This is a genomic window from Microcoleus sp. ARI1-B5 (genome assembly GCF_036705795.1).
In the GTDB taxonomy this organism is placed as follows: Bacteria; Cyanobacteriota; Cyanobacteriia; order Cyanobacteriales; family Microcoleaceae; genus Microcoleus.
This window is the reverse complement of sequence record NZ_JAUBVK010000001.1, coordinates 48,644-163,986: the sequence shown is the minus strand read 5'-3', so window position 1 is coordinate 163,986 and position 115,343 is coordinate 48,644. Positions and strand designations below refer to the sequence as shown.

The following is a 115,343-nucleotide window of genomic DNA, read 5'->3' as shown; positions in this document are numbered from 1 at the left end:
AAAAATATTAATCTCCGGTTTTGAAGTCGGGGAATAGTAGTTTTATAACACGCTCGCACATCCGTTTGCTAATTTTAGGGTTTTTGCGATCGGTCGATCGAGAAAACTACCAAATTAATTAGAACGGCCTCCGCTTTGACAGAGGAATGCGAGGGGGCGAAACTCGGATGCAAACCATAGAGAAATTCCGCTCAAAAACCGGATTTTGACGGCCCGCGCGGGCCGTCAAAACAAAACAACACAATTCTTTGCCACCAAAGTTGGCGTTTGGTACTACAATGCAGCAAAAGTTCAAGCATTTTTGACTTCAAAGGCTGAGGGGATAAAGGAAAATGGGAGATGTTGGACGTGTGCCTGTAGGAATTATCGGCGCTTCAGGTTACGGCGGCGTGCAACTTGTGCGACTGCTGGCGGATCACCCAGCGGCGGAAGTAGTGTATGTGGGCGGGGATAGCAGTGCGGGAAAACCTTTTTCCAGCCTTTATCCGCATCTGACTAACTGCATTGACTTGACTGTCGAGGCGATCGACCTAGATAAAATAGCGGCAAAATGTGAAGTTGTGTTTCTGTCGCTGCCTAACGGTTTAGCTTGCCAAATGGCACCGACGCTGATCGAAAAAGGCTGCAAAGTCTTGGATTTGTCCGCTGACTACAGATTTGAAAATCTGGACACTTACAAAGCTTGGTACGGCGGCGAGCGATCGGACTCTGAAGTCGCTGCAACCGCTGTTTACGGTTTGCCAGAATTGTACCGCGATCGAATTAAAGACGCTCAGTTAGTAGGCTGTGCCGGCTGCTACGTCACTGCTAGTTTATTAGCGCTGGCACCTTTGCTCAAACAAGGTCTCATCGTGCCAGAAACAGCAATTATCGACGCCAAATCCGGTACTTCAGGAGGGGGCCGCAAAGCCGAAGTTAATCTGTTGTTGGCTGAAGCAGAGGGCTCTCTGGGCGCTTACGGCGTTGGCCGCCACCGCCACACGCCAGAAATCGAGCAAATTTGCAGCGCTTTAGCCGGACAAGATATCAAAGTCCAATTTACTCCCCACCTAATTCCGATGGTGCGGGGAATTCTGGCAACTGTTTACTCAACTCTGCGCGATCCGGGGTTGGTGCGAGAAGACTTAATCACCATTTTCACCGCTTTTTACCGCAATTGTCCTTGGGTAAAAGTGTTGCCGGCTGGGGTTTATCCGCAAACCAAATGGGCTTGCGGCACCAATCTTTGTTATATCGGCGTGGAAGTCGATCCGCGCACAGACAGGGTGATTGTGCTGTCGGCGATCGACAATTTAATTAAAGGTCAAGCCGGCCAAGGCATCCAGTGCATGAACTTAATGATGGGTTGGGAAGAAACTTTGGGTTTGCCGCAATTGGCTTTCTATCCTTAATTATTGGCAATGGGTAATTGGGATTAGTGTCAACAATCGCCTAAAACCATTGATAAATCTCGTTTGTAGCCTCTTGCCAGATCCCCCTAAATCCCCCTTAACAAGGGGAGTAGGGGTTGACGCAAGAATGCTTCTTGTCCCCCCCTTAAGAAGGGGGGCGCCAGGGCGATCGAGCCTTGGTGGTAAACAGCAGTCTGTGACTAAGTTTGACCTGGTTGTTGACACCAATGGATAATGGGGAATTACCAATTACCGATCGCTATTTCGGCCCGTAGCCGATCGAGCCTGCGTAAATCGCCCGATCGCCCAATTCGTCCTCAATCCGCAATAAACGGTTGTATTTGGCAACTCGTTCGCTGCGGCACAGAGAACCAGTCTTGATTTGACCGGCGCGAGTCGCCACCGCTAAATCAGCAATTGTGGTATCTTCAGTTTCACCGGAACGGTGGCTGATGACCGATCGATAGCTGTTCCGTTTGCCCAGGTCGATCGTATCCAAAGTCTCAGTCAAAGAACCAATTTGATTCAGCTTAATCAAAATCGAATTGCTAGCTTTCAAATCAATCCCTTTTTGCAAGCGCGTGCGATTAGTAACAAACAAATCGTCACCCACCAATTGAACTTTGCTGCCCATTTTCTGAGTCAGCGCTACCCAACTGTCCCAATCGTCTTCGTGCAAACCATCTTCAATGGAAACGATCGGATATTGTCCGACCAAACCGTCCAAATAATCGATTAATTCTGCCGGGGAATGAGCCACACCGTCGTAAGTGTACTGCCCGTCTTTGTAAAACTCGCTAGCAGCAACATCCAAAGCCAAAGCAACTTGTTCCCCAGGCTTGTAACCAGCTTTTTCAATTGCCATCATCAACAAATCCAAAGCTTCCTGATTGGAACCCAAATTCGGAGCAAAACCGCCTTCATCGCCCACGCCAGTCAGCAAATTTTTGCCTTTTAAAACTTTGGCGAGACTAGCAAATACTTCTGCTCCCCAGCGCAAAGCTTCCTTAAAAGATGGCGCTCCCACCGGTACAATCATAAACTCTTGAATGTCTACGTTGTTGTCCGCGTGGGAACCGCCGTTGATGACGTTCATCAAAGGCACGGGTAAAACGTTAGCTAGAGCGCCGCCCAAGTACCGGTAAAGGGGGAGTCCTAAAGTATCGGCGGCCGCCTTTGCTGTGGCTAAGGAGACTCCGAGAATGGCATTTGCGCCGAGGTTGGATTTGTTGGGGGAACCGTCCAAGTCAATCATGGTTTGGTCTACCAGTGCTTGGTCGATCGCATCCAGATTAGCCAAAGCGGGGGCAATTTTGTGTTCGACGTTAGCGACGGCTTTCAGGACTCCTTTGCCGCCGTAACGGCTTTTGTCGTCGTCTCGCAATTCGTGGGCTTCAAAAGAGCCTGTAGACGCGCCGCTGGGGACTTGGGCGAGTCCGACAACACCGTTGGCCAGGTAAACTTCAGCTTCGATGGTGGGGCGGCCGCGGGAGTCGAGGATTTCTCTGGCTTGAATAGATTCGATCGCAGTGTCTTGCATATTAACGATTCCTGACTTAACTCAAGGTTTGATGACAATTAGCATTCAGTAGGTTTTCGGTAACTGACTGCTGACGGGTAATAGAGTACGCGATCCCCAGAATTATTGGTGCACAGTTCAAAATATTTGCGGATTTGGGCGGCTTGCTGTCAATAAGCTATGCTTGTTGCAGTACCATCTCTGGCAATTTTGACAGTAATTTGACTTTTTTAACCGCAGATTCACCCAGAGTTGGTAATTGGAACCTTTGTTAAAATCACAATATCAACAAAGTCAATCAACAAGGAGAAACCTAGGATGTTAGAAACAAATATTGGAGAAGTTAGAGCATTAGCTGAAAACAGCGCTCCCATTATTCCCGACCCCCCAAATATCAGATTGCTTACAGGGCCTTTGCCAAATCCAGGGAGCGATCCCAACTTTTTTGATCTTACTGCCAATGACGATATAGTTCAATTAGCAAATGGAATTTTGCGGAACACTCCCGGAGGTTTGCGGGCCTTAGCGGGCAACGATTTTGTCAGAGGTTCAGGTGGTGCAGAACTGATGAACGGGAACAGCGGCAGAGATACTTTAATCGGAGGTTGCGGCAGCGATACTATTCGCGGAGGTCAAGATTCTGACATACTTTACGGAGAATGCAGCAGCGATGTTCTCAGCGGCAATCAAGGCGATGACTACGCCTACGGAGGCACCGGAAATGATTTTGTCAGAGGCGGCCAAGGCAATGATGCTTTAGTAGGAGACAGTGGCAACGATACTCTAATTGGTGATGCTGGAATTGACAGACTTTGGGGAGGAGAAGGTGCAGATTTATTTGTTCTCCGCAGAGAATCGGGAGCAACTGCGGGGGAATTTGGTTCCGACGGGCCGCGTCCTGCTGGGACTTTTCCTACTAATGTAGAGCAAGTGCCTGCGGATTTTATTCTTGACTACAATCCAGCGCAAGGTGATGTAATCGGATTGGCGGGAGGACTGACGCGAAATGATATTGTTTTGACCGAAAAGTTTTTAACAATTGGCGATGCTAGAGATTACGACAGCAGCGGCCCTTATCCTCCGGGAGGAATCCGAACTCTTGATTTTAGAATTCTGGATACTAGGGCGACAATAATTCGCGAAGCCAGTACCGGAAATATTTTGGGTTTGGTGAAAGATGTGTCGCCTTCTCAACTTCAGCTTACTTCTGTATCCGATGGGGCGATCGCTCTAGGTTAATTTAAATCGGTACACATTGCTGCGAATTTGGATAACAGGGACGGGCTCTCCCGCCCATCCCACAACAGCAAGGCTCTCAATCCTCGTTCCCAGGCTCTGCCTGGGAAGGCCTATCAGCGAGGCTCTGCCTCCCGATTCGTGACATGAATTCCACAAACATTAAGATGGCCAGAAATCCGTCACATCATATCCCATTTCACCGAGCATTTGCCGCAGCAGAGGTAAGCTCAAACCGATCACATTCGTGTGACATCCTTCGATTTTTTCAACAAAAAAGCCACCTTTACCTTCAAGTGCAAAACAACCGGCACAGGCGAGGGGTTCTCCCGTAGCGACGTAGGCCGTAATTTGCCGCGAGCTAACTTGGGCAAAATGAACTTTTGTAACTTGACAGCGAACGAGCGATCGCTCCATTGCCTCATCAAAATCCTCGAATCTAGTATCAATTAAAGCATGACCCGTATAAAGTTCGCCCACTTTACCGCGCATTTTCTGCCAGCGCTCCATTGCTTCTTGGGCATCCTTCGGTTTGCCGTGAATTTCGCCATCAATGACCAAAATAGAATCGCATCCCAACACCAAACACGATTTGGGATTGGGGATTTGCGGGTGAGAATTAGCCCGCAAAAAACTAGCTACAGCGTCAGCTTTTCCCTCTGCTAAAACTTGGACTAATTTAGTAGCCTCCCTCATTTTTATTTTCCCTTCATCAAAGTCGCTGGGGCAAATCACAGCTTTAATGCCAGCACTTTCTAGCAGGCTGCGGCGCGCCGGGGAAGCTGAGGCTAATACAAAAGTTGGTGTTTTCATAGCATTTTTTATTAAGGGTAATGGGTAATGGGTAATGGGGAAAAAGGTAATTGGTAATTGGTAATTGGTAATATCAAATCTGTTGCTTTCTCATATCTTCTATTCCACATCTGCGGATGAGAGTTTTTGTAAGCTGAAAATTTTATTCAGCGGGGTTAATCTTGTCAATTTTCCATGACCGATCCCCGAGTCCACATTCCCCATTCCCGATTACCGATTACCGATTCCCCATTATTGATTCCCCATTACCCAATTAGTCCTTAATAAACAGAGAAAGATTTAACGACTTTCTCAAAAGCTTCTTTTACCTTCGGCCAGCGTTCTTCGGTAGTGGAAACGTTAAGCGTAAACAGTTTGCCGCGGCTGACGGCTACGCTGGCTAAGTTGTGCCGCTGTTGGTTTGGGAGTTTGACGGCGTATTCTAAGATGTAATAGTTTTTCGATCGCGATTCCCGAGCTTCTGCATTGACTAATTCAGCTTCCCGGTCGGAATCTGTCGGGGCGATCCTCTCCGAGGGCTTCGCTAACGCGCTTTTGCTGAGCTTGTATCCCACATCCGTCGGCGTTCCCAAATCAGCCAGAGTTTTGTCCCCCGCGACTGGACTGATGACCACGCTGACGTTCTCGGTTTGTTGAATCAAATCGCGGAACACCACATCGGGCCCGTTAGAAACCGCGATCGGCAGCCAGCCGTTAGGATAGAGAAATTGATAGCCATCGCCAGTATCAACGTAGCTTTTGAGTCCGGTCACTTTAGAGACACAACCGGTCAAGCCCAGGGCCATAACCACCAGAAGTATTGCTGCAATTCGTTTGAGCATTATTTTTACGGGTAGGGTAAAACTAAAATATTTAATTTAGAACTGGCGCACGCGGGTCAGAAACCGGGTTTTTTCACAGCTATACTTCGTTACAGCCAGCAGCAAAGGTAAAAAACCGGGTTTCTAGGCTTCTGCGTGCGTAAATCCTGTAACTTTAATTGTCTCACCAAACATTACCCCTAAAAATAGTTAAGCTATGGATCGCCGTTTGTGAATAGCTGGCGAGCCATAGCCGTACAGTTTAATTTTTATCAAAATCATTACAGGTGAGTCAGCCAGGTAATCAGTCCGTGCTTGGTCGAAACTTCTAAAGCCAAGAGAGAAACAAAACCAATCATGGCAAGGCGGCCGTTTAAGCGTTCTGCGTAGGGGGTAAAGCCGGTGCGGGCTTCGTCGTCGATGTATACTTTCGGCTCGATCGCAAAATTGTTCATTTTGCCGTCGTTATCCAGGAGTAAGCCTCTATTAGTCATTTTGGTTTCCTAAGTTGTTTTTGGTGTACTGTAAATAAATGTAACAGACTTATGAAGAGATGTAAAGGATTGTGAGTTATTTTTTTCAAAGCCGCGACTCGGACACCTGTTTCCCCAAAAAATGCAACGGGCGGGCAAGCTCGAAACCCCTATAGAATAAGTAATTCCCAATTCTTCAAGTCTTTAATCGAAAATCTAAAATAGTATGACTGCGGACAGTAGACTCTGGGCCCCGGAGGGGGGAGGATAGAGTTGAGAGGCGCAAAAGTCGATGGTGTGTGGCAAATCCAGTCGGGGTTTGACGAAAATTGTGGAAGAACGGAGGAAAAATTTATGCGGGCCAGTCTGGAAATGCGGTGGTTTTATAGCGGTGCGCTGCCAAAATCGATCGGTCAATGGTTTGGAAGCGAGAGTCTCGGCGGGTATCTGTCGCCGCCTGAAGAGCGAGAAGATTTATATTTGCTGATACCTAGTTGCGACTACTTGGGAGTGAAACTGCGCGGGAAAAATTTACAGGTAAAGTGGCTGCAGGCAGAATTGGGGGTGATGCAGTTCGGCAACCGCTGGGAAGGCAAAGCCGAGAAATGGCTGAAGTGGATTTGTGCCGACACGATGGCGCCAGTACCGGCGGATTTGATGGCAACTGGAAAGTGGGTGAAGGTGAAGAAAAAGCGAGCCCAGCGTCTTTACCAAGTTTCTGCCCCTGGTGCGCTAATGTCTGTGCCTGTCGAAGCCCCAATTCCCCAAGGCTGCATAGTAGAAATTACTCAGTTAAATGTTAACGGCAGTGCGTCGTGGACTGTGGGATTTGAAGCGTTTGGGAGCGAAAGTTTTTTGGCAGAAAGCCTGCAAACAGTAGCTAATTGGACTAGCAAGAGTTATCAGGCGCAAAAGTTGAAAGCTGAAGATTCTTCTGGTTATCCGATGTGGCTGGCTGGTAAGTAAGGAGAGAGGGAGAGGCGGAGCATCTCATTTTTGTAATTAGTCATTAGTCATTAGTCATTAGTCATTAGTCATTAGTCATTAGTCATAGTGCGAGCGTCCCCGAAGAGCGAACAGCAGTCATTAGTCATTAGTCATTAGTCATTAGTGCTGTCCCTGCTCGCGAACGTTATTAGTCATGTTTTGCGATCGCGCCAGAGCTCGCGAACCTTGTCATTAGTCCTGCTGTCAGGGAGCATCAAGGCGAGCATCAGGGTTCCCAAAAGGTATGTTTTAAGACTTGTGAGCGTCCTCTAAGATCGCTACAAATGCAAAACCGAGATGTTCCCGGGGGAGAGGGCCCTCTCTCCCTCTCCCATTCTCCTAATCTTCTATTCTTCCCACTCGATCGGCACTTCTGAGAATTTGACAAGCCAAAATCGCCGCCCCAAAGCCGTTATCAATATTCACAACACCCACACCAGCCGCACAAGAATTGAGCATAGTTAAAAGAGGAGCAATCCCGCCAAAACTCGCGCCGTAACCCACACTCGTCGGCACAGCAATCACCGGACAATCTGCCAAACCCGCAACCACACTCGCCAAAGCACCTTCCATACCAGCAACCGCAATCAACACATCAGCACCGGCGATCGCGTGCCGGTTGCTCAGCAAGCGGTGAATGCCGGCAACTCCCACATCCCACAAACGCCGCACCCCAAAACCGCAAAGTTCCGCAGTCACAGCCGCTTCTTCCGCCACAGGCAAATCCGCCGTTCCCGCACTGATAATAGTCACAGTACCCGGACGCTGGGGAGTTGGGGATTTAGCAGAGATTGCACAAATTCGAGCCTTTTGGTAGTAGCACAAATCGGGTATTTTTTGGTGCAATTGCTCGAAAACTTCGGGTTCAATTCGCGTCGCCATCACCGCAGAATTTCGCGGGCGCATCGCCTCGATAATCTCAACAATTTGCTGGGGCGTTTTCCCCGGGCCCCAGATGACTTCCGGAAAACCGGTTCTTAAGGTGCGGTGGTGGTCAATTTTGGCAAAATCGCCGACTTGTTCAAAGTCAAAATGCTTTAATTTGTCCAAAGCTGCGATCGGGCTAACATCCCCGGCCGCCACTGATTCGAGTAACTTCTGTAAAATTTCAGGTTCCATAAATATTGGGAATTGGGAATTGGGAATTGGGCATAGGGCATTGGCCAAACAGGTCATAGGGCATTGGTAATAGCTAACAGCTAACAGCTCATCCTTCGACGGAGTTTATCCTGAGCGAAGTGTCAAAGGGCTCAGGGCACCGCAAATAACTAATAACTAATAACCAATAACCAATAACCAATAACCAATAACAACAGACTATTCAGTAATTTTCAGCTCGTACAAATTCCAGAAAGCACCACCGAGCGCACTGTAGCGAATTCCCGAAATGCGATCGCGCACCGCCTCAAAAGTCAGCGGATTCACCATATAAATAAAAGGCACTTGTTCCGCGATAATCCGCTGCGTCTCCCCATAAAGCTCCTTGCGCTTCGCCTCGTCAAGCTCCTGAGAAGCCTTCACGTAAAGGTCATCAATTTTCTGCTCCCAGTCGTAAACTTTCCAACCCTTAATCGGCGGTTCTCCGGCTTGCGGGCCCTGATTGAAACTGTGCAAAGTCCCGTTAACCGACCAAATATTGTAGCCGCTGTGCGGTTCAGTACCTCCCGTAAAACCGCCGAGGTAAGTATCCCAATTTTTACTCAGGCGCAGCTTTTCCACATAAGTGTTAAAACTCAGGAACTGCGTATCAATTTGCATCCCCAGTTTGCCCAAATCTTGCTTAATTTGCGTTCCCATTTGCTCCCGAACTTTTTTACCCGCAGCCATCAACAATGTAAACCGCACTTTGTTGCCCTCAGCATCCAACAATTCGCCGTTAGTATTATACTTGAAACCTGCACTTAACAGTAACTCTTTCGCTTTTTGCGGGTCGTAACTGTAAGTTTTCAATCCCTGTTCGGGAGACAAGTAAAACGGACTTTGGGGCGGAATTGGGGAATGCAGGGGCGCGCCAAGTCCGCGATAGATATTGTTGGTCATAGCCGATCGGTTGATGCCGTAGGCGATCGCCTGCCGAAACTCCTTAGTCGCGAACCAGCGAGACTTAACCGGGTCTACAAACGGCTGATTTTGAGCGTTGCGCCCCTGATTCAGATTGAAACACATAAACACGCTGCCAGTATCCGGGCCGCCGTTAAACACCGTATATTTGCCGCGTTTTTCCTCCCGTTTCAGCAGCGGAAACACCTCCGGCTGCACGTCCAGAGTATCCAAATCGCCCGATCGAAAGTTCAGCAGTTGAGTATCAGTATTTTCGATAATTTGCCAAACAATTTGCTGGATGAAAGGCTGACTGTTTCCCCCAGCATCTTTGCGCCAAAAATACGGATTTCTTTCCAAAACAACCCGCTGATTGGGAGTATAGCTCAGCATTCGATATTGACCGTTACCGACAATTTTTTGGGGGTCAGTATCTGTCCCCCAAGTAGTCAAGAATTTAGGCTTGCCGTCTGCCTCTGTCTGGGTGGCAGCTTCCTGCAAAATATGAGCTGGTAAAATCGGTATTCCCCCAGCAAATCTAATAAAAGGAGCAAAAGGTTCTGCCACTGAAAATTCAACGCGGCGGCTGTCAATTTTTTTGAGTTTTGGCAATTGACGGCTCATGCCAACTCTCAGGGTATCTTTCAAACCGCTAGGAATTTTCTCATTGAAATAAATCTTTTCATAGCTGAAGATAATGTCATCAGTTGTCATCGGTTCGCCATCCGACCATTTCAAACCCTCTCGCAGGGTGAAGACAATCTTTTTGCCATCTTTAGAAACTTCCCAGGACTCGGCTAAACCGGGTTCTAGCTTCGATGTCAAGCCGTTTTCGTTGATCAATCCCTCGTACATATAGCCAAAAACGTGGTATGCAGATTGATTTAGCGGGTAGTTGAAGGTAGCCGGGCCGCTGGGGGTGGGGACGATGAGTCTGTTTGCTAAAGTCGATCGCGCCATACTGCAAGCTGAGAGACTGACGGCTGCGATCGCAGCGAGCAAAACAGCCAGCCAGCGGCGCTTTGAATTTAAAATAGCGGAAATTTTCATAATAATTTACCAAAAAATATGATTTCGCATCCGGGCCTATAGCGACAGCGCCCAAATCCCTCATAAAAACAGCGCTGTCAACTGTCACAGGTCAACTGTCAACTGTCAACTGTACCACCTGCGTGCAATTATGACTGAGATTGTAGCCAACCTAGAAAGTTTTTAGTGACAGAGAAATACTTTGTAATCCCGGCTTCTCGCAAAACATCTTGAACTGTCGGTATGCCAAATTCTTTGACGTTACCGCTGAGAAATACTTTGGTTTCTGTAGAATGCGATCGCGCATGACTGAGAATACATTGTAGAATCAAATTGTCTGTTGGATCTTTTTCGATCAAAGTTTCGTTTAAGCTTGCTTGGACAATCTCTGGATTTAATGCAATCATTTCTGCATTTATTGACATCAGAGAAATTGCTTCTCGCAGCCGTAATTCAACTTCATTTACTCGTTCGAGATAGTAGAGTAATGACTCTTCTAGGTGAAAAAATAGAGATGCGGCGTATTCAGATGTCACATCTCGCTTTGTTTCGCTAACTTGACGACTTAGCTGTTGCCCAAAAGAATTTTGTCGCTTCAACTCGTCCTCGAAAGCTGACCAAGCCTCCATATAACAAACGCTGGGTATGACTAACTGAACAGATGAGGACAAATCTCTGAGCAACATAATTGCTTCAGCCTCACGCCCTGTAGCAATACTCATCAGAAAGTTGGTCTCGATATATATAATTGCCACCTAATTCCACTCCTGATTTTGTTGTTCCACCTGCGAGTAATGGCAGCAAACCGATGGCTGCTATCTGTTCCGATGCTGGAGGAATTTCTGATTTCCAGTTATAATCTAAGTCATGCAGCCATGATTGAATCACCGTTTCAATGGTACGTTCAAATATCCATTTACTGCCAAAACTCGGCAGATAATAGCGACATATTTCACCAGTATTGAGAGTGCAAACAGGCTCCGATAAATTCACACCATCCCATTTGAAAATCAAGATTTGTTCCGCGTCAATAAACATAGCATAGGGAACGATCGCGTTTTTTTCAGACAGCTTAGCTAACACAGCTTTCAGCCAATCGATTGCGCGATCGACAATTTTCTGTTTCGCGGCTGCTTCTTGAGCTTGAATGATTTTAACCTCGATTAGCACGACTATGCGATCGTCCTTATCCAACGCGATGACATCCGCGTCTACAGGAAATTGTAATTCCCAGTTGTCAGTGTCCATGATTTCAGCCTTCCTAGCGATTTTGGATTAAAGAATTGACTCCACCGTCAATTTTAGATTCTAGAGTTCTATTTTTTGCCCAGCAAAACTACAGCATAGGCTGCAATCCCTTCTTCTCTCCCCACCGGCCCTAATTTTTCGTTGGTAGTAGCTTTGATGCCAATTTGGTCGGGTTTTAATTGTAAAACACCAGAAAGCCGATCGCGCATTTTCTCGATATGCGGTTTCAGCTTCGGACGTTCGGCCACCACCACCGAATCTATATTGCCAATTTCCCAGCCTTTATCTAATATTAACTGATTGACTTGTGCCAGCAACACTAGACTGTCTGCACCTTTCCATTTCGGGTCCGTTGGCGGGAAATACAGGCCGATATCTCCCAAGCTGAGAGCTCCCAGCATCGCGTCCATGATAGCGTGGGCGAGCACGTCTGCGTCGCTGTGTCCTAATAAGCCTAATTCGTGGGGAATGTGCACGCCGCCGAGGATGAGGGGGCGTTCTGGAACTAAGCAGTGAATGTCGTAGCCGTTACCGATGCGGATGTTCATTTTATTCAGTTGACAGTTGACAGTTGACAGTTGACAGTTGACCGCAAGAGGGCGACCTCTACCTAGAAGTCCGAGGATTGGAGTAATGAATAATCTGATTTTAATTTCTCCCGAAAAAGGTTCCAGCTTTAAACCAATTCTTTGTGGTGAATTTTAGGTGGCTAAAAAGCAGACAGTAGAGTATTATGTCACAGTCTGGGTGGAGATGAGTAAGTTTTTTGGGCGATCGACCTTTTTTACTTTTGGGTCATTGGAGGAATGCGATCGGCTGTTAAAATTACTACTTTCCCATCTTCCCAAACAGCAATAGATTCACCTAATTTGCGGTGTCTTTCAATAGCTGCTGCAAAGGCCGCTTTCACTCCCGCATCAATTTTTTTAGATAAAAGTTGTTTGGGTTCTGATTCGTTCATTTTATCTTTGATTTATTTGATTCCCGATTGCAATATTATAAATAATCTGTTCTCCCTCGATACTTCCTTCTGCTACCAACTCGGGAGTTTCGTGAGAGTTGTCATAGATAATCCAATTGTCGCACAGTGGCAAATACAGAGCAATCAAATTTAGCAGTCCTCTGTCATAGCGGCGGCGGATGACATCTTCTGGGATAGAATGACCGCCGCTAGCTACCCGTCGGGCTACTCTTGCTACGGCCAGTTCTGGCGATCGCAGCCAAAAGTAAATTAAGTTAATTGTATAATTTTTTGTTTTACAACTTCTGAGAAAAGCCACAAAGCTGCGGGCTGCTAGAGTAGTCTCAAAAGCAAAATCTGTTCCAGAATTAGACATAGTTTGCAGTCTTTATAGCATGATTCGTCCGGCGGTAATGGCTACAGACTCGGGATTGAATGGCGAAAGTGCAGCCGCAATCGCGTCAGCATTGACATATTCAAAACAGTCCAGAAAGTTGGGCAATAAACTCATTGATGCAGTGGTTTTCCCGGAACCGTTAGCGCCGCCAATTATGTAAAGATTCGGCATGAATTTAATTTTCTATATTTTCTTACTATCGCAACTCGGCTGAAAAATTGATCGTCAGGTTTGTAGTGAGGACTTCAGTCCTCAAAATCCTTAGTTTTATGAATTAAATATTTGCATAATAGCACAATCAATATCGACAAAAAGAGCGATCGCCCAAAATACCAAAAAATTGGCAAATTCAAACGATCGCCCTCAGCCATCAGCCATCAACCAACCCGAATCAAATCCGCATAGGAAGCCAACAACTCATCGCCAGTCAAACTATCGGTTTCCTGCTGCGGACTCCAAATCACCTCTAAAACCAGCAAATTCTCAGCAGGAGTCGCCGCCGATTTTTCTAACACTGCTTTCAACTTCGCAACATCGCGAATGTCTCCAAACAGCGGTCTGCTATTCTCTGTCCCTATCAAAAACGTGACTGCAATATACTCTCCAGGCCCTTCGCCGCCAGCACTAACAGACTGTCTGTGACGGATCTCGCCATTCACCATACTCAAAGTTTCCACACTTAACTTGCTGCGTTCTTGCATTGAGACTTGATTGAATATTTGCGTCGCTTCTTCTCGACTTGCGACTATCTGGGAATTCGCGCAAACGTGAGTCCACTTTTCCCGATTTCGCAAAACAATTAAAACTGCTTCTTGCAAGAACTCCGCACGTTTAGTCGCATCTTTTATATCAGAATTTAACGTCAATTCAGTTAACTGACTTGGGACTTCGCGAGCTTCTGCTAACATGGCAACTTGCAACTTGCTGACTGCAAAAATGTGTTTTTTAGATTTTTTGGCAGCGTCGTGTCGATAATAGTAAATACAGTAAGCAATTAAGGCGACACAACCTCCAGCAACAAACAGCCAAAACACCACAAATTTCCAATCATCATCAGATTCCGAACTCGGAGGGCTATCCGAGTTATTATCAGTGGTAATTGGTGCTGGTGCATTGACGGCTGGTTGTTGCTCTGAACCGATCTTTTGCTGACTGTTATCGGGAGTGTCTGAAGATGGCGAACTAATATCGCCGTTTCCCGAATTATTATCAGTAGTGATTGGTACTGAATTAGCTGCGGGCGATTGATTGGAACCTGTATTTGGCTGACTGTTACCGGAATTGTAAGGAACTACATAACTCGGCCCTGAATTATAGGTGCGCCGCTGGATAATTACTGTTCTGTTATTGTTAGATTGTTGCGGAATCGGAGCGTTAGGTGCGGCGACAGGTGCAGGTGCAGCGGGCTTGTCAAAAGAGCCGCTGCGAACTCTTCCCCCAGTGTTGCCGCTGTTGCTGGAACTAGCAGCACTATTCGATCTGCTGTTGCTGGAACTAGAAGAACTAGAAGAACTAGAAGAACTAGAACGGCTGGGCGAGGTATTGCTAGAACGGCGGTCACTGGAAGCAGAACTAGAAGAACTCGATCGCCCGCCGCTACTTCCTCCGCTGCTTTTAGCCAAAGCTTCCCGGTTAATATTTAACCATTTGCCACCGCTCCCAGCATTTAAATTTACCGTAACTTCACCGGCGAGCAAAAAGAGGATCGCCGAACAGCACAAAAGTGGATTTTTTAGCATAAATTTGTCTGCGAAAATACATTGCTAAACCCAGACAGTCAACACCTAACACTTAATTAATCCGCTAGCAAATCCGGGCGGCGCGATCGAGTTCTTTCAATTTGCTGTTCCTTGCGCCAGCGAGCAATTTCTGCGTGATTACCAGACAGCAACACGTCGGGCACCTTCAATCCCCGAAAATCGGCCGGTCGAGTGTACTGCGGATAGTCCAAAAGTCCGTCTTCAAAACTCTCAAACTTTAGGGAATCTTCCTTCGCCACGGTTCCCCGCAGCAATCGCAAAACCCCATTAATTAAAGCCAAAGCCGGAATTTCGCCCCCCGTGAGTACAAAATCGCCCAGAGACACCTCGCGAGTAACTAAATGCAGCACTCGATCGTCCACACCCTCATAATGGCCGCAAATCAACACCAACTGATCGCGATCGGAGGCCAACTCCCGAAACATCCGCTGCTGCATCGGTTCCCCTTGGGGTGTCAGCAAAATCACCTCCCGCCTCGGCAAAACCGGCAGCGACTCCACCGCAGCAAAAATCGGTTCCGGCTTCATCAGCATTCCCACTCCACCTCCGTAAGGCTCGTCATCGACTCGCTGGTGCTTGTCTGTGGTAAAATGGCGGGGATTGACAAAATTCACCTCAGCAATATTTTTAGCTAAGGCTTTGCCCATTAGTCCCGATTCCAGGGGAGCCCGGAAAAATTCTGGAAATAGGGTAACAACGTCAAATCGCACAATTATTGGAATTTCATTGATACATCACCTCTAGTTTGACCCTTGGAGGCAGATCGGTTTTCAGTAATTGATTTATTCTTTATAATTCCTTATAATTTCTGAGCATTTTTGCAAGTTACATTCTCTTCCTTTGTCTGCGGGACGGTTTTGTACAAAAATAATCTGTTCTCACAGGCGGCGGCTGCGAGTAAACTCGCCCCCAAACAAGTGCGCGATCGCGCGATCGCCGAACAGCACCTCACTCGCAAAATAAAAATATTCACTCTTAAAAAGCCCAATTTTACCCCCAGCCACGGCAAAATTGAATTTCACATCCAACAGAGGAAGACACACCATGCAGCAGTTGACATCTCAAGCCCTCGAACACAATGTTTCCCAGCGCACGAAAACCTCGATTATGGTCATCGGGGGAGCCGAAGACAAGGTTCACGGGCGAGAGATTCTGAATACCTTTTTTTGCCGTGCTGGGGGTACAAACGCTCGGCTGGCGATCGTTCCCTGCGCTTCCCGAGATCCCGAAGGAATTAGCAACCGCTACCGCACCATATTTGATGAAATGGGCGTTAGCGCCGTCAAAGTCATTGACATCCGCGAACGCGAACAAGGCGAAAACCCCGTCTGGAAAGATTACTTAGAAGACTGTACGGGCGTATTCATCACAGGTGGCGACCAACTGCGGCTCTGCGGGCTGCTGGCGGACACCCCGCTGATGGAGAAAATTCGCAAAGAAGCTCTCGAAGGCAAGATTACCCTCGCCGGCACCAGCGCGGGTGCTGCGGTGATGGGATATCACATGATTGCAGGCGGCGGGAGCGGCGCCTCACCGAACCGCTCTTTAGTAGACATGGCAAACGGACTTAACATTATTCCCGATATCATCGTAGACCAGCATTTTCACAACCGCAACCGCATGGCTCGCTTGCTGTCGGCTGTTGCTTCTCATCCCGATCGCCTCGCTATTGGTATTGACGAAGACACCTGTGCCTTGTTTGAGGGAGACGATACTATGAAAGTTCTCGGTAAAGGCACTGTGACTATTGTTGATTCTAGGGAAAATTTTTATACCAATGAGGCTCTGGTAGGAGCGACAGAACCCTTAAGTCTGTTCAATATGCGCTTGCACGTTCTGTGTCACGGAGATTGCTACAATATGCCCCTAGGCAAACCAATGCCCTCGGCAGCCTGTTCCGAGTCCGGCTGGCCCTCGGAATGCCGCACAGCCAACTAACGCAGAACATTTCTAGTCATTGATAAGGCAGAAATTATGCGGCATTGGGGCCGAATAATGGATACAACAAAAGGATATATTCCGAACCAGCCACGGGCTGACGCCAGAAGGCAGAATCACAGAAAATTCTACCTTCTGCCTTTTAGTTTCTGCCTGCAGGGCACTTGTTTCTAGCCGATCGCTTTGCATTAATTTTCGGTCGCTGGCGGCCCCTAACTGGAAATTCACTGCAAAACTGTTCGCAGCGAACAGTCTATCGAGCAATCTAGCTTCAAATTGAATAAATGCTGCAATTACCTATAAGATTTAGCGACCCATACCCCTCTTACTGCCATGAAAATACTTAAAATCCAGACCTTACGCGGCCCCAACTACTGGAGCATCCGACGCCACAAACTCGTGCTCATGCGTCTGGATTTAGAGGAGTTGGCAGATAAAACCACGTCTGAGATTCCTGGATTCTACCAAGGGTTGACCGCTGCGCTGCCGAGTTTGGACGACCATCACTGTTCTCCCGGCCATCAGGGAGGCTTCCTGCAACGTGTCAGAGAAGGCACAATGATGGGACACGTAATCGAACACGTAGCCCTAGAACTTCAGGAAATGGCAGGAATGCCGGTCGGGTTCGGTCGCACCCGCGAGACTGCAACCCCTGGCATTTACCAAGTAGTAATCGAGTATCAAAACGAACAAGCAGGTCGCTACGCTGCCCGGGCGGGCGTGCGGATATGCCAGAGCATTGCCGATACAGGCTCTTATCCAGCAGCAGAATTAGTCCAAGATTTGAGAGACCTCAAGGAGTTTGCTGGGTCGGCAGCCCTCGGGCCGAGCACGGAAACACTGATCAAGGAAGCAGAAGCTCGCGGTATTCCCTGGATACCTTTGAGCGCCCGGTTTATGATTCAACTCGGTTACGGGGTTCACCAAAAGCGGATTCAGGCAACTCTGAGCAACCGCACGGGAGTTTTGGGGGTAGAACTGGCCTGCGACAAGGAAGGTACCAAAAATATCCTCGGCGCAGCAGGCGTGCCGGTTCCGAGAGGGACGGTGATTAATTATTTGGACGAACTGCGCGGGGCGATCGAAGATGTGGGCGGTTATCCGATCGTCCTCAAACCGCTAGACGGCAACCACGGCCGCGGAATTACGATCGACATCAACTCCTGGGAAGTAGCAGAAGAAGCCTACGACTTAGCCAGCGCGGCATCGAAAACAAAGAGTGTTATTGTCGAGCGCTATTATACCGGCCGCGACCACAGAGTATTAGTAGTCAACGGACAAGTCGTAGCAGTCGCAGAACGAGTCCCCGCTAACGTTGTGGGCAACGGCAGGTCTACAGTAGAACAGCTCGTTGAAGAAGTAAACCGCGACCCGCAGCGGGGAGACGGACACGACAACGTGCTCACCCGGATCACGATCGACAAATTGACCCTCGATTTGCTGCAAAAACAAGGATACGGGATGGACTCGGTATTGCCCGCGGGCCAAAGAGTATTCTTGCGCGCGACAGCAAACTTGAGCACAGGTGGCATTGCAGTCGATCGCACCGACGAAATCCACCCGGAAAACGTCTGGCTGTTTTCCAGAGTCGCCAAAATCATCGGTTTGGACATCGCCGGCATTGACGTAGTAACTCCCGACATCTCCCAACCCCTGCGCGATGTCAGCGGCGTCATCGTGGAAGTCAACGCAGCACCGGGTTTCAGAATGCACGTCGCCCCGAGTCAAGGTTTGCCCCGCAACGTCGCCGGCGCCGTCTTCGATATGCTTTTCCCCTCGCCTCAACCCAGCCGGGTGCCGATTTTAGCGGTAACGGGAACCAACGGCAAAACTACAACCACTCGCCTGCTTGCCCACATTGTCAAGCAGACCGGTCAGATTACCGGCTACACGACTACCGACGGCACTTACATCGGCGATTATTTGGTAGAAACCGGAGACAATACCGGGCCGCAGAGTGCTCAATTGATTTTGTCTGACCCAACGGTGGAAGTAGCGGTGCTGGAAACTGCCCGGGGCGGAATTTTGCGATCGGGCTTGGGCTTCGATCAGTGCGATGTCGGCGTCGTCTTGAACGTCGCGGCGGATCACTTGGGCATTGGCGACATCGACACCGTGGAACAACTCGCCAAACTCAAGAGCGTCCTCGTCGAGTCGGTAATGCCCAAAGGCTATGCAGTTTTGAATGCAGACGACCCGCTAGTAGCACAAATGGCGCAGCGTGTCAAGGCTCAAATTGCATATTTTTCGATGAACCCCGACAACGAACTGGTTGCCAGACATACCGCTGCGGGCGGGCTGGCAGCAATTTACGAAAATGGGTATTTGTCGATCTTAAAAGGCGATTGGACGCTGAGAATCGAGCAGGCTGTGAACGTGCCCCTGACGATGGGCGGGCGCGCGCCGTTTATGATTGCCAATGCTTTAGCAGCTTGTTTGGCAGCCTTTGCCCAAGGATTGAAAATAGAAGACATTCGGGCTGCTTTGTCAAGCTTCCAAGCATCTGTCGGCCAAACTCCCGGAAGGATGAATTTGTTTAATTTGGGCAGCTATCACGCTTTGCTCGACTACGCCCACAACCCCCACAGCTACAAAGCTTTGGGCAGTTTCGTGCTGAATTGGCCGGGACTGCGGATCGGGGTAGTTGGTGCCCCTGGCGATCGGCGAGATGAAGATTTTGTCACTTTGGGCAAACTTTCGGCCGAGATGTTCGATCGTATTATTGTCAAAGAAGATATTGACAGGCGGGGCCGAGAGCCCGGTGTGGTGGCTCAGTTAATTTGCCAAGGGATTCAACAGGCGATTTCTGCTGGAACCGCAGACAGAGCTAAAGTTCAATACGAGTTGATTCTCGACGAAACAACGGCTGTTAACAAGGCTTTAGACGAGGCGCCGGCTGGCAGTTTGGTGGTGATTTTACCCGAAGGCGTCAACAAAGCTCTGAGTTTAATTGAAGCCCGGAAACCGATTAAGGAATCTGTGGTAAATGCTGCTATTGTCGATCGCATTTCTGAGTCGCGCGACAGTTTAAAACCTTCGGTGGTTAACCAAGGCTAAACTCTGAAGTCTGATTAAATAAATAGGTTGGGTTGACTTGTGTTAAACCCAACCTATTTTTTTGCAGGCATTTATAAATATGACTTTTATGAAGTCAAAGTTATGAATTTTATGAATTGACTTTGATAGCTGCTTATTTCATGATGCTAATTAACAGATTTTACACGGAATTTTTTTATGGCTTTACAAACAGACCCATCAGAAATATCTTTCTTAATTGGCGGTAACAAATCCAAATTTCATGTCCTAGAATTGCAATTGCAAGAACTTACCAAGATTGCATGGACGACAGAGGAGTCCTGTAGGCAATCACAGTTTTTGTTGAACTTAAGCGATTTTGCTCATACGCCTTCACCCGCCCAAGTTGTTGAGGCTTTGATACGCCATGCAGAACGAATTACACCAGGTTTTCAAGTGCCTTATATGGTGCCGCGCGTACTTGTGGAAAAAGTAATAGCATATCCATTGGCAATAGGACTCTTTGAGGTGGATGAGGAAGGATGGGTGACAATCAGAGTAAGGTCAGATTTCTTTGAGGATAAATTAACAGGACAAGCCATTCTAGCCCATGAAGCTTGTCACTATATTTTGGAAAACTTTGGAATCAGGAAAAGTGATTTTAAAGAGAACGAGCGTTACACAGATTTATGTATGTTTGTTTGTGGCTTTGGTCAAATCTTTATGGATGGATATAAACGGCTACCATCACAATACGAGTATCGCCCAGGACATCATTTAGGTTATCTAACTGATGCAGAGTACGAATTCGTTAATCAGTATGTCTTACAACTCCGGCAGTCCAATACACTAAAATATCCTAGTGAACTAGATAGGTTGAGAAATAGCTTATTAAAACTTCTCTATGGCGATCCAGATGCTTGCAAACGACTTGTTCAGGCAGAGCAGAGACGTAATCCTCATAAATTGGAGATAGATTTGTATCGTGATGCAATTGAACGTCTTGAAAGAGACCGCGGAAGATAGATAAATAATTAAACCTCATCTGACGAGGGAAAAAACCAATGATTAACCATGTTTTGCATGATAAATATTTGACTCAATCATTGCTCGGTCATAAAAAAAGTCGTAGAACGTTTCTAGCAAATAATTTAGATAATCAATCACTGGTTGTCATCAAACTATTACTGCTTGGAAGTGACTTTGCTTGGGAAGATTTTAAGCTGTTTGAGCGTGAAGCAGAAGTCCTGAAATCTCTTAACTCTCCAGCCATTCCTCGATACTTAGATTTCTTTGAGGCGGAAACTGAATGGGGTAAAGGTTTGGCCCTGGTTCAAAGCTACATCGAAGCCAAGTCACTCCAAGAGTGGGTGCAAGCTGGACCTGTATTTAGTCAGGAAGACATCAAGGGTTTTGCGAAACAGTTACTAGACATCCTAGATTATCTGCATCTCCATCAGCCACCCGTAATCCACCGAGATATTAAGCCGAGTAATATTTTGTTGGGCGATCGATCGGGCAATCATCCCGGTAAAATTTACTTGGTAGACTTTGGTTCTGTGCAAACGGCAAGTCATGAAGGTGGAACGATTACCATTGTTGGAACCTACGGCTATATGCCTCCAGAACAATTTGGTGGGAGAGCTTTACCGGCTTCGGATATTTATAGTTTGGGTGCTACACTAATCTATCTGATAGCTGGGCAACATCCTGCTGAGCTACTTCAAGATGATTTACGGATTAACTTGAAACCAGCCACTCAGAATAATTTTGAACTTACTGCTTGGCTGGAATGTTTGACAGCACCAAGCTTAAAAGAACGCTTTGGGAGTGCTGCGGAAGCATTGAAATCTTTAGAACAACCCCCAACTCCTGTTAGTCGCCAGATACCGCCGCCCAAATGCAGCAAGTATCTCGTCACCAAAACAACGGAGATGTTTCATTGGGTAGTGCCTGCTACTACCAAATTACTGGATGTAATAGATGCAGGCTATCGATGGTTCGGGGGAGGAACTCTCTCTCCATAACCACAGTTCTGTTATTTTATATGTAATTTTTACAATAACGATGTGGAGTTTGCTAGTATGGTTATTCTTAAGTTTAGTCATAGCTGGCGGCCCCTGGGCCATAGGATGGAGCATCCTGTTTATTATCCTGATTGTTTGGGGCGGATTCGCAGAATTAGCCCAGGACTTTAGGCAGCTTCTGGAACCCCTTGCAGAGACACATTTCAAAATTGACCGTAATCGTATTCTGATCGCTCATTATTTTCTAGGAAAGTCTTGGCATAGCCTAAATGCTCGACGTGAGGATGTTCAAAAAATATGTTTTACACCTAAATATCTCTACGAATATGCATCTTCTGACACGGAAGGAGTTGAAGGAAGTAAAAAAGTCTACTCTACTGAGAGAAAAGCAACCCTTGAGCTTTGGTCAAATCACAAAAAATTTAGTATTCCGGGAACCTACCGATTTAACGATCGCGAGTTAGAGTGGCTAGCTCAAGAGTTAAGCACTTTTCTTGGTGTAGAATTGGAAGTCACACCTATAATCAGTTTGTTAGAAGGCTAATAAGTCGCTTTGACACTTGTGTAAAACCAGAAACAGGCTAAGACAGCTTTATTCCATCTGCAAATATTCCAATACCAGCAACCGCAAATAGTCTAGCATTCGGATATACGATCGCATTTGAATATAGCCCGATCGCGTTTCAGCATAAAACTGAGCAATCGCAGAACGATCGAATACCCTAAGCTGATGTAAAGAAGCGATCGCTTCCTCCCGGTTCTCAACTCCAGCGCGACGCTCAATCTGACTAGCATAACCGCGAATGCTAACTGTCACTAACTCAAGCTCCTCCAAAAACGATAAATCTTCTTCGGAACCAAGATAGCTATGGGCTATCTCTTTGCGATCTGATTTAGTCTTTTCATACTCAACATTCAACTGTGCCAAAAGCTGCACAATAATATCCTGCTGAATCACTAACTTGTTTTTAATTTGTGCCATATTTCTATTCCTCATTAATGCCATACGTCACTATTTTCTCAACACCCTACTGGTCAGATCGCACAATTAAAAACTCATTTCCCTTTCGGTAAACAGCGGCTCCATCCTGCCGATATCCCGTGCGAGGAACTCTCACAGCACCTCTGGTGTTGAAGTTGTGTGCTTTACGCAGATATTTGAGTGGCTCGAATCCTTTTCGTTGTGCATGGTCTAAGACACTTTGCGCCACACTCCCATAGGTTCCTTTATCCCACTCAGCAAGATATTGCTGTAATTCGATAACTTCAGTATTGGAATAGTCTTCAAATAGTCGATATAGATAAGGATCTACGGATGATTCGTCTGGCATTCTCACTATAATTTTATAGAAGATTATTTATCATAGCTTCCAGCAAAGAGATCGATCGCCTTTTATATCAAATCCGCTTCAGACTCAGGAAACTCGATATCTGCATTTCGATCGCGGCGATATGCTTCAACATATTTCGTGACTTCATTCAGCAACGGATTACATCTCAAAAGAGGTGAAACATTCAACATCGGACGCGCCTCATACCAAGCAATCCGATCGTCAATTTCTGGCTGATTATCCAGATAAAAGCTAATCGCATCAAACACTTGAGCAGCCGTCACGAATTGAAGTAACTTCTGTGGGATTTCTTCAGGCTTTATTCCCGATTTCCAAAACACCACAATATCCCGTACAGTAACTTGAGTGTCTGCAATAATCGGTTCCCCCTGCAAAACTTCAGGATTGCGGGTGACATAGCGAGAAAGGCTTGTAGATGATAGTGAACTGGTCATAACGACCTCATCATAAAATGTAAACCAGCCTCGATCTTAGCATAGTGGACAGAAGAAGCCGATAACTTACTAATCAGATCGCAACTAATGCTCGCCCTGCTTCATCAGATTAAATATCACGGTTGGACGATCGAAGACTATGGGCATAAACTAAACTATTATCGCCAATGGCATTGACCCGATCTATTGTAAAAGAGTAAAATAAATTATAGAGTTACTCCCAAAAATTTTCCATGCGTCCCGAAGACATCCTCCTACAATACTGGCGCGAACTGGCCCCCGCCGATCGCGCAAAAGTCCTTCAGTTTACCAAAGCTCTAGCGCTCAAATCTTCACCTGAATTTACCCCCAAAACACAACTCGGTCAAACCCTGTGGAAACTTCGCCAACGGGCGATCGCCAACGGTATGAAACTCCTCAATGAAGTGGAGTTAGAGCAAGAAATTGCCGATCGTCGAGGTGGCTGCGGTGTCTGTTCAGTTGACAGTTGACGTTCATGACAGTTGACCTGTGATAGCGACCTCTACCTGAAAAGAAGAGGATTGGAGTAATGAATAGTCGGATTTTAATTTATCAAGGGCGAAAAAGCTTGGGGCTTTAAACCAATTCTTTCTGGTAAACTAACTTATCTGGATTCAGGTGTTCTAATTAGTGCATTTCGGGGCGAACCTTCCATCAGCATTCGTGCCGCTCAAATCTTAAGGGAACGGGGAAATAGTCTCGCTAAATGTCCTGACTGTGATTTCCCTACCCACATCCCGAGCTAATAAATCGATACCGTCAATAACTCGATCGGGTTTTGCAATACTTAAAATATCATAGCATTTTTCCCGATAATCGGGACGGTCTTGGAAATACTCAATCGCTCGATTCAGCGGTTCCATAACTTGATAAGCTGCTTCAGCTTTGTCGATCGCCTTTTGGGGAAGATCAGTTGCCAACCTTTGGATTGCCAAATCGATTAAATCTCTAGAGTTTACGCGATCGCTCGGCCATCGATCTGCATTTGCTAACAGCTTTTCTGCTATACTATCAACTTGATTCAAGCAAGGAACAGGCGACCAACTAGGATAACTTGGTTCATCAAACAGAATTCGCCCTTCACAAACCATCTCGAATTTAATTGTCGTACCGTCAACAATAACTGGAAATCTAATACCGTACTGGTTTGAGTGAATATCGTTCGGTATAACAATACCATCGCGATTAGCAAAAATCGCATCATAGCCTGCTGCCGCCACTTTTCGGCGCAGGAGATTGTAGCCACCATCCATCGGACACATAAAGTCAATATCCTGACTTAACCGATATTCTCCATGTTCCATACTTACCAGAGTTCCGCCGCCAAAATAAGCGCGACATTCCTGTAAAAACTCGACATTCAAGTGGCTGAGTACAGTTAATATTTTCTGGTGAATTTCGCGTTTAAACATTGGTTTACAATTTACCGATTTTTCGGTTTTTGGGGACTGACTAATGCTTCCCAGTTCTGCTACCAGCCAAGATTGATAGTGTTGGCTAATTTGTTGAATAAAAATTAGTTCCTCAGAATTGGGTTCTCCCAATACTCCCCAATAATGCCAGCCTGATTCGTAGCGACATAGCATTTCCGGGAAACTCAGATGCTGGACATTAGCAATTTGCCAGCAGATGGCCTGAAGAAATGGCATTTTTGCGGGAATTTTAAATACGGTTGCTAGTTCTTTATCGTTCATATTAGATTCATCTCTCTCATCTCTTCCTCTGTGTTCTCTGCGTTCTCTGTGGTTAAATCATTCCGATCCAATCAGAATTGATTACCCCTTAACCACCGCCCACTGAGTAATCGGTGCTAGCGGTTTCCAACCGAGAAAAGAACCGATCGCACCAACACGCTGAATCCCAATTCTAATTAATTCTCCACCGTGCAAAGAATGCCATTGCAAAACCGTAAGTTCGCTCTCAATTGTCACCGCATTCACCACTAATCGCCCGCCATCACCTAAAGCATTCCAACAAGTTTCCAGCAAAGCCTCTGCGGTGACACCGCCGCCGATGAAAATAGCATCCGGTTGCGGCAAATTTGCCAAAGCTTCCGGTGCGTCTCCCGCCACGATTTTGAGTTCGGGAACACCCAAATTAGAGGCATTTTCAGCAATATATTCCAGTCTAGTTGGATGGCGCTCGATCGCGATCGCCCGACAACTGCGGTGACTCCGCATCCACTCGATCGCGATCGAGCCACAGCCCGCGCCCACATCCCAAAGCAACTCTCCCGGAATCGGCGCTAATGCCGACAGAGTAACGGCTCGAACCTCCCGTTTAGTCAACTGTCCGTCGTGGCGATATGCAGCATCCGGCAAGCCCGCAGTGCGGGAAAGCAGAAGAGTTTCGCGATCGGCTGCAACTGCAATGGCGATCGCATTCAAATCCGCCAAATCCGCAGCATTCCAAGCTGCTGCAACCCCCTCGATCCGCCGTTCCGCGTCCCCTCCCATCCGCTCGAACACGGTCATCAAACTGCTGCCAAACCCCCGCTGTGTCAACAATTCGGCGACCTTTTCCGGCGTGTGTCGATCGGCACTCAAGACTAGCAAGCGCGCCCCCGGCGACAAAGCAAGGGCGATCGATGCGATCGGGCGATTTGTCAAGCTAAAAGTCTCAACATCCGCCAGCGCCCAGCCCAAACGCGCGCAAGCCAGACTAAAAGCCGATGCTGCGGGAATCACAGTCATTTCCGAAATCGGAATCCGGCGCGACAGCGTGACACCAATCCCGTGACACATCGGATCGCCGCTTGCGAGCACGCAAACAGACTCTCCCCGGCGGCTGATGATGCTGTCAACTGTTGTTTGCAGCGGTGAAGCCCAAACCAATTTTTCGCGGGTGTCGTCGGTTGGTAGCATGGCGAGGTGGCGCGCGCCGCCGACAATGATTTTAGATCGATCGAGTAGCGATCGGGCGATCGGGCTCAATCCCAAAAGTCCGTCTTCGCCAATCCCCACCACCGAAAGCCATTTCTGCATTGCGCCCTGACTGCTAATTACTACTTATCGATTCTAAAGAATAATATGGGATTTTCATTGACAATCCTTTCTTCTACTTGCCTCATCCCGAGTCTGGCTGCTACTTTCTGCGACTCGATGTTTGGGCGATCGCAACTTGCGACAACATACTCAAAGCCAAGTTCATCAAAACAATATTCTATGATTTTAGTTGCAGCTTCAGTAGCGTAACCTTTTTTCGTTGCAGTTGGCAGCAATGCGTAAACTAACTGGGGTTGTTCTTCCTCAAAAAAATACCACAAACCCACAAATCCAATGACTTCTTGCTCGGTGTTTGTCTCGATCGACCAAAGACCGAATTTCTTTTCGGCAAAAAGCTTTTGATTCTCGGCAAGCATTTCTTCTACTTGTTGCAGCGACCAGATTTCGCCGTCACACAGATATCTCCTGACATAGGAATCAGTGAAAATTCTGTGGAGCGTGTTGAGGTCGATCTCCAAAATCTGTTTTAAAACCAATCTCTGAGTTTTAAGTATCATGTCGGTTATTTTTTTAGGATAACTTACCTACATTATTCGCTGTTTTTGTGCATCTATTATATTACCCTTGGCTGACCGTAATGTTATACTTAGCGATTCAACTTTACAATACCTTTTGCATAAAGTTTTGATATGTCAACCGCAGATTTAAGGCAGATGCAACCGACGATTAACGCAGATATTTTTAAGGAAACTGAGTGAATGAATGCTATTTGATCTGCTGTGAAATCACAAATTTATTCCGAGATACTTTAGCGCAGTATTCCCGCTGTGAAAAAATAATAGCATTTTATTTATCTCTGTGCCACTTTTCTCGCTGGCATACAAAGCTAGAGCGCGAGGCGCACTGGTTCATAAAGTTAGAGATAAAAAAAACCAATATTAAATATGAATAACAAACAGAAGGAATTTATCGGGATCGGGTGCGTAACTGCGATCGTCCTGTTATTCGGCTTCATAGGTATTACGGTATGGAATATTCTCGGCTTTGTAAGTACATTTGACAGTTCCCCTTGCCTTAAATACAATTCTTCCGAAGTAGAGCCTTTAATTGTGGGTCAAACGACTAAGCTAAAAATAGGGATGACCGATTTTTCAGAGTGTATTGCAGGAGATTCTACGCAGTCCGAGAAACAGTGGGTGTGGTCGTCTGACAATGCAGGAGTCGTCAAAGTTTCATCAGAGGGAATTGTGACGGGTATGGCGCCGGGAAAGTTTGCCGTGTTCGCAAAAAAAGGTGGAGAAACACTCTCTATGTCCGGTATTGTTTACCCGCCTGATTGGACACTTCGGATTCTACCAGAAGTTGCAACCGTCCGCGCGGGCGATCGCATTACTTTTAAAATGATTCTCTCCGATTCAAAGGGGAGATTGCTTCCGCCAGTGACTTATTTCCAATTTTCGACTCCCTACTATCAGCAATCGATATCTGGTGCACCCAGCAAATCTCCCAATCCGGAGCCGTTGCTCGCTCAAACGCAATCGGCGGGCACATTTCAAGCGCTGCGACCTGGAACTGTTACTATTACTGGGGGAATGGGCGATCGCACAAGGGAAGCCCAATTAACCATCAAATAAAATAACAAGTATCGTTGCATTGCTATGAATCTGGGCCAGCGAGTCATTTTAACTCAGTCCAGGATGCACTTTAACCTTCATAACCCGGTTTTTTAGCGAATCTGGGGTCTGCAACCTGTGTATATTTGTAAAAAACCCGGTTTCTGGCAATTCCTATGAATTTGGGTCGAGTTCGTTTAGAAACTATACAAAATCAGCGGGCATTTGTTAAGAAAGTTGAGAGTTTTCGCTGCGGGCGATCGACTTGTGATACATTTCTTAAACCTGAAAGCGGGAAAGTCCGGTGCAATTCCGGCGCTGTGCCGCAACTGTGAGAGTCAGAATGCCGATTTCGGGATTTGTTTGACACGTTTACTTGTAGGTTCCCTGCGTCGCACGGGGAAGGAGATTATTTGTTGCTTTTGACTGATTTACCGACTTGTCCGGGCTTATTTTACGGTTCCCGAGCCCGAGACGGAGTTTTGTCCAGGATGCGGATTCCGGGGGGAATTTTAAATGTACAGCAGTGTTGGTCGATCGCCAATTTAGTCGATCGCTACAGTACCGGCTGTTTGCAAGTCACAAATCGGGCAAATTTACAAATCCGAGAATTGCACTCAGAAATTGCCCCGTCAATTTGGCAGGATTTGCAAGAATTGGGATTAGCATCTCGCTGCGTTGAAATTGACCCAATTCGGAATATGATGGCAAGTCCGACAGCAGGAATCGATCGCCAACAGTTACTCAATACTCGCCCGATAGTTGCAGCTTGGGATAATTACCTGCAAACACATCCTGAGTTGTCGGAACTTTCGGCTAAGTTCAGCATTGGCTTTGACGGCGGCGAAGCGGTTTCGATCCAGGCTTTGCGCAACGATATTTTATTAGCAGCCCAAAGGCGATATGCAGATTCCGAAATAGTTTTTCGGCTGCATTTAAACGGCGAAACCGGGATTTTAATCCCACAAGCGCAATGTATTTCAGTATTAGCCGCCCTCGCTAATACCTATCTTGAATACACCAAAAATCGGCCGCGAATAGATGGCAAAAAACCGCGCTTGCGCCACCTGTTAGCAGATTGGGGTGCTGAAAGTTATCTAGAAAAAGTAGAGAAAAATTTGCCATTTGCTTTACAGCGCGAGTCGATCGAGCTTTCTGAAAGAGACATCTCCCAAAACTCTTGTGGGGTAGGCATGGGGCCTGCCCCTGAGAGGCTTTTCACCGCCAACCCAAGGGCGATCGAACCCAACGGCAATCTCGGCATCCACCGTCAGCGACAGTCCGATTTCTCATACATCGGCATTGCGCTGCCCCTAGGCAGGCTAGAATCGAAGCAACTGCGAAATTTGGCAAATTTAGCCCAAAATCTAGCCAGCGGCACCCTGAGACTTACGCCGTGGCAAAATCTGGTGATTTCCGACATCCCCAACTCCCAGGTTTCTGAGGTCAAACAGCAAATCGCCGATTTCGGATTGCACTCATCCGCAACTCGCATAGATTCCTGCTTAGTTGCGTGTGCCGGCAACAGCGGCTGTGCGTCGGCGGCGACAGATACTCAAAGTCACGCCCTAGAAATGGTGAGGGATTTAGCGCAAAAACTGACGCTCGACCGATCGATTAACATCCATTTCAGCGGTTGTGAAAAGTCCTGCGCCCAACACCAACCAATTGATATCACCCTAGTAGGAACTCAGATTCAGCAGGGATGCGAAACGATCGCAGCTTACAACATTTATGCAGGTAGAAAAGACTTGCCCTTTGGACGGCAAATCTTCCCAGCCGTCAGTGTAGCCGAGATGCCCCGCGCGATCGAGCGAATCCTGCGGGTGTATCAGCAGTTTCGAGAACCTCGGGAGTCATTAGGCGAATTTTGCGATCGGTGGGCGATCGACAAATTGCAGAAGTTACTTAGCCCAGACCATCATAATTAAAAGCAAAAAAATCCCATTAAAACAGACAAATTGTCATCATTTCCCCTTCTCTTTCTTCCTTCGCGCCCTTCGCGCCTTCGCGGTTCATAAAAAAAAGCTATTTCACCAATCAAAATTATCATAATAACAATTTCAAATAAAGTTAAGTACAGTCTCCCAATGACCAATGACCAATGACCAATGACCAATGACCAATGACCAATTACCAATGACCAATTACCAATTACCAATTATCTTAATGATTGACTACATCCGAGACGGAACAGAAATATACACAAAATCCTTCGCCACAATCCGCGCCGAAGCAGACTTATCAAACCTGCCACCAGACTTAGAAACAGTCGCAGTGCGACTAATTCACAGTTGCGGAATGATCGATATTGTTAAAGACTTAGCAGCTTCCCCCGGCGCCGCCACCCACGGGCGAAAAGCCCTCGCAGCAGGCGCGCCGATTCTGTGCGATGCCCGGATGGTAGCCGAAGGCATCACCCGCAAACGCCTCCCCGCAGACAATCCAGTGATTTGCACCCTCTGGCATCCCGATGTCCCGGAGTTGGCCGGCCAAATCGGCAATACTCGATCGGCAGCAGCACTCGATTTGTGGCTAGATAAGTTAGATGGTGCAGTTGTGGCGATCGGCAATGCCCCGACTGCTTTGTTCCGACTGCTGGAAATGCTGGATGCCGGAGCCCCCAAACCGGCGTTAATTCTGGGTTTCCCGGTAGGATTTGTGGGGGCGGCCGAATCCAAAGCCGAACTCGCTGCCAACAGTCGGGGAGTGCCATTTATCGTGCTGCAGGGGCGGCGGGGTGGCAGTGCAATGGCAACGGCGGCCGTGAATGCGTTAGCTAAAGAGGACGAACTATGACTAAGACTACTGGTAAATTGTACGGATTGGGCATCGGCCCTGGCGATCCGGAATTGATTACATTGAAAGCTTATCGGATTTTGCAATCGGTGCCTGCGATCGCGTATCCGGCGATGGAAAATGGTAAGGTACTGGCGCGGGCGATCGTGGCCGATTACCTGCGGCCGGAGCAAATTGAGATTCCGATGCCGCTGCCTTTTAGTCCGACGCGATCGTCTCAACCTTATTACGATATTGCTGCGGAGAAAATAGCAGCCCACCTCAGCGAGGGCAGGGATGTGGCGGTTTTGTGCGAGGGCGAACCTTTTCTCTACGGCACGTTTATGTATTTATTTAACCGTTTGTCGGGAAAGTTTACTACGGAAGTTGTGCCGGGAATTTCTTCGACGATGGCGAGTGCGAGTGCGCTGGGAGTGCCGCTGACTTACCGTAACGATGTGTTAAGTATTATGCCTGCGACGTTGGATGCTGAGGTTTTGCGCGATCGGCTGGCGGTTGTTGATGCTGCTGTGATTATTAAGCTGGGGAGGCACTTTGCGAAAGTCCGGGATGTGCTCATTGAGCTGGGACAGTTCGATCGCGCACTATATATAGAACGCGCAACTATGCCGAATCAGTGCATTCGGGCGATCGCAGAAGTCGATCCGACGGAGGTTCCTTATTGGGCGCTCGTCATGATACCGAGCCAGCAGAAGTCTGTATCTTGACCTTACTCAAAGACGGATACTTGCTTCAAAACATGAGTCGCGGAGCTCAAACAAAGTTTACAAATGAGAGAGATCCGCCACATTCATCTCTGGAGTCAATCTCAAATCTTCAATGCGAAAATCGACTGAATCTCGTGCCTGAAGGCGGCGCGCTTCCATGCTTCCCCTTTTATTGTCAATTCTTTGCCCTTTATCCGCAATTACAGATATCGATAACTCAAACTTATATCTCTCATCAGTTAATCTGTTGTTACAGGTCTTTACAAAGCTTAGAATATGCTTTATATTTATTTACATGGCGGAACACAAAGCCGTCACGAACATTGAAAACCAAATAAAGCAATCATAAAACCATGACAGCAACTTTACAGCAGCGCGAAAGCGCTAACCTGTGGGAGCAGTTTTGCAACTGGGTAACATCAACCGACAACCGCCTCTATGTAGGCTGGTTCGGCGTCTTGATGATTCCTACCTTGCTGACTGCAACAATCTGTTACGTAATCGCCTTCATCGCGGCCCCTCCAGTGGACATCGACGGCATCCGCGAACCAGTAGCTGGTTCCTTGATGCTGGGTAACAACATCATCTCCGGTGCTGTTGTTCCTTCCTCAAACGCGATAGGTCTTCACTTCTACCCAATCTGGGAAGCTGCTTCCCTCGATGAGTGGTTGTACAACGGCGGCCCTTACCAATTGGTAATTTTCCACTTCCTCATCGGCATTTTCTGCTACATGGGTCGTGAATGGGAACTGTCCTACCGCTTAGGTATGCGTCCTTGGATCTGCGTCGCTTACTCTGCACCAGTTGCAGCAGCTACCGCAGTATTCTTGATCTACCCGATCGGACAAGGCAGCTTTTCTGACGGTATGCCCTTGGGTATCTCCGGCACATTCAACTTCATGATCGTGTTCCAAGCCGAGCACAACATCCTGATGCACCCCTTCCACATGTTGGGAGTTGCTGGTGTCTTCGGTGGTTCTTTGTTCTCCGCCATGCACGGTTCTTTAGTTACCTCTTCTTTGGTTCGCGAAACAACTGAAACCGAGTCTTTGAACTACGGTTACAAATTCGGTCAAGAAGAAGAAACCTACAACATCGTTGCAGCCCACGGCTACTTCGGTCGTTTGATTTTCCAATACGCTTCTTTCAACAACAGCCGTTCCTTGCACTTCTTGTTAGGTGCATGGCCAGTAGTAGGCATCTGGTTTACCGCTTTGGGTATCTCCACGATGGCATTCAACTTGAACGGTTTCAACTTCAACCAATCGATTATCGACTCTCAAGGTCGCGTCATCAACACCTGGGCTGATGTTATCAACCGCGCTAACTTGGGTATGGAAGTAATGCACGAGCGCAACGCTCACAACTTCCCGCTTGACTTGGCTGCTGCCCAAACCACTCCTGTGGCATTGGTTGCTCCTTCTATCAATGGCTAAGTTTTAGCTTTTGATTAACAAATAGCGCTCCTAGAAATAGGGGCGCTTTTTGTTTTGTGGCTTTTCGTTTTTTGTCAATCCGTAACTGTCCGGAAATTACTTTCTACATCTGTACAGATAAGTAGTGAGTTATTGTCTAACTCGCCGCATATTTCTCCCAGAGTAGTAATATGACTCAAACCAAGACTGCCTCTAGACTAGACCGTGCTGTCGAGCGGTATGAGAAAGCGATCGCTGCCATAGAAATGGCAGCCAAAAACTTGTCGAAAGACTTGTCGGTGGAACTCGTTCTCGATGTCCTGACGGCGCGCAACGCCGTCCAAGCTGCTTTGGAATACAAGTCTCAGCCAAACCCAGGACGACTGATTAGAGCCGTTAAAGAATTAGATGCGCGTTTAAAGCAACAGACGAATTATATTAACCAATTCACTAAATTGGCCGAATGGCAAGCAATTTTGAACCCGCCCGAGAAAGAATGGTGGTGGTTGCTTGACCCAATTACGCCGAAACCGTGGCGCGATCGCTTTGACTGGTTATGGCGGTTTTTCTCTCTGATCCTGCTCACCGCTTCCCTCGCTTTTTTCGCCGATATTTCCACGCGAGTTTTAAGTGGTGGTCCCGATATAGCGGGAGTATTTGGAGTTATCATCTCCACTGTGTTAACACTACTCGCAGGTCAAGGTGCGTTGACACAAAATGGACGCGAAGGCATTGAATATGTCCTCACCAGCCTCAAATGGGACAAGAGTTTGTGGGATGAATTGATTTGCCTTGCCGCTGGGTTACTCTTAGGCATTTTAATCTTATGTTGGTTTTCTATGCCCAGGATTGCAGATAACTATATCAACCTGGGAAAGCAGGCTTATGACGCAGGTCAATTGACCTTAGCCGAGAATAACTACAACCGCGCCATTAAACTCAATCCTGAAAATACGGAAGTTTATGAGAAATTAGGCGACCTTTATCAAGAATTGCCAGATTACAATAAAGCGATTGAAAATTATAAAATTGCTTGGAATGGCAATCATTTAAAAGCCGCAGATGAACTTGCTAGCTTGTACTTAAAGCAGCAAAATTACAATCAAGCGGATGAGTGGCTAGAATTAGCTTTGGAACCTCAAAGAATTTTATTGACTAAGGATAAGCCCTACGAAATCAGCCCGAAAGAGTTTAAGATTCTCACCAGATCCGGCGTCCTAAATCAACAAGAATCTGGCCGAGTTAAAAATCTAAGATCTTTGGATGCTCGGAAATTTGCAGTCATTAAAGATCGGGCGACCTTAAACGATAAACAATTCGAGGTGTTGATAGGCTTAGCTGATTTTTATTTGAAAAAAAAGCAATACTCTGATAGCGACCGCAGGCTGTTTTTGGGCTTTGCATTGGCAAAAAATGACAAAAACAAACAAGGCACAATACGAGCTTACCAAGGTTGGATACAGTTAGAACAAAAACGCTATTCAGATGCAGAGACTCAACTGCGAGATGCGATTTTCCTCAATAACAAACTAGCATCGGCTCATTGTCTCTTGGCTCAGGTATCCGAGAAACAAAACAAGCAAGACGATGCCAAAAAGTCGTGGGAACAGTGCCTGCAATATGCCAGTCAATATAACCAGAATGAGAATAAGTGGATTAGCTTAGCAATTCAAGGCTTGAATAGCAAAGGAAAGGCACAATGAAACTCGCAGTATCGATGCCAATTACAGTCACTTTGATGATAGCCGCTATTCAGAGTGGCGTGGTTTCCGCACCGACAAGAGTTCAGGCTCAACAGCAGGTTCAACCCGCACCCCTAGCGCAACTGATCGAAACGATCGGAAGAGTGGAAATGAAGCGCGAGAAGGGGTCAGATTACCAGGCCGCGAAAGTTGGGGAAAATCTTTACCTGGGGGATCTGGTGCGAGTAGCGAGGGGAGGGAGGGGTGTGGTGCGCTGTACGACTAACTCTAGGACTTGGACGATTCCCGATGATAATTTACCAAGGGGTGTAGCGAATGTTTGTTCGCCACCTTTGTGAATCTACGAAGATGATAAAGGATCTTCCCTCATTACCATTGTTACAACAAGAGCGAATTTATTTATCGGGGTTCTACTTTTTAATTTTTAATTTTTAATTGTTTTGACTATTCTCAAGACAGTAAAAGGTTAAGGCAGTGTTGCTGTAAACTTTCGCCCCCTACTAACGGGACTTAGACATTTTATAGCCCCTAAAGGGGCTGAAAACCTCTCGCTCACAAAGAAAACAGGTTGATGACCTAAAAACGCCTGAAACCTTTGTGAATACTAGATTTATGCCTGTTCGAGCTAAAAGTCTTTCTAGCTCTGGGTTTGAAGCCATTTTTGCTTCGGTTTTTGTCTAAGTCCCGTTAACTTAAAAGCACGCCCGATGCCTTGCCGATCGCAATATAGATCGCCCTTTCATGAAAAATCAAGCTTTTGAAATAACTCGGCAACCGCCAGAGTAAAGCCAGGGACGATATCTTCGCCATCTAGGGAGTCCGCAGACTTCAGCAGGCGATCGGGCTCCTGGGCCGATCGATACACCAAAACATACTTTTCTTTAGGATGAATCACCCAAACCAAACGCGAGCCATTATCGAAATATTCTACAAGTTTGTTGTGAATTTCTTCCACTGTATTGCTAGGAGATAAAATTTCCACAGCCAGATCCGGCGCACCTTCTAGGAAGCCATCGGGGAGGTCATCTAGCCCTTGCAGGCGTTCTTTTGCCATGAAGGAAACATCGGGCGATCGCTTGTTTCCTGATTTCATCTTAAAAGCAGTGCTGGAATCGAACATCGCGCCTAGCTTTTGCGTTGATACGCAGTTAAATAAGGCAGCACTCAAAATAACGGCAACATAACCGTGTTTTGCACCCGAGTTTCCCATATCAATTAGTTCTCCATTTACAATTTCGTAGCGGTGTCCATCTCGGTTGAGTGCCATAAATTCGGCATCCGTCCAGATTTTTTGATCCGGTGGGCTTTCAACTTGATTTTCAGTTGGGTTTTCCGTGGGGTTTTGAACTAGAGTAACCATAGTTTTCTCCTAAACTTATATTTCTAGTTAAACAAAGTGTCGAAAAACGGCGAAATTTCACCAATGATTTTTATTCCCTCCGCTGCACCGCAGTATTTGACTGCTGACGCTCTGCAATCTCGATTAACATCCTCAATGCCTCATTCACGGCTGCATCATTGGGAAAAGCTTGGGCAATATCGGGGTCTAAAAGCACTAAGTTTGTCCCTGCACGATATCGCTCAACATACTTACCTTTAACACCTCCTTTCATCTGAGTAAAGTCATACTCAGCAAGTAATTCGTCTTCCATTTCGTTCTCTTTATCCTTCTTCATAAAACTTCTGCGGCTAACCTCTGACAGATGAGAAAGATCGATCGCCCTTAAAGACTAATCCGGCGGTAGACTTCAGCCATCGGAAGCTCTATATTCAAGCTGTGCAGGACGATCGCCCGATCGATCCCATCGTACACTTGCCACTGCCAGCGATCGCTACTTTGGCGATCGATGTTGTGATATTGCTCAATATATGGTTCAGTTTGACTGACCAGCAAATATTCACAGAAACTAGCAATAGAGCGATATTTTCGGAACTTTTCACCGCGATCGTAGGCTTCTGTAGACGGGGAAAGAACCTCGACAATCAGTAAAGGATTCAGAATTTCATCCGTGCGAGATCCATTGAATTCCGGTTCGCCATCAATTACCATAACATCGGGATAAGTGCCGTGATTGAAGCTAGGAATCCAAATTCGTAAGTCGCCGTTATAGGTTTGAAAATTGGTGTCTCTCAGAGCCACGTTGAGAAAAGTCGTAGTGTCTACGCTAATACGGCTGTGAGCGGGGGAACCTCCGGGCATAGTAATTATCTCTCCGTTACAATATTCGTGACGTTCTTCGGCGGTTTCCTCGATCGCCCGGTATTCATCTGGAGTGTAGCGAGTCTTTGTCGCATCTGGAGAAAGGTTTGGCGGGTTGGTTGAAGCAATGACCACGATCGCACCTCCTAAATAATTAGACCTTAAATAATTATGACTTACAGCAGCTAGATAATTGTCCTAACCCAGAGGCGTTTTTCTGGATTCCCTTCAAATTATATCAAGAACTCTCCATGCCTTTGTCCGCTGCTGCTTCACAACCGCTAAATTCTAGCTTTCCTTTTACCTTTAACACTCAACAGCTTGGTAGTCGATGTGTAATAATGCAAAGCAAACAACATATTAATTCCAAAAAATACCAGAGTTAAAACAAAGGTAAAAAAAGACGTAAACGACAGCCCGGAAATCATCGTAAACATCGCCAAAATGATTGAGCAAAACCCAAAACCGGAAGCAAAAGAACTTAAAAGCAGCAACCGCACCTTAGACATAGTTTAATTTAAAAATTTTCAGTAAAATGCACTCTTGGCAGCTACCGACGAGTGCCAAATGATACTTATTACTATATAGCTAAATTGCTCAGTTGGGCCAATGCCAAAACGGCTGCTTTCCTAAAAAGGTTTGAATTCTACTGAAAAATACAGCCCGCGCTCTTGCCAAGTTCGATCGCCCGACTTAATGCCAATCAAAGGAATACCCCAGCCTCCGCTCGCATTCCACCTGTCGCCGTACTGCCACCGCAAGCCCAATCCCGCTGACAGCAAAGTATTCGCTTCTATGGCCACCCTGCCCCCGCTATTCCAAACATTACCAACATCCACAAACGGCGTCACCTGCAAAACACCTTTTTTGTCCCCGGTGCGCAAAATCGGATACCGCAACTCGGCAGAAGCAAAAATCCCGCTATCGGCAAGCATTGCATCCTGACGGTAGCCCCGCACTGTATCCGGGCCGCCCAAGCCGAATTGCTCGATCGCCAAAAGCTCACCCCCAGCCAACTGCGCCTGGGATCGCACAACCAGCAGCGTCTGGGGAGCCAACAACCGCACGTACTGCAATTGACCCCGCCACGTCCAAAATTGACCGTCAGGCTCGCTGCTGCTCACCGTAGCGCCCAATGCTCCCACTCCCAAACTGAACTGCGATCGCGCCGCCAAGACATCTCTCTCTCCCCTCTGGGTAAAATCTTGAAACAGCCTCAGCGCCGAAACCCGAGTTCTCCCCCGAGCATCCGCCCCGGGCGACAGCGGAAAATCCTCACCCAGCAAAGATGTATCGCTTTCTCGCCGGCCCGCACCGATACCGATCGCGATTTCTGTTCTTGGAGTTTGCACGATCGGCTGGCGGTAAGTCAACTCGTAAGTGCGGCTCGACGCCTCAATCTCCAGCGCGTCAAAGGGCTGCTCAACAATATTGCTTTTGCTCCTGCTTACCTGAAAACTCACAGTACCGTTGCGCGAATTCACCGGCCGCGCGTAACTAAAATCTACAGCGTTGCTGCCCTGAGTATTTGTATAAATCAAAGTCGCACTATCTCCCAAACCCGACAAATTAGCCTCGCGCACTTCCGCCCCGCGCCCCCAACTCCCCACACTCGGAGAGCGAGAATTGTCAGTAAAAATTCCAGCTTGGAAAGTTTTTGCCTCGATGACTCGGACTAACAGCAAATTTAAACCCGGACGAGAACCCGCTTGCAATTCTGCTGAGATATTTGCGACTTGGCCGCTCAGTTGCAGCAGTTGCAGAGCTTCCAGCAAGCGCTGTTCGTTCAGCGGGCCTCGCGTGGAAGCGGCTAATCGGCTTGTGACGTAGTTAGGACGCAGCCGCCTAGTCCCGACTACCTTTATACTTTCGAGCTTGCCTTCTAGCACTAATATTTGCACAACTCCACCCGCCAGCGTTTGCGGTGGAATCAGCGCTCCCGAAGTGATATAACCTTTGCTGATGTAGAGTTGGCTCACGGCCCAACGAGCTTGCAGCAGTTCGGCGAAAGTCAGCGGGCGGGCGACAAAGTTTTTCAGTACAGTGTCTAATTCTTCCTTGCTAAAGACGGTGCTGCCAACTACTTCAAATCGATCGACCCTTATCGTACCCGGAATGTTGGGCAATTCTTCAGCCTGTGGCGGCGCAGCAGGCTGCAAAAGCTGTTCTACCGGAGGCAGGGGAGCTCTGGGCGCGGGTTCTGGCAGGGGAGGCAAAGTTCGCGGCTGCGGGTTGGGAATGGGAATTTCTTGTCTGTTGTCTCCTCGGTTCGGCAATTGGGCGAGAGTTTCTGGGGTCTCACTTTGGGCAAGGGGCGCAAATTCCGGGATGTCGTTTTCTGGCTCTTTACTGTCTCTATCTAATTCTGAATCCGAGTATAAATCGCGAGGCAGCCGATCGCGATCGGGAGCGGTTTCTGGATTAAGTTTTAATTGAGACTGTAAATCATTATTAAAAATTTGCGCTCGCCCCCCTTCCTTAGCAGCAACCATCGACTCGCCAACACTTTGAGCTGCTAGCGGTGCGGGGCAAATAGCTGCAATTGAATAACAAAGCGCTAGTACCCTGAAAAACTTGATTTTACAAAACCCTCTGGAATGTGACAGGGGCATGACAGGTTATTAATATTTGATAGTTATTTACACTTACGAGCCGACGCAGCCGGCGCAATTGCAAAGAATAAAATTACTTTATCACTTTTTTTAAATAAATTATTTTTTAGGTAAACCTAAAGATACTTGACAAAACTTTAATTTGGTGTATTAGTAAAATGATCCTGAAAAAAGCTCCGACCTTCCCAAGCTAATGCTGTAGGTGGGCGGAGCATTTTATCAAAGCTGCCATCTGAGAAATAGGTAAATTTTGATAGAGCTTATTACATTTTATTGAGCTGCGATCGCAATTCTTCCAACTCAGCGTCAATCACCGGACTCGACTCGGAGCTACTAGGAGCAGCAGCAGTTTTACCCGCGGCCGGCAATTGACCTTGAGACACAGAACCTCCGCTCAGTTGAGCTTTCATCTGAGCCAACTCGTCGTCAACATCGCCGCCGCTTTCGAGCAAGCGGAACTGTTCCTCTAAATTGCTGCCACCTGCCGCGAGTTCTGCGGAAGCTCCCGCCCGAGCTTCTATCTGCAAAACTTTTTCTTCCATGCGATCGAAAGCTGCCATTGAACTGCCAGTATTCAGGGAGCCAATGGTATTGTTGAGCTGTTCCTGAGCCTTAGCAGCGGATATCCTCGCCTTGAGCATATCCTTCTTCGTCTTAGCTTCCGAAATCTTGCTCTCTAAACCGATCAAGTTGCGCTTGAGACTTTCTACCTGAGCCGATTGCTGTTCTAGACTGGATTTCAGGGTAGCCGCCGTTTCAGCATGAGACTTTTTGCGCACCAGCGCTTCGCGGGCCAAAGTCTCGTCTCCTTTTTGCAGGGCGAGTCCAGCGCGCTGCTGCCACTGGTTAGATTGAGATTCTGCTTGATTGTACTGAGTCTGGGTGCGCTTTTGAGTGGCGATCGCGCTGGCAACGGCTTGACGCAACTGCACCAAGTCTTCCTGCATATCCGTGACGGACTGTTCTAAAATCTTTTCCGGGTCTTCAGCTTTGTTGACCATATCGTTAAGATTGGCTCTGACGACTCGGCTAATGCGGTCAAATAATCCCATAATGCTATTTTTCCTGGGTGAGGTGTACGAGGTAAGCGGCAAGCAGGCTTGATAGCGCTAGCCCGCTTTGAGTGAAACTCAGTTGGTCAGATTTTTAGCGCGATCGAGCATGAGGCAATTTTGCAAACATATAAATACAGTTTAAAGCGATCGAGTCCGTGGTGCAGCCAAGCTCATTGATGCACCTATCTATTGAGTTTAACTTCGATCCGGGAATTCCCCAACACGGTTGTGTGCCATCGGGAGCGGCGCCCTTGAGAAGTTCTCAGCAGAGTGCAAACTATTGTGCCGATGGCGGGGGTTCAGGATGCAGGAGGCTCGCCCGACGCCAATTTGGGTGTATTCTTGCCCCCAAGCATTTGTGTTTTCATCGCCGCCAACTCGGCATCGACATCGCCTGCTGCTTCGAGAGAGAGAAACTTCTTTTCTAAATCGTTAGTTCCGAGTTCTGCAATTGCTTCGGAGCGAGCTTCTAGCTGCATGACTTTCTCTTCCATTTTTTCAAACGCGCTCAAAGCACTGCCGGTATTGAGATTGCCCATCATTTCTTGCAGCCTTTCCGAGGCTTTTGCCGATCGAGCTCGGGCAATGTACATATCTTTTTTTGATTTTGCCTCAGAAATTTTACTTTCGAGCGATCGCATATTTTCTTTAAGTTGAGTCACCACAGCGTTCTGCTGTCCGAGACTGGCTTTCATCGCCGTTGCCGTTTCTTGATAGGATTTCTTGCGCGTCAGAGCTTCCCGCGCCAAATTTTCCTCGCCTTTTTGCAAAGCTAGCTGCGCCCGCTGGTACCATTCTGCGGCTGTGGACTCAGCTTGGGAATACTGGCGTTCGGTGCGTTTTTGAGCGGCAATCGCCCCCGCTACAGCTTGTCTGAGCTGTATTAAATCTTCTTGCATATCCATTACGGCTTGTTCCAGAATTTTTTCTGGATCTTCGGCCGCCCCGACCAAACTGTTAATATTGGCTCGAATCACTCGCCACAGGCGATCGAATAATCCCATGAGACCTATCTCCCGATTTTATTAAATTTTAGATTTAGGACTGGAAATTGATACCATTTTCGATTTTCGATTTACCCGCCCAAAAACGGGTACAAGTTTCCCACGCTCGCTTGGCTGGTCGATTCCCCAATTTTAGACTTCTGTTCTGGCTCCGGTGATTCACGGCGCTGCAAGTAAATCTCAAATCGAAAAATCGAAAAATGGAAAATCGATTGACTGGTCGGTTCAAGGTTTGGATCGCCCGCAAGCGAGTTGCATTCTTTGGGGAAACTTGTATGAGTTAAAAAACCAATTTTGTGTTAGACAAAACATCGATCGCACTCTAGCTTTGTCTAACAATTTAGTTAAAGTTTTTCACCCTTTACCTAGTTTATGGCTGATAGTATTGCGGCTTCACCCCTTTTGCTTGCAGTTCCTTTGCCAAACGTTCTGCTGAGGCAGCATCGTTCAAAGCCCCCACTTGGATCTTGACACCCTTTGAGAAATTCCGCACGTAGGCATCGGGAACTGCGGTTCTGGCTTGTTGCAGAGATTTTTCGTCGGTGTAATCGGTTACCACGTAATAGAAACCGTCGGCCGCCCGTACCGGCCTTCCTAGCGGGGCGGAGGCTGCCGGGGATGCTGTCGCCGGGGATGCGGCGGCTGGCCCGGCTGGGGATGGTGTTGGAGGCAGTGTCGGCAGTGTCGGGACAGTCTGGGCGGCGCTGGGGCTCGGGCTCGGAAGCAAAGCCGTGCTGAGATTGTTGAGTCCTTGTTCCCTACCTCTGGCCGGGTTGCCGTCTTCTGTAGGAATCGGGACAGCGCCGATGGGGGCAGGAGGTGCTCCCGGATTGGGCGGGATTGATGCTTTTGGCGATGGGGAAGCAATCGGGCTGGCTGTCGGCTTGACATTGCTGAGAGTGCTCAAATCTAGCTCGACAAATTCTTTGGATGCCAGATTTGGAGCTTTCGGCAGTTCCTTGGTGTCGGTATCTGAGATGGCGGTGGCTGCGGGACTGTCGCTGCCCTCTGGCGTGGTGCGATCGAGCAAACGATTCAGGCCTGCCATTTTAACCAGAGTTGACGGGTGCATAACTGCGTAACCCAAAGCTGTACACGACATCAGAAACAGCAGCATCGAACTCAGTCCCAATGGAGTTAACAGACTGGCGGCCAAACTGCGTTCTTCAGGAGCGGATGCAGCTTCGTCCAAACTTTCGATCAGTTTTTCGCTTGATTCGAGATAGTTGTTGGGTGCGAAGGTACTGCTAGATAATTTTGTGCCGCCTGCGGTAGTTGCTAGCGGGGCATCGCCCTGCACGCCGGCAAGGGATAGGGGCAGCGACAGCGGCTGCTGGGTTTCTTCCGCAGCCTGCGGCGGCAGGTTTTGGGCCTTCTGTTGCTCGGTTGTGGCTGTTTGCTTGCCGGTACGAACTGATGGCGACACCCACTGTTCTGCCCGCCGCCTGTGCCTTCTGTATGTTGTCAGTTCTGCTTCTAGGTTTACATCCATACACCCCAGGACTGCTTGCAAAGCAGGCTTGATTGGGGTTGAAGAAGATGAATGATTTGGGGATTCCACCGCATAACGCTTACTCATTAGCAAAACTCCTACCGCCTTTGAATTGATTTTAATGTTTAGATTCTAGATAGGACTTACGCACTGTACAAATTTTCTTTTCTGTGCATAACGAGAGTTCCTCATGTGCGCCATGTACGATCGCACCATCAACGAAAGTTTTTACCCAAAATTATTTAATTTTTTTGGGCAAACGTATCTTAATATACCATTTGCTGCTTTTGCATATTTGAACATCTGGGTAAGTGCGTAAGTCCGAAGTATTGATAAACAAGAAGTTTGAAAACTTGCCTATTTTAGGATTAGCTGCTTTTGCCGTCAAGGCAACTGCTGCCTTTGGGCCGACTGTCGATCGCATGATTGCTCTCTTTTCCTTTTTATATTAAAACTTAATTGTTCCTGTGTCCCGGAGGCTGCTTACCCAGACTCTCAGCAGCTTTTGGCATCTGAAGCAGCCGTTTATTTATAATATCTCATAGTCGTTCCGTATTTGGTCTTTTTCTTGATCCCTGACTCTTTATAAACTTTTAACCTGTCTTTTTCACTACAAAATGAGGAAGGACTGAGGTGATTGTTTCTATATATAACAAGATTATAAATAAATTATAAAGTTTAATTATGCTCCGGGGATCGCTACAACCCAGACAGCATAAAGGCTGGGATGCTCTAAAACCTCCTAGCTCTACACTGGAGAATTAGAGATGAAACTGATTTCCCTCAACACTTTTATGAAAACCCCATTAACTTCAGCTTGCCGTCACTGCCGCCACTATACCCCTGAGGGGAGACGCGGGGGAATTTGCGCTCTGCTGAACGTGCCGGTGCAAAGTCAGTGGAAAGCTTGTTCTTTGGCGGTTTCGCCTTTTGGGCCATCTTGGGAAAACATAGCAGAAATTGGACTGTGGCAAGAACAGGCTGTGACTCTGCGGGAGGCCGCTGTCACTGTGGACGATCGCAATGCCTGCCAGTTGACAGGCACAGCGTTAACCGAAAAATCCGCAGCAGTCTCGGTTTAGTCCGTCCGCAGCAGGACAGATCGTACCATTTTCGATTGGGACTTTGAAGATTTTCGATTGGGGGCATCACTGATGACTGTCATGCTTTGGATCGGGCTGGCGCAGTTTCATGCTTTTTGGGAACTCGGATCGATACTGACACTTTTGACCCATCGAGTAAATTCGGCTCCTTCAACTCACAGAAATCAGCATCTGCAACATAAAAAGATCGCATAAAAACAACTAATTTCTCGCTCGAGCTACGGCAGCCAAGGATATTGACTAAAATCCGGTTCCCGTTTTTCCAAAAAGGCTTGTTTGCCTTCGGCGCCTTCCTGGGTCATATAGTACAGCAATGTCGCGTTTCCCGCCAGTTCTTGCAAACCGGCTTGACCGTCGCAGTCGGCATTAAAAGCGGATTTTAAACAGCGTATCGCGATCGGACTTTTTGAAAGAATTTCTTCAGCCCACTGCATCCCTTCGAGTTCGAGTTGTTCGACGGGCACGACGCAGTTGACTAAACCCATTTCTAGAGCTTGCTGCGCGCTGTACTGGCGGCACAAAAACCAAATTTCTCTGGCTTTTTTCTGGCCGACTGCTCTGGCGAGATAGCTAGCTCCGAATCCGCCGTCGAAACTGCCGACTTTCGGGCCGGTTTGTCCGAAAATAGCATTGTCAGCCGCGATCGTCAAGTCGCAAATTAAGTGTAAAACGTGACCGCCGCCGATCGCATATCCTGCAACTAAAGCAATCACAACTTTGGGCATCGATCGAATCAACTTCTGCAAGTCGAGCACGTTCAACCGGGGTATCCCACCTTCGTCTACATATCCTGCAGCACCTCGCACGCTTTGGTCGCCGCCAGCACAAAAGGCGTATTTGCCGTCTGTATGAGGCCCCGCACCGGTGAAGAGGACAACGCCGATTTTGGTGTCTTCGCGGGCATCAGTAAAGGCATCGCACAGTTCTTGCACGGTTTGGGGGCGGAAAGCGTTCCGTTTGTGAGGTCGATTGATGGTAATTTTGGCGGTGCCGCCGCTTTTGTGATAGAGAATGTCTTCGTAGGTTTTGGCGGTTTGCCATTCAATTTGCATAATCAATCAGTCGATTTTAGATTTTAGATTTTAGATTTTAGATTTTAGATTGACTTGCAGCGCCGTGAATCACCGGAGGTTGAACAAGCGTCTAAAATTTGGGGAGCATCCACTCACTCAACAGCGTCGGGGGCACGGTACCCGTTTATTGGGGGTCAAGTTTTGATTTGAGAGCGAGCTGGGGCGATCGCGTCCGCGACAACTCGTTTTTAGATTTTAGATGGATTCGGTTCAATGGGATACTATCGGCCGATCGACTGTTGCGAAAAAATCAAGCGGGACTGGTGGCCCAAACCGGCTTGTTGGTCAAAATACAGCGTGCAGCGCTCTTGCTGCGGGTTAAACAACCCGGTTTTTGAGGCAAGAGCGCGCAAGTCCCGTCTCCTATGGCAACAGCGTCAAATTCTCAGATTCCTCTGTCAATTTTTGACTCTGCAAATAATTTATATGCGCTGCATTATTTGCGCATTAACAGAGACAGCAAATGCTTTGCTGCTTTGGCAAATACCGGATCGCGCTCGGAGAATGCGCTGGGAGCTAGTAAAGCTTGAACTTCGGCAAAGTCTTCTGGGTCGAGGGTTCCTTCTTTGGTAAATAAAGTGTCTATGACTGCAATGTGGCCCGAGTCGAGGCCGAGCCGGTTTCCGATCGACTGTAAGTACATTTGCTCCCTCAGGTCGATGTGTCCGTCTACCGCTGACATTTCGTAGCCGGAACCGATGAGCAACAGCTTTTCTGATTCTGAGAAGAAAGCTGTCAGGGTTAGCAGTTCCGTGGGGTTGAAGTAAACCTGCTGTTTGGAGACTCCTTTGACAAGGCGCTGAATTAGTTCTATGCGATGTGGGTCGCCGCTGGCAAAGGCTTTGAGAGTCTTTTGCAGCCGTTCTTCTTCTTCAAGTGCGATCGTCCTGTCGATAATCATCACTCCGCGCAGGATGGAAATCAGAGCCGTCAGAAACACTACCAAAGGAGTGATATCTTGTTCGCGGAGCTTTTGCCTGCTAATGCGGGACAACAGCTCAACAACTTCAGTGCTAATCGTGGTGGTGTCCATAATTCAAAATTACTCTGGATGGGGCTGTGGTGTAACTTTATTTCTCGCTCTTAAGTGTTTTCAGCTAGGTAAGTATGCTCTAAATTTCCCAAAAAACTTGTTTTATTAGCGATAACACTTATTCTATCCACAGCAAGTGGATAAGTAAGACAATGTTAAGTGTTTTGAGTTGCGTAGGTATACCGTGAATTTGCAAACAGAGCCGTTGTCTATTGGTGATTCTAATTATGCTATTCACAAACGCTGGATGACTAGGGCTGTGGAACTGGCACGAGCAGCCGGTGATGCCGGTGAAGTGCCCGTGGGTGCTGCAATTATTGATGGTACTGGCAAATTGATTGCAATCGCCCAAAATCGGCGAGAGCGAGACTGCGATCCGACTGCTCACGCTGAAATCTTGGCGCTGCGGGCGGCGGGCAAAGTTTTGCAAGACTGGCATCTCAATCAATGCACGCTCTACGTGACGCTGGAGCCTTGCCCGATGTGCGCTGGCGCGATCGTACAAGCTCGGATCGGTCTGCTGGTATACGGTGCAGATGACCCCAAAACTGGCACAATTCGGACTGTGGCTAATCTTCCAGATAGCGCGCCTTCGTGTCACCGCTTGGAGGTGCTCGGCGGTATGATGGAGTCTGTTTGCCGGGAGCAGTTGCTTTCTTGGTTTGAAGCACGCCGCCCAAGTTAACAGGTAAAATTTTTTACTCTCGATCGACAATGTTTAATCGAACTTGGCTATTTAACTGAAATAATAGATTAGATCGGTAATTGGCCGATCGAGCGAAAGACGGCGGTTGACCCCGCCCAAAAACGGATACAAGTTTCCGACACTCGCCTTGTGGTGAACCCCAAATTTTAGACAAAAGTTCAAGCTCCGGTGATTCATCTGCCCTTGTAAATCTAAAATCTAAAATCTCCAATTCTTTAATCGGTTGACGGCGATCGTGGTAGTGCTGTCCGCTTGTCTGAGGTTTTACCTGTTACAGATTATCTATTGTGGGGGCGATCGAGCGATCGGCATAATGCCAATAGCAAAAGTGTCCCCATCGAAACACTAAAGATTTGCTAAACACATATCTTTAGACTCTATATATCGATAAAGCAGGTTAATTGCCATGCGCCATACTGCCGCGATCGCCGTTGAGTCCAGTAAATCCTCTCTAGTGAAGCCAATGCCTGCCAAGGTAGCATCTAATACCTCTCGCGTTTCTCCTTGGTTAACCTCCTTGTTCTATCCGCTAGGTCACTATATTGTCCTACCGTTTTATTTTGGCAAGATTGAGATAACCGGACAGGAGCACTTGCCGAAGGACGGGCCTGTAATTTTAGCGCCGACGCACCGTTCCCGGTGGGATGCCCTGATGATGCCCTATTCAACGGGACAGATGGTGACTGGACGCGATTTGCGGTTCATGGTAACTGCTGATGAAGTCAAAGGAGTGCAAGGTTGGTTCATCAGACATTTAGGAGGTTTTGCTGTCGATATCAAGCATCCAGCAATTAGCAGTCTCCGTTACGGCGTGGAATTGCTGCTCGACAAGGAAATGTTGGTGATTTTTCCCGAAGGCGGCATTTTTCAGGATGGCGAAGTTCACCCTCCCAAGTCTGGATTAGCTCGTTTGGCAATGCAAGCGGAGTTGAGCAAGCCTGGTTTGGGGGTGAAAATTGTACCGATGAGCATTCGTTACCGCCCGCGCATTCCTCGATGGCGTTCTCATGTAAAAATTGCGATCGGTGTTCCGATTTTGGTTGCAGATTATGCTAATGGTGGCGGCGGCAAAAAAGAAGCGCGATTGTTGACTGCCGAGCTCGAAATGGCTCTTAAAACTCTTGAGGACAGTTGATAGTTGACCGCTTGACAGTTGATAGTTGAGAGTTGACCGCTTGAGAGTTGACCGCTTGAGAGTTGGCAGTTGGCAGTTGATGGTTGATAGTTGATGGTTGATAGTTGATGGTTGACCGCTTGAGAGTTAACCGCAGGAACAAGGAAGAGTTGACCGCTTGACAGTTGACCGAAGGAAGAAGGAAGAAGGAAGAAGGAATTGTGATATAATATTCTCTGGTGCTGTTGAAAGTTGCGGTACTTATTTTGGTTGGTTATGTCTGTATTAAGAGTCAGCATTAATGGATGGCGCTTTGAACTTTAAGCCGGGTCAAATTGTCAGTTTAGAATGTGGAGATGCGTGCCTGCATTCAGAGGTAATTCAAGTGGTTGAGGCACGTCAAATTTGTTGGGTGCGCCCTTTGATGTTGGTGGGATTGGTTTCGGGGAAGGATTTCCCCCAAAAGTGGCCGGAAGAATACACTTTATCCGATTTGCGGGATGGTGCTGATTTGTTGTGGCCGCTGAGTTTGTTTCGGGCGGCGCTGGATACTGAGGTGATTTCGCTGTTGAGTCAGTTGCAGTCTCTGGACTCCGATCGCAAGGATAGCACGATCGCATCTCGGCAACTTAGAGATTTTGTCGATCGAGTTTGGGCAGCTTTTCCGAGGGCTTTTCATTAGTCATCAGTCATTAGTCATTAGTCATTAGTCATTTAACTGGTTAAGAGGCTCTTCGCCTGGGAACCTATATCCAGAGGCTCTGCCTCGCCTGGAAAAATGGAGGCTCTTTCTTGCCTATCTGCGTTACCAGGCGAAGAGCCTGGTAACGAGTAGTTGTACGCAAGCATCTTTCGGGAAACGGCGCTGCCGTTTCCGGCGCGGGGAATTGGGACTTTTAATAATTGCTATCAGATTGACACTTATAGCAAAAATTTTGAAATTAGCATTAAAATACCGCGTGAGAAAGTTCTGCCGGATTGAGATTATTGTGAATAACTTGACCGTCGCGGAACCAGACAACCCGGCGAGTTTGTCGCGCCACTTCCGGTTCGTGAGTTACCATAACAACCGTCATTCCGGCTTCATTAAATTCTGTAAAAATATCCATTACTTCTTGAGTAGTTTTCGTATCCAATGCACCAGTCGGTTCATCTGCAAGCAACAACACGGGACGGTTGACAATAGCCCTGGCGATGGCTACGCGCTGCTGCTGTCCTCCTGATAGTTGATTCGGTTTATTTTGCAGCCGACTTTCCAGCCCGACTTTGGTTAAAGCCTCTACCGCCCGTTCGCGTCTTTCTGCTGCGGGAATTCCGGCATAAACCATCGGTAAGGTGACATTTTCTAATGCTGTTAACTGAGGTAGCAGGTGAAATTGTTGGAAGACAAAACCTAATTTTAAATTGCGAATTCCGGCTAATTCTGCTTCGGGCATTTGGGCGACATCTACGCCGTCTAGGTAGTAACTGCCGGTCGTAGGTCGATCGAGACAACCGATAATATTCATAGCTGTAGATTTGCCCGAACCGGATGCGCCCATAATCGAGCAATATTCTCCTTGCGTTACCGTCAAGCTGACGCCGTTGAGGGCGCGAACTTCGAGGTCGCCGATGCCGTAAACTTTTGTTACGTCTTTGAGACCGACGATGACGGGTTTTGAGGTGGCTTGCGGGTCGAGGTCTTTGTAGGTATCGGTTTGTAGTTCAGGCATTGTTTTTATGTGCGATCGACACAACGTACTACTAAGTTAACACTTTTGGGGGGTTTTGGTGGGTGAAAGGGCGATGTTTGGACGCTTGTGGGACTTACGCACGGGTGGTCAGAAACCGGGTTTTTTCACTAAAATAATTCGTTATAACCCGAAGAAACGGTAAAAAACCCGGTTTCGAGGAGTCAGAAATGCGTAAGTCCTAAATTAAACAATTTATAGCTTAAATGCTATCAGAATCGATGTTCAATTCGCGCAATTTTGCCGCTAAACGTTCGGCTCTTTGAACTGCTTGTTCGGCTCTTTGAGATTCCTGTTCAGCTCTCTGAAATTCCTGTTCAGCTTTTTGAGCTTCCTGTTCGGCTCTTTGAGCTTCTTGTTCAGCTCTCTGAAATTCCTGTTGGGCTCTTTGAACTGCTTGTTCTGCACGCTGGCGGTTTAATTCCCCCTGTTCCTCCAATTCCGCATAAGAAAGAAACCTTTGTCCATCGGGTCGATAAATTTCTAACCCATCTTCGCCCAACTCAAATCGTACTCCCAATCTCGGACTTATCCAGCCCTCCATCGGCTCAATTACTTCTAAGTTTCCTTCAATTCTTTGCCAACCACTCAACTCGTTGTTTTCGGGATCGTAAAGGTAATATTCATCGACTCCATAGCGATTGTAAAATGCAAGTTTTTTGTACATTTTTGCTTGTCTGTCGTTGTGAGAGCGAATCTCAAATGCGACTTGGGGAGCAATATTATCTTCTTGAAATTGCAGGTAGGAACGCCGCTCGCCCTTTGGTCTACCAAAGATTACCATCGTATCCGGTGCTTGAGAAATGTCTGGTCTACCTTGAACTGGATACCACAGTAAATCTGCTGCTATAAATACGTTCGGGTCATTTTTGAACAGCGATTCGCAACCTTCTTTGATTGTGACAATTAATTTGTATTGAATTGTGCTATCTGCCATTGGTTGACCGTCGCTGGATGGATAAATAATTGGTTCGGTTGTGACTTGCATTGTGGTTGTCTCCGAGAACTATCTAATATTAATTATACTATTTTTTGAACTATCAAGACTTCGGACAATTTCAGGACTTACGCATGGGGGCTAGAAACCGGGTTTCTACGAGTCTTGTGTTGGGTAACGAGAAATTACGCAAGAAACCCGGTTTCTGAAATCTGCGACCTGGGCTAGAAACCGGGTTTCTACGAGTCTTACATTTGGTAACGAGAAATATACGAAGAAACCCGGTTTCTGAGAAATCTGCGACCTGGGCTAGAAACCGGGTTTCTACGAGTCTTGCATTTGGTAACGAGAAATTACGCAAGAAACCCGGTTTCTGAAATCTTCGACGCGGGCTAGAAACCGGGTTTCTACGAGTCTTGCATTTGGTAACGAGAAATCACGCAAGAAACCCGGTTTCTGAAATCTGCGACCTGGGCGAGAAACCGGGTTTCTACGAGTTTTGGGTTGGGTGACGAGAAATCTACAAAGAAACCCGGTTTCTGAAATCTTCAACAAGACAGAAAAAACTCAACTATTTCTGCATAAGCTTGGGGGATATTAGTGGCTGCGTTCATAATTTTTTTATCCTTTTTTAGGCTCGCAGCTTGTCTAATTTTGCCAATTGTTTCTCGGCAAATTTGCGGACTTTTTCCTCGGGATCGTTGGCAAATCGATCGCGAATTATTTCTAATGTTTTTGGGCGCTCGGGATATTGCTTGACCATGATTTTAAGTGCTGTATGCCGGCGGGGGTGATTATCTCACCAGTCCTACTCCCATTCAAATTTTGTGTTTGGTTTCGCACCTCGACCCAACTTACTTTTCGCAATTTATTTACCGATTTCCTCATCGGCGGCCGCCCAAAAATAGTTACGTTTTTATATGTTTTTTTCGACTGGTTTGTGCTATACTCTAATAATGGGAGTGTGAGCAATTTTAAAATTTACGCACAGATTTCTATTATCTAATAATACCATGTCAACCGCAAAAAGTAAAGTAATTGACCCAAAAAAAAACCCAAATTTTTGAGATATCATTAAGAAAAGTAAAGCGTAAAATTGACACAGGAAACTAGCGACAATTATGACATACGATTACGACTTGTTTGTGATAGGTGCAGGCTCCGGCGGATTGGCGAGTTCCAAGCGCGCGGCATCCTACGGGGCGAAAGTGGCGATCGCGGAAAATGACTTAGTAGGCGGCACCTGCGTAATTCGCGGCTGCGTGCCAAAAAAACTCATGGTGTACGCCTCAACATTTTCGCACCTTTACGAAGATGCGGTGGGCTACGGTTGGAGTCCAGTAGAAAGCAGCTTTGATTGGGAAAAACTCATCACCAGCGTAGACGCAGAAGTGCGGCGGCTGAGCAAACTGCACATCAGCTTCCTCGAAAAAGCCGGAGTCGAATTAATCTCAGGATACGCCAAATTTATTGACCCCCACACCGTCGAAGTTGGTGACAGAAAAATCACCGCAGCCAAAATCTTAATTGCAGTCGGCGGAGAAGCGCAAAGAGTCCCAATTGTAGGCATCGAACACGCGATTACCTCTCGCGAAATATTCCTCCTAAAAGAGCAGCCAAAACGGTTGGCAATTTGGGGAGGAGGCTACATCGGCGTCGAATTTGCTTGCATTATGAACGGGTTGGGAAGCCAAGTAACTCAAATCATCCGCCGTGAATTAATTTTGAACGAATTTGACACAGAAATTCGCACCAACGTGCAAGAAGGAATGATTAAGCACGGAATAAACATTTTGACAGAAAGCTCGATCAACCACATTGAGAAAACCCCAGAAGGCTTAAAATTAACTCTGTCGGGAACATCCGAAGGAACGCTAATAGTAGACGCGCTGTTGTGCGCTACCGGGCGTCAGCCTAATTTAGAAAAATTGGGTTTAGAAAATGCGGGAGTAGAAACAGATAAAGGTGCGATCGCAGTTACCAAAGACAGCCGCACCAGTCAGCCGCACATTTTTGCAGTCGGAGATTGCACCAACCGCATCAATTTAACGCCAATTGCGATCGCCGAAGGACGCGCTTTTGCAGATACTGAATTTGGCAACAATCCGAGAGCAATCAGTTACGAAAATGTCCCGTCGGCGGTATTTTCCCAGCCGGAAGCAGGTACAGTCGGCTTAAACGAAGTGCAGGCTAGAGCAAAGTTTCCCGACTCAATTAAGTGCTACACAGCCAAGTTTCGACCCATGTTTCACGCTTTGACAGGTGCAGACGAGAAAACTTTTGTCAAGTTAATCGTTGAGACTAATACTGACAGAGTTTTGGGCGTGCACATGGTTGGGAAAGACGCGGGCGAGATTATTCAAGGAATGGCGATCGCGGTTAATATGGGAGCTACCAAGAAAGACTTCGACGCGACTATTGGCATTCACCCATCCACTGCTGAAGAGTTTGTGACTCTGCGGTAAAGCTAAAATCGGGATGCGGCAATCCGGAGGCGGCATTGCTCGAGCCGTGTCAATTTACTCGTTACTTTCCCTGGAGCGAACGTAACGCAGATAGGCGAGGAAGAGCCTCTATTTTTACTCGTTACTCGTTACTTTCGCTGCTGCGAAAGGAACCAGTTAAATCAAGACACGGCTATGCCCCTTGCTGTCAAGTTAAGACTGAAAGCCCTGATAAATAATGTGCGATCGACCGGCTTTACCTCATCCTACCGATTGGCGATCGACAATAAACCTAGCTTATTGGTAATCACCTGTTAAAACAAGAAGATTTAACGATCGCCAGCCACCAATTTTCAATGGTTTGAGGGTCTTCTTCACCACCTTGACAGATCTGCCGTGGAAGAGCAACCCCAATAGGCTAAACTTGTCTCTGATCACCCAATTGACTAGAAAGCAATGACTACTTCTGTGGATCGAGACCAGAGCGAGATTTCCAATACCGTCTCCTCAAGCCCACAAATTTTCTCTTTCGTGAAAATTATTGAGTATTTATCTCTAGCGGGTTTTATTGGTGCATGGAGCCTTACTAGAGTTTTTCCAGACAATCAACTTATCGTTATCTGGGCAGCGCTTTTTCTCTCTAGTTTTATTTTTCTCTTCCTCGCCAATAGACAATTGGCTAACAACTTTAGGAATCGTGCTAATGAGTTAGAGATCCGCAGAAAAGCGGAACTCTACAGTTATCTATTAAACCCGAATACTGCTGCGAATAACAATCAGATAACTCCCGTGAGAGAAAAGGCTTTACGATATTGCCAGGAGTTGATTGACGACTATAAAAACACCAGAGAGACTTCGAGAAATATTTACTACACTTTCCAATTGGCAACCGTTATTTTATCGGGAGTCACACCAATTTTAGTATTGGTAGACAAATTGGAACCAAGTCAAGCGTTTTTCAAGTGGCTGCCGGTAATTTGTCCCGCTGTCGCCTCGATAGTCGCCAGTATAGTTACCTCATTTCCTTTTCAGGAGAATTGGATTTCTGCTAACACAACTGTGGAATTGTTAGAAGCGGAACAGGAGAAATTTGTATTGGGAGTGAGTCCCGCTTATCGTTACGATGATGGAGCCGACGAAGCCCAACATCAACAAATGGCAAAAATGGCAATAGAAAACTTTATCACTCAGGTCAATGAGATTCATCTCAAGCAAATCCAAAAACCCGAGGAGACGCGGTCACAGGAGCAGAATACAGAGCCAGCTCAATCTACCGAGTCAAATTCGCCGCAGAGTTAATGAAGCTGACAATACCAGTAAGCAGGTAGGGTTAAGTGAGAGCTAACTGCTAGGCAAATCCTCCTCAGAAGCAGAAGAAGTCAATTCTATTTCTGAGGAAGGCATATCCATAAGCGAGTCGCCATCGAAATGCCAAGACTTGGTGCAGTGCAAGCAGATATCAATTTTGAATCTTACTGTGGAGCCAGCGATCTCCGATCCAAATAGCAGCACCATTAGTCAGTAATAGCAGCATTATCAATACCATAACTTTTGAAAACCTACACTATTCTTAGGTAAGAATTCCAACAATCAAGCTTGCTCCTGTTTGTGGGGTGACTGCCCCATATAGCAATCCTAAATCATTTGTGAATTTCTTACTCCTGAACCGCGGGTTCGGGGAGGGCTGGGGTGCGGTAAAAAATTTACGACTCCTGCAAGGATTGCTCTATAAATAATAGATTTTAAAATTCCCTTGTACTTTACCTATGGGTTTGACTCCCAAAGCTGTAATTTTTTTATTTCAATCGTTTTTAAGCCAAGTCTAGTTTCATCTTGACACCAATATTTGAGTTTTTTTTTCTGGATTTGGGGTAGTAGACTCTAACCACAAAGCTATTTTGAGCGAATTTTTTAGTTATTTTTTAACTCGATAGCTGCCGAAGCATCTTGTTTGTTACTATAGCGATCCTAAATCATTTGTGAATTTCTTACTCCCTCCCCGCGAGTTCGGGGAGGGTTGGGGTGGGGTAAAAAATTTACGACTCCTGCAAGAATTGCTATACAACGTCTTGGGACTTTTAATTTTGCTTTCATTCGATAGTGTACTTGCTTGTGTAATGTTTGATATTTGACTGATACTTGAGAGTTTTCTTCTACCTATGTCGCAATTTATTTGTAAGTCTTGAATTCACAGAATTCCTCACTTATTTTTTTTGATATTCCGGCGATTACGGCGGTGGCAATTAAGGAGGGGTCTACCAGTTGATTGTCGTATTTTTAATAGTGATGGCAGACAGCCATCATTATTAAGTGCTACAGTGTCCTGTTTCGGCCGATGTTTCACGCTTTGACAGGTGCAGATGACAAGACTTTTGTCAAGTTAGTGGTTGAAACTAATACTGACAGAGTTTTGGGCGTGCACATGGTTGGGAAAGACGCGGGCGAGATTACTCAAGGAATGGCGATCGCGGTTAATATGGGAGCTACCCAGAAAGACTTCGACGCGACTATTGGCATTCACCATCGACTGCTGAAGAGTTTGTGACTCTGCGGTAAAGCGGGCGAAGCAGCCAGGGGTTTAAACCCCTGCCTAACAGCCTAAAGTCGGTTAAAATTCAAATATTGGGCCATTTTCCAGAACAGGCAGGATGCCTGTTCCACAGAAAAATTAAATTTTATTGTGGGGTGGGCGTCCTGCCCGCCCGTAAAGGGATTAATGAGTAATTCAACCAAACAAAACAAAATTTTAGCCTTCTATCTCGGCCAGCAGCCTGACTCACAAGGTCGGGCGATCGAGGATATTTGGTCGTGGGATTACCAGAAGCTGGAATCCGTACACAATTACATTCAATGGCTGTTTCCGCTGAGAGAAAAGAGCCGCTTTAATTCCAGTGCTCCTACTTTAAATGATGAAGTGATTCAAGCTTTTAGAACAAGTGAAGAGTTGAGAAATCGCTTAGTCAAATCTCTAAAAGTCATGCTGGCCTTTTACGGGTTGGAATGCCGCCAAGGGGAAAACGCAGAAATTGTAATTGCAAAATCCGAGGAATATTTGTCAAGAAAAAGAGAGTGGATTGAACAATTTAATCACAACTACCTGCGGCTGACTAGGATTCTTACAAGTTTGACAAATTTGGGATTGAATAATTATGCCTTGGCTCTTTTCAGATGTTTGGATGATATCTATAATGAAAATCAAGAACGTATTGGTTTAAAAACTTATACATATTGGAAAAATGCTGTAAATAGTTAAATCGGTCGAAGCCAATCAGCGGGACAGTAACCGAACGCTACGAACACAATAAATAATGGATAAAGCAATTACAGAAAATCACGCTCAGTCGGGCAGAGAAATTTATCAAAGGATTTCCAACAACATTCAAAAAGTGGTGAAAGGGCAATCAGCAGCAATCAGGAAATTGCTGTCAGCCTTTGTGAGTGGCGGGCACGTCCTCCTAGAAGATTATCCCGGTACAGGTAAAACCACCCTAGCTAAAGCCCTAGCCTTATCTGTCGATGTCACCTTTAAACGCATTCAATTTACACCTGACCTTTTGCCATCCGATATCTTGGGCATATCCATGCTCGACCCCAATCAACGCACGTTCCATTTCCACGAAGGCCCAATTTTTGCTAATATTATCTTGGCTGACGAAATCAATCGGTCATCACCGCGAACCCAATCCGCCCTCCTAGAAGCAATGGCAGAATTTCAAGTCAGCATTGACGGAAATTTGCACAAACTTAAAGACCCTTTTTTTGTCATTGCTACTCAAAATCCAGTAGAATCTCGGGGCACTTATCCACTTCCTGAAGCCCAAATGGATCGCTTTGCAGTTCAATTTAGTCTAGGATACATTTCACCCGAAGAAGAAGTTAACCTGCTCGGAGACCAAATCCATCAACATCCTATTGATACACTTCAAACCTGCGTTAATTTAGAGGATTTAATTAGCTTAAAACAGCAGGTAAAGCAAGTTAGAATTAGTGAAGAATTGAAACGTTACCTCGTAGATATCGTAAATGCAACTCGCTGGGCCGAAGGCGTACAACTAGGGGCGAGTCCCAGAGCTTCCATAGCTTTAATGAAAGTTGCTCAAGCATTAGCTTTGTTCGATGGCTATGAGTTTGTTACGCCAGAACATATTCAAGAACAGGCGGTATCAGTCATCGCTCACCGCCTAGTAATGGAACCTCAAGCGCGTTTTTCTGGTAGAATGGCCCCAGGTGTTGTTGAAGAAATTATCAAATCTATTCCTGTACCAGCCTAAAAAATGAAACGTTTTTTCTACGCTGTTTTTCGCTTCTGTGCGCGTGTAAATCGCTCGCGAGAGAAGCGATTGACAAACAATGGGTTAGCAGTGCTTAGCTGCACGCTTTTAGCAGGAATTTTAGGATTAGATACTAATCAGACTGTGACTTATCAAATTTTTACTTTCCTGTTGTCAATTATAGGAATAGCTATAATTTTTAGTAAATTTTTTCGCTTCCGCTTCAATGCAGTACGGTTCATGCCAAAGTTTGCAACTGTTGGAGTCACTTTAAAATACCGTATTCTCATTGATAACAAAACTAGCGAGAGTCAAAATAACCTTAAATTGTGGGAAAATTTTGCCACCCCATACCCAAGCTTTCAAGAATTTGTAGGAACACCTGAACCAGGGGAAGAAAAGCGCACTTCATGGGATAAATACTTCGGCTATTATCGTTGGTTGTGGCTGATTTATAGAAAACAATGCGCCACGGCTAAGGTCGTAGAATTGCCTCCTCTTCCACCCAATAGCAAAACAGAAGTGGTAGGTGAAATTACGCCGTCCTGCAGAGGTGTTATTCGCCTGAGTGGTCTAACAGTTACTAGGTCAGATCCTTTTGGGATTTGGAATGCTTGTAAAACAATTTCCTTGCCCCAATCTATGTTAATTTTACCCAAACTATATCATTTACCACCCATTCAGCTTCCTGGCTCAAGAAGATATCAATCAGGTGGGGTAACATTAGCTTCATCCGTAGGAGATTCCGAGGAATTTAGGTCTCTGCGGGATTATCGACCGGGAGATTCGCTACGCAAAATTCACTGGAAAAGTTGGGCAAAAGCAGGTAAGCCAATTGTCAAAGAAGAACAGGATGAATTTTTTGTGAGGCACGCCCTAATTTTGGATACATTTCAAAATGTAAAATATAGTGAAATTTTAGAAGAGGCAATCTCAATTGCTGCTTCATTATCCTATGAAGCTCAGACTCAAGAATCCTTATTGGATTTGATGTTCGTCGTTCAAGAAGCTTATTGTTTTACCTTTGGCAGAGGGCTGAATTCTACTGAAAAAATGTTAGAAATTCTCGCCTCCGTCGGTGCCTGTCAGGATAAAGATTTTGACTCCCTCACCTCAGTTTTGATGGATAAAATCTCTCTGCTAAGCGGTTGTATTTGTATATTTTTGTGTTGGGACGAACCTAGAAAAAGATTAGTAAATTATCTGAGAAGTCGCGGTATCCATACCTTAGTCTTAATTTTAACAGAGCCAGACGCTCAATTAGATAGCTTAAATTTAGAACTCATTAAAGATGACTTAACAAGCAGCCATATTTTAAAGCTAGGTCACATACAAGAGGAGTTAATGAAACTATGAAAATGCCAGTTTTTCTTTTGGGTGTTAGTGTAATTTTTTGGGGCTGGCAGACGGGACTATGGTTTTTTGCGTTGCCAATTGCTCTGATTTTAGAGGCAGCTAACTGGTTGCCTTATCGGTGGGATTTTTCAGCTAGTGATTTTAGGCGCATTGCTAATTTCTGCCTGATTTTTTTGTGCTGTTTGCTGGTTTATCTCCTGGTCGCCAACCGTTCTATTTACTTGATATATAATTTGTTGCAGTGGCTTCCTGGTGTATTTTTTCCACTGGTAGCTGCTCAGGTATATTCTGTCCAGGAAAGTCTGGATATACGCCTAATGTTTTTGTGGCTAAACAAAGCCACCAAAAAAGCACCACTTAACCCCTTGATGGTGAATCTAAATTATCCATATTTTATCTGTTGTCTGCTATCCGCTAGTACGGCGAACAGTAGAGAGATATCTTTTTATGCTGGGATATTTGCCTTAACCGCTATTGCTTTGTGGTCTGTGAGACCGAAAAATTTTTCATCTATTCTCTGGCTTAGTCTGATGTTACTTGCTGGCAGTATAGGATTTATAGGACAGATGGGTCTGCACCAACTTCACCTAGCAGTAGAGGAGCAAGCAATCTCATGGCTTAGTAATGGGAATTCTCAAGAAACAGATTTTTTGAAAAAACAAACGAACATCGGGTCAGTGGGATTATTAAAACAGTCAAATGAAATTATTTTTAGAGTTGCTCCTGAAGCTAAACAGACTCCTCCCCGACTGCTAAGAGAAGCCACTTATAATCGCTACAACTCTTCACTTTGGCTTGCCTTAAATCCTAACTTTGTTCCCGTACAACCAAAGATTAATGGCACAACTTGGGATTTAGGCGACCAACTACCGAATCCATCAACGATTACTATTTCGGCTACACTCCAAGGCAACCAAGGTTTATTAAAGCTGCCAGATGGAACTTTTAAAATTGACGCATTGCCTGTCAGTCAGATGGAAAAAAATAAATATGGCACAATTAAAGTGGTGGGAAAAGTTGATATGCTGGCTTATCGAAGCTACTTTAATAATAATTTTTCTGTAGATAGCCCGCCTACAGCAGACGACCTGCAAATACCCAAATCAGAAATGGCGGCACTGAATAAAATCCTCAGTCAAATGGATACTCAAGGAAAGTCGCCACCAGAAATTTTAGATAAAATAGAGTCGTTTTTCCAAAAAAAATTCGTTTATTCACTGAAGCTTAGGGGCAAAGATAATGATGCTACGCCTCTATCAACATTTTTACTGCACACTCGCTCTGGACATTGTGAATATTTTGCTACCGCTGCGACACTTCTCCTAAGAAAACTCGGTATTCCAGCCCGTTATGCTGTTGGATATTCTGTGCACGAATTTAGTTCTTTGGAGAACCAATATATTGTAAGAAGTCGCCATGCTCATGCCTGGACTTTGGCTTATATCGCGGGAAAATGGCAAGCTTTTGATCCTACGCCTTCTGATTGGGAAAGCATGGAGGATGCTGCGGCTCCCCCAGGGGCATTTATCTCTGATTTATGGTCGCTATTGAGCTACAAAATTGTGCTAGGGTTGCGATATTTATCAGGTAGCAATGGATTGAAGTATGGGGGACTCATCCTGCTGGCAGCCTTAATATTTTTTCGGAGTCGTAATTCTAATTTTAAGAAAGCTGTACGCATTTTATCTAACAAACAAAGATGGCTAAAGGCTATTTATAACAAAGATTCGTTGAGTAAGAAATCGGAATTTTATTTGATCGAGCAGGCGTTAAATGAGTCGGGATTGATTCGCCCTCCTTCCGAGTCTTTTAAAAATTGGATCGAGAGGTTAAAAAAAGAAAAACCGGAATTATATTGTCTTGAAGAGTTAGCATTGTTGATTGAGATTCATTATTGCGATCGCTTCGATCCAAAAGGAATTCAAGACGCACAAAAAGCTGAATTTAAATTGGCAATTCAATCCTCGATCGAGCAATATCGCAGGCAGGCGATCGCCTCAAACTCTCAGGTTAATAAAAGCGGTAAGTCTACTATAGCTTTTCTCAGGTAGATGATGTACAGATTTAGATTTTAAATTGGGGGATTAAGTCACAATTGCTTTATGCCTACTTAAGAGAACAGCCTTATCACGGTACTTATACAATTAATCTACCCTGCGACCAAGGCATTGGTGGAACAGCAAGAGTGGAAACTAGCTCATAATCCACTTGTGTGTACGCGGTAGCCTTAAAAAGGGGGACGAAAGAGAAGATTCTTGTCCCCCCGCAACGATTCGGGGAGCGCCGGGGCGATCGGGTCTTAATCGCTAGACAGAAGACTCGCACTACATTTGAGGTTAAGTTGACACCAATGGGCATTGTCATGTCCCTACCCGCTGAGCAAATTTTTACTGGTTTTACTTGTTACTAGGCGCTTAGCGAAAGTAACGCTTCTGGGGCGAGTCAGAGCGTCCATTTTCTCAACCAAGGCTCGGACTCTGGATTTGGGTTCCGAGGCTTTACACCTGGGAACCCGTTAATTACAGGAAAAATCAGGACACGGCAGTGCCGTTTCCCTACCTGCCGCCCCGTCGAAAAAAAATTTTAAATCCTTTGAACCTTTTTTGCGATCGTCCTGTCTAAACACTTCAGATAACGAACTGGTGAGGGAGACTTCACAGGTGTTAGCTGTGTCAGCCAATGTTTTAACCGATAACTGTTCCGACTCGGACTTAGTTGCTGAGTGTCTAAAGGGCGATCGCACTTGCTTTCGCTACCTTTACAAACGCTACCAACACAAAGTCAGGTCAACCCTTTACCAACTCTGCGGCCCGTCGCTTCTTGACGATTTAGCGCAAGAAGTATTCCTGCGAGTCTGGAAAGGATTGCCCAAACTCAAGCACCAGGAAAACTTTTCTACTTGGCTTTATCGAATCACTTGGAATGTGGCTTCCGATCAAAGACAAGCATTTGCTAAACAGCATTCTTTTGACTCCCAACTCAAAAATCAAGAAGTAATGGGACGGGTTATTCTCAAAGATAACACATCGGACTTGATGCAGTTGCACTATCAAGATTTAGTGCAGCGGGGACTGGAGCAATTGAGCTTTGAACACCGCAGCGTTTTGGTGCTGCACGACTTAGAAGACATCCCGCAAAAAGAAGTAGCCCAAATTTTGGGACTGCCGGCAGGGACTGTCAAATCTCGCGTGTTTTATGCCCGAAACTCTCTGCGGCAATTTTTGCAAAAACAAGGGGTGGACGAGCTGTGAAGGACAGAATTAGCGACAAAAAGTTAGTCAATTTCTTGAAGCAATATCGCCCAAACGTTCCGGAATCTGCGCCCGATTTTGAGCAAGAACTTTTAGCAGCAATAGACAGGAATGATGCGGCTGCAAGAGAGTTCAATTATCTAGGAGATCCGCCATTTACCAGGTCTAGTAAAAGGTCAGGAATCGTCGGTTTTCCCAAGTGGGCTTTTCCTTCTGCGATCGCTGCTGGGCTGCTAGTTTTTTGGTCGGGGTATCCTGTGCTAGTTCCCGGACAATTTCACGCGGATGACGCGGCGCACCTAGAAGAATTTCTCGTAAATAATTGGGAGGGTGTATTGAACGATTCTCCTGGGGAAAATTCGCTCGGTCGCCCGCAAACAGACTGGTTGACTTTCAGCTATGCTGGTGACACCGAACCGGCAACAAATAACTAATCTTTAAGAGGTAATTTTCATGTCTATTCGCCGCCTTTGGGCCGTAGCTTTTTTAATGTTGACCCTCGGCAGTGCAACCGCAGCAACAGCCGTTTCCAACCCCGTAGAACCGCAGACAATTGCCCAAAACCAGCGTCCCAATCGACCAGGTGGCAAGGAAGGTAGGATGTTCGACCGACTCAATTTAAGCGCCGACCAAAAGCAGAAAATGCAGGCAGTTCGCGATCGCTACAAAGACCAAGTTTCCCAGCGGATGCAAGCAATCCGCCAAGCCCGAGAAGAATTGGAAACGATGATGTCGGGTACGACGGCAACTGCCAGCCAAATTCGCGACAAACACCGCCAAATGATGGGATTGAGGCAGCAGTTGGAAGAGGTGCAATTTGAAACTACATTAGCAATGCGAGACGTGCTGACGCCCGAACAGCGCAGCCAATTATCTCAACAGATGCAGCAGCGCAGGGAAGCTGCTAAAACCCGGAGGCAAAACGCTCCAAAACCGCAGTAATATACGATTGCTTTTGAGTTAATCCTCGGGTGCCCAAAAAGCACCTGACGATTAACTTTCATATAACTTACCAGAAAGAATTGGTTTAAAGCCCCAAGCCTTGTAGGGAGAAATTAAAAGAAGACTATTCATTACCAGAAATAATTGGTTTAAAGCCTCTCCGTTTTAGGGAGAAATTAAAAGCAGACGATTCATTACTCCAATCCTCTTCCTTCCAGGTAGAGGTTGCTGTCAACTGTCCCAGGTCAACTGTCCCAGGTCAACTGAATGAATCCAATCCTCTTCCCTCCAGGTAGAGGTCGCCCTCAACTGTCAACTGTCCCAGGTCAACTGAATGAAGCACAGTCTCAGAAACCGGGTTTCTTGTCGCAGTCAGATTCTAAAAGCGTAGATTTTTGGTCGAGAAACCCGGTTTCTTTGGTGCGAGTGCATCAGTGCAGTGTCAGCAGGTTGATATCAATAAACCTTTTTAAGTTAAAATAATTATTCGGTAAATCTCATCAAAATTTTTGGATGAATCTACAGAACGATTCTAGTTACATTTATTTACACGGATTTGCTTCAAGTCCCGATTCGCTAAAAGCTAAATATTTCCGCGATCGCTTTTCTTCCCTAGGAATTGAACTCAAAACTCCCGATCTCAATCACAAGGATTTTTCGCGCCTCACCCTCACCCGCCAGTTACACCAAATAGAAACAGAATTTCTGCTTCCCCAATCCTCCCAATCAGCAGAAAATGTAAAAAATCTAGGGGAAGTTACAATCATTGGGTCGAGTTTTGGCGGGCTGACTGCGGCTTGGTTGGCCCAGCGACAATTGTCAGTAAAGCAAATAGTTTTGTTAGCACCGGCTTTTCAATTTCTCTCCCACTGGCTGCCACAATTGGGACAGCAACAGTTGGAAAAGTGGCAGTCTGAGAAATATTTGCCCGTTTACCACTACGGCGAACAGCGCTATCTGCCGCTGAATTATCAGTTTGTGGCAGATATGGCTCAATACCCTGAAGAAAAATTAATACGCTCAGTCCCTACATTAATTGTTCACGGCAAGCATGATACAATAATACCGATTCAAGCTAGCAGAAATTTTGCCGCTGACCGTCCCTGGGCGCAATTAATCGAATTAGAAGACGATCATTCTTTGGGAAATGTCCTAGCGGAAATTTGGGAAGCGATTCAAAAGTTTTGCCAATTCAACAAATAAAATTTGACCGCGCCCAAAAATGGATACCGTGTCCGGTACTCCTGTCGTGGAAAGCAAAAATTTTAGACGAAGGTTCAACCTCCCAGATTCAAAGCTGCGAGTAAATCTAAAATCTAAAATCTAAAATCGACTGACCAACTTGCAAGTCTCAACAATCAAATGACTGAACAAGATAAATCGACTCGCACCTTAGCCGTTGATATTGGCGGAAGTGGCATCAAAGTTATGGTTTTGGACGCTGAAGGTCAACCCCAAACGGAACGCAGCCGTTTAGAAACGCCTCAACCGCCGAAGCCGGAACCCGTATTAGAGACGATCGCCTCTTTAGCAAGCGGACAAGGCGAATTTGACCGAGTATCCGTCGGTTTTCCCGGTGTCGTCTGTCGCGGGATCACCAAAACCGCAGTCAATTTAGATCCGTCTTGGATAGATTTTGACCTAGCAACTACCCTCAAAGATCGCTTGGGAAAACCTGTGCGAGTGGCTAACGATGCCGATATTCAAGGATTGGGAGCAATTGCTGGGACGGGGGTAGAATTAGTCATTACCCTCGGCACCGGTTTCGGTTCTGCCTTGTTTGTCGATGGTATCTTGGTGCCAAATCTAGAATTAGGACATCACCCGTTTCGCAAAGGGGAAACTTACGAACAGCAATTAGGGCGTTTGGCATTAGATACCGTAGGTGCCAAAAGGTGGAACCGCCGTCTGGAAAAAGCGATCGCCTCTCTGCAAAATCTCTTTAACTGCGATCGCCTTTACATCGGCGGCGGCAATACTAAAAAGATTGTTTTTGAGTTACCGCCCCAGGTTAAAATAGTACCGAATGTCAGCGGTTTGTTGGGCGGGATTGCTTTGTGGCGCGATTAAATAAACTTTGTCGCTAAATTGCCCGTAAATATCAAAGAAACCGGGTTTGTGGCCAGAATTAAAGGCACTAATCCACTATTTTCTCCAAAAACCCGGTTTCTGCGTCCCCGACAGTTGATTTGGTTTTTGGCCGGTGCGGTAGAGGAGCCCTCGAAGAGGATCGCCATTTAAAACAATTATTCGCCGGTCATCGGATCGCGGTAGCGTTTGGGTTCATCCTTGCGAAACAGATTCGCCAAACCGAGGATGCCCAACAAACCCAAAGCACCCCAATGATTGTTATCACTCTTGCTTTCCTGAAACGGAGTTCTGTCTAAAATAACTCGATTAGAATCAGTATTGTTCTGTGCCGGAGCGGAATTAGTTTGAGCCGAGGCAGGCATAGCTGAAGGGAGAACACCCAAACTCAAAGCGATGAGGGTAGCGGCGGCATTTTTAGATAGATTGGAAGGCTTGACTTTCATACTTGGTTTCCAAATATCAGCAGTTACTCTATCAAAAATAATCAATTTGCCGCTGCCCCCGCATCAATCGTTCGACAGAAACTCAATTCCCTCTCTCCTCTTGCTTTCGAGATAGAAAAGGCTCTATCCTAAGTTGAGACGCCTTTGATACAGTAAAAGTAAGTCGGATGCGGCAGACATTTCAGCAGCGAGGTAAAAAAAGAAAATTTTTGCATTCGTAATTGTTCTAGACTTCTGCCTTCTGCCTTGCTTTGTAAGCTCACAACAATCTAAAATCAAAAGTTTAAGATCGTACCATGCTTCCCTTTATCCGAAAAGACTTAGCCGAACTTACCGCATACACTCCCCATCCGGGCGGCGCCTCAGGAGAATCAGCGCAGTCGGAAAGTGTACTCGATCGCCTAGACACCAACGAATGCCCTTATGATTTGCCAGAGGAATTAAAACAAAAGCTAGCTTGGACTTACCAGCAGCTAATTGAGACAAATCGCTATCCCGACGGAGGCCACGCAGCACTCAAAGAAGCGATCGCCCAATACGTCAACGAAGGGTTAAACGTCCCCCCCCTTAACAAGGGGGAGCTCCTAAACGTCCCCCCCCTTAACAAGGGGGAGCTCCTAAACGTCCCCCCCCTTAACAAGGGGGGGCTAGGGGGGGGTACACAGCCAAAAACCGCCATTACAGCCGACAATATCTCTGTCGGGAACGGTTCCGACGAACTAATTCGATCGCTCTTAATAGCTACTTGCTTGGGCGGCGCGGGCTCGATACTCGTCGCCAATCCCACATTTTCAATGTACGGAATTACCGCCCAAACCCTCGGGATTCCCGTTGTCAGCGTTCCGCGCCAAGAGGAGAATTTTGAAATTGACATCAATGCAGCAAAAAGAGCGATCTCCCAAACACAAAATCCCCCCGTGCGCATCGTCTTTGTCGTCCATCCCAATTCCCCCACAGCCAATGCTTTAACAACAGATGAAAGAGAATGGTTGCAAAGTTTGCCCGAAGATATTTTAGTGGTAATTGACGAAGCTTATTTTGAATTCAGCCAAAATACCTTAGCAGACAGATTGCACCAGCACCCGAATTGGATAATTTTGCGGACATTTTCCAAAGCATTTCGACTAGCGTCAATGAGAGTCGGATATGCGATCGCCCATCCCGAACTAACAGCCACCTTAGAAAAAATTCGCCTCCCCTACAACCTCCCCAGTTTCTCGCAAACAGCAGCCGAGTTTGCCCTGGCGCAGCGGCAGTTATTGCTAGCAGTAATTCCCGAAATTATATCAGAAAGAGGCAAATTAATTGCAGCGCTAACTCAGCATCAAAAATTGCAAGTTTGGCCGAGTGCGGCTAACTTCGTTTACCTGCGAGTGAAAGCCGCTGAGGGCGAATCGGCAGAACAAAAACACCAACAAATCATGCAGCAGCTAAAAGCTCAAGGTACTTTGATTCGCCACACAGGCGGAGGTTTGCGAATTACCGTGGGCACTCCCGAGGAAAATCAGCGCACAGTCGATCGAATTGCTGCGATTGTGACTTGACAAAAACCCTTAAAAATGGTATTAATCCAAGCAAATTACCCGGCCATTTTTAATTATCAATCTGTCGGCCCGCGCGAATGGTTTGCGGAAATACGCCGACTAAAAGTGCCAAAACTTCATCAGGAATTTGTGCCACCGTTTCCCAATCAAAATATTGTTCAAACTGAGTTAAAATCATTTGTGCCCGTTCCAAAGCTACAGGCTTTGCCGTTAACTGTTCCGTTAACCGCACCCAATGCCGCCGAATTCCAAAAGCTTTCTGTCTTGCTTCGGGAGATAGAGGGTAAACCAAACAAAAATCGCCCACGGGAATCGCCTGCTGCGAGTCAACATCAAAAGCACCCCCAACGGCAGCCCCAGGCCCGGCAAACTCCGCGTGGAAGCGTTTAATCAAAATTAGACCGTTCCGGCGACGGCTATCTACCATCAACAGCTTGCCGCTGTTGATTTCTGCGAGAATGTCAGGTGAGTGGGGGTGTTCTGTCAAATCTGTGCCAAGGTTTCGATGTCGCAAGTCCGGGTCAGCAGAAAGGCCGGCGCGGACAATACCGCTAGAGTTAAAATCAGAGGTGGATAAACTATCAAATCTGCGATACTCCAGCGAGCGATCGAGATTATTCATTTAAACTTATAAATTAATACTGTCACAAGGTGGTAGCTTGAGCGCGATCGAATATCAAATGCAGGTAGAACAAGCAGTAGACACCCTGAAAGCGGATCTCCCGACGCTTTTTGAGAAAGACATCTCCTACGACATCTACACAAAAGGTATCTATTTTCAAGACCCTGTTAACAAATTTAAAGGAAAAATCAACTATCGCATTATCTTTTGGACTCTGCGATTTCACGGACAGCTATTCTTTAGCGAGATTTACTTCGACCTGCACGACGTAGGTCAGACAGCCCCTGATGCTATTGTGGCAAATTGGACTGTTCGCGGGACACTGCGCGTACCCTGGAAAGCCCGGATATTCTTCAACGGCTATTCTACATACAAGCTGGATGAGGACGGTTTAATTTACCAACATATCGACACTTGGGACAGAAATCCCGGAGAGATTCTCCAGCAGTTTTTCCGCAAGGGCCCGGATGCGAACCAAGGATAAGCCAAAAGAGTCGATCGCGATCGACCATCTGGGTCAGCCACCAGAGTAACTTATAATGGCTAAAATAATCATCAGCCCTACGATTCATTTTCTGCTATTTGTAAACTGCTAAAATGATCGTCACCCCAGATTCATTTTCTGCGATTTGCACTCCTGAAAAACATCATGGCTGATATTGTCGAGACTGCCACTAATGCCGGCTCTTTCAAAACACTCGCGACTGTTATTGAAGCTGCCGGTTTGTTAGATTTATTGCAAAGTCCGGGCCCCTACACCGTCTTAGCACCAACTGACGAGGCATTTGCCAAAATTCCTACCAACACTATTGCCTCTTGGATGGAAGACATACCCAAACTCAAGAAAATTCTCACCTATCACATTCTGTTTGGCGAGGTACTAACTGAGAACTTGCTTGAGTTAAGTTCTGCTGAAACAGTGGAAGGTTCTGTGGTAGGAATTGATACTGCTGACGGCATTAAAATCAATGATGCTAAAGTCCTCACTTCAGATATTCTTGCCGACAACGGCGTTATCCATATCATTGATGCGGTGCTAATGCCTGCATTAGTGGCAGCACAATCAAACTAACGGTTTGATCGTTCGGACTTTAGTCCGCAATCAGAGGACTAAAGTCCGAACGAGCAAACCAATCTTAACAAACCAATCGGCGCCGTGCACCTTACGCTACAGTCTAAACTAATTATCGGAACCTAAAATCAATCCCGATCGCGCCGGCAGCATCAATTCTAAATGCCGAGTTTCCCCTTCACCTTTCCAAACAAACTCGCCTTTACCGAACAGCAATTTCTCGTGAGGAGATTTCAAATTAGCTGCCTCAAAGCTAATATGAGCTTCTTCTGTCGCGACATTAACAGCAACAACTATTTCCTCATCCCCCAAAATTCTGGCAAAAACGTAAACCGTTCCCTCAGCAAACAGAATTTGGTAGTCTCCGGTGCGAAGGGCCGCGTATTTGTGCCGCAAAGCAATCAACTGTTTGTGATAATCTAAAACATCAAGTTCCCAGTGAGCTTCTAAGGGAAAACCGCGGCGGGAATCGGGATCGAGAGCACCGGGCAAACCAACTTCATCGCCGTAGTAAATGCTGGGAGCTCCGGGAAAAGTTAACAGCAGCAAATTAGCGAGTTCGACGCTAGGTTTATCGCCTCCAGCAATTGAGATCAACCGGGCTGTATCGTGACTGGCCAACAAATTGAGTTGAGTTAGCTGTATCGGCCACGGGTAAAGTTCCAAGACCTGCTGAATTTTCTCGCCGTACTGTTTAGCAAAAAGCGCCGGATAGGGATGGTAAGAACGGCCTTCAAGTTGAGCTAAATCTACCCTGTCGCCCGCTGCAAAAGCAATTGTCGGCGCAGCAAAAAGATAATTCATTACCCCGTCAAATTGAGTGCCGTCGAGCCACTCTCTCGCATCTTCCCAAACTTCGCCGACAATGTAAGCTTCGGGATTAATTGCTTTGACTCGTTCTCGAAATTCCTGCCAAAATCCCGGGGTTTTAATTTCAAAAGGAACGTCCAGCCGCCAGCCGTCGATGCCGAATTTAATCCAGTATTCGGCGATTTCCATGATGTATTCTCGCACTTCAGGATTGTCGTGATTGAATTCCGGCAAGGCTCGATTGCCGTCCCAACCGGCATAATTAGCCGGAAAATTGCCGTCGTAGGCAGATAGCGGCCAGCCTTCTATTTTAAACCAATCCAGCCAAGGAGAACTGGGGCCGTTTTCGAGGATGTCGTGGAAGAAGAAAAAGCCGCGGCTGGCGTGGTTGAATACGCCGTCGAGGACGATTTTGATGTTGCGATCGTGGGCGGCGTCTAGCAGCTCTTTAAATGCTGGATTGCCGCCCAACATCGGATCGACTTGATAGTAGTCGTGGGTGTGGTAGCGGTGATTGCTTGCCGACTGAAATATCGGGGTGAAATAAATTGCGTTTATGCCTAAGTCTTGCAGGTAGTCTAGCTGTTCCATAACGCCCCACAAGTCGCCGCCTTTGTAGCCTTGGAGGGTGGGGATTTCGTGCCATTCTTCCCACATGAAGTTTTGCAGCAGGCGTTTGCGGGGCTGTTTGCTTTTGGCGAAGCGATCGGGGAATATTTGGTAGAATACGGCGTGTTTAACCCAGTCAGGCGTTTGAATTTGCATACACTTTTCCTAGCTTTTACGGCTTAGGCTACAGTAGCAGATGTTTCTAGGGAATCTAGCTTTTGGTAGAAAAATAGACACTTTGTCAAGTTTTGTCGATCGACCGATCGTAAAATTTTACACAAATTTCCTGTCAATCTCAGAAAATTGAAAACTGATTCTACCCTATAACTTTATCCAAACGACGGGCGGCGCGTCCTGACTGCTGTGGAGTTGGACACACGAGAGACAACAGGAACGCCAGCAGAAACAACGGGATCGAGCTCAAGCTCAACAACAGCGCTCTTGGGTGAAAAACAGAGCGCTAGCGGACGAAAGGTGCCCGAACCCAACTCGAACAAGAACAACAGCGCCAGGAGCCTGGATGGAGAAATGGGCCGAACCGGGAATTCACCCAGAAAACTTGTAATGTACAGCCAAAACCCCGAACCTTATTCTTTTGTTAAACTGCCCTTATTTACTGATGGGTATTTTAACCCACAACTCCCAATTTTTTCAAGATCCATTATTTATTGATGAGTATTTTCACTTACAGCTCAAAACTCCTAACTCCTGTCGCGCAGGCACTCCAACTCTGATAAACCGGGTTTTTCAACTGTTATTCCGGGTTTGAACGAAGTATTTGGATTAAACAACTCGGTTTTTGCGTCAGCGACTGAACTCATGACTCAAAACTTCCTCGCTCCCCCCCTTGTCAAGAAGCCCTCACCATCCGACACTGTACTTGGAGAGTTAATCGACCCTAGGGAGAAAGTTCCTTGAAAAAAGTCTTAGCCATCATCCTCGGTGGCGGTGTAGGCACCCGCCTTTACCCCCTAACCAAACTGCGAGCCAAACCCGCAGTTCCCCTTGCAGGCAAATATCGCCTCATCGATATTCCTGTCAGCAACTGCATCAACTCCGAAATAGTCAAAATCTACGTCCTCACCCAATTCAACTCGGCATCCCTCAACCGTCACATCTCTCGCACCTACCAGTTTTCCGGCTTCACCGAGGGATTTGTCGAGGTGCTCGCCGCCCAGCAAACTCAGGAAAACCCCAACTGGTTTCAAGGGACAGCCGACGCTGTTCGCCAATATCTCTCGCTGCTAGAACAGTGGGACGTTGACGAATACTTGATTCTCTCAGGCGACCACCTCTACCGCATGGACTACCAGAAGTTTGTGGATAGACACCGCGAAACCAACGCCGATATCACGCTCTCGGTTTTGCCAATGGACGAGAAGCGCGCCTCGGATTTTGGTTTGATGAAAATCGACGACAACGGCCGCATTGTTTCTTTCAGCGAAAAGCCAAAAGGCGATGCGCTCAAACAAATGCAGGTGGATACTACTAAACTGGGACTGACAGCGCAGCAGGCTCAGGAAAGTCCTTACATTGCTTCGATGGGGATTTACGTCTTCAAAAAAGAAGTTCTGATTAAACTCCTTAAAGAATCTCCAAACCAAACTGATTTTGGTAAAGAGATTATTCCGGCTTCTTCAAAAGACCACAACGTTCAAGCTTATTTGTTTGACGATTACTGGGAAGATATCGGAACCATTGAGGCTTTTTACGATGCTAACATGGCCCTGACAAAACAGCCTAAGCCGCCTTTCAGTTTCTACGATGAAAATGCGCCGATTTACACTCGCCCGCGTTTCTTGCCGCCGACTAAGCTTTTAGATACTACGGTCACTGAATCGATTATTGCTGAAGGCTGCATTCTCAAACAGTGCCGGATCGACCATTCTGTGTTGGGAGTTCGATCGCGCATTGAAGCTGGATGTACGATTCAAGATACCCTGGTCATGGGTGCTGACTTCTACGAACCCGACGCCGAACGGCATTCGAGTTTGGACAGCGGCGGCGTCGCCCTCGGTATCGGTGCAGATACTACAATTCGCCGCGCAATTGTGGATAAAAATGCCCGCATCGGCCGCAACGTTCAAATAATTAATAAAGACCGAGTGGAAGAAGCCAACCGCGAAAACCAAGGTTTTTATATCCGCAGCGGCATTGTTGTAGTCCTGAAAAATGCCACGATTCCTGATGGAACTATCATTTAGTTATTAGTCATTAGTCATTAGTCGTCAGTCATTAGTTTTTTTCAGTTAAAATCTGTTATCTGCCAGCCAGTGACTGATGATAAATAAATAAATTAGTGACAGATCGCCAATGACCGATGACTGATGACTGATGACTGATGACAAAATTATTATTTTTTAGTTCAATGTTAATGGCAACCACTGATGCCCGGTTGTCGAAATACTTGGCTTTATTCAAACCCAGGCGCATTAATAAGGGACAGTCTCTGTTTCGGTCTGCTGTGATACAGATATGTTCGATCGCCTGCGTCGGACGGATAGCTTCTGATTCTTGTATTTGCGATCGTAGCACGACTGACAAATGCGCTGCCCGTTTCTGAGCACAACACAACTCTCGGAACTATCTTTCCAATCGTCGCAGCAGCCGCAAGGCCAACTCAGCATATAATTCATAATATTAGCACCCTCGTAGCGTTAAAAGCTGATTGATATACTATCCTATCTTAATTTTTCAAAAAGTGTGTGTTCTAGTTAACAGACAGCGGAGAGATTATGTTATATACCTTTGACTTAAATGTATGCAGAGGCTGTAAAAATAAGATTGTACAGAACCGCTCTGGGGGGAGGAAAAAATATGTCAAAAGATTGTGGAATTACGGCGCGCTTGAGGGTATAATAGGGTCGAAAGTGACGCAGCAGATTCGACCGGAATTGCTGATGAGAACCTGTTAGGATTTGCGCAGGATGAAAAGCTAGAGAAAGAAAAGTTCGATCGCGAACCGGCACCGCAAAAAAAGAGCAAAAAAAGATCGATCGTCAGTGCGAGTCAACCCGACGGGCGATCGCGCCCACAACCGCAGCAGCTTTCTCCGGCGGGCCTCAACTCTCACGTGCTCTCGCCACCACGCCAAAATCCCGAAGCAGCCAACACCTCAAAATCTCCAACAGCAGCGGGGTGCGGAAATTGCGATGTCCCGCAAGCAACAACCGAACTCGATCGAGTCCAAAACTTTGATAACCTATAATTTGAAGAAGGAAGAAGGAAGAAAGAAGATGGAAGTCGGAAAAAGTCCGATGGAAGTCGGAAGAGGTGCAACGCGAGAACGTCCTCACCGTCGGGCGCGGTTGCTGTAATTCGCCATCCTGCTAATTTGGGATTTATTCTTTCTAACAACGAACAACTAACAATTAACAACTAACAACTAACAACTAATAAAGAGAGGATTACTTAATGGCTGCAACAGATTTTAAAGACTATTACGCTATTTTGGGACTCAACAAAACCGCCAGCTCTGACGAAATTAAAAAAACATTTCGCAAACTAGCCCGGAAATATCACCCGGACATGAACCCGGGGAACAAAGAAGCCGAAGCTCGTTTTAAAGAAGTAAACGAAGCTTACGAAGTGCTTTCAGACCCAGAAAAACGCAAAAAATACGATCAATACGGTCAATACTGGAAGCAAGCGGCTACAACTGGCGGCGGATGGCCCGGTGGCGCGGGTACGACTGTAGACTTTGGCGGCGTTGAATTCAGCCAGTACGGCAGTTTTGACGAATTTATTAATGCCTTGCTCGGCCGCGCAGCCGGCAGCAGTGCCGGTAGCAGCCGCAGCAGCAAGTGGAATTACAGCAGCCAGCGCACCAGCACCGGCGGGCCTGCGGGTTTTGGCGGATTTGAAGATTTCGCTGGCTACGATAACCGCAGCGGCGGAGGCACTCGCGACACTGAGGTGACAATTTCCCTGACTCTGGGGGAAGCATTTCGCGGCACTTCCAAGCGAGTCGCTACTGGTGAAGTTTCGATTCCTGCGGGAGTGAAAACTGGCAGCAAAATTCGGGTGAAAGGCAAAGGTCAAGTTGACCCGTACACGAAGCAGCAGGGAGATTTGTACCTAAAATTAGAAGTTTTACCTCACCCTTTCTTCCAGTTTGAGGGAGAGAATTTGGTCTGCGAAGTGCCGATAACTCCCGATGAAGCGGTGTTGGGAGCTTCTATTGAAGTGCCGGCGCCTGAAGGTACGATCGTTGTAAAATTTCCGCCCGGGATGCGCTCGGGTCAGTCTTTGCGGTTGCGCGGGAAGGGATGGCCGAAACCGAAGAAAGAGGAACGCACTGATTTGTTGGTGAAAATTGCGATCGTCCCACCGAAAGAACTCACCGCCGAGGAACGCGAATGCTATGAGAAAATCAAGGCTAATCGCACTTTTAATCCCCGCAGCACTCTCAACCAGATGGCACTTTAATCTTAATTCCCAGAAGCAACTACTGGTGCGATCGATGCCAACAGCAGAAAAAGTGAGTGATGGGCGATCGCTAATCCAGCGGTTTAAGCCTAACGTCTTTAGTCCCGGACGCACACACCCGGTTTTTGCAGACAATATGGGGTTTAGCAGCGACCAATACACTCAAAAACCGGGTTGTGAATTCCCTGTACCTCTAGGACTTTTCGTCAAAGTTTTTTCCCCGAGACAAGTAGCTGGAAAAACTGCTGACATGAATGTTGTTAGCAGTCCGAGTGTAGCGTTTTGAAAGTAATCGATGTTCGCCGTTCGCGTGTCATCGAGACGGGCAATTAGCATGAACTGCGAACTGCCAACAGCTTGACCCGAGACGGGCACCTTAAACCTAATTCGATCTTACTCATCGCTAGCTGTTAGCTGAGTGGGTTGGCGACCTTGCTTGATGTTAATGCTAATTTTTTTAGCTCCTTTCTTCTCCAAATCTTTGATGTAGCTGCTCGTATTATTAGAAGCTTCATCCTTGGTTTCGTAGGGACCAAAGTAATAGGTGCGCTTGGGCGAATCTGTGTCAACTTCCACCCACCACTCGCGACCTCTACTGCTGCCCATCGGTTGAGTCAGTATCCAGAAAGCAGCAATGTACATACCGAATAGATAAAGTCCGAACATAGTAGCTCCCCCCGAAGTTAAGTAGTTTTTACTGTTCTTAACTTAGCGGGACAAATAGCTCGATGGGATCGTCCTCAGTGCTGATTTAGCCCCCGTAATTGTTCAGAGTAAATGCTGGCTAGCATCAGCATTTTGGTGGAGAAGAGGCAGAGTTTTAATCGGCATCTACCAAAAAAATCCGCAAATCAAGAACTAGAATAAAACGATGCTTAATTTTATTGTTGAGGCTTGAGTTATAGCAGTGGACAGTTGACAGTGGACAGTTGACAGCTTGCCCCCCGAGCGAAGTCGAAGGGTTGACCTGTGACAGTTGCACAGTACGGGAATCAAACATTTATGCTTGACGGGTATCGGCTCTATTCATCAGGTTATTTATGTCCGCGCCCGATGTGGCGGTTGCTATAATTGAAAACTCAAACAGAACTGACGAACTCTTGACGCGCCGAAACCGGGTTGTTTAACCGATACTTCTCAGGATAGAGGGAGTATCTCAGTCAAAAAACCCGGTTTCGGCAGGCTGAACTATCAAAATTATTAAGCAGCGATACCCTCTGAGAATTCACTTTCGCAAATGGTGATCTCCGAAGGATGACACCGTTTGATGCGAATGCTAACTCTTTTGGCTCCCTCGCTTTCCAAGTCTTCGATGTAGCCTGGAGTATTGCTGGATGCTTCTTTCTCGGTGTCGAAGGGGCCAAAATAGTAGGTACAGTGGGGCAAATCTGTGACGATTTCTACCCACCATTTCTCCGGGCTGCGGCGGCCGGGCCCCGCAAACACGGACAAGACTCCGACGTAGAGACAAAATAAATAAAATCCAAGCATTTTTCCTCTTTAGGGGTTATTTATTTTCTAACAGGACTTGCGTCCTCGCGACTCTCATCTACCGGGTTCCCCAATCTTCGCATCGCCCTTTACCTGAGAATTTTGTCCCTAAAACCCGGTTTCTGCATCCAAGACAATCTAACTTTATCAAAACAATTTGTGCGATCGCATCGACCGGAGTGCTGATTTTGAGGCGAGAAGAGAATTGCACTGAATCAGCTATTTTGCATAGAAATTTAAGCTTGATGGCGGGCCTTGAATGCCAACCCCACAAGAGTTTAAGTACGCAGTAGCTGACAAGTTAAATGCGCGAAAGCTTAGTTCGGGAAATACGCCGGAATATAGAGAGACCTTAGGCTAGCAACCCCACAGCTTCAAAACTGTTGCTAAAATAGCAAAACCCGCCGGGGCGGGTTGTGTTGTTCAGCTATAAAATTCCTCAAACCAATCTGATTTGTCGGCCCACCTCAGCAGGCCCAGACTTAGCGCTTGCCTTTGGGGAACTGTTCGATGCCAGCCCAACCGTAAAAAACCAGCTCGTCGTTCTGAACTCGACAGCGGTCTACTCGCAGTTGAGTGCCTTCTAAGGCAAATTTGTCTAAGTCTAGCAAGTTATTTACGTGGGCAATTATAGCTTGACCCAAGTCTATTGCTTGCCCGTCACCGCCGTAAGTAACGCTGACAAATTGGATTTTGCGTCGGTCTTCTACTTGCAATTGAGCTGTAATATCTATTTTGACTGGTTCGCTGTCCTGGCCGATCGTAATTTCGGACTGAAGCCGAATAGATTTGTCGGCTCCGAAGCTGACTTCAGTGTTTTGAAAGTGCAGAGATTGGTCTTGGTAACTCAGCTTCTGGAGTTTTTCAACTACAAAAGGCGTATTGAATGAGGTGGTTAAATCCGATCGGCTTAATACTACTCGCATATTTGCCTGGGTAGGCTGCCGCAATTTTACTTGGCCTGCAAAAATCGCCCCAAAATCAATGGAGAGTGCTTGCAAGTAGAGTTCCATCACTTCTATGCGGAGGCCGTTGTACATCAACATACCTTTGCCAACGAAGTCGAAACCGTCGATGCTTCCCTGCAAGAGTTTGGCCACAGGTTCGACTCGGATGTTGGCTTCTGCCTTTTCAGAACGTTTGAATAAGGCTGCGATCGCAGCTCCTGCTACTTTGCTGACAAGGCGATCGCCACTTTGACCTTGAAAGGATCCGCTAAACAAAGCTGCTACCATTTATGCGTTTGCTCATCTACAGTCGCCATTATAACCTCTGATTAAGAAATGTTAAAATAGCTTGTGCTTATTCACTTTATAAGCACGTCTTGTTATTTTTGTCTGCCTTGAAAGTAACATTTTTGAAATTTAAGGGCTCAGGGGAGTGCCTTGGAGACAAGCTCGATCGAGAATTGCTCCATCCCAGACGGTTTGTTCGATGGCAGCACAGAGCAAATTAGCCCCCGTCAGGTTAGCGCCGCGCAGTACGGCTCCATTCAGGATAGCTTCTTCCAAGTCAGCGCCGGACAAATCTGCACCCGACAAATTGGCATGGCTAAAATCAGCAGAGTGCAAAATTGCCCGAGCCAAATTAGCGCCCCGCAAATCGGCGCCGCGAAAATCGACACCGCTCAAATCCAAATTGCCGATCGAGGCCCCTGTCAAAAAAGCACCCCCAAAACTTGCATCGCGCACCAAAGCGTTAGCAAAGGAAGCACCGCGCAAGTCAGCATTCCGAAAATCTGCGCCTCGCAAATCAGCGCCGCTCAAGTGGGCGCCGCAGAGGTTGGCTCGCAGTACCGCCCGCTGCAAGTTAGCACCGGCGAGATTAGCTGCTGTCAAGTTGGCTTGAGACAAGTCAGCACCCGCGAGTTCGGCTCCCGCTAAGTCTGCGCCAGATAAATCAATGCCGGCCAACATATGAATTTTGCCTTGGCGTATGGCTTCGAGGTCGTTAGTCATTAGTTTTTAGTCATTAGTCATTAGTCATTAGTCAGTTGGCAGTTGGCAGTTGTCAGTTGTCAGTTGTCAGTAAAGCAGTTGACAGAAAATTAGGTTGCCGAATTAGTCTGAATCCGTAGGGTGTGTCAGGGGAAAGGCTTAATCTGTGGTGCAACATTCAGTCCTGACGCACCATACAATAACTGTCAACTGTCCACTGTCCACTGTCCACTGTCCACTGTCAACTGTCAACTGTCAACTGAATTACCGAACTCATTTTATAATGCCGGAGATGCCGCGGTCGTTCGATCGCCCAACTCTTCCAACCAGATATTTGGCAGTTGACTGGGGCGGGTGGGTAACTCCATCAAACCCATGTCTGCGAGTCTGACGACATTCCCGAGAGTTTCCACCAAAGCCGGATCGAAGCGAGTACCGGACTGTTCCCGGCACTTTTCCAAAGCTTCTGTCAAACTCAAAGCCGGACGATCGCCCCGCGGTTGAGTCAAATCCTGAAAACAAGCGACTAAGCCCACAATCCGCGAAGCAACGGGTATCTCTTCGCCTCGCAAACCCTCGGGTCTGCCGCTGCCGTCCCAATTTTCGAGTTTGTGCTTGACAATTTCGGCAACAGGTGCTAGTTCTGGCATTGCTTGCAGGAGTTGGGAACCGATGAAACTGCGATCGCGCCAGAATGATAGAGTTGCTTGGTCAAATTTGTCGGAAGTGCGATCGAACACCTCATTCGGCGCCGAAACTAAGCCGACTCGAAACAGCAATCCCGCCAGCCGCAGCCTCCGCAACTGCAAAGCCGGCAAATCCAACAATTGACCCAAAGTTTCCGACAAAGCCGCCACCTGCAAAGACGCTGTGGGATTTGAGGTATCGCGTTCGTCCACGCGCTGGGCCATCCGCAGAAAAGCTTGGAGTTTGTTAGCGTTCAAATTGCGGCTGACGCGCAAAGCTTGACCTTCCAATTCCCACAAATCGCGGGTTTGGCGGTTAATTGCCACCATTTGCTGCTGAGAACTTTGCAGGTAAGTGACGATCCGCGATACGACGCCGCTAATGTCTGCCAGGGGCGGGCCTTTGGTGGCTAGAATTTGATGGTAAATTTCTAGCAAACTGTCGGCTAGGGAGGAATTATAATGTCGTGTTTGTTCTATAAAAATTTCTGCTGACGCCGACACTAATGATTGGTCAAACGACCACAAACCGTAGAATTTTCGCTCTGTATCGACTTCGGGCTTGCCCTCTGGCAGGTATTCCTCGGCCGTAAGTTCGCGGCAAAGCACCATTGCTTTGTATGTGGGGGCGAGGATGATTAAATTCCATTCTTCGATGATGGGGTCGATCGGATCGAGATTGATTAAAGATACATTTTCTAATTGACCGGTTTTGTGGGTTGCGAAACCGCTGTCGGCGACTGCACCGATGACGACGCGCCGAGAGGCATTAGCAATATCGAAGTAGCGATCGGCTTCTTGCAAATACCATTTTCCCTGCTGAAACGTCACCAATACTAGGGGTTTGAGTGCGAGATCGTCCCCGCTGCTGGTTTGCAAGATGTGGTCTTCTAGGGCGTGACACAGGGCTACTAGGGTGTTTTTGAAGTATACCCCGTAGCTAGAAGGCAGTTTTCCGTCGGGAAGTGTAGCTTGTAGTCTGGCGAGAGTTGATTCTGGATTCATTGCAAAAGGCGGTGCCGGCTCTTCATGTATTGTAGCGGGCGATCGAGCTTCTCGAAAATTATTTTGCCAAAAATCCGACTTTTTGATGGTTTGTGGTTCCACAACGCACAAAAACGGCGATGTAATGCCGATCGATCTGGCTCTTTCTATTTATGTCGATCTGAAGCACACCGACAGCGATTGCTTGCTCTTCAAAAAAAAACTTATTTGAATGCCGATGATTAATTTCGGCAACTTACCAGAAAGAATTGTTTTAAAGCCTGTCCCTTGTAGGGAGAAATTAAAATCCGACTATTCATTACTCCAATCCTCGGACTTCCAGGTAGAGGTCGCCCTCTTGCGGTCAACTGTCAACTGTCAACTTACTAAAAACCCTCTGTCTTTAGCTGAGTTTTTTTTGAGACGAGAAACCTGCCGAGAGGAAGACGCTAACTGACTTAGGTATTATCTACTATTTTTTTAACAATATTAGGTAGGAATTGAGAGCGTGCTCGAACAAAATCGGAGTTTAGGGGAACAGGCGATCGACAAAGTAGCAGAGATTGCTATTGCTAGCAGATTAGACGGCTCTGAAAGTTTTTCTGTCACAGTCAACACCGATCCCGGCCAGCTAGCCCAAGGAGAAGTAGAGGCTGTTGACGTTGAGGGCAAAGGATTGGTAATGCAGCAAGATTTGCGCGTGCAAGAATTGGAAATTCACGTCAAAGATATTGCGGTCAATCCCCTGAGCGCTATGTTTGGCAAAATTGAACTGAACGGGCCAGCCTTCGGTACGGCGCGGGCAGTTTTAACCGAAAGCGATATCAACCGCGCTTTTAATTCCGAATACATCAGCAGGAAACTGAACAACTTAAAAGTTAGTGTTGAGGGAAAACCGCTGACAATCGACGTTAAAACTGTTGATTGCAAATTGCTTTCATCCGGGAAAATCGCTTTAAATGCTGAGGTATTGGTGCGGGAAACTGCTGCAACTGAAAAAATTAATTTTACCGCCAAACCTCAGATCGCTGCGGGCGGTTGGGCAATTTCTCTTCAGGATGTCGAGTATCCCGAAAACAAGGAATTTTCGCCGGAGTTAACCGCAGCTTTGGCGGATAAAGCTGGTGAAATTTTAAACTTGCGAAATTTTGAACTTGAGGGAATGTCCCTGCGAATTCAGCAGCTAAATGTGGAAGCTGGTTTGCTGACTTTGCAAGCTGAAGCGAAAGTCGAACAATTTCCCAGTTAGGAGTTATTGGGGTGCGCCAGAAACTGAAAACCCCTTCAAATCGAGCAATTATAGCGGTTTTCAGCGAACTACAAATGCTCGGGTTCCGGACACGGCACTGCCGTGTCTAAAGCTGTATTTTATGGCTTTTAATGTGCCTCAGCAACAGAAAACCTGTTCAAGTCGAGGAATTATTGAAACTGACGCACCCTGCAAGTTTTAACTCCATCTAAAGTTAGAAAAAACTCGATCGCAATCCGCCATAAAATATCACCGGCGTTAGAGGCAGGCATGGGGACTTTATTTTTACTCTTAACAAGTAGTAGTAAAAAATCGGAAAAATTTTGTGAACACTGTAACTGCGTTTTTTAAAAGACTGCGTATCGGTCAATTTTTGACTGTATTTATGGCAGGTTTGCTGGTGTTTACCAGCACCGCTTGCAATGCCGGCGATGTTCGAGGTGCTCGGCCTGAGAATCCTCCCGTTCAAATGGGAGGAATGAATAACCCCCACAAGGCCGGTGGTGATGGATACACGAATTATCAAATGTCTACTGACCCTAAAGTCAATCAATCGCCTGCTAAAGCAGAAAAGAATCGGGCTGATTTGTCGATCGTGGGCGATCGCCTCCTGGCTGCGACTACCGGTGAAACTAATTCCTCAAAGCTGCTTTATCCGGGTTCTGCACCGATGGAAACTGACAAGTTCGACCCCGAACTCGGCGGAGATAAAGCTCTCTTAGAAGCGCCAGACGGACAGCCGGCTCAGGGTCAACCCGTATTCGATCGCGCCGATCCCAATGCCAATATTTTAGAAAGAGTAGGCGCCGCTGTTAAGGATGCTTCTGCTTTCCTGAAAGATAGCGCTGAAGATGCTAAGGAAAGCTCAGTTACTAAACTCAATCCGCTGCAAAAATAAGCAAGTGGGAGCAAAAATGATGTAGGGGCTGTCTGAAATTAGCCCCTACATAAATAATATAATTTATTGAAACTAGATAAACGCTTGTAGAACTGCTATCTACTCAACCAGATTTACGCTCTTTCTGCATTTTCGATAAAATCCCGATTAAGAGGTTTTAAATTTTAGGGAATTTATGGTGCGAATGCGGGAGAGTATTTAGCGTAAATTTTAATCAGGTTGGATAAATATAAAACAGATGGATTAAAAGGAACTATTTTGCTGTAAATAAAACTGACTGAATTCTTAATTGCGTGAACGACTTCTGCCACCAAATGTGCTAAACTCGACTATTTTGAGTAAATTATCTCAAAATTCCAAGGCAAGTTTCGTTACTCAACTTAAATTTTTGGGTCGTTCTGCATAGCCACGAAAAATCCTAAACACTTTTAGGCGTAAAGAAGCCTTGTAATGATGGATAAAATACCAGATAGCTCCCAGATGATGGGATAGTTTTTTATAAAATAACAGAGTTTTTATTAGAATAGCGAGAGATCCTAGGCATCAGGGTGTTATTGAATCTTTCTATAGCAGGAGAAGTTTTGCCCCTATCTCTCCCGCCAGATTGGTATCGCTGGCGAGGGAAAACTTTTTCAGAGATGACCCAAATATCTGTATAATACAGGGCATATTGCCTGTAAACTGCTGAGAGCGAATCCCACAAATCGGCTGGTTGCAAGAAAATAGGGATGTCTACAGCTTCATATAAAGCCAGTGCAGGCTTTGTTTGGGCTTAAAACGCAGTTTTTGTCCCGCTAAGCCAGTGATGATATTACACTGCGGGTTTTGAAGGAATAGGTAGAAACTCCTAATAAGACCCAGCAACAACTGGAAGCGATGTTGAAAGGGTCAATTATTCTTAGTTAACCGCTATCCCCGTGAAATCTTTGAAAAATACTTCTCGTAAATTGCGTCTCCGTACAGCCCTCGTCGTTCCCTTCGTTTTGCAAATTGTAGCGGCTGTTGGGTTAGTTGGTTATCTCTCCTTCCGCAATGGGCAAAAAGCCGTTGATGACTTGGCAACCCAACTCAGTAATCAGGTGAGTAGCCGCGTCAGTCAGCAGTTAAGTAACTACCTAGCAACACCCCAACAAGTGAATGGAATTAATGCACAGGCGATCGACCTAGGGATGCTAAACCCACAGGATTTCGATACAACCAGACGATTTTTTTGGCGGGAAATGAAGTTGTCGGAAAAGCTCAGTGACATTGTGTTCTGTAGCCAGCAAGGAGAGTGTGTCGCCCTTGAACGAGGAGACGATGGTTCTCTATATACAGAAAGGATAGAAGCACCCGATGTAACGCAGACCAAACGCTATTCCCTTGACCAAAGGGGCAATCTAAAAAAACTTTTGTCAACGGGAAACTGGAATCCCAGGGAAGATGGATGGTACAAAAATGCGGTAGCTGGGGGTAAACCAACCTGGAATCCCATCCATCAATGGGTGGATCGCCCTGACATCATTTCCGTTGTTTCTACCTACCCGGTGTATGACTCATCGAAGCGATTGAGGGGCGTACTGACTGTAGATTTCATTCTGTCCCAAATCAGTGATTTCCTGCGTAATTTACACATCAGTTCCTCTGGCAAAATTGTCATCATGGAACGGGATGGCATGATTATTGGCAGTTCCAGCACGGAGAAATCTTACAGAGAAGTCGATGGTAAAGCCCAACGCCTGAATATATTTCAAAGCCAAGAACCCCTGCTGCGGGAGTCGGCTCAACAGTTGCGCGATCGCTTTGGCACATTTGGTCAGATCAGCAGCCCCCAAATGCTTTCAATGAAAATTAACAATGAAAAAACGTTTGTGTCTGTCACACCTTGGCAAGATAAGTTGGGAATCAATTGGGTAGTCGTCCTGGTGATTCCAGAATCCGATTTTATGGGGCAGATCGAGGTTAATACCCGCAACACAATCTTACTGTGTTTAGCAGCACTAGCTTTGGCAATTGTACTCGGTGTCGTGACTGCCCGCTCGATTGCTCGTCCCGTTCTCCGACTGACTAAAGCTGCTGAAGAAATTGCTGCTGGGAACCTCGACAACCGAGTAGACACCACTGACTTTATTGAAATTCAAGAAATTCATACACTCGAACATTCCTTCAACAGCATGGCAGGCCAACTGAAGGAATCCTTTGAAACACTCGAAGATAAAGTTAAAGAACGCACGGCAGAACTAGCAACTGCCAACGAGGAAATCATTGTCCTCAACCAGAGACTCAAGGAAGAAAATCTTCGCATGGGTGCTGAATTGGATATCGTGCGTCAAATGCAGCAAATGATTCTGCCCAAGGCTGAGGAATTGAAAATTGAAGGACTCGATATTGCTGCATACATGGATGCTGCCGATGAAGTCGGAGGCGACTACTATGATGTCTTGAACACCGATGGCGTTGTCACTCTTGGCATCGGCGATGTCACGGGACATGGACTTGAAAGCGGCATCCTGATGCTGATGGCGCAAACGGCAGTCCGTACCCTCAAGGAAATCCGCGAAACTGATCCGGTTCGGTTTTTAGATGCGCTCAACCGCACCCTGTATAAAAACGTGCAGCGCATGAAATCTGAGAAAAGTCTCACCCTAGCAATTTTAAATTACTCCGAAGGATGGGTCAGCATCAGTGGTCAGCATGAAGAAACAATTATTGTGCGCCTTGGCGGAGAAATTGAGCGAGTAGACACGATGGATTTAGGCTTTCCCATTGCTCTTGACGATGACATTGCTGAGTTCATCAGTCAAATTTCAATAGAGCTACACCCAGGAGAGGGTATAGTGCTATATACCGATGGTATTCCCGAAGCAAAAGACATTAAGAAAAAACAGTATGGCGTTGAGCCGATGTGTGAAGTCATTAGCAAAAATTGGCATTTATCGGCTGGGGAAATCAAGCAAGCGGTGATTGACGATGTACGGCGTCATATAGGCCGTCAAAAAGTGTTTGATGATATTACGCTGTTGGTTTTGAAGCGGACGGAATTAGGCGTAGAAAAAAAGTCACAGCCTCAAGCAGCCGCATTGGTTTAGAGCGATCGCCCATACCTGGAAAAAACCAACTTATGACATTAAACTGGAAAATAATCGTCGGGGCGATCGCATTAACCGTCAAATTTACGAGGAGGTGGTACGATACCTCAAATGCAGCACCACGCAAGAGGCTAAATCTCCCGAGAACTTCCAAGCCATAGTCAAAGTCTAAATTTCTTTGAAACTAATCTATTAATCGTTGTTCAAGAGGATTTTTTTATTGTCATCTTTTCCATCATTATTGCCGTTTTTGCCTCCTCTAAGCCTGAGAATTAACCGGGAGAATGAATCCAAAAAACGGTTAAAATATTCGCTGTTGTTGGTTAATTGGTGGTTCTTTGACAATGGGAACGGGCATCTGGGCAATGCACTTTATAGGAATGCTGGCTTATTACCTGCCAGCATTGATCGCCTAAAATTTACCCATTGTCATTGTCTCTTGGCTTGCCGCAGTCATGGCATCTGGTATCGCCTTCTACAGCTTCCATCGAGGTTTTGCACACAGGTTCTTATTGTTAATCCCCGGTATTCTCATGGGATCTGGCATTGGAAGTATGCTTTATATTGGCATGGGGGCGATGCGAGTACCTGCCGAAAGGCACCATAATTACTCGATTGTGGCACTGTCTTTCTTAGTTGCCGTTATTTCCAAATCTATAAGGAAGTCAGATGTACGACTTGACGAGATTCACTTTAAGGGACATGGCCGAATGCGGGTTGGCTCTACGCCAGTTCGGCTTGGGGGTTGAAAGTATGGAAGAGGCGAGTAACAGAATTGTTAGGTATCTTTACGAAAATTTCTGTACTAAGCCAACTGGTGAGAAATCCTGCGCCCTCGTCCGTTTGTTAAAAACTCACCCTTATGAAGACTTAGAAGTCGAACTTGCCGAGTATGCCCGTAGTATCTTAGACCACTATCCCCCTTTGCCTGCCATGAAGTGCATGACTCTACTGGCAACGGTAGGAGAACAAACGGAATGGAACTCAAGACACAAATCCGTTGGACACAAGGCTATTCCACTGGCAAGCGAATCTGTAGTCGCTCAGATACCGATGATCTCACAACTCATCAGACAGCTCGGCTTAGATATAAAAACAGTTATCAACCCTGACCCGAATCTTTTGGTAGAAATCGAGCAGAGGAAATACAACGTCTTCTATGTACCTGAAGCGATTGGCAGTCCCTATATTCCCGCTCAGGACTCCTTTGTGATTCCCTTCCGAATCAAGTCTGTGTTGGGGTTTGGTGGTCTATTACCTTCAGGCAATATGTTTGCAATTATCATGTTCTTGAAAGTCGAGATTCCTATTAGCACGGTTCAGATGTTCAGCACTCTGGCGCTGAACGTAAAGACAGCACTGCTGCCCTTCGATCGAGGAGCAGTCTTCGCTCAAAAAAAAGATGAATCTGCTACAGCCTCTAAGCAAATATTCACAAGAAACACTGAGCAGGAGATAGCCCAGCTTAGATCCCAGGTAGCGACTTTGAGGCAGTTGCTTGATGTTTTTGACCAATCGATCTTGGTACAATCCGATCGACTCGAAGAAGCCATAGAGCAACTGGCAGACTCCGCGCAAAAGTTACATACCCTCAACGAGAGACTCAAGGAAGACAATCTCCGCATGGGTTCTGAATTGGATATCGTGCGTCAAATGCAGCAAATGATTCTGCCCAATGCTGAGGAATTGAAAATTGAAGGACTCGATATTGCTGCATACATGGAGGCTGCCGATGAAGTCGGAGGCGACTACTATGATGTCTTGAACACCGATGGCGTTGTCACTCTTGGCATCGGCGATGTCACGGGACATGGACTCGAAAGCGGTATCTTGATGCTGATGGCGCAAACGGCCGTTCGTACCCTCAAGGAAATCCGCGAAACTGATCCGGTTCGGTTCTTAGATGCGCTCAACCGCACCCTTTACAAAAACGTGCAGCGCATGAATTCCGAGAAAAGTCTTACCCTAGCGATTTTAAATTATTCCCAAGGACGGGTCAGCATTAGCGGTCAGCATGAAGAAACAATCATTGTGCGAAACGGTGGACAGGTAGAACGTATCGACACAATGGATTTAGGCTTCCCCATCGCCCTCGACGATGATATTGCTGATTTCATCAGTCACATTTCAATTGAACTACAGCCAGGAGATGGTATAGTGCTATATACCGATGGTATTCCCGAAGCAAAAGACATTAAGAAAAAACAGTATGGCGTTGAACCGATGTGTGAAGTCATTAGCCAAAACTGGCATTTATCGGCTGGGGAAATCAAGCAAGCGGTGATTGACGATGTACGGCGACATATCGGCACTCAAAACGTATTTGATGACATCACATTGTTGATTGTGAAGCGGACATAATTAGGCGTAGAAAAAAAGTCACAGCCTCAAGCAGCCGCATTGCTTTAGAGCGATCGCCCATACCTCGAAAAAATAAACTTATGACATTAAACTGGAAAGGGTCGTCGGGGCGATCGCGTTAACCGTCAAATTTACGAAGAGGTGGTGCGATATCTCAAACGCAGCCTCTCCACAGAGCCTGAATCTCAACAGAAATCCAAAGCTGTAGTCAATGTCTAAATTCCTATGATTAAATCGCTCGGTTGTTTTTCAAGAACAGCTAAGGTTAGGATGTCCAATTTATTCTAAATTATAAGATTTACCACATTTTTTCTATTTTTAATAAAACATCAGTATTTTTAGGCTTTTCACTTAGAAGCCAGTGCCTGCAGAATTTAAATCCAGGGCTAACAGCTTGCAGTCTGTTTGAAATGATATCTTGCATCAATGTCAATAAAGAGATCGATCGCTCATCCCGTCAGCGATCGATCCCTTTATTGACATTAGTGCTTTCGGTCAATTAAAACTACTCACTCAAAGCCTTTCTACATAGCGTAAGGGGCGCCAAGGCGCACCCTACCGCATAGATACGCAAGGGTAACTCCTATTCCTCTCAAAGCTTTTTTCGCTCTAAAACAGCTTGGTTCTATTTCTTTTTTGACTCAGAAACATCAGCAATCAAATCGTCTTTATCAACTTTCGGTACAAAATCAGGGCGTTCTTTGGATTCCCAACCGGGTGGGCGCTTGGAGTTGTACCAGGCGATCGAGCCGATCGTAGCTGCGGCAATAAAGCCAGCAACAAGAACTGCTATTGGAGCACTCAAGCTGACACTTGATTCCGGCACTGGCTGCTGCATCAGCAGATCGATCGTTACTCGCTTGATGGGTGCAACAAGAACTGCCATGGGAGCGGTCAAGCTGATATCTATCATTAGGCTAAATCCTTATCTACTCTACTTTTACATTATTTTAAGTGCTAAGGGCGTTTGGTTGATATATCTGAAGACAGAAAAAGTGACTGAATTGTCGTCATAATGGTTAGAGGTTGAAAATAGGAGAGCTGATTTTATGCCGTTGGGGACAATAGCATTGCTGTTGGCTGCTAGTTTCAGCCTGGGTGCTTTACCGCTAGCGGGATGGGCGGTGCGAGTCTTTACCCGCCGAGATTTGAGGGCGCTGGGTACGGGGAATGTTGGGGTGTCGGCAGCTTTCATTCATGGGGGGAAATTGGCGGGGATTGCTGCGGTGTTGGCGGAAATTGTCAGGGGAATTACTCCGGTTGTGGCGGGGCGATTTTGGTTTCCGGATGCACCGGAGATCGCGATCGCCCTGTTAATTCCCTTAGTCGCGGCCAGATATGCGATCGCCCGAGGTGGAGGCGTCACCAACGCGGTTTGGGGTCTTTTGGTATTTTCGCCGCCGGTGGCTGTATCATCGGGCATTTGGGGGCTGCTGGTGTGGGGTTTGGCACAGCGGTGGTGGGGTGAGGGCGATCGGGCGAGACTGTTTGCTTCCCGCTGCGGGTGTCTGTGCACGCCAATCTGGGTTTGGGTGTGGCGTCAATCTTTGTCGGAATTTTTAGCAGCAGCAGGATTGGGAGTTTTATTAGCTGCAATTAATCTCAGTCAGGGTGATGATATGGCTTTATCTAAATCGGAACAATTGTTTTCTCTCGATGATTCGTTGGATGCTGCAATCTGCGGCAATAAGGCTGCTAGGTTGTCTCAGCTAAAACGCGCTGGTTTTAATGTTCCTTCTGGCTGGATTTTGGCATCGAAGGAAGAGGGAAGTTCGGCAGCGGATTTTGTAGCGGATGTAACTGATGGAAGAAAGCAGAAAGAAGGCAGTTCGGCAGCGGATTATGTAACGGATGTAACGGATGGAAGAAAGCAGAAAGAAGGCAGTTCGGCAGCGGATTATGTAATGGATTTAACGGATGTTAAGAACAAGAAAATAGGCAGAGGAAATAAGGTAAAATCCGATCGCCTTTCAATCAGGAATTCTGTAATCCAAAACCTGAAAGCGAAAATTCCCAACCGCATAATTGTGCGCTCTTCTGCTGCGGGAGAAGATGGCGATACGAGTTCTGCCGCCGGACAATATCAAACTATTGGCCCTGTTTTCACTGAAGCAGAATTGCTCGACGGCATTAACCGCTGCCGCCAGTCTTATTGGACTTCCGAAGCTGTGGCTTACCGCCAGCAGCGACAACTCCCCGATACTCAAATGGCTGTTTTGATTCAGCCTTATATTGAGGGCAAAGTTGCGGGAGTTATGTTCAGCCGCAATCCTTTAGATGGCGGTTCCCAGATAATTATTGAAGCTTTGCCGGGAGGTGCGGAATCTGTTGTCGGCGGACAAGTTACTCCGGTGCATTTGGAAATTGATTTTAGTACGCCTGAAACTTTAGAACACAATTTAAGCGAACTTGAAAATAGTTCAATTATTGACCAACAAATTATAGCTGAATTGGTCAAACAAGCGCAAGCAATCGAAGCTTTTTTTCACGGCATCCCGCAGGATATTGAGTGGAGTTGGGACGGCGAAAAAGTTTGGATTTTGCAAAGCCGCCCGATTACAAATTTACAGCCGTTTTGGACGCGCACTATTGCAGCCGAAGTGATTCCCGGTGCAATTCGCCCGCTAACTTGGTCGATTAACCGGCCGCTGACTTGCGGGGTTTGGGGAGAGATTTTTCGGGTGGTTTTGGGCGATCGCGCTGCTAATCTAAACTTCAAGGAAACTGCAACTTTGCTGGGTTCCCACGCTTATTTTAACGCGACTTTGTTGGGCGAAATCTTTCGGATGATGGGATTGCCGGAGCAGGGTTTGGAGTTTTTGCTCAGAGGCCAGAAGATGGGTAAGCCGCCTTTGGCGAAGATTTTGCCTTCTTTGCCCGGTTTGTGGCGTCTGGTGCAGCGTGAGCGGGCGCTGAATGCAGATTTTGCGGGCGATCGTACTTCTATTTTCCTTCCCGCACTGCAAAGTCTTTTGAAGGAAGAAGGAAGTTCGGCAACGGATTATGTAGCGGATTTAACGGATGTCAAGAAGTTCGGCAACGAGCAATGTACGGGATTTAACGGATTGATGTTGAGGGAAGAGCGAGAGAAATATCAATATTTGTCGGAGTTGTTGGGGAGAGCTGAGCAAATTCAGGAGTGGCTCAAGCCGATTACTTACTACAATATTCTAGGGCCGATCGGGCTGGCAATTCGCAAAGCAATTTTTCGCGTTGACGATGATTGGCTTGTCAATGATACCGCTCCTGAAATCGCATCGGTGCGAGCTTTGCAGCAGTTGGCTCAAAAGTTGCGTCAAGCTGCTGTGGAGCAGTCTGACGAAACTGTTTCAGCGGCACAGTTAGCACAGATATTTGCTGAAAGTCCGGCTTTGCAATCAGAGTTTGACAACTGGCTCGATATTTACGGATATTTGAGCGAAGTGGGAACGGATATCGCTGTTCCTACTTGGCGAGAACAGCCGGAAACTTATCAAAAACTGCTGGTAACTATGGCTCAAAAACCTGCTGTTCCTAATTTAGCAGCAACTGGTAAATTAGGCTTGACTTTTGCTCAGAAGTGGCGCTTAAATAAATGTCAGCAGCGAGCTCTAGTTAAAAGCCAAATTAGCGAAATTTACGCGCGATTGTTGGCTCATCTCCGCTGGACTTTTTTGGAGATTGAAACTTGCGGATTGGAAATGCAAGTGTTTCAGGATAGCGGAGATATTTTTTATCTGGAATTTGAGGAGATTCAGCAGTGGATTCGCAGCGGTGCGAATGTTTGTTTTCAGGATACGATTAGGCTGAGGCGCGATCGCCTGTTGATGGATCGCGATCGCCCGATTCCCCCTGTAGTCTACGGCAATTTGCTGCCGAATTCTCGCAAAAGGTCGATCGACCCCGCAACATCCGCAACTGGTATCATGCAGGGAATTCCCGCCAGTGTCGGCTGCGTCGAAGGTTTTGTGAAAATTTGCCGCACTGTCACCACAGAATTAGGCGAAAATGCGATCGCCGTAGTACCCTACACCGATGCCGGTTGGGCACCGCTGCTGTTGGGAGCAAAAGCCATTGTAGCCGAAGTTGGCGGCCAATTGTCTCACGGAGCGATCGTCGCTCGCGAGTACAAAATTCCCGCAGTGATGAATATTGCTGAAGCTACAACGCGCTTTCGAGACGGTCAAAAAGTCCGAGTAGACGGATATCTCGGCACTGTGGAATTGCTGGATTAATTCTATTCTTTCGTTTTTCAGGATTGTGATTGCTGACTTCCAATTTTTTCAAAATCCTCATTAGACAAAATTGCCCAAGTCGAAAACTATCTTCAAATTATCTGCGTTTATCTGCGGGTTTCCTGTCAATAAAAAAATTACTATCAAATAAGTGTATTTTCTTTTTAATAGGACTTAAGCAAAGCATCGCTTGACGCGCTACTTATAGCGGTAAGGTAGGCAGTGATTTTTTCAGACATTTGCCAAATTAGAGATGCACCCAATTCAGAAAATCGAAAATAAAAAATTTTCCATTTTCCATCAACTCGCCATTTTCCTAAACCAAGAAATTCTGGACAACATAGTTACCCACATTTCTACCCGCACTCAAACCGTCTGCGTTAGCACTCATGAAATGAATGCCTCCGTAAAGGCGGCTCATCCCCGATTCGTCTGCCGCTTGGGCGAAGTTGTCAAAGGTTCGCAAACTGTTGACAGACTTGTCTCCCCGATCGGCAAAGCCAAAATCCGCACCCAATACAGAGCTCAGAACTGCATCGGCTGCACCGCTAAAGGTACTGTGGCCTGACATATACTCCGGGAAGGGCGGAGTTGCAATCAGCGGCGTCCACTGGGAGTCGGCTGTCGTGTTGGGATTGTTGTCTTTGTCAGCTTGGCGAATAGCTGTCACCGGCCGCCAGAAGTTGTACTGATATTTAGCATCCCAGCAGCTAATAGCTGCATCGGCTTCGGCAATATTTAGCAGGGCGAACAAGCGGGCGCTATCTTCCAACGAGGTGCCGGAGAGGGCCGCTGCTTCTGAGGCGATTTGGTTCCAGTGGCCGGGGGGAGTAAAAGTACCTCCGCCGTTGGCCCAGAATTTGGCGATCGCAGTTTGATCTGGGGTGCGCGTCAGACTGTCAACTTTGCCGATTTCTTTGACGTAGTTGAGCTCCTCTGCGTACTTGGCGCTATCGAGGGCGGGCGGGCCCGACGGGCGGAACTGGGAACCGCTAGTCATCGCAAAGGGAGTCACGTCCGGCCACTGGGGCGCCAGCGACGCTGCCAAGGCGGGAGGAGTCGGCTGCCAACTGCCGGGGTCGGTTTTGGGTGTGTAGGTAACAGTTTTGTTCGCGCCGTCTGTACTCCGCAAAGTGATAATTTGGTCAGCAACCTGTTGTCCGAGGATGATGCCGTCTTGCTTAGATTTGCCGTCGGGAATTTTTGCTAAAGACGATGCGTATGCTTCGTCAAATTTGACGGTTTGTGCCGGGTACAGGCTAACTAGGGTGCGGTAGGCTGCTGCTGCTGTTGCTGCTTCTTCTGACGCGCCCGCTGGTGCATCTATGTTGACCCGGTAAGGGCTGTATTTTTTGGTAATCGAGTTCACCGAGTCGTAAATCGCTGCGTGAACCATTGCCATGTTGCGGGAGGCTGCCGGAGGCGCGGTGCTGGCTGTCCGCACGGCGTCCAGCATCGTTTCGTTCCACTGTGTTACCGGGTTTCCCGATAGGTGAGTTGTGAAGTTTTCGCGGTTGATTGTGGTGCTGTTGACTCCTGGCAATACTGCTAAATATTCGCCTGTGAGTTTGTCTTGAATTACGGTGCTGTTGCTGTTAGCGTCTGTGCCTTGCTGGATGTTTAAGTCTTCAAAGGTGAGATTATTTAGCAATTGAATTTTGTCGTTGCCGCTGCCGAAGTCTGTGATGTAATCTGCTGTGGCTGCTGTTGGGCCGCCGTTGCCTTTGGCGATCGCAAATATGTCATCGCCTTCGCCACCGCTTATGGTATCGCTGCCTGCGCCACCGTAGAGGGTGTCGTTGCCGGAATTGCCAAACATCAGGTCGTTGCCTTTGCCGCCCCAGATGATATCCTCGTCTGCGCCGCCGAAAATTGTATCGTTGCCGGGATCGCCGCAGATTTTGTCTTTACCTGCACCGCCTTCGAGAAAGTCGTCTCCGCTTTTGGCATAAATTATGTCGTTGCCCTCCAAGCCGTTAATTGTGTCTGGGCCTGAAGTTCCTTCGAGAAAGTCGAATTTAGCACTGCTGGTAATAGAAGCCATTGGTTTTTATTTGATAATTTTCATCATTAAATAGCCAACACTCATAGCCATCGATCGATGCTATGAGTGTTGGATCGTAGTTTAGATTATTAGACTTTTTCTTGAGTAAGTAAATCCCCTGAGTGCAACTTTATTGAATCTTTAATTTGTCACTCATTTTGATAAAGTTTCCGGTTTAAATTTTATTTAAAGTACATTATTTTTGCTAAAAATTTACCATCCGACTGGTTTTATTAATTTTTCAACATATATATATCGTGGTTAGCATCAACCAGTAACATTATGTATGTACTGGCGCAGGTATATACTTAAGTATGCTATATGCGTGATTATTTGTTAAGCACTTCTTAAGGCTGCGATCGGGTCGAGTTTGGCGGCCTGGCGCGCGGGGACGACGCCGAAGAACAGGCCGACTGTGCCGGACACGCTGACAGCAAGGGCGATCGCCACTGGCGAAATACCAGCTTGCAGGGGCGTAAAATTACCTACAAGCAAGATACCGCCCACTCCTACGCAAGTACCGACAATCCCTCCGGCCGCAGATAAAATTACAGCTTCGACGATAAATTGAAACAAGATATCTTGTTGGGACGCTCCGATCGCCTTTCTCAACCCGATTTCTTGAGTTCGCTCGCTGACGGAAACCAGCATAATGTTCATAATCCCAATGCCGCCCACCAACAGAGAAATGCTGGCAACAGCGGTTAACATAATTGTCAGAGCCCCGGAAATTGCACCCATTGTTGCCATTAAATCTTTCTGATTTCTCACCGTAAAGTCATCTTCTGTGGTAATCTTGTGCCGCAGTCTCAGCAAGTTTTCTACCTGAAATTGAGCCGCATCCATTTTCGACTCATCTTTAATCGAAATAAACAGCGAAGTGACAGCTAAACCGTAGGGAGACTTGCGCCCGACAATGCGGTTGGCCATTGTGGCGATCGGCACAACGGCTGAGTTATCATAATTCGTACCAAAAGATGTCCCTTTCGGCGCAAATACTCCAATGACTTTCATGCTGACATTTTTGACTCGCACTTGTTCGCCGAGGGGATTGGTATTAGCAAACAGTTTCTCGGCCAATTCTGAACCGAGAACCACCACTTGATTGTTTTGCTTGACATCGAGTTCCGTCAAAAATCGCCCTTTAGCCATTTCAAAGTTTCTGACTGTCAGAAATTCGGGAATTGTGCCGAAAATCAGAGATGAGACATTTTTATTGCTGTAGCGAACAATCTCCGAACTGTTGAGTTCTGCAGAGACGCCTTGCACCGACGGGACTTGAGTTGCGATCGCCTTACCATCTTCTACTATCAGCGTTTGAGGCGCATTTCTAATCGAACTTCGGCTAGCATTAGGCACTCCGGGTCTCACAATCAATACATTTGTACCCAGGGATTGAACTTGTCCGCCCACAAATTTTTGAGCTCCCTCTCCAATTCCCATCATCGCAATTACCGAGGCATTTCCCACAATCATCCCAATCATTGTTAAACTGCTGCGAGTTTTATTTGCTAGCAGTGTTTGGCCGGCCATTTTGACACTTTCAATAAAATTCATAAATTCATAAATTGGGAATAGAGAATTGGGAATTGGGAATTGGGAATTCGGAATTGGGAATTGCTTCCAATGACAACTGACAACTGTCAACTGTCAACTGTCAACTGTCAACTGACTTTTTTAAGCACTTCTCAATGCCACAATCGGGTCTAATTTAGCAGCTTGTTTTGCCGGTACGACGCCGAAGAATAAGCCGATACCGCCAGAAACGCCGACTGCAAGGGCGATCGCCACTGGAGAAACACTAGCTTGCAAAGGAGTAAAAGCAGACACTAACAGCACACCGCCGATACCGAATCCAGTGCCGATCGCGCCACCAGCAGCCGACAAAATCACAGCCTCAATCATAAACTGAATCAGAATATCCTGAGGAGAAGCACCGATCGCCTTTCGCAGTCCAATTTCCTTAGTACGTTCAGTAACAGAAACCAGCATAATATTCATAATCCCGATGCCGCCCACAAACAGCGAAATTGCCGCCACAAAAGCCAACATCAGAGTCAAAGCACCAGTAATGCTGCCCAAAGTATTCATTAAATCTTTCTGATTTCGGACAGTAAAATCATCCTCTTTAGTAATATTGTGGCGCAAACGCAGCAGATTTTCAATCTGAAATTGCGCCGCCCGCATCAAAGTTTCATCTTTCACCGAAACCGAAATAAATGTCACCTTTGTACCGTAGGGAGACGAGCGCCCGACAATCCGGTTAGCCATCGTTGTCAGCGGCAAATAAACGTTCATATCCTGATTGTCGCCAAAACTCGAACCCTTAGCCTGCATCACCCCAATCACTTGAAAAGTCGAGTTTTTGATGCGAATATATTGACCTAGGGGCTGCGTATTGCCAAACAATTGTTCAGCAGCTTCCGAGCCTAAAGCCACCACATTTTCTTGTCTTTCTAAATCTAATTTGTTTAAAAAACGACCTCTAGCAACATCAAAGCTTCTCACCGACAGAAACTCGGGAGTAGTTCCGACAATGGAAGACGAAACATTTTTATTGCGGTAAGTAACCAGTTGACTGTCATTGAGAGTTGGTGCAACTTCTTGGACAGAAGGAACTTGAGAGGCGATCGCATCAGCATCTTCCAACACCAACGTCTGAGGAGGAATCACCGGGCGACTTTGGGCTTCAGGACTTCCCGGAATGATAAATAGCAAATTCGACCCCAGGGAGTTAACTTGTCCCGCAATAAACGTTTGAGCTCCTTCGCCGATACCGATCATCGAAATTACAGAAGCATTACCGATGATAATTCCTAACATCGTCAAGCTGCTGCGGAGCTTATTGGCCATCAACGTTGTGACAGCCATTTTGACGCTTTCAACAATATCCATGAGTCTATTTTAGATTGTAGATTTTGGATTTTCGATTAGGGAATTGGGATTATTGGTGTCAACTTAATATTTAAACCCATAATAAATCTCGCTTGTAGTCGAGTCTCGATCCCCCTCGCATCCCCCTTAATAAGGGGAGTAGGGGTCGACGCAAGAATAGTCTTGTCCCCCCCTTGTTAAGAGGGACTTTGACAGCTCTTGTCCCCCCCTTAAGAAGGGGGGTTAGGGGGGATCTCCGGGTTGGAAAACACCCTAAAGCCATCAAGATAAATAATGCCCCATGCACTATGCCCCATGCCCCATGCCCTATTTTTGATTCTTGATAATATCCTCTAATTTTTTACCTTGAGGAAGTTCAGTAAAAACTCGATCGCCCGCCTTAGCACCCTCTAAAATCTGAATCTTGTTACCAATAGTCGATCCAACCGTAACAGCCTTAAACTTCGGCTGCTGCTTCTCATCAGGAACCAGCACACCCGTTTGACCTTTATTAGTCACAATTGCCACAGTCGGCACAACCAAAGCATTGCTAAGCTTTTGACCGACAAATCTCAAATCTACATTCATCCCCGACTGCAAGAAATCCTTGCCAGTATCGATCGCCACCCGCACTTGAAACAGCGTCACATCCCGTTCCTTAACAGCTTCCGGCGCAATTAACTTAACGCGGCCTTTAAACACTTTATCGGGATAAGCATCAGCCACAATTTCAACAACTTGACCCGGTTTAATTTGACTGATATCTGCCTCCGGGACTTTCGCCAAAACCTCCACATCTCTAGCCAGAGCGACAATCGAAGTAGAAGTAGCCGAAGTAGCTTCCGATGCCGAAGTTGCCGGAGTTACAAAAGCTCCTTGAATCGCGTATCTTTGAGTAATAACTCCTGCAAAAGGAGCGCGAACTTTCGTATCTTCTAACTGCACTTCTTGGTAGCGGACTTGAGCTTGAACTTCGGCTAATTCAGCTTGAGCTTGAGCTACTTCTTCCGGGCGAGCACCGTTTTCTTGGGCGGCTAATTGGCTTTTTGCTTCAGCAACTGCTGCTTGGGCTTTGGCGATTTCTTCTGGACGGTTGCCGTTTTCTGTTTGTGCTAATTTGCTTTTTGCTTCGGCAACTTCTGCTTCGGCTTGCGTAATTTCTTCCGATCGCGTGCCGTTTTGCAACTGCTTCAATGCTTGCTGCTCGACTTCCACAGCAGCTTGCAGTTGCTGGATTTGCGACTCCCGACTTTCTTGCAGTTGTTGCAGGCGTTTTTGAGATTCTGTGACTCTAGCTTGCGCAGTACGATTTTCTTTAATCAGTTCATCCAGTTTATCTTGAGCAAGAGCACCTTCTTGCACTAACGGGCGGTTGCGTTCTACCCGCTGAGCTGTTAGTTCGGCTTGGGCTTTGCTCGATTCAATTTGCGTTTGTGCTTGGGCAATTTCTTGTTTGACACTGCCAGTTTGAGCGTCTGCTAAACGAGCTTGAGCTTGGGCTAAACGAGCTCGCCCTTGGCTGACTTCTTCCACGCGGGTGCCGGCTCGGAGTTGCTGCAAGCGAGCTTGAGTTTGCTGCAAGCGGGCTCTGGCTCCTGCAACTTCTTCGGAGCGGCTTCCGGCTTGGGCTTGCGCGAGACTGGCCTCGGCTTGCTCTAAGCGCGCTCGGGCGCTGGCGATGTCTTCCGATCGATTTCCAGCTTCAATTTTCGCAAGTTTGGCTCGAATGCTAGCTTCGCGGGCTTTAGCTTGAGCGAGTTGAGCTTCTACATCGCGGCTTTCCATGCGGGCTACGATTTGTCCTGCTTCGACGCGATCGCCCTGTTCGACAAATAATTCTGCGATGCGGCCGGAGCCTTTCGGGCTGAGATTCACGCGCTGTACGGGCTGCACCGTGCCGCTGGACGTGATCCGCACCGTCAGGTTTTGCGCTTCCACCGGCACTGTCATAGTGGCGATCGCATCTACTTTCGGCTGCGATCGACTTTTTGATATATATAAGGTAGTCGGTACAGCTAGCAACCCGGCTGCAACCACACCGATCGCCCACCGCGGCATCTTCCGCGCAGATTTCTTCGGAGACTGCTTTTGGGGGGTTTTGTTATCTGCAATTTTAGTCTCTGGGGCCTTGGTGTCTACAATCTGAGTATCTTCCACCTTGACCTGAGCAGTTTCCTTTTTGGGGCTAACGATCATACCGACTCACCTAATTAAATCTCAGGATTACCTTAAAGGTAAAATTTTTGCTGATGCGCGGCATCGTCTTTCAGACTCATCCGATCGGGTGATTTAAAAAAAGTTCCCCAACCAGCACCTGTAAACAATTATAGCTAATCTTTGCAACTTATTAAAAAATGTTAAGTTTTTTCAGTCTCAAGAGGTGAGATCAAACTTCGCTCGCGCCAAACTCACTCTCTGCGAAGGCTTTCCCCAGGTAGCGAGAGTTACTAAACTGGCGTTGTGACTTGTTTGACTGGGCGATCGCACAGTGCGCGACTAACGACACAGCATTAAGACGCTGACTCTCATAAACAGGTTTCTCGATCGCACCGTGCCGAAGTCCTGAATATCTATCTGCCCTGTGCACACAACAGGTTAAAATATTTTTCAAATCCGTTAAAAATGGAAAAGCCCCAAACATGAATCGTCCTCAAAGCGTTACAGTTCTGGCAATCTTGCAGTTAATTAGCGGCGTCTTCAGTCTCCTTGACGGCTTGTTCATCCTACTATTTGCAGGCGTTTTGGGCGGTCTCGGTGCGGTGGGATTCGGCGCCAAAGTTGGCACTGTCATCGGCGGCTTCATTGCAATTTTTGCTGCGATCGCTCTAATCATCGGAATTATTTCCCTAGTCTTAACTTGGGGTTTGTTTCAACTAAAAAAATGGGCTTGGACGGGAACATTAATTATCCATGTCATCGCCATCCTCGCGCAAATTGCTAAAATGTTTGGTAGCGCAGGTGCAGCAATCAATTTTTTAAGTCTGGGTTTTGCAGCCGCTAGCATTTACTACCTGCTACAGCCGGATGTTAAACAAGCGTTTTCTGTTTCATAATCTATACCTGACTCTTTCAGTCCGCTTGGAGTGGACGAAAGTTTGTGTAGATGCGATTTCAAGATCCGAATCCGATCTATTTTAATTAACGGTACTGAATTCTCGGGTCAAAAAAAGCATAGGAAATATCAACCGCCAGATTAATCAGTACAAACGTTACAGCCACAAAAATTACTCCTCCTTGGACAATTGGGTAATCCCGCGCCAGAATCCCGCTGTAAATCCAGGAACCAATTCCCGGCCACGAGAAAATCGTTTCAGTCAGAATAGCGCCGCCTAAAAGAGTGCCGAACTGCAAACCAATAGTTGTGACGATCGGCAAAAACGCATTTTTCAAAGCGTGTCTCAAAATCACCCAAAATTCCGGCAAACCCTTAGCCCGCGCCGTGCGGATGTAATCTTGCGCCAGCACTTCCAGCATCGCAGCACGAGTAATTCGAGCGATAATAGCTAGCGGGATAGTTCCTAAAGTCAAGGCTGGGAGGATGAGATGGGCGATCGCATCCCGGAAAGCAGCCAAATCCCACCTCAGCAACGAATCCAAAACATAAACACCCGTAATCGACTTAAAACCAAACCCCAAATCCACACTAATCCGCCCGCTAGGAGGCAGCCATTTCAGATAAACAGCAAACAAATAAATCAACATCAATCCCAACCAATACACCGGCAAAGATACGCCAATCAAAGAACCGCTCATCGCGAGATTGTCCAGCCAGCTATTTTTCCGAACAGCAGCCAAAATCCCCGCCGGAATTCCGATAAAAAGTGCCACCAACATCGCCACCACAGACAGTTCCAACGTAGCAGGCCAGCGACTTCTAATTTCATCAATAATCGGAATACCGCTAATAATGCTATTTCCCAAATCCAAGCGCAGCAAACTCCATAAAAAAGCCAAATATTGCAAAGGTAAAGGCTGATTCAGACCCAACCTTGCTCTCAAAACTTCTACCTGTTCGGGAGTTCCCCTTTCTCCCAAAAGCACTGTAGCTGGGTCTCCCGGTATCAAATGCAAAAAAGTAAATACTAGCAGAGTGATTCCGAAAAGGACTGGCAGTAGTCCCAGCAAACGTTTAGCAATATATTGAAACATCAGTCGATCTCATTCACCTTGCAAATTTGCCAAAATCCGATCGACCGTTTCTTCTACCGTTAGATTGGTTGAATCCAGCCAGTAGCCAAGGCGAGGAGTTTCGGTACGGAGAATGCGATCGAATGCATAAACCATTGTTTCGTTGGCATATCCGGTTTTCGTTCTTGCTGCATCCCGTGCAGCTACAACTTCTGCCTTCGGACACAGAACGATCGCGGACAAGGGCACATCGTGAAAAGTGGTAAGTACCTCAGCCAGTGCCGAACCAATGATTATGTCTTGATAAACGACCGTAAAACCAGCCTGGAGATAGTGTCGCGCTGCCATTGCAGCCAGGTGATACCGCAGTTGAAGCTGCTGATATGCCTCTGCTGACAAATTTAACGCCATTTGGGCCTGTCCATTCACAATCATGCGACGAAAGATATCGCCGCGAAGGTGGACACTTTTGGGCAACCGTTCGGCAAGTGATTGGGCCACACTTGATTTTCCGGCAGCCATGTTCCCGGTAATCAAAATAATTTGTGGCTGATGATTTGCAGGTTGCTGATTGCTCTCCATACTGTTTGTTAAGGTAAATTCATGTAAAGTAAGATAACCCAGGAGAGGTGTCTCGATCTAAAGTCTCAATTTTTGCTCACTTCCTCAAAAGACTCAGACCCCAAAGGACTCGGAATCCAACCTTGAATATTCTTGCGTTTCCCTAAAAGCGGCTGCGAATGTACGATCGGCAAACGCACAGCCTCCCCATGCAAAATCTCGCTAACTTCCGCATAAATTTTCGCCCTAGCTGCTTTATCCCCAGTCGCCCTCCCCTTATCCAAAAGTTCCAGAACTTTCGGATTTTTCCAATTTCCCAAATCCGCCGTCGAACCGGGCCCGAAGTGAGGATAATAAAAATTGTCAGGATCGCCATAATCTCCAGTCCAGCCCATCATAAAAGCTTGAAAGCCCGGAGGTTTTAGCCGATCGGCCAAATAAGCAGACCAATCCTTTGTCAGCAATTTGACCCGAATCCCGATCGCGCTCAAATCCGCCGCAAAAGCCTCAGCGATCGGCTTCGGTGTGGGAAAATAGGGACGGCTGACCGGCATATACCACAAATCCAAATCAAAACCGTTCGGATAACCGGCTTTCGCGAGCAATGCTTTAGCTTGCTGCGGGTTAAATTCGTAATCTTTAACTTTGTCAGACTCCGCCCAATTCAGCGAAGGCGGGATAAATTGCGAGTCATATTTGCCGAGTTCTCCCCAGAAAGCTTTGACTATAGCTTGCTTGTTGATTGTTTGCGCGATCGCCCGCCTGACCTCTGATTTTGCCAAAGGTTCGTAACTCGGATTTAACGCTAAATAACCGACATTAAAAGAAGGTCGCACAACAGCTTCTAAATTAGGATCTCCCTGAACTTCTTTCAGTTGATCCGGCGTTAAATCCACAGTCAAATCAAGTTGACCAGCCCTCAATTGAGCCAGTCTCGCCGCCGGATCGTCAACAAAACGAATTACCAATTGATTTACTTTTGGCGTTCCCGTTTTCCAATAATTCGGATTTTTTTCTAAGACAATGCGATCGCCCGAGATCCATTCCTTAAACACAAAAGGCCCCGTACCCACCGCCAGCGACCCAGGAGTACCGTACTTAGCACCCGCTTTTTTCACCGCCGCCGGACTCGCCATCCCGAAATAACCAGACCCAATCGCCGCAGGAAAAGCAGCAAAAGGTTGATTTAAAACAAACTTAATGGTATATTTATCAACAACCGCCACATCTTTTACCAAAGAATCTTTATCTCCCTTAAAGCCAGCAAAAAAGTCCTTCCAAATTTGATAAGTTTTGCCAGATTCTCGATAACCGTTAGGATTTTTCGCATCCCACCAGCGCTCCACATTAAACTTAACAGCTTCCGCGTCAAAATCCGTGCCGTCGTGAAACTTTACCCCGGAACGCAACTTAAAAGTCCAAGTTTTGCCATCTTTAGAACTTGACCATTCAGTAGCGAGACTCGGCTCAAGTTCCACAGTTCCCGGTTTGAAATCAGTCAAGCGATTGTAAATTTGGTCGATCGCAATCACCGAATTGCCATCAGTAATATTTCCCGGTTCCAGATTGACCGGCGGCCCGCCAGCACCGTAGACTAAAGCCCCGGGTGGAGCCGCAGCAGGAGCGATCCGAGTTGGAGAATTATTGCTAATATTTGCAGGAGGGCCGCAATTTGATAGAACTACAGCCATCCCAAAAACTATACTTAATAAAACTAAACGCCAGTATTTTCTTAATTTCATCTCACTCGCTCCTTCCTGCTAAAAATCAGCTATCTTAAAATTTTGTAGAAAGGACTTCAGTCCTGAATAGCCTAGATCAGAAAAAACTTGCATTCCTGACTGCGAACCGATACAATATTTAATATCAAGTCCGGTCAATCACCGTAATAAAATTAGTTTGTAGTGAGGACTTTAGTCCTTCTTTGTGAGGACTAAAGTCTTCACCACAAACCAGTTTTATAGTATTGGAGCGAGCGGAATGATATAATAGCAAGTTTCACTCAGATCGAAACATTTCTAATTTGCTCTTGCTCTCCTCTCGGCGCCCTCTGCGTTCTCTGCGGTTCATTTAATAAATTCTATCGGAAAATGAAATTTACTTAACAAAACAAAATAGAACACGCTGATGATATGCTATTGGAAATAGCGCGAATTTGCGATCGAGTAAAACTCGGCACAGTCGCAGATAATCGAAATCCCCAAAAATCCTCAGTACCAACTTCCAAACTATCGATCGCACCACCGCCTACAACTCATAACTCTCTTCACCCATACTCCCCAATTCTGGGCTACCGAGAAACTCTTCATCCTCTAATTCCTCAATCCCCGAGTCAAAACTTTCAACAACAAACGGCAACCCCGCCGCCATCAAACCGCGCTGAATGCGATCGCTAGTTTCCTCAAACAAAACAAATAGCGGATGAACCGCCTCAGCTTCATCGCTGAAAATATGCCTGTAGCGGTACGGCATCACCCACTCGTAACCTTTATCCAGCCAAACCTGAGACTGCCGCCAGCGGCCCAACAAATCAGAAAAATCTTCACCAGGGCGGTGAATGAAAATCAAAATTTCCACCCCTATTTTAACTTTCCACTCGGGATCGCACATCAAAATCGCCAAATCGCAGGGCAAACAAACTGCCTGTCCGGGCGATATGCTAGTCCCCCCGCTTCCCGCATAAGAAACCCCTTCCCGCAAGCGCGCAATCGGCAAAGGAATGCTAATTAAACTTTCGTTAGCGCGGCGGATACTCGGAATCATTTCCATGTAAAGTCGATACTTTTTCAGCAGGGCGATCGCCGCCGAAGATTCGGTGTACTCTGCTAGCAATGCCTCGTAATGTGATTGTTTGACAGCCATTTTAAATCAATCAATTAATTAATTAATTAGTCATCACTCATTAGTCATTAGTTTGCGGTAATTGGTAATGGCTAATTGAAAATGTAGCCAACACCAGATTACTGACCGAACAGCCTTAAAAACTCAAACAAAACCAATGACTGCTGACTGCTGACAACTGACAACTGACAACTGACAACTGTCAACTGTCAACTGTCAACTGTCAACTGTCTACAGCTTCTGAAACACAGCGAACATCGGCAGATACATCGACAGCAAAATCGAACCTACGATACCACCGACGACAACAATCATCAAAGGTTCTAGCATACTGGTAAGCCCTTTGACTGCTTCTTCAACTTCCGTTTCGTAGAAAGCGCCCACTTTCATCAGCATCTTGTCTAGTTCCCCGGTTTCCTCGCCAATTGCCATCATTTGAATTGCCAAAGATGGGAAAACTTGCTGTTCTTGCAAAGCAATACTGATCATACCGCCGCTTTGAATTTCCTGTCTGGCATATTCGATCGCATTCGATATCGCCTGATTCCCCGCCACATCTCGCACAATTTCCAAAGAATTGAGAATTGGCACGCCCGATCGCGTCAGCGACCCAAATATCACGCAAAACCGAGCCACAGCCGATTTTTCTATCAAATCTCCAAAAATCGGCAACTTCATCGCAATCCTATCAATTTGCAGGTGGCCCATTGGAGTTTTGTAGTACATATCGAATGCAAATTTTAGCGCTATAATCACCCCAATAACTGTCAGTTGTTGGATCGGAGGCCAAGCCGTACAAAATGCACTAATTGCCAACATAAACACTGTAAAAGCCGGCAAATCTGCACCAATATCCTTAAATATTTTTGCAAAAGTTGGCAGCAAGAATATGGTCATTGCGAAAAAAATCACGATCGCGATGAAAAACACAGTCTTAGGATAAGACATCGCCGAATTAATTTCAGCCTCCGTCTTGTGATTTTTTTCCATCATCACCGCCAGACGGTCTAGGGTTTCATCGAGCACACCGCCGACTTCTCCCGCCGCCACCATACTGATAAATAGTTGGTCAAAAACATCAGGAAACTTCGCCATCGCCTCTGCCAAGTTTATCCCTTCCTGCACGTCAGCATTCATGCTGCTGAGCGCTCGCTTCAACTTAGCATTAGAACACTGCTCGTGCAGCACGGAAAGGCATCTAACGATCGCCACCCCTGCATTAAACATAGCCGCAAACTGACGAGCAAAAATAGCCATATCCTTAACAGTAAGACTGGTAAAGTTATACTCGATTTGCTCCTGAATTTTATCAAAACTAAAGCTGCCTTTAGGTTTTTGGCGGATGACGTTGGTAGCCATAGATTGCCTCTGCAAATTTATTAAAAGTTAGTTGTCATCAGTCATCAATCATCAGTCATGAACTCTTTTGGCGGACTCATGACTGATGACTGCTGACCGAATTAATGAGCCCCTACCTTGCCAGTACCAGCAGGTGCCGGGCCGATCAGGCGTTCGAGTTCATCAGCCTTAGAAGCCTTGCCCATTGCGGATTCCCAAGTGATTTTACCGCTCTTGTAAAGTTCAGCGAGGGCCATTTCCATCGTCCTCATGCCCAATTTCGCCCCCATTTGGATTTGGGAGTAAATCATTGGAGTTTTACCCTCCCGGATCAAGTTAGCCATAGCTGGAGTATTCACCATGATTTCCATAGCGCAGCAGCGGCCGCCCCCAACTTTCACCACCAAATTTTGGCTGCAAATTCCGACCAAAGAGTTAGACACCTGGGCGCGAACCTGGGGTTGTTGAATTGGCGGGAACACGTCCAAAATCCGATCGATCGTTGCAGCCGCCGAATTAGTGTGCAGCGTTCCCATCACCATGTGACCCGTTTCCGCCGCCGAAATTGCCAGACCGATCGTTTCCAAGTCCCGCATTTCCCCCACCAGAATTACATCAGGATCTTCGCGCAAAGCTGCTTTCAGCGCATTAGCAAAGCTCTTAGTATCTTCGCCCTTTTGGCGCTGGTGAAACAAACTCTTGATATTAGGAAACACGTATTCGATCGGATCTTCAACTGTGAGAATGTGTTCCGCCCGCGTCCGGTTGACCAGATCCAACAAAGCCGCCATCGTAGTAGTTTTCCCAGAACCCGTTTGTCCCGTCACCAACAGCATACCCCTGGGTCTTTCCGTCAGATCCCGCAAAATCTGCGGCACGCCTAAAGCATCTGCGTTAGGAATCTTAGAAGCCAGAGCCCGCATACAAGCAGCCCAAGCCCCCCGCTCCCGGTAAACATTCACCCGGAACCGAGCCAATCCCCGAACGCCGTAAGCGCAGTCTAGTTCCCACTCCATTTCCAACTGCTTGCGCTGCATATTGTTGAGCATTTGGAAAATCAGGATCTGCACTTCCTCAGCAGACAGAATGTCGCCGTATTGCGACTGAGGAGTTAGTTTCCCGCTGACTCGGAAGAATATAGGCGCGCCCGCTTGGATGTGTATGTCCGAACCCCCTTGCTCTACCAGGGACTCCAGTACGTCTTCAATCATCAGACCCATAGATACCTCTCCTCGATCGAGTTGATAGTTATAGACCAATCTAACTCAGATACATTTAACATTTAACAGTTAACAGTCAACCGTCAACTGTCAACTGTCAACTGTCAACTGTCAACTGTTAACTGCCCAATCAATCCACAAAGCGCGGGGTCAAGCAGTACGGACAATCCAGCATCTCCGGCTTCAATTCCGCCCGACAACTTTTGCAGGTAAGTCCCTGCTTGCGTTTGGCTTTCAATTCCGCCTCCAATCCCGAATCAGTAAACGTCACCCGCTCGACTTCTTCAAAGGTAGTCGCGCCTTCCCGCACCAACTGCAAGCTGTAAGCCAACAACGTTTTCATCCCTTCTTCTACTGCTGCTTCCTTAATTTGCTCTGTGGGAGCTCCTTGAGTGATCAGAGTTTGAAGCCGCTCAGTATTTTTCAGGAACTCGTAAACCCCTACCCGTCCTTTGTAGCCTATGCCACCGCACTTGCGACAAAGTTGCTCGCGTTCTGCCAGTTCCTTCCTTTCCTCCACCGGTATGGTGTTGGCTCTGTAAACAGTCAGATCGATTTCTTGAGAAGCTGACAGACCGTACTTGCCGAGTTCTTCAGCAGTAGGCTGGTAAGGAATGCAGCATTTGTCGCAAACGCGCCGCATCAGACGCTGAGCCAACACGCCCAACAGAGCAGCCGAAACCATGAACGGTTCTACGCCCATTTCCGCCAAACGCGCCACCGCCCCCGCCGCGTCGTTCGTGTGCAGCGTCGTCAGCACCAAGTGTCCCGTCAAAGCAGCTTCCAGAGCCGTTTTTGCCGTTTCCTTGTCCCGCGTTTCCCCCACCAGCATCACGTCAGGGTCTTGCCGCAAAAACGCCCGCAGAATGTTGGAAAAAGTCAAGTCTTTTTCCCGAATTACTTGACATTGGGTAATTCCTGGCAAAGCATATTCGATCGGGTCTTCCGCCGTACTGATATTAACCCCCGGATCGTTCCGTTCAGCCAGAATCGAGTACAGAGTAGTGGACTTGCCCGAACCGGTCGGCCCTGTCACCAAAATCAGTCCGAACGGACGGCTAGCAGACTCTCGCACCAAAGCCAGAGTTTCCTGATCCGAGATCAACAAACCCAAACCCAACTGAGTGCTGGAACTGTCCAAAATCCGCAGCACGATTTTTTCGCCGTACCGCGAAGGCAAGCTGTTCACCCGGAAATCCACCGTGCGTCCCTCAAACACCCGGCGGATGCGACCGTCTTGAGCTTGTCGGCGTTCGGCAATGTCCAGGTTGGCAATAATCTTGAAACGAGCCGTAATCGATTGCACTACCTGCTTCGGAAACCGGAAATACTCTTGCAGCACCCCGTCTTTCCGCATCCGAATCCGCATGAACTCTTCTTGAGGTTCTACGTGGATGTCAGACACCTTTTCCGACAAAGCTTTCGCCAAAATGATATTGACGGCCTTAATTACCGGAGCCGCCTCAGCATCGTCTATGGTGTTAGCTAAGTCTTCTTGATCCGCACTCTCCTCTTCTAGCGAGAGTTCGCCAAAATCTCCCTCCCCTAACTCCAGCTTTCTCTGCTTTTCCGCTTCTGCTAATTTGGCTGCTACCTTAACTTGCTCGTCTTGATAGGACGAAGTTATGTCCTGATAGTCGTCGGGCGTAATCACCCGTCGCTGCAGGGCCAAGCCGTGAGGCTGTAAAATCCGCCGCAAATCTTCTATGGCGTTGAGGTTGTCGGGATCTACCATTGCCACTAAAACTGCCGCAGGCTCAGCTTCAGTCTTCGCTACGGGTAAAAAGCGACCTTGGTGACAAATGTCGATCGAAATCTTCAACCTATCGAGCATAATTCCGAGTTGCTCGTTCGACATGGAGCTCATCTCCGGGTCATAGGCCTCAACCCCGTAGACTATCTTGCGTTCAAACATCTGCTGCTTCTTGTAAAGCCGCAGCAATTCAGGGGGCAACGGCTGCCCGGTAAGTGCTTCTAATACCTCCGTCAACCGCTTGCCCGACTTCCGGCTTTCAATTTGAGCTTGCTTCAGTTGGTCGCCGTTGACGTAACCCGACTGAATCATCTTGTTGAGAGCCGGAGTAAAAGTGCTCACAGCAACTATCGATGTGGAGCGAAACCCCTGGGATGTGTTAGTCATAAAAAACACTCGTGCTTGTGGAAAACTCAGTCACTTTCGAGTGCTGAGAGGAAAACCAGCGCGGGCTTTTAACCCCGTATTTTTTGCTTGTGGTTGAGCGATCGTGATTTGATGGCTCAATCCCTATTTGTAAAGTGTAAGCTCCTAGTCCCCTCTCATTTTCGTCCACAAATTGACGAGACGTTGGAGGGAGTGGCCGATGCTGGCCATCGAATATTGTTCGTTGAGTGCTAAGTTGCTTGCTTACCGGATGAACCTGCGAGATACTCTTGTTATAGCCGAGAGGGCACAGCACTTGGGGATTGCCCCCTGGGTGTGTCGCCTTTCCACGATCGTTCTATATTCGCAAATTGTTTGGTCAAATTACAGTGCCCTCGCAGGCGCGGTTATCTGTACTAGGTTAAAGATCGGCTATGGGATCTTTGATGATGATAAGTTTGACGAAAGCCTCGATCGGTCTTTTGAGATATATTTTGATTAATTATCTGCCGATCGCCCCCAGCCCGATCGCCCCCCCGGAGTCAGAAGCACAGATTTCGAGCCGCTCAGGTTTTTGGTCGGCAAATATTACTCTAATTATACCCTGGTGTCCGAACCTTTGTGACGCAATCTTGACTGTTCATAAATCTTGGAAATAGGTAAATTAGATCGGATATCTAATCTACCGATAGAGCAAGTCCGCCCGCACCAGCTAATCTCTCTCATTAGACTCGCAAAAAATCTCTAATTTAAACGACTTCGCGAATCCGAAAAACAGCCGCCCCCTTGTCCTCAAGATTAACAACCTAGTATCTGAGTTACAGAATAACACAACTAACTACTTTCTCACTCACTATAATTATTATTTCGTTTTCTATATCTGGCCCAAAAAAGATCAAATATGTAGTCAAATTGCACAAAAAAAATACATATATCCACTTTAAATTCCTCAACTTTCAAGCAAACTTTGAATCAACAATACTCCACCTAGGGATTGTTTGATCGGGCTTCATTCAGTTGACAGTTGACCGTTGACCGCTTGACAGTTGACCGCAAGAGGGCGACCTCTACCTGGAAGTCCGAGGATTGGAGTAATGAATAGTCTTCTTTTAATTTGTCCCGATCGGGGAGACGCTTTAAACCAATTCTTTCTGGTAACAGCCGAAGATACTTCTCAAAAAAGATTTAAATATCGCATTAATCCCAAACAAGGAGCAAACAAAACGTTTGTTGCTTCCTCATAATATCGGTAGATATAGCGGTTCTCGGAAAGATGAGGTCTTCACCCATTCATTAACAATTACAAAATCCCCGAATCGCCCAATCCCCGAATCGCCCAATCTCAAATCTCAAATCTAAACTTGTACCCCATCTATCTGAGACTCGGCTATATCTAAACGACCCTTTCAATATTTTATTGAAAGCTTTGAGAGATGCCTCCACAAAGGCGGGAGATTTCCTATGAATCAGATAGTGCCATACACAGGAAATTCTAGTTCTCTAGATTTACCGGGTTAAATGTATCTGCTAGAATTGATAGGGTTCTGTCGCGCAGCTTTTATGATTGACGAGGAAAAACAGCAAGATCAAGATCCTAACTCAACTGGGGTTCCCCCAGAGGGTTCGCCAATGGCAAGCGAAACTCCGCCGGCACCAGCAAACTCAAATGGATCTGCCGATTGGGAGCTCGAACTTGCTCAAGCTTATCAAAGTGCTCAGGCCGATCGCAAGGGAGCAAACGCATCCGGGCCTACTGTCACCACCAGTTCCACCAACAGCCCGACAGCAGACGCGGCTGAGTCGTGGAAGAGGGAACTCGCCTCCGTAACAGATGAAAAAGAGGCTTTAAAAGCTCAGTTGCAAGCCGCATCCGCTCAACTAGAAGACCTGAAAAATCAAAATCTCCGCCTAGCTGCTGATTTTGAGAACTTCCGCAGGCGCACCCAAAAGGAAAAAGAAGAGCTAGATTTACAGGCAAGGTGTGTCACGATCAAACCCCTGTTGCCGGTAATTGACAATTTCGAGCGCGCTCGATCGCACATCAAGCCGCAAAACGACGGCGAAATGAACATTCACAAAAGCTACCAAAGCGTTTACAAGCAAATGGTAGATAGCCTCAAGCAAATCGGGGTTTCTCCGATGCGCCCCGAAGGCGAACCGTTTGACCCCAACCTCCACGAAGCTCTCCTCAGCGAGCCAACTGACGAACACGAGGAAGGAACAATCATCCAAGAACTAGAACGCGGCTACATTCTGGGCGATCGCGTCTTGCGGCACGCCAAAGTGAAAGTTGCAGCGCCTGGGATATCTGTGGTAGCCTCAGATGAAAATCCCGATAGTTCGGAAAGTTAATCAGGATAGAAGCTACTGCATTCCTCGCCCTGCACTGACCCCCGAATTCTATTCGGGGGCCCGAAGGCGGCAGACTCACCAACTTCTTAATTCAGGACTAAAAGCAGGTCAGCGCTTTCTCAAAAAAATCTGAAGAATGTTTTGACCCGCCCAAAAACGGGTACCGTGCCCCGACTTATACCATTTTCGATTGGCGATTTGCGCATTGAAGATTGGGAATGACCCCGCCCAAAAACGGATACCGTGCTACGTACTTCAGTCGTGGAGAGCTCCAAATTTTAGACTCTTGTTCAAGCTCCGGTGATTCACGGCGCTGCAAGTCAAATCTAAAATTTAAAATCGAAAAATGGAAAATCGACTGACTTCATAAAGGTTGGGAACACGCGCCAGCGAGTTGCATTCTTTCTTGGAACTGGTATTAAGTCGTGGAGATCCCAAAATTTTAGACCAGAACTCAAGCTCCGGTGATTCACGGCGCTGCAAGTAAATCTAAAATCTAAAATCTCCAATTCTTTAATCGACCGGCCCGTCTTTGATGTTGCTTTGTGACATCAAGTTTATACTTACAAATTAGGTCTGGTGATGCTTGTTAAAACAAGCTGAGTCGTTTTTCATTCCCCAACTTGTAGTTGGAAATTTCCAAACATCCCACAAAGTTTTATGAGGCGCTATGGGAAAAATTATTGGAATTGACTTAGGCACGACTAACAGTTGCGTAGCTGTGTTAGAGGGCGGTAAACCAGTCGTGATCGCCAATTCCGAGGGCGGCCGCACAACTCCGAGCATCGTAGGATTTGGCAAGGCGGGCGATCGCTTAGTCGGTCAACTAGCCAAGCGGCAAGCTGTAACTAATGCTGTAAATACTGTCTACAGCATCAAACGATTTATCGGACGCAGGTGGGACGACACCGAAGAAGAAAGATCCCGCACTCCCTATACCTGCATCAAAGGCAAAGACGACACCGTTAACGTCCAAATTCGGAACAAGGTTCACACCCCCCAAGAAATCTCGGCAATGGTACTCCAAAAGCTCAAGCAAGATGCTGAAGCTTATTTGGGACAAACTGTTACCCAAGCCGTGATTACAGTGCCGGCCTACTTCACAGACGCCCAGCGCCAAGCTACTAAAGACGCCGGTACGATCGCGGGTTTAGAAGTCCTGCGCATCGTCAACGAACCGACGGCGGCCGCCCTTTCCTACGGGCTGGACAAGCAAAATATCGAACAGAAAATATTAGTCTTTGACCTCGGCGGCGGTACTTTCGACGTTTCGATCCTCCAACTGGGAGACGGAATTTTTGAAGTCAACGCTACTGCAGGTAACAACCATCTCGGAGGAGACGACTTTGACGACTGCATAGTCCAGTGGCTGGTAGAAGCTTTTCGGACTCAAGAAGGCAGCGACCTCTCAAATGACAAAATGGCCTTGCAGCGCCTCCGAGAAGCTGCGGAAAAAGCGAAAATCGAACTCTCCAGCCGCGAATCCACCTCCATTAATTTGCCGTTCATCTCCTCTGATGCAAAAGGGCCGAAGCATTTGGAAATGGATCTTTCCAAAGCTCAGTTTGAAAAACTTGTGGCTCATTTGGTGCAGGCGACGATCGATCCGGTGACTCAAGCCCTCAAAGACGCAAGTCTTACCCCCAAAGACATAGATAGGATTATTTTAGTCGGAGGCTCAACCCGGATTCCGGCAGTTCAAGAGGCAATTAGCAAGTATTTTGGGGGCGTTTCTCCCGATAAATCGGTCAATCCCGACGAAGCTGTAGCCGTAGGCGCGGCAATTCAAGCCGGGGTGTTGGGCGGTGAAGTCAAAGATTTGCTCCTGCTAGACGTGACGCCGCTCTCCCTGGGACTCGAAACCTTGGGCGGGGTGTTCACTAAAGTCATCGAGCGCAATACAACTATCCCCACCAGCCGATCGCAAATGTACAGCACCGCGGCAGACGGGCAAACCTCCGTAGAAATTCACGTCCTCCAAGGCGAGCGCGCATTGGTAAAAGACAATAAAAGTCTCGGCAAATTCCTGCTCAAAGGCATTCCCGCAGCCCCCCGCGGCGTACCTCAAATCGAAGTTACCTTTGAAATCGATGCCAACGGCATTCTCAAAGTTGCCGCTGAAGACAAGGGAACCGGAAAAGAACAAAGCATCCAAATTTCCAATACTGGCGGATTGAGCGAAACCGAAGTCGAACGGATGCGACAAGAAGCCGAACTTTACGCCGACGAAGACATCAAGCGCGCTCAACTCGTCGAACTCAAAAATCAAGCCGACACCCTGGTCTATAATTGTGGTGTCACTTTGAAAACCAACGCGCAACTGCTCGGCGACGACCTCAAAGCCGAAGCCGAAACAGCAGCAGCAGCCTTGAAGGCGGCGATGGCTAACCCCGACATCACAGGCGAGGAACTCACCGATCAAATCGAAGCTTTCAAGCAACTGCTATACTCGCTCGGGACAGCAGTCTATTCGCTGGCCCGCAGCGGGGTAGCCCCGTCCTCGCCAGAGGTTGAAAGCGAGATGGTGTCAGAACTAGAAGAGGTTGCAGCTACCGACGACAGCATTGCGGCGCTGACGGCAGAGCAGCAGGTGTCGCTCCAAGCTCCGCCCCAAGCTCCGCCAAAACCGCAACCAAAACCGGAACCAAAACCGGAACCAAAACCGGAACGACAGTCAAAGCGACAGCCGGAACCAAAACCGGAACCAAAACCGGAACCAAAACCGGAACGACAGTCAAAGCGACAGCCGGAACCAAAACCGGAACCAAAACCGAAGGTTCCCGAACCTGAAGTAGATGATATGAATCCTTTCCTTTAGAACTGAAAAGCTAAAAATTAAAAGTTAACAATTAACAATGAGAATTTTTAATTTTTAATTGGTAATTGCAGGAAAGGTCGCCCGTTTCTTTTTCGTACACTTTTTGTTATTTACCTCCAGGCAAGCAGCTCTATGGCCGGTGATTACTATGAAATATTAGGCGTTTCTCGCAGTGCAGACAAAGAGGAAATTAAGCGTGCTTACCGCCGCCTAGCTCGCAAGTACCATCCAGATGTCAACAAAGAATCCGGTGCCGAGGAGCGGTTTAAAGAAATTAACCGCGCCTATGAGGTACTCTCAGAACCGGAAACCCGCGCCCGTTTCGACCGTTTCGGCGAAGCTGGTGTGAGCGGTGCGACAGGGGGCCCCGGGTTCCAAGACTTCGGCGACAGCTTTGCTGATATTTTTGAAAGCTTCTTTCAGGGTTTTCAGGGAGGGCCCGGCACCCAACAACAAGGTCGCAGACGCAGCGGCCCAGTGCGCGGAGACGATTTGCGCCTAGATTTGCGGCTGGATTTCCGCGAAGCAGTGTTTGGTGGAGAAAAAGAACTCCGCATCAAGCACCTGGAAACCTGCGAAACTTGCACCGGGACTGGCGCCAAACCGGGAACCAGACCCCAAACCTGTTCGACTTGTACCGGCAGCGGCCAAGTCCGACGCGCTACCCGCACTCCTTTCGGCAGCTTTACTCAAGTTTCAGTTTGCCCCACCTGCAACGGCACCGGGCAAGTGATTGAGGATAAGTGCGAAACTTGTGGCGGCCGCGGCCAGAAAGAAGTGATGAAAAAGCTGAAAATCACTATTCCGGCTGGGGTTGACAACGGTACTCGCTTGCGCGTTTCCAATGAAGGAGATGCTGGCAAGCTGGGCGGGCCGCCGGGGGATCTTTACGTGTTCTTGGCTGTGAATGAAGACCCGCTATTTAAGCGGGACGGCATTAATGTTAACTCGGAAGTTAAGATTAGTTACTTGCAAGCAATTTTGGGCTGTCGGTTGGAAGTGGAAACCGTAGACGGCCCGACGGAATTGTTGATTCCTACGGGAACTCAGCCTAGTACGGTTCTGACTCTGGAGAAAAAAGGAGTGCCTAAGTTGGGAAATCCAGTCAGTCGCGGCGACCATTTGATTACGGTGTCTATTGACATTCCAACTAAGGTGACTGCTGAGGAACGGGAGTTGCTGATGCAGCTTGCTAAGCTGAAGGGCGATCGTACTGGTAAAGGCGGCTTGGAAGGATTTCTGGGCAATTTGTTTCAGAAATAAGCAATTTTTGACACCCATGGGTGTCAAATTTTCCTGTTTGATGATTCCGTGGCAATTTTTTAAATTCTCTGTCAAAAATTTGTGTCCAATTGGACACATTTTGCCCAGGTAGAATAATTGTTCGGCAATTTGTTTAATTCTGTCTCAAAAAAGTGAGCGCAATTGCGCTCATTTTGTACAGATAGAATAATTGTTCGGCAATTTGTGGGAAGAGTCCTCAAAAAAATGACACCAATTGGTGTCAAAACTCGGCGGTAGAATAATTGTTCGGCAATTTGTGGGAAGAGTCCTCAAAAAAATGACACCAATTGGTGTCAAAACTCGGCGGTAGA

General features: G+C 46.9%; 106 protein-coding genes, 1 pseudogene and 1 riboswitch. Of the genes and pseudogenes, 53 read left to right on the top strand and 54 right to left on the bottom strand.

All coding sequences use genetic code 11. The annotated features are described in order from the left end of the window. The first annotated feature begins 332 nt into the window (after nt 1-332). Nucleotides 333-1,391: an N-acetyl-gamma-glutamyl-phosphate reductase gene (gene argC / locus QUB63_RS00740; protein WP_332942847.1), complete on the top strand. Its 1,059-nt coding sequence runs from the start codon at nt 333-335 to the stop codon at nt 1,389-1,391. 259 nt (nt 1,392-1,650) lie between these two features. Here argC and eno read toward each other — a convergent pair whose 3' ends face one another. Then, nucleotides 1,651-2,931, bottom strand: coding sequence for a phosphopyruvate hydratase (gene eno / locus QUB63_RS00735; protein ID WP_442921744.1), 1,281 nt, complete (start codon nt 2,929-2,931; stop codon nt 1,651-1,653). A gap of 297 nt (nt 2,932-3,228) precedes the next feature. Between eno and QUB63_RS00730 the strand changes: the two genes are divergently transcribed. Then, nucleotides 3,229-4,149 (top strand): calcium-binding protein, encoded by a 921-nt coding sequence (locus QUB63_RS00730; protein ID WP_332942846.1) that lies wholly within the window; start codon nt 3,229-3,231, stop codon nt 4,147-4,149. A 159-nt stretch (nt 4,150-4,308) separates the two neighbouring features. On the opposite strand, the gene QUB63_RS00725 is transcribed toward QUB63_RS00730, so the two are convergent. From QUB63_RS00725 to QUB63_RS00715, 3 genes are all read right to left on the bottom strand, one after another. Then, a complete protein-coding gene (locus tag QUB63_RS00725; protein ID WP_332942845.1) occupies nt 4,309-4,959 on the bottom strand; it encodes a nucleoside triphosphate pyrophosphatase in 651 nt (216 codons plus the stop codon). A 260-nt stretch (nt 4,960-5,219) separates the two neighbouring features. After that, nucleotides 5,220-5,780, bottom strand: coding sequence for a photosystem II reaction center PsbP (gene psbP, locus QUB63_RS00720; protein WP_332942844.1), 561 nt, complete (start codon nt 5,778-5,780; stop codon nt 5,220-5,222). A 260-nt stretch (nt 5,781-6,040) separates the two neighbouring features. Next, nucleotides 6,041-6,253, bottom strand: a complete 213-nt coding sequence (locus tag QUB63_RS00715; protein ID WP_332942843.1) for a chlorophyll a/b-binding protein — start codon at nt 6,251-6,253, stop codon at nt 6,041-6,043. 333 nt (nt 6,254-6,586) lie between these two features. Here QUB63_RS00715 and QUB63_RS00710 point away from each other — a divergent pair, with 333 nt between their 5' ends. After that, nucleotides 6,587-7,198 (top strand): hypothetical protein, encoded by a 612-nt coding sequence (locus QUB63_RS00710; protein WP_332942842.1) that lies wholly within the window; start codon nt 6,587-6,589, stop codon nt 7,196-7,198. A gap of 360 nt (nt 7,199-7,558) precedes the next feature. Here the strand turns inward: QUB63_RS00710 and larB are convergent, their stop codons facing one another. From larB to QUB63_RS00655, 11 genes are all read right to left on the bottom strand, one after another. Beyond that, on the bottom strand, nt 7,559-8,338 hold the full coding sequence (gene larB / locus QUB63_RS00705) for a nickel pincer cofactor biosynthesis protein LarB (protein ID WP_332942841.1): 780 nt from the start codon (nt 8,336-8,338) through the stop codon (nt 7,559-7,561). A gap of 198 nt (nt 8,339-8,536) precedes the next feature. Further along, a complete protein-coding gene (locus tag QUB63_RS00700; RefSeq protein WP_332942840.1) occupies nt 8,537-10,309 on the bottom strand; it encodes an ABC transporter substrate-binding protein in 1,773 nt (590 codons plus the stop codon). Between the two features lie 128 nt (nt 10,310-10,437). Next, nucleotides 10,438-11,010 carry a PIN domain-containing protein gene (locus QUB63_RS00695; protein ID WP_332942839.1) on the bottom strand — a complete coding sequence of 191 codons (573 nt, stop codon included), beginning with the start codon at nt 11,008-11,010 and terminating at the stop codon, nt 10,438-10,440. Further along, nucleotides 10,988-11,536 carry a hypothetical protein gene (locus tag QUB63_RS00690; RefSeq protein ID WP_332942838.1) on the bottom strand — a complete coding sequence of 183 codons (549 nt, stop codon included), beginning with the start codon at nt 11,534-11,536 and terminating at the stop codon, nt 10,988-10,990. Before QUB63_RS00690 ends, QUB63_RS00695 begins: the two co-directional genes overlap by 23 nt. Nucleotides 11,537-11,604: 68 nt before the next feature. Continuing rightward, the gene (gene ispF / locus QUB63_RS00685; RefSeq protein WP_332942837.1) at nt 11,605-12,084 is read right to left on the bottom strand and encodes a 2-C-methyl-D-erythritol 2,4-cyclodiphosphate synthase; all 480 of its coding nucleotides are present in this window, start codon (nt 12,082-12,084) and stop codon (nt 11,605-11,607) included. 236 nt (nt 12,085-12,320) lie between these two features. After that, nucleotides 12,321-12,497, bottom strand: a complete 177-nt coding sequence (locus QUB63_RS00680; RefSeq protein ID WP_332942836.1) for a hypothetical protein — start codon at nt 12,495-12,497, stop codon at nt 12,321-12,323. Nucleotide 12,498: 1 nt separating this feature from the next. Next, nucleotides 12,499-12,873, bottom strand: coding sequence for a hypothetical protein (locus QUB63_RS00675; RefSeq protein ID WP_332942835.1), 375 nt, complete (start codon nt 12,871-12,873; stop codon nt 12,499-12,501). Between the two features lie 12 nt (nt 12,874-12,885). After that, on the bottom strand, nt 12,886-13,065 hold the full coding sequence (locus QUB63_RS00670; RefSeq protein ID WP_332942834.1) for a hypothetical protein: 180 nt from the start codon (nt 13,063-13,065) through the stop codon (nt 12,886-12,888). A 206-nt stretch (nt 13,066-13,271) separates the two neighbouring features. Continuing rightward, complete coding sequence (locus QUB63_RS00665) at nt 13,272-14,633, bottom strand: DUF1517 domain-containing protein (protein ID WP_332942833.1); 1,362 nt, start codon at nt 14,631-14,633, stop codon at nt 13,272-13,274. Nucleotides 14,634-14,689: 56 nt separating this feature from the next. Then, entirely contained in the window at nt 14,690-15,364 is a 675-nt protein-coding gene (gene trmD / locus QUB63_RS00660) for a tRNA (guanosine(37)-N1)-methyltransferase TrmD (protein ID WP_332942832.1), read from the bottom strand. A 168-nt stretch (nt 15,365-15,532) separates the two neighbouring features. Then, entirely contained in the window at nt 15,533-15,700 is a 168-nt protein-coding gene (locus QUB63_RS00655) for a hypothetical protein (RefSeq protein WP_332942831.1), read from the bottom strand. Between QUB63_RS00655 and QUB63_RS00650 the strand changes: the two genes are divergently transcribed. The 5 genes from QUB63_RS00650 to QUB63_RS00630 all read left to right on the top strand — a co-directional run bounded on the left by QUB63_RS00650 (nt 15,699) and on the right by QUB63_RS00630 (nt 22,178). Continuing rightward, nucleotides 15,699-16,592 carry a cyanophycinase gene (locus QUB63_RS00650; protein WP_332942830.1) on the top strand — a complete coding sequence of 298 codons (894 nt, stop codon included), beginning with the start codon at nt 15,699-15,701 and terminating at the stop codon, nt 16,590-16,592. The genes QUB63_RS00655 and QUB63_RS00650 overlap by 2 nt on opposite strands. Before the next feature lie 333 nt (nt 16,593-16,925). Beyond that, nucleotides 16,926-19,649 (top strand): cyanophycin synthetase, encoded by a 2,724-nt coding sequence (cphA, locus tag QUB63_RS00645; RefSeq protein ID WP_332942829.1) that lies wholly within the window; start codon nt 16,926-16,928, stop codon nt 19,647-19,649. 177 nt (nt 19,650-19,826) lie between these two features. Then, nucleotides 19,827-20,633: a hypothetical protein gene (locus QUB63_RS00640; RefSeq protein ID WP_332942827.1), complete on the top strand. Its 807-nt coding sequence runs from the start codon at nt 19,827-19,829 to the stop codon at nt 20,631-20,633. 38 nt (nt 20,634-20,671) lie between these two features. Then, the gene (locus tag QUB63_RS00635) at nt 20,672-21,634 is read left to right on the top strand and encodes a serine/threonine protein kinase (RefSeq protein ID WP_332942825.1); all 963 of its coding nucleotides are present in this window, start codon (nt 20,672-20,674) and stop codon (nt 21,632-21,634) included. Then, nucleotides 21,591-22,178 (top strand): hypothetical protein, encoded by a 588-nt coding sequence (locus QUB63_RS00630; RefSeq protein ID WP_332942824.1) that lies wholly within the window; start codon nt 21,591-21,593, stop codon nt 22,176-22,178. The genes QUB63_RS00635 and QUB63_RS00630 overlap by 44 nt, the downstream gene beginning before the upstream one ends. Before the next feature lie 48 nt (nt 22,179-22,226). On the opposite strand, the gene QUB63_RS00625 is transcribed toward QUB63_RS00630, so the two are convergent. The 3 genes from QUB63_RS00625 to QUB63_RS00615 all read right to left on the bottom strand — a co-directional run bounded on the left by QUB63_RS00625 (nt 22,227) and on the right by QUB63_RS00615 (nt 23,420). After that, nucleotides 22,227-22,616, bottom strand: coding sequence for a hypothetical protein (locus QUB63_RS00625; RefSeq protein ID WP_332942823.1), 390 nt, complete (start codon nt 22,614-22,616; stop codon nt 22,227-22,229). 46 nt (nt 22,617-22,662) lie between these two features. Further along, nucleotides 22,663-22,965, bottom strand: coding sequence for a hypothetical protein (locus QUB63_RS00620; protein ID WP_332942822.1), 303 nt, complete (start codon nt 22,963-22,965; stop codon nt 22,663-22,665). A gap of 62 nt (nt 22,966-23,027) precedes the next feature. Continuing rightward, the gene (locus QUB63_RS00615) at nt 23,028-23,420 is read right to left on the bottom strand and encodes a DUF433 domain-containing protein (RefSeq protein WP_332942821.1); all 393 of its coding nucleotides are present in this window, start codon (nt 23,418-23,420) and stop codon (nt 23,028-23,030) included. 233 nt (nt 23,421-23,653) lie between these two features. Between QUB63_RS00615 and QUB63_RS00610 the strand changes: the two genes are divergently transcribed. Continuing rightward, nucleotides 23,654-23,911 (top strand): hypothetical protein, encoded by a 258-nt coding sequence (locus QUB63_RS00610; protein ID WP_332942820.1) that lies wholly within the window; start codon nt 23,654-23,656, stop codon nt 23,909-23,911. A 207-nt stretch (nt 23,912-24,118) separates the two neighbouring features. Here the strand turns inward: QUB63_RS00610 and QUB63_RS00605 are convergent, their stop codons facing one another. The 3 genes from QUB63_RS00605 to QUB63_RS00595 all read right to left on the bottom strand — a co-directional run bounded on the left by QUB63_RS00605 (nt 24,119) and on the right by QUB63_RS00595 (nt 26,943). After that, nucleotides 24,119-25,135 (bottom strand): nucleotidyl transferase AbiEii/AbiGii toxin family protein, encoded by a 1,017-nt coding sequence (locus QUB63_RS00605; protein ID WP_332942819.1) that lies wholly within the window; start codon nt 25,133-25,135, stop codon nt 24,119-24,121. Nucleotides 25,136-25,216: 81 nt separating this feature from the next. After that, nucleotides 25,217-26,425, bottom strand: a complete 1,209-nt coding sequence (cbiE, locus tag QUB63_RS00600) for a precorrin-6y C5,15-methyltransferase (decarboxylating) subunit CbiE (RefSeq protein WP_332942818.1) — start codon at nt 26,423-26,425, stop codon at nt 25,217-25,219. A gap of 20 nt (nt 26,426-26,445) precedes the next feature. Next, nucleotides 26,446-26,943, bottom strand: coding sequence for a GNAT family N-acetyltransferase (locus tag QUB63_RS00595; RefSeq protein WP_332942816.1), 498 nt, complete (start codon nt 26,941-26,943; stop codon nt 26,446-26,448). Nucleotides 26,944-27,330: 387 nt separating this feature from the next. Here QUB63_RS00595 and QUB63_RS00590 point away from each other — a divergent pair, with 387 nt between their 5' ends. The 7 genes from QUB63_RS00590 to QUB63_RS00560 all read left to right on the top strand — a co-directional run bounded on the left by QUB63_RS00590 (nt 27,331) and on the right by QUB63_RS00560 (nt 34,961). Continuing rightward, entirely contained in the window at nt 27,331-28,020 is a 690-nt protein-coding gene (locus QUB63_RS00590) for an Ig-like domain-containing protein (RefSeq protein ID WP_332942815.1), read from the top strand. Between the two features lie 256 nt (nt 28,021-28,276). Further along, nucleotides 28,277-28,356: riboswitch (adenosylcobalamin-variant (AdoCbl-variant) riboswitch) on the top strand. Between the two features lie 65 nt (nt 28,357-28,421). Beyond that, complete coding sequence (gene cobG / locus QUB63_RS00585; RefSeq protein ID WP_332942814.1) at nt 28,422-29,930, top strand: precorrin-3B synthase; 1,509 nt, start codon at nt 28,422-28,424, stop codon at nt 29,928-29,930. A gap of 238 nt (nt 29,931-30,168) precedes the next feature. Beyond that, nucleotides 30,169-30,798: a precorrin-8X methylmutase gene (locus tag QUB63_RS00580; protein WP_332943254.1), complete on the top strand. Its 630-nt coding sequence runs from the start codon at nt 30,169-30,171 to the stop codon at nt 30,796-30,798. Then, nucleotides 30,795-31,505: a precorrin-2 C(20)-methyltransferase gene (gene cobI, locus QUB63_RS00575; protein ID WP_332942813.1), complete on the top strand. Its 711-nt coding sequence runs from the start codon at nt 30,795-30,797 to the stop codon at nt 31,503-31,505. The genes QUB63_RS00580 and cobI overlap by 4 nt, the downstream gene beginning before the upstream one ends. Nucleotides 31,506-31,858: 353 nt before the next feature. Beyond that, nucleotides 31,859-32,941, top strand: coding sequence for a photosystem II q(b) protein (gene psbA, locus QUB63_RS00570; RefSeq protein ID WP_332942812.1), 1,083 nt, complete (start codon nt 31,859-31,861; stop codon nt 32,939-32,941). Between the two features lie 170 nt (nt 32,942-33,111). Next, nucleotides 33,112-34,623 (top strand): tetratricopeptide repeat protein, encoded by a 1,512-nt coding sequence (locus QUB63_RS00565; protein WP_332942811.1) that lies wholly within the window; start codon nt 33,112-33,114, stop codon nt 34,621-34,623. Then, complete coding sequence (locus tag QUB63_RS00560) at nt 34,620-34,961, top strand: hypothetical protein (protein WP_332942810.1); 342 nt, start codon at nt 34,620-34,622, stop codon at nt 34,959-34,961. Before QUB63_RS00565 ends, QUB63_RS00560 begins: the two co-directional genes overlap by 4 nt. Before the next feature lie 401 nt (nt 34,962-35,362). On the opposite strand, the gene QUB63_RS00555 is transcribed toward QUB63_RS00560, so the two are convergent. The 7 genes from QUB63_RS00555 to QUB63_RS00525 all read right to left on the bottom strand — a co-directional run bounded on the left by QUB63_RS00555 (nt 35,363) and on the right by QUB63_RS00525 (nt 43,073). Beyond that, nucleotides 35,363-35,983, bottom strand: a complete 621-nt coding sequence (locus QUB63_RS00555) for a Uma2 family endonuclease (protein ID WP_332942809.1) — start codon at nt 35,981-35,983, stop codon at nt 35,363-35,365. 70 nt (nt 35,984-36,053) lie between these two features. Beyond that, nucleotides 36,054-36,299: a hypothetical protein gene (locus tag QUB63_RS00550; RefSeq protein WP_332942808.1), complete on the bottom strand. Its 246-nt coding sequence runs from the start codon at nt 36,297-36,299 to the stop codon at nt 36,054-36,056. A 47-nt stretch (nt 36,300-36,346) separates the two neighbouring features. Beyond that, nucleotides 36,347-36,958, bottom strand: coding sequence for a Uma2 family endonuclease (locus QUB63_RS00545; protein WP_332942807.1), 612 nt, complete (start codon nt 36,956-36,958; stop codon nt 36,347-36,349). 494 nt (nt 36,959-37,452) lie between these two features. Next, nucleotides 37,453-39,315 carry a ShlB/FhaC/HecB family hemolysin secretion/activation protein gene (locus tag QUB63_RS00540; RefSeq protein ID WP_332942806.1) on the bottom strand — a complete coding sequence of 621 codons (1,863 nt, stop codon included), beginning with the start codon at nt 39,313-39,315 and terminating at the stop codon, nt 37,453-37,455. Between the two features lie 383 nt (nt 39,316-39,698). After that, nucleotides 39,699-40,487 carry a PspA/IM30 family protein gene (locus QUB63_RS00535; RefSeq protein ID WP_332942805.1) on the bottom strand — a complete coding sequence of 263 codons (789 nt, stop codon included), beginning with the start codon at nt 40,485-40,487 and terminating at the stop codon, nt 39,699-39,701. Between the two features lie 302 nt (nt 40,488-40,789). Next, entirely contained in the window at nt 40,790-41,494 is a 705-nt protein-coding gene (locus QUB63_RS00530) for a PspA/IM30 family protein (RefSeq protein ID WP_332942804.1), read from the bottom strand. A 370-nt stretch (nt 41,495-41,864) separates the two neighbouring features. Then, nucleotides 41,865-43,073: an SPOR domain-containing protein gene (locus tag QUB63_RS00525; protein ID WP_332942803.1), complete on the bottom strand. Its 1,209-nt coding sequence runs from the start codon at nt 43,071-43,073 to the stop codon at nt 41,865-41,867. Nucleotides 43,074-43,297: 224 nt separating this feature from the next. On the opposite strand from QUB63_RS00525, the gene QUB63_RS00520 reads away from it, so the two are divergent. Both QUB63_RS00520 and QUB63_RS00515 read left to right on the top strand, forming a co-directional pair. After that, nucleotides 43,298-43,438, top strand: a complete 141-nt coding sequence (locus tag QUB63_RS00520) for a hypothetical protein (RefSeq protein ID WP_332942802.1) — start codon at nt 43,298-43,300, stop codon at nt 43,436-43,438. A gap of 315 nt (nt 43,439-43,753) precedes the next feature. Next, nucleotides 43,754-44,068 (top strand): hypothetical protein, encoded by a 315-nt coding sequence (locus tag QUB63_RS00515; protein WP_332942801.1) that lies wholly within the window; start codon nt 43,754-43,756, stop codon nt 44,066-44,068. 239 nt (nt 44,069-44,307) lie between these two features. Here the strand turns inward: QUB63_RS00515 and menB are convergent, their stop codons facing one another. Further along, complete coding sequence (gene menB / locus QUB63_RS00510) at nt 44,308-45,141, bottom strand: 1,4-dihydroxy-2-naphthoyl-CoA synthase (RefSeq protein ID WP_332942800.1); 834 nt, start codon at nt 45,139-45,141, stop codon at nt 44,308-44,310. A 167-nt stretch (nt 45,142-45,308) separates the two neighbouring features. Between menB and QUB63_RS00505 the strand changes: the two genes are divergently transcribed. Then, nucleotides 45,309-45,500: a hypothetical protein gene (locus tag QUB63_RS00505; protein ID WP_332942799.1), complete on the top strand. Its 192-nt coding sequence runs from the start codon at nt 45,309-45,311 to the stop codon at nt 45,498-45,500. A gap of 98 nt (nt 45,501-45,598) precedes the next feature. Here QUB63_RS00505 and QUB63_RS00500 read toward each other — a convergent pair whose 3' ends face one another. Beyond that, entirely contained in the window at nt 45,599-46,195 is a 597-nt protein-coding gene (locus tag QUB63_RS00500) for a TerB family tellurite resistance protein (protein ID WP_332942798.1), read from the bottom strand. A gap of 184 nt (nt 46,196-46,379) precedes the next feature. On the opposite strand from QUB63_RS00500, the gene QUB63_RS00495 reads away from it, so the two are divergent. From QUB63_RS00495 to QUB63_RS00485, 3 genes are all read left to right on the top strand, one after another. Further along, nucleotides 46,380-46,880 carry a nucleoside deaminase gene (locus tag QUB63_RS00495; RefSeq protein ID WP_442921745.1) on the top strand — a complete coding sequence of 167 codons (501 nt, stop codon included), beginning with the start codon at nt 46,380-46,382 and terminating at the stop codon, nt 46,878-46,880. Nucleotides 46,881-47,307: 427 nt separating this feature from the next. Next, nucleotides 47,308-48,036 (top strand): lysophospholipid acyltransferase family protein, encoded by a 729-nt coding sequence (locus QUB63_RS00490; RefSeq protein WP_332942797.1) that lies wholly within the window; start codon nt 47,308-47,310, stop codon nt 48,034-48,036. A 280-nt stretch (nt 48,037-48,316) separates the two neighbouring features. After that, nucleotides 48,317-48,697: a hypothetical protein gene (locus tag QUB63_RS00485; RefSeq protein WP_332942796.1), complete on the top strand. Its 381-nt coding sequence runs from the start codon at nt 48,317-48,319 to the stop codon at nt 48,695-48,697. A 265-nt stretch (nt 48,698-48,962) separates the two neighbouring features. Here the strand turns inward: QUB63_RS00485 and QUB63_RS00480 are convergent, their stop codons facing one another. The 3 genes from QUB63_RS00480 to QUB63_RS00470 all read right to left on the bottom strand — a co-directional run bounded on the left by QUB63_RS00480 (nt 48,963) and on the right by QUB63_RS00470 (nt 51,445). Further along, the gene (locus QUB63_RS00480; RefSeq protein ID WP_332942795.1) at nt 48,963-49,727 is read right to left on the bottom strand and encodes an ABC transporter ATP-binding protein; all 765 of its coding nucleotides are present in this window, start codon (nt 49,725-49,727) and stop codon (nt 48,963-48,965) included. Between the two features lie 220 nt (nt 49,728-49,947). Beyond that, nucleotides 49,948-50,733 carry a Uma2 family endonuclease gene (locus QUB63_RS00475; RefSeq protein WP_332942794.1) on the bottom strand — a complete coding sequence of 262 codons (786 nt, stop codon included), beginning with the start codon at nt 50,731-50,733 and terminating at the stop codon, nt 49,948-49,950. 580 nt (nt 50,734-51,313) lie between these two features. Beyond that, nucleotides 51,314-51,445, bottom strand: coding sequence for a hypothetical protein (locus QUB63_RS00470; RefSeq protein ID WP_332942793.1), 132 nt, complete (start codon nt 51,443-51,445; stop codon nt 51,314-51,316). Nucleotides 51,446-51,803: 358 nt separating this feature from the next. Between QUB63_RS00470 and gor the strand changes: the two genes are divergently transcribed. The 12 genes and pseudogenes from gor (at nt 51,804) to QUB63_RS00410 (ending at nt 65,016) form a co-directional block, all read left to right on the top strand. After that, nucleotides 51,804-53,147, top strand: a complete 1,344-nt coding sequence (gene gor / locus QUB63_RS00465; protein WP_332942792.1) for a glutathione-disulfide reductase — start codon at nt 51,804-51,806, stop codon at nt 53,145-53,147. Between the two features lie 654 nt (nt 53,148-53,801). Then, nucleotides 53,802-54,425 carry a DUF4231 domain-containing protein gene (locus QUB63_RS00460; RefSeq protein WP_332942791.1) on the top strand — a complete coding sequence of 208 codons (624 nt, stop codon included), beginning with the start codon at nt 53,802-53,804 and terminating at the stop codon, nt 54,423-54,425. A 1,006-nt stretch (nt 54,426-55,431) separates the two neighbouring features. Then, a pseudogene (locus tag QUB63_RS00455) lies at nt 55,432-55,682 on the top strand (glutathione-disulfide reductase); the annotation flags it as partial. 160 nt (nt 55,683-55,842) lie between these two features. After that, nucleotides 55,843-56,379 carry an opioid growth factor receptor-related protein gene (locus QUB63_RS00450; protein ID WP_332942790.1) on the top strand — a complete coding sequence of 179 codons (537 nt, stop codon included), beginning with the start codon at nt 55,843-55,845 and terminating at the stop codon, nt 56,377-56,379. Between the two features lie 55 nt (nt 56,380-56,434). Further along, entirely contained in the window at nt 56,435-57,397 is a 963-nt protein-coding gene (locus tag QUB63_RS00445) for an AAA family ATPase (RefSeq protein WP_332942789.1), read from the top strand. Nucleotides 57,398-57,400: 3 nt separating this feature from the next. After that, a complete protein-coding gene (locus QUB63_RS00440) occupies nt 57,401-58,753 on the top strand; it encodes a DUF58 domain-containing protein (RefSeq protein WP_332942788.1) in 1,353 nt (450 codons plus the stop codon). Next, a complete protein-coding gene (locus QUB63_RS00435) occupies nt 58,750-60,804 on the top strand; it encodes a transglutaminase-like domain-containing protein (protein WP_332942787.1) in 2,055 nt (684 codons plus the stop codon). Before QUB63_RS00440 ends, QUB63_RS00435 begins: the two co-directional genes overlap by 4 nt. 609 nt (nt 60,805-61,413) lie before the next feature. Further along, nucleotides 61,414-62,004 (top strand): sigma-70 family RNA polymerase sigma factor, encoded by a 591-nt coding sequence (locus QUB63_RS00430; RefSeq protein WP_332942786.1) that lies wholly within the window; start codon nt 61,414-61,416, stop codon nt 62,002-62,004. Beyond that, on the top strand, nt 62,001-62,438 hold the full coding sequence (locus tag QUB63_RS00425; RefSeq protein WP_332942785.1) for a hypothetical protein: 438 nt from the start codon (nt 62,001-62,003) through the stop codon (nt 62,436-62,438). The genes QUB63_RS00430 and QUB63_RS00425 overlap by 4 nt, the downstream gene beginning before the upstream one ends. 19 nt (nt 62,439-62,457) lie before the next feature. Beyond that, entirely contained in the window at nt 62,458-62,946 is a 489-nt protein-coding gene (locus tag QUB63_RS00420) for a Spy/CpxP family protein refolding chaperone (protein ID WP_332942784.1), read from the top strand. Nucleotides 62,947-63,459: 513 nt separating this feature from the next. Beyond that, nucleotides 63,460-64,149 carry a YqiA/YcfP family alpha/beta fold hydrolase gene (locus QUB63_RS00415; RefSeq protein ID WP_332942783.1) on the top strand — a complete coding sequence of 230 codons (690 nt, stop codon included), beginning with the start codon at nt 63,460-63,462 and terminating at the stop codon, nt 64,147-64,149. Nucleotides 64,150-64,308: 159 nt separating this feature from the next. Further along, nucleotides 64,309-65,016 carry an ROK family protein gene (locus QUB63_RS00410; RefSeq protein ID WP_332942782.1) on the top strand — a complete coding sequence of 236 codons (708 nt, stop codon included), beginning with the start codon at nt 64,309-64,311 and terminating at the stop codon, nt 65,014-65,016. 176 nt (nt 65,017-65,192) lie between these two features. Here the strand turns inward: QUB63_RS00410 and QUB63_RS00405 are convergent, their stop codons facing one another. Further along, nucleotides 65,193-65,480: a WGxxGxxG family protein gene (locus QUB63_RS00405; protein ID WP_332942781.1), complete on the bottom strand. Its 288-nt coding sequence runs from the start codon at nt 65,478-65,480 to the stop codon at nt 65,193-65,195. Nucleotides 65,481-65,776: 296 nt separating this feature from the next. Here QUB63_RS00405 and QUB63_RS00400 point away from each other — a divergent pair, with 296 nt between their 5' ends. Continuing rightward, nucleotides 65,777-67,024 carry a histidinol-phosphate transaminase gene (locus tag QUB63_RS00400; protein WP_332942780.1) on the top strand — a complete coding sequence of 416 codons (1,248 nt, stop codon included), beginning with the start codon at nt 65,777-65,779 and terminating at the stop codon, nt 67,022-67,024. A 49-nt stretch (nt 67,025-67,073) separates the two neighbouring features. On the opposite strand, the gene QUB63_RS00395 is transcribed toward QUB63_RS00400, so the two are convergent. Next, nucleotides 67,074-67,646, bottom strand: coding sequence for a hypothetical protein (locus QUB63_RS00395; RefSeq protein WP_332942779.1), 573 nt, complete (start codon nt 67,644-67,646; stop codon nt 67,074-67,076). Nucleotides 67,647-67,704: 58 nt separating this feature from the next. Between QUB63_RS00395 and QUB63_RS00390 the strand changes: the two genes are divergently transcribed. Together QUB63_RS00390 and QUB63_RS00385 are read left to right on the top strand one after the other, a co-directional pair. After that, nucleotides 67,705-68,130 carry a DUF2358 domain-containing protein gene (locus QUB63_RS00390; protein ID WP_332943252.1) on the top strand — a complete coding sequence of 142 codons (426 nt, stop codon included), beginning with the start codon at nt 67,705-67,707 and terminating at the stop codon, nt 68,128-68,130. Between the two features lie 165 nt (nt 68,131-68,295). Then, entirely contained in the window at nt 68,296-68,718 is a 423-nt protein-coding gene (locus QUB63_RS00385; RefSeq protein WP_332942778.1) for a fasciclin domain-containing protein, read from the top strand. A gap of 108 nt (nt 68,719-68,826) precedes the next feature. Here the strand turns inward: QUB63_RS00385 and QUB63_RS00380 are convergent, their stop codons facing one another. Continuing rightward, the gene (locus tag QUB63_RS00380) at nt 68,827-70,293 is read right to left on the bottom strand and encodes a glycoside hydrolase family 13 protein (RefSeq protein ID WP_332942777.1); all 1,467 of its coding nucleotides are present in this window, start codon (nt 70,291-70,293) and stop codon (nt 68,827-68,829) included. Nucleotides 70,294-71,051: 758 nt separating this feature from the next. Between QUB63_RS00380 and QUB63_RS00375 the strand changes: the two genes are divergently transcribed. Then, nucleotides 71,052-72,341 (top strand): glucose-1-phosphate adenylyltransferase, encoded by a 1,290-nt coding sequence (locus QUB63_RS00375; protein WP_332942776.1) that lies wholly within the window; start codon nt 71,052-71,054, stop codon nt 72,339-72,341. A 55-nt stretch (nt 72,342-72,396) separates the two neighbouring features. Here QUB63_RS00375 and QUB63_RS00370 read toward each other — a convergent pair whose 3' ends face one another. Further along, nucleotides 72,397-72,681: a hypothetical protein gene (locus QUB63_RS00370; protein ID WP_332942775.1), complete on the bottom strand. Its 285-nt coding sequence runs from the start codon at nt 72,679-72,681 to the stop codon at nt 72,397-72,399. A gap of 458 nt (nt 72,682-73,139) precedes the next feature. Between QUB63_RS00370 and QUB63_RS00365 the strand changes: the two genes are divergently transcribed. From QUB63_RS00365 to QUB63_RS00355, 3 genes are all read left to right on the top strand, one after another. Beyond that, nucleotides 73,140-73,454 (top strand): hypothetical protein, encoded by a 315-nt coding sequence (locus tag QUB63_RS00365; RefSeq protein WP_332942774.1) that lies wholly within the window; start codon nt 73,140-73,142, stop codon nt 73,452-73,454. 97 nt (nt 73,455-73,551) lie between these two features. After that, nucleotides 73,552-74,565, top strand: a complete 1,014-nt coding sequence (locus tag QUB63_RS00360; RefSeq protein ID WP_332942773.1) for a DnaJ C-terminal domain-containing protein — start codon at nt 73,552-73,554, stop codon at nt 74,563-74,565. Further along, nucleotides 74,501-74,851 carry a hypothetical protein gene (locus tag QUB63_RS00355; RefSeq protein ID WP_332943267.1) on the top strand — a complete coding sequence of 117 codons (351 nt, stop codon included), beginning with the start codon at nt 74,501-74,503 and terminating at the stop codon, nt 74,849-74,851. Before QUB63_RS00360 ends, QUB63_RS00355 begins: the two co-directional genes overlap by 65 nt. Nucleotides 74,852-74,958: 107 nt before the next feature. On the opposite strand, the gene QUB63_RS00350 is transcribed toward QUB63_RS00355, so the two are convergent. From QUB63_RS00350 to QUB63_RS00330, 5 genes are all read right to left on the bottom strand, one after another. Continuing rightward, nucleotides 74,959-75,231 (bottom strand): DUF1816 domain-containing protein, encoded by a 273-nt coding sequence (locus QUB63_RS00350; protein WP_332942772.1) that lies wholly within the window; start codon nt 75,229-75,231, stop codon nt 74,959-74,961. 534 nt (nt 75,232-75,765) lie between these two features. Then, nucleotides 75,766-76,056, bottom strand: coding sequence for a DUF1816 domain-containing protein (locus QUB63_RS00345; RefSeq protein WP_332942771.1), 291 nt, complete (start codon nt 76,054-76,056; stop codon nt 75,766-75,768). A 482-nt stretch (nt 76,057-76,538) separates the two neighbouring features. Beyond that, nucleotides 76,539-77,291 (bottom strand): LmeA family phospholipid-binding protein, encoded by a 753-nt coding sequence (locus QUB63_RS00340; protein WP_332942770.1) that lies wholly within the window; start codon nt 77,289-77,291, stop codon nt 76,539-76,541. Nucleotides 77,292-77,420: 129 nt separating this feature from the next. Beyond that, the gene (locus QUB63_RS00335) at nt 77,421-78,014 is read right to left on the bottom strand and encodes a pentapeptide repeat-containing protein (protein ID WP_332942769.1); all 594 of its coding nucleotides are present in this window, start codon (nt 78,012-78,014) and stop codon (nt 77,421-77,423) included. 257 nt (nt 78,015-78,271) lie between these two features. Continuing rightward, entirely contained in the window at nt 78,272-79,684 is a 1,413-nt protein-coding gene (locus tag QUB63_RS00330) for an HD domain-containing phosphohydrolase (RefSeq protein ID WP_332943251.1), read from the bottom strand. 487 nt (nt 79,685-80,171) lie between these two features. Here QUB63_RS00330 and QUB63_RS00325 point away from each other — a divergent pair, with 487 nt between their 5' ends. The 6 genes from QUB63_RS00325 to QUB63_RS00310 all read left to right on the top strand — a co-directional run bounded on the left by QUB63_RS00325 (nt 80,172) and on the right by QUB63_RS00310 (nt 87,239). After that, complete coding sequence (locus QUB63_RS00325; protein WP_332942767.1) at nt 80,172-80,912, top strand: LmeA family phospholipid-binding protein; 741 nt, start codon at nt 80,172-80,174, stop codon at nt 80,910-80,912. A 325-nt stretch (nt 80,913-81,237) separates the two neighbouring features. Beyond that, entirely contained in the window at nt 81,238-81,810 is a 573-nt protein-coding gene (locus QUB63_RS00320; protein ID WP_332942766.1) for a DUF6658 family protein, read from the top strand. Between the two features lie 926 nt (nt 81,811-82,736). After that, a complete protein-coding gene (locus QUB63_RS00315; protein WP_442921746.1) occupies nt 82,737-84,878 on the top strand; it encodes a SpoIIE family protein phosphatase in 2,142 nt (713 codons plus the stop codon). A 344-nt stretch (nt 84,879-85,222) separates the two neighbouring features. Beyond that, nucleotides 85,223-85,294, top strand: coding sequence for an MHYT domain-containing protein (locus tag QUB63_RS34960; protein WP_442921749.1), 72 nt, complete (start codon nt 85,223-85,225; stop codon nt 85,292-85,294). 39 nt (nt 85,295-85,333) lie between these two features. Then, nucleotides 85,334-85,627, top strand: coding sequence for an MHYT domain-containing protein (locus tag QUB63_RS34955; protein WP_442922056.1), 294 nt, complete (start codon nt 85,334-85,336; stop codon nt 85,625-85,627). Then, on the top strand, nt 85,548-87,239 hold the full coding sequence (locus QUB63_RS00310) for a PP2C family protein-serine/threonine phosphatase (RefSeq protein WP_332942764.1): 1,692 nt from the start codon (nt 85,548-85,550) through the stop codon (nt 87,237-87,239). Before QUB63_RS34955 ends, QUB63_RS00310 begins: the two co-directional genes overlap by 80 nt. 625 nt (nt 87,240-87,864) lie before the next feature. Here the strand turns inward: QUB63_RS00310 and psb35 are convergent. Next, nucleotides 87,865-88,077, bottom strand: coding sequence for a photosystem II assembly protein Psb35 (psb35, locus tag QUB63_RS00305; RefSeq protein ID WP_332943250.1), 213 nt, complete (start codon nt 88,075-88,077; stop codon nt 87,865-87,867). A gap of 211 nt (nt 88,078-88,288) precedes the next feature. Here psb35 and QUB63_RS00300 point away from each other — a divergent pair, with 211 nt between their 5' ends. Then, nucleotides 88,289-91,453 (top strand): glycerol-3-phosphate acyltransferase, encoded by a 3,165-nt coding sequence (locus QUB63_RS00300; protein ID WP_332942763.1) that lies wholly within the window; start codon nt 88,289-88,291, stop codon nt 91,451-91,453. A 316-nt stretch (nt 91,454-91,769) separates the two neighbouring features. On the opposite strand, the gene QUB63_RS00295 is transcribed toward QUB63_RS00300, so the two are convergent. The 4 genes from QUB63_RS00295 to QUB63_RS00280 form a co-directional block, all read right to left on the bottom strand. Beyond that, nucleotides 91,770-93,497, bottom strand: coding sequence for a M10 family metallopeptidase C-terminal domain-containing protein (locus QUB63_RS00295; RefSeq protein WP_332942762.1), 1,728 nt, complete (start codon nt 93,495-93,497; stop codon nt 91,770-91,772). A gap of 336 nt (nt 93,498-93,833) precedes the next feature. Further along, the gene (locus QUB63_RS00290) at nt 93,834-95,054 is read right to left on the bottom strand and encodes an ABC transporter permease (RefSeq protein ID WP_332942761.1); all 1,221 of its coding nucleotides are present in this window, start codon (nt 95,052-95,054) and stop codon (nt 93,834-93,836) included. Between the two features lie 120 nt (nt 95,055-95,174). Next, nucleotides 95,175-96,392, bottom strand: a complete 1,218-nt coding sequence (locus QUB63_RS00285; protein ID WP_332942760.1) for an ABC transporter permease — start codon at nt 96,390-96,392, stop codon at nt 95,175-95,177. A 306-nt stretch (nt 96,393-96,698) separates the two neighbouring features. Next, nucleotides 96,699-98,567, bottom strand: a complete 1,869-nt coding sequence (locus tag QUB63_RS00280) for an efflux RND transporter periplasmic adaptor subunit (RefSeq protein WP_332942759.1) — start codon at nt 98,565-98,567, stop codon at nt 96,699-96,701. Between the two features lie 443 nt (nt 98,568-99,010). On the opposite strand from QUB63_RS00280, the gene QUB63_RS00275 reads away from it, so the two are divergent. Further along, complete coding sequence (locus tag QUB63_RS00275) at nt 99,011-99,424, top strand: hypothetical protein (protein ID WP_332942757.1); 414 nt, start codon at nt 99,011-99,013, stop codon at nt 99,422-99,424. Nucleotides 99,425-99,509: 85 nt separating this feature from the next. On the opposite strand, the gene QUB63_RS00270 is transcribed toward QUB63_RS00275, so the two are convergent. The 7 genes from QUB63_RS00270 to QUB63_RS00240 all read right to left on the bottom strand — a co-directional run bounded on the left by QUB63_RS00270 (nt 99,510) and on the right by QUB63_RS00240 (nt 108,599). Further along, nucleotides 99,510-100,520, bottom strand: coding sequence for an ABC transporter permease (locus QUB63_RS00270; protein WP_332942756.1), 1,011 nt, complete (start codon nt 100,518-100,520; stop codon nt 99,510-99,512). 9 nt (nt 100,521-100,529) lie between these two features. Beyond that, nucleotides 100,530-101,081 (bottom strand): AAA family ATPase, encoded by a 552-nt coding sequence (locus QUB63_RS00265; protein WP_332942755.1) that lies wholly within the window; start codon nt 101,079-101,081, stop codon nt 100,530-100,532. A gap of 65 nt (nt 101,082-101,146) precedes the next feature. Next, complete coding sequence (locus QUB63_RS00260; protein ID WP_332942754.1) at nt 101,147-102,802, bottom strand: ABC transporter substrate-binding protein; 1,656 nt, start codon at nt 102,800-102,802, stop codon at nt 101,147-101,149. Between the two features lie 505 nt (nt 102,803-103,307). Beyond that, a complete protein-coding gene (locus QUB63_RS00255) occupies nt 103,308-103,922 on the bottom strand; it encodes a hypothetical protein (RefSeq protein ID WP_332942753.1) in 615 nt (204 codons plus the stop codon). Nucleotides 103,923-104,132: 210 nt separating this feature from the next. Further along, nucleotides 104,133-105,260, bottom strand: a complete 1,128-nt coding sequence (locus QUB63_RS00250) for a type II secretion system F family protein (RefSeq protein WP_332942752.1) — start codon at nt 105,258-105,260, stop codon at nt 104,133-104,135. Between the two features lie 101 nt (nt 105,261-105,361). Continuing rightward, nucleotides 105,362-106,459 (bottom strand): type IV pilus twitching motility protein PilT, encoded by a 1,098-nt coding sequence (locus QUB63_RS00245; RefSeq protein ID WP_332942751.1) that lies wholly within the window; start codon nt 106,457-106,459, stop codon nt 105,362-105,364. A 130-nt stretch (nt 106,460-106,589) separates the two neighbouring features. Beyond that, nucleotides 106,590-108,599: a GspE/PulE family protein gene (locus tag QUB63_RS00240; protein WP_332942750.1), complete on the bottom strand. Its 2,010-nt coding sequence runs from the start codon at nt 108,597-108,599 to the stop codon at nt 106,590-106,592. A 1,073-nt stretch (nt 108,600-109,672) separates the two neighbouring features. Between QUB63_RS00240 and QUB63_RS00235 the strand changes: the two genes are divergently transcribed. The 4 genes from QUB63_RS00235 (at nt 109,673) to dnaJ (ending at nt 115,011) form a co-directional block, all read left to right on the top strand. Beyond that, entirely contained in the window at nt 109,673-109,822 is a 150-nt protein-coding gene (locus tag QUB63_RS00235; RefSeq protein ID WP_332942749.1) for a hypothetical protein, read from the top strand. 316 nt (nt 109,823-110,138) lie between these two features. Continuing rightward, nucleotides 110,139-110,930: a nucleotide exchange factor GrpE gene (gene grpE, locus QUB63_RS00230; RefSeq protein WP_332942748.1), complete on the top strand. Its 792-nt coding sequence runs from the start codon at nt 110,139-110,141 to the stop codon at nt 110,928-110,930. 670 nt (nt 110,931-111,600) lie between these two features. Next, nucleotides 111,601-113,748 carry a molecular chaperone DnaK gene (gene dnaK / locus QUB63_RS00225; protein WP_332942747.1) on the top strand — a complete coding sequence of 716 codons (2,148 nt, stop codon included), beginning with the start codon at nt 111,601-111,603 and terminating at the stop codon, nt 113,746-113,748. 132 nt (nt 113,749-113,880) lie between these two features. Then, entirely contained in the window at nt 113,881-115,011 is a 1,131-nt protein-coding gene (gene dnaJ, locus QUB63_RS00220; RefSeq protein ID WP_332942746.1) for a molecular chaperone DnaJ, read from the top strand. The last annotated feature ends 332 nt before the right edge of the window (nt 115,012-115,343 follow it).

Excerpts from the sequence above, each read along its gene's own strand:
- argC (WP_332942847.1), top strand. The coding sequence starts at position 333 with ATGGGAGATGTTGGACGTGTGCCTGTAGGAATTATCGGCGCTTCAGGT.
- eno (WP_442921744.1), bottom strand. The coding sequence starts at position 2,931 with ATGCAAGACACTGCGATCGAATCTATTCAAGCCAGAGAAATCCTCGAC.
- QUB63_RS00730 (WP_332942846.1), top strand. The coding sequence starts at position 3,229 with ATGTTAGAAACAAATATTGGAGAAGTTAGAGCATTAGCTGAAAACAGC.
- QUB63_RS00725 (WP_332942845.1), bottom strand. The coding sequence starts at position 4,959 with ATGAAAACACCAACTTTTGTATTAGCCTCAGCTTCCCCGGCGCGCCGC.
- psbP (WP_332942844.1), bottom strand. The coding sequence starts at position 5,780 with ATGCTCAAACGAATTGCAGCAATACTTCTGGTGGTTATGGCCCTGGGC.
- QUB63_RS00715 (WP_332942843.1), bottom strand. The coding sequence starts at position 6,253 with ATGACTAATAGAGGCTTACTCCTGGATAACGACGGCAAAATGAACAAT.
- QUB63_RS00710 (WP_332942842.1), top strand. The coding sequence starts at position 6,587 with ATGCGGGCCAGTCTGGAAATGCGGTGGTTTTATAGCGGTGCGCTGCCA.
- larB (WP_332942841.1), bottom strand. The coding sequence starts at position 8,338 with ATGGAACCTGAAATTTTACAGAAGTTACTCGAATCAGTGGCGGCCGGG.
- QUB63_RS00700 (WP_332942840.1), bottom strand. The coding sequence starts at position 10,309 with ATGAAAATTTCCGCTATTTTAAATTCAAAGCGCCGCTGGCTGGCTGTT.
- QUB63_RS00695 (WP_332942839.1), bottom strand. The coding sequence starts at position 11,010 with ATGAGTATTGCTACAGGGCGTGAGGCTGAAGCAATTATGTTGCTCAGA.
- QUB63_RS00690 (WP_332942838.1), bottom strand. The coding sequence starts at position 11,536 with ATGGACACTGACAACTGGGAATTACAATTTCCTGTAGACGCGGATGTC.
- ispF (WP_332942837.1), bottom strand. The coding sequence starts at position 12,084 with ATGAACATCCGCATCGGTAACGGCTACGACATTCACTGCTTAGTTCCA.
- QUB63_RS00680 (WP_332942836.1), bottom strand. The coding sequence starts at position 12,497 with ATGAACGAATCAGAACCCAAACAACTTTTATCTAAAAAAATTGATGCG.
- QUB63_RS00675 (WP_332942835.1), bottom strand. The coding sequence starts at position 12,873 with ATGTCTAATTCTGGAACAGATTTTGCTTTTGAGACTACTCTAGCAGCC.
- QUB63_RS00670 (WP_332942834.1), bottom strand. The coding sequence starts at position 13,065 with ATGCCGAATCTTTACATAATTGGCGGCGCTAACGGTTCCGGGAAAACC.
- QUB63_RS00665 (WP_332942833.1), bottom strand. The coding sequence starts at position 14,633 with ATGCTAAAAAATCCACTTTTGTGCTGTTCGGCGATCCTCTTTTTGCTC.
- QUB63_RS00650 (WP_332942830.1), top strand. The coding sequence starts at position 15,699 with ATGCAGCAGTTGACATCTCAAGCCCTCGAACACAATGTTTCCCAGCGC.
- QUB63_RS00655 (WP_332942831.1), bottom strand. The coding sequence starts at position 15,700 with ATGGTGTGTCTTCCTCTGTTGGATGTGAAATTCAATTTTGCCGTGGCT.
- cphA (WP_332942829.1), top strand. The coding sequence starts at position 16,926 with ATGAAAATACTTAAAATCCAGACCTTACGCGGCCCCAACTACTGGAGC.
- QUB63_RS00640 (WP_332942827.1), top strand. The coding sequence starts at position 19,827 with ATGGCTTTACAAACAGACCCATCAGAAATATCTTTCTTAATTGGCGGT.
- QUB63_RS00635 (WP_332942825.1), top strand. The coding sequence starts at position 20,672 with ATGATTAACCATGTTTTGCATGATAAATATTTGACTCAATCATTGCTC.
- QUB63_RS00630 (WP_332942824.1), top strand. The coding sequence starts at position 21,591 with ATGCAGGCTATCGATGGTTCGGGGGAGGAACTCTCTCTCCATAACCAC.
- QUB63_RS00625 (WP_332942823.1), bottom strand. The coding sequence starts at position 22,616 with ATGGCACAAATTAAAAACAAGTTAGTGATTCAGCAGGATATTATTGTG.
- QUB63_RS00620 (WP_332942822.1), bottom strand. The coding sequence starts at position 22,965 with ATGCCAGACGAATCATCCGTAGATCCTTATCTATATCGACTATTTGAA.
- QUB63_RS00615 (WP_332942821.1), bottom strand. The coding sequence starts at position 23,420 with ATGACCAGTTCACTATCATCTACAAGCCTTTCTCGCTATGTCACCCGC.
- QUB63_RS00610 (WP_332942820.1), top strand. The coding sequence starts at position 23,654 with ATGCGTCCCGAAGACATCCTCCTACAATACTGGCGCGAACTGGCCCCC.
- QUB63_RS00605 (WP_332942819.1), bottom strand. The coding sequence starts at position 25,135 with ATGAACGATAAAGAACTAGCAACCGTATTTAAAATTCCCGCAAAAATG.
- cbiE (WP_332942818.1), bottom strand. The coding sequence starts at position 26,425 with ATGCAGAAATGGCTTTCGGTGGTGGGGATTGGCGAAGACGGACTTTTG.
- QUB63_RS00595 (WP_332942816.1), bottom strand. The coding sequence starts at position 26,943 with ATGATACTTAAAACTCAGAGATTGGTTTTAAAACAGATTTTGGAGATC.
- QUB63_RS00590 (WP_332942815.1), top strand. The coding sequence starts at position 27,331 with ATGAATAACAAACAGAAGGAATTTATCGGGATCGGGTGCGTAACTGCG.
- QUB63_RS00580 (WP_332943254.1), top strand. The coding sequence starts at position 30,169 with ATGATTGACTACATCCGAGACGGAACAGAAATATACACAAAATCCTTC.
- cobI (WP_332942813.1), top strand. The coding sequence starts at position 30,795 with ATGACTAAGACTACTGGTAAATTGTACGGATTGGGCATCGGCCCTGGC.
- psbA (WP_332942812.1), top strand. The coding sequence starts at position 31,859 with ATGACAGCAACTTTACAGCAGCGCGAAAGCGCTAACCTGTGGGAGCAG.
- QUB63_RS00565 (WP_332942811.1), top strand. The coding sequence starts at position 33,112 with ATGACTCAAACCAAGACTGCCTCTAGACTAGACCGTGCTGTCGAGCGG.
- QUB63_RS00560 (WP_332942810.1), top strand. The coding sequence starts at position 34,620 with ATGAAACTCGCAGTATCGATGCCAATTACAGTCACTTTGATGATAGCC.
- QUB63_RS00555 (WP_332942809.1), bottom strand. The coding sequence starts at position 35,983 with ATGGTTACTCTAGTTCAAAACCCCACGGAAAACCCAACTGAAAATCAA.
- QUB63_RS00550 (WP_332942808.1), bottom strand. The coding sequence starts at position 36,299 with ATGAAGAAGGATAAAGAGAACGAAATGGAAGACGAATTACTTGCTGAG.
- QUB63_RS00540 (WP_332942806.1), bottom strand. The coding sequence starts at position 39,315 with ATGGTTGCTGCTAAGGAAGGGGGGCGAGCGCAAATTTTTAATAATGAT.
- QUB63_RS00535 (WP_332942805.1), bottom strand. The coding sequence starts at position 40,487 with ATGGGATTATTTGACCGCATTAGCCGAGTCGTCAGAGCCAATCTTAAC.
- QUB63_RS00530 (WP_332942804.1), bottom strand. The coding sequence starts at position 41,494 with ATGGGATTATTCGATCGCCTGTGGCGAGTGATTCGAGCCAATATTAAC.
- QUB63_RS00525 (WP_332942803.1), bottom strand. The coding sequence starts at position 43,073 with ATGAGTAAGCGTTATGCGGTGGAATCCCCAAATCATTCATCTTCTTCA.
- QUB63_RS00515 (WP_332942801.1), top strand. The coding sequence starts at position 43,754 with ATGAAACTGATTTCCCTCAACACTTTTATGAAAACCCCATTAACTTCA.
- menB (WP_332942800.1), bottom strand. The coding sequence starts at position 45,141 with ATGCAAATTGAATGGCAAACCGCCAAAACCTACGAAGACATTCTCTAT.
- QUB63_RS00500 (WP_332942798.1), bottom strand. The coding sequence starts at position 46,195 with ATGGACACCACCACGATTAGCACTGAAGTTGTTGAGCTGTTGTCCCGC.
- QUB63_RS00490 (WP_332942797.1), top strand. The coding sequence starts at position 47,308 with ATGCGCCATACTGCCGCGATCGCCGTTGAGTCCAGTAAATCCTCTCTA.
- QUB63_RS00485 (WP_332942796.1), top strand. The coding sequence starts at position 48,317 with ATGGATGGCGCTTTGAACTTTAAGCCGGGTCAAATTGTCAGTTTAGAA.
- QUB63_RS00480 (WP_332942795.1), bottom strand. The coding sequence starts at position 49,727 with ATGCCTGAACTACAAACCGATACCTACAAAGACCTCGACCCGCAAGCC.
- QUB63_RS00475 (WP_332942794.1), bottom strand. The coding sequence starts at position 50,733 with ATGCAAGTCACAACCGAACCAATTATTTATCCATCCAGCGACGGTCAA.
- QUB63_RS00470 (WP_332942793.1), bottom strand. The coding sequence starts at position 51,445 with ATGGTCAAGCAATATCCCGAGCGCCCAAAAACATTAGAAATAATTCGC.
- gor (WP_332942792.1), top strand. The coding sequence starts at position 51,804 with ATGACATACGATTACGACTTGTTTGTGATAGGTGCAGGCTCCGGCGGA.
- QUB63_RS00450 (WP_332942790.1), top strand. The coding sequence starts at position 55,843 with ATGAGTAATTCAACCAAACAAAACAAAATTTTAGCCTTCTATCTCGGC.
- QUB63_RS00445 (WP_332942789.1), top strand. The coding sequence starts at position 56,435 with ATGGATAAAGCAATTACAGAAAATCACGCTCAGTCGGGCAGAGAAATT.
- QUB63_RS00440 (WP_332942788.1), top strand. The coding sequence starts at position 57,401 with ATGAAACGTTTTTTCTACGCTGTTTTTCGCTTCTGTGCGCGTGTAAAT.
- QUB63_RS00435 (WP_332942787.1), top strand. The coding sequence starts at position 58,750 with ATGAAAATGCCAGTTTTTCTTTTGGGTGTTAGTGTAATTTTTTGGGGC.
- QUB63_RS00420 (WP_332942784.1), top strand. The coding sequence starts at position 62,458 with ATGTCTATTCGCCGCCTTTGGGCCGTAGCTTTTTTAATGTTGACCCTC.
- QUB63_RS00415 (WP_332942783.1), top strand. The coding sequence starts at position 63,460 with ATGAATCTACAGAACGATTCTAGTTACATTTATTTACACGGATTTGCT.
- QUB63_RS00410 (WP_332942782.1), top strand. The coding sequence starts at position 64,309 with ATGACTGAACAAGATAAATCGACTCGCACCTTAGCCGTTGATATTGGC.
- QUB63_RS00405 (WP_332942781.1), bottom strand. The coding sequence starts at position 65,480 with ATGAAAGTCAAGCCTTCCAATCTATCTAAAAATGCCGCCGCTACCCTC.
- QUB63_RS00400 (WP_332942780.1), top strand. The coding sequence starts at position 65,777 with ATGCTTCCCTTTATCCGAAAAGACTTAGCCGAACTTACCGCATACACT.
- QUB63_RS00395 (WP_332942779.1), bottom strand. The coding sequence starts at position 67,646 with ATGAATAATCTCGATCGCTCGCTGGAGTATCGCAGATTTGATAGTTTA.
- QUB63_RS00390 (WP_332943252.1), top strand. The coding sequence starts at position 67,705 with ATGCAGGTAGAACAAGCAGTAGACACCCTGAAAGCGGATCTCCCGACG.
- QUB63_RS00385 (WP_332942778.1), top strand. The coding sequence starts at position 68,296 with ATGGCTGATATTGTCGAGACTGCCACTAATGCCGGCTCTTTCAAAACA.
- QUB63_RS00380 (WP_332942777.1), bottom strand. The coding sequence starts at position 70,293 with ATGCAAATTCAAACGCCTGACTGGGTTAAACACGCCGTATTCTACCAA.
- QUB63_RS00360 (WP_332942773.1), top strand. The coding sequence starts at position 73,552 with ATGGCTGCAACAGATTTTAAAGACTATTACGCTATTTTGGGACTCAAC.
- QUB63_RS00355 (WP_332943267.1), top strand. The coding sequence starts at position 74,501 with ATGAGAAAATCAAGGCTAATCGCACTTTTAATCCCCGCAGCACTCTCA.
- QUB63_RS00350 (WP_332942772.1), bottom strand. The coding sequence starts at position 75,231 with ATGTTCGGACTTTATCTATTCGGTATGTACATTGCTGCTTTCTGGATA.
- QUB63_RS00345 (WP_332942771.1), bottom strand. The coding sequence starts at position 76,056 with ATGCTTGGATTTTATTTATTTTGTCTCTACGTCGGAGTCTTGTCCGTG.
- QUB63_RS00340 (WP_332942770.1), bottom strand. The coding sequence starts at position 77,291 with ATGGTAGCAGCTTTGTTTAGCGGATCCTTTCAAGGTCAAAGTGGCGAT.
- QUB63_RS00335 (WP_332942769.1), bottom strand. The coding sequence starts at position 78,014 with ATGACTAACGACCTCGAAGCCATACGCCAAGGCAAAATTCATATGTTG.
- QUB63_RS00330 (WP_332943251.1), bottom strand. The coding sequence starts at position 79,684 with ATGAATCCAGAATCAACTCTCGCCAGACTACAAGCTACACTTCCCGAC.
- QUB63_RS34955 (WP_442922056.1), top strand. The coding sequence starts at position 85,334 with ATGGCATCTGGTATCGCCTTCTACAGCTTCCATCGAGGTTTTGCACAC.
- QUB63_RS00310 (WP_332942764.1), top strand. The coding sequence starts at position 85,548 with ATGTACGACTTGACGAGATTCACTTTAAGGGACATGGCCGAATGCGGG.
- psb35 (WP_332943250.1), bottom strand. The coding sequence starts at position 88,077 with ATGCAGCAGCCAGTGCCGGAATCAAGTGTCAGCTTGAGTGCTCCAATA.
- QUB63_RS00300 (WP_332942763.1), top strand. The coding sequence starts at position 88,289 with ATGCCGTTGGGGACAATAGCATTGCTGTTGGCTGCTAGTTTCAGCCTG.
- QUB63_RS00295 (WP_332942762.1), bottom strand. The coding sequence starts at position 93,497 with ATGGCTTCTATTACCAGCAGTGCTAAATTCGACTTTCTCGAAGGAACT.
- QUB63_RS00290 (WP_332942761.1), bottom strand. The coding sequence starts at position 95,054 with ATGAATTTTATTGAAAGTGTCAAAATGGCCGGCCAAACACTGCTAGCA.
- QUB63_RS00285 (WP_332942760.1), bottom strand. The coding sequence starts at position 96,392 with ATGGATATTGTTGAAAGCGTCAAAATGGCTGTCACAACGTTGATGGCC.
- QUB63_RS00280 (WP_332942759.1), bottom strand. The coding sequence starts at position 98,567 with ATGATCGTTAGCCCCAAAAAGGAAACTGCTCAGGTCAAGGTGGAAGAT.
- QUB63_RS00275 (WP_332942757.1), top strand. The coding sequence starts at position 99,011 with ATGAATCGTCCTCAAAGCGTTACAGTTCTGGCAATCTTGCAGTTAATT.
- QUB63_RS00270 (WP_332942756.1), bottom strand. The coding sequence starts at position 100,520 with ATGTTTCAATATATTGCTAAACGTTTGCTGGGACTACTGCCAGTCCTT.
- QUB63_RS00265 (WP_332942755.1), bottom strand. The coding sequence starts at position 101,081 with ATGGAGAGCAATCAGCAACCTGCAAATCATCAGCCACAAATTATTTTG.
- QUB63_RS00260 (WP_332942754.1), bottom strand. The coding sequence starts at position 102,802 with ATGAAATTAAGAAAATACTGGCGTTTAGTTTTATTAAGTATAGTTTTT.
- QUB63_RS00255 (WP_332942753.1), bottom strand. The coding sequence starts at position 103,922 with ATGGCTGTCAAACAATCACATTACGAGGCATTGCTAGCAGAGTACACC.
- QUB63_RS00250 (WP_332942752.1), bottom strand. The coding sequence starts at position 105,260 with ATGGCTACCAACGTCATCCGCCAAAAACCTAAAGGCAGCTTTAGTTTT.
- QUB63_RS00245 (WP_332942751.1), bottom strand. The coding sequence starts at position 106,459 with ATGGGTCTGATGATTGAAGACGTACTGGAGTCCCTGGTAGAGCAAGGG.
- QUB63_RS00240 (WP_332942750.1), bottom strand. The coding sequence starts at position 108,599 with ATGACTAACACATCCCAGGGGTTTCGCTCCACATCGATAGTTGCTGTG.
- QUB63_RS00235 (WP_332942749.1), top strand. The coding sequence starts at position 109,673 with ATGAATAGTCTTCTTTTAATTTGTCCCGATCGGGGAGACGCTTTAAAC.
- grpE (WP_332942748.1), top strand. The coding sequence starts at position 110,139 with ATGATTGACGAGGAAAAACAGCAAGATCAAGATCCTAACTCAACTGGG.
- dnaK (WP_332942747.1), top strand. The coding sequence starts at position 111,601 with ATGGGAAAAATTATTGGAATTGACTTAGGCACGACTAACAGTTGCGTA.
- dnaJ (WP_332942746.1), top strand. The coding sequence starts at position 113,881 with ATGGCCGGTGATTACTATGAAATATTAGGCGTTTCTCGCAGTGCAGAC.